We start from the raw sequence: 115,343 nt of genomic DNA, 5'->3' as shown, positions 1-115,343 counted from the left end.
GACAAAATTGTATAAATTTTCAAAGGCTCTAAAGTACCTAGGAAATGCAAACTCGAAATAATGAGTTATTAATTTAAAAGCAGACCTTATTTTTGAATCTATATATTCACTGTTAGTCTGTTCATTAATTAATTGTTTAATTGATGGAGTATGGTATACATAGTATTTTAATAATCTGCTTAGTTCCCAATATCTGAACCCTTTATCATTGTAATCTCTTTCATTAAATAAATGCTCTCTTGAAAGGTTGAAAATTTCACTTAGTTGGTCTTTGTCAGGGTGTGTACCCTCAAAATAAGCTAGTACTAAATGAATAGGATTAGCCCTTAAGAAGTTAATTAAACCTATTTGTTTGTGGATAGGTATGTATTTGTTTTGCTTCAAAAGAGATAGGGGGACTTTATTTTTAGCCAATAAATCCTCTAGTCTTTCTCTTGTTTCTAGATTTTTATCTTTTAAGTCTTCTTTGTCAATCTGTATTACGTCTTCTGGGCTTAATTCTTCTTTATCGTAATAATCTATTAAAATAATGTCTCTATCATTTTCATTTACCTCATGAAAATAGAATACTCTTCCAATAAAGTGAACTCTAAACCTACCAGCTCTTCCTTTTATATTTTTAACTTCGAAACCAGTTAGAAGGTTATCTTTTTTGCCAAGTGCGTTGCTGTATAAAATAACATTTTTTGCTGAAGTGTTAACTCCTTCAGTTATGGTAGTAGTACAAACAATAATATCTATTTCTTTGCTGTTGAATGAATCAATTATTTCTGTTTGAATATATCTTGGAACTGAGCCATGATGAAAAGCTACTCCCTTTTTTAACGCTTTTACAAGAGACCATTCAGCAGATATTGATTCTGAAATATACTCTATTAAATCAGAGCTAGTTTCATCTTCATCAGGTTTATTTAAAATTGCAATTATATCTTTTGAAAGGCTTTCAACATAATCTTTTCTATAATTATAGACTATAGTTTGTCCATCTACAGATTTAATAATGTCTCTCAAATTTAATTTATGGTTTACTTTCTTTTTGAGAGTTTTGTTTCTGATAACATACTCTTCCCCTTTTTCCATTTTATAAAGGCTGTAAGTGTCTTTTTGCACAATTTCTGAACTAAATTTTTTAAAATAAGATTCAGTTTCTTTTCTGAAATTTGGGCTAAAATCATTGAAGTAAGGACCAATTAGGTAAAAATGATTATCCATTTTACTTAGCCTGTATAAGCAATTTGAGAATACACTTTTCCTGTCTACATCATCTTGGATTTTATAAATTTCATCCATAACAAAGAAATCAATTTTTAATTCAGGCTTTTCATCCAAAAGCATATCCATTTTTTCAGGAGTAAGAATGAATATATTTCGATTATTTTTTGCTATTGTATCTGCAAGTCCAAGTGAATTTATCAGATTATAGTTTTCTTTTATATGGCTGTTTACATTAAATCTAAGATATGTTTCACTCAATAAAGCTATTGTTGGAAGTATTATAGCAATATTGTGGTAATCATTATTTATTATTATTTCTTCTATAATTCTTGACTTCCCAAATGAAGTAGGTGCACTAATAATGATTTTTTTGTGCTCATTGAATAAGCTTAGAATTTTTTTCTGGTCTTTAGTAAGGATAGTACCAGTTTCTAATGTATAAAAGCTTTTTATATATAAGTCTAAAAAAGATTCTTTTACACCTTCTAGTATTGGTAACATTTCTTTATATAGAAAAATTCTTGAGGAAACAATGCAGTCATTTAGTATTTGAAGCAAAAAATTATCATTAGGTAAAAATTCACATACATGGCATATTGAATATAAGCCTAAATTATAAGAGTCTTCATCTTTTGAGTTTAATAGAGAATAAGTGCCTTCAAGTAATAGCTTATATTCTTGAAAATCAAGTTCATTTTCATTTCTTAATTTTTCAACTAATGCTATTACTTGTGGATTTAACTCAACAGAGTTTAAAACCAGAGATAAAGTGTTTTTGGAACTCATGTTCTTAGGGCGTTTTCAATGTTTTCCAATGAATCTTTCACATAGGATACTGCGTCAAATGGAAATAAAAAAAAGATGAAATCCACATTTCTTAAATCAGTTTGAATATCTTTAGTTTCTATAGTATTATATAAGTTGTCTATTTCTTCTCTTAGTTCTGTCTTAAATTTATCACTGATATCATCATTATTTTTAATGCATTTACTGTTATAGGTTAATAATACTGGAACTTTAAATTTTATTCTATCTATAGATTTACCCTTAAATAAGGATTGTAATTTAATAAAATCTTCATGCGAATTTTTGTTTATTTCTATATTTGGCTTCAGTATAGAAAGTTCATCTGTAGTAGATATTATATTACAGTGGTCATTTAATGAAGAAATTGATTTTGTAAGGGCAGAAGAAAAATCTTGATAAAATTTAGATTCACCAATCCATAGTACAGGCTCATCATTTTCTATGGTAAAATGGGCACAATCATAACCGTTTATTTGTAGATTCATGGAAGTCCTTAGACGAACTTTAGTAACTAGTTTAGGAGCATCATAATATATGAGTAGTATAAGGAATAAAAGTAGTTCTCCATAATCTCCTTTTTTATCCTTTCTTGCTTTGGAAATTCTAGACCAAGCAATTCTTGTTTGGTCTATAGATTCTAACTGTTCAAATTCTTCTTCAGTTAGGGCAAAATAGGGTACAGTATCTCTAATCAAACTTATTAAATCAGTTTCTCTGTATTTATTTTTAAGATAATCAAGGTGAAATGAATTTTTAATAAATTTTCCAGTTGAACTATATTCAAACTTAAAAATTTGATTTTCTGTATAGGTTTTTAATGATTCAATATTCATATATAAAAGGCAATGATTTATATGCAGTAAATACTATACTACAATAACTACAAGGGAGAGAGTATAAATCTACTGATATTATATTTTTTATGAAAAATTTCTGATAAAATTTTTAGACCTGACATTATGTGTGCTTGAATGTCCTTTAGAATATACCCCATCATGTTTTGAGTTACAAAAGTCCCCACCCCAATCTGACAAAACATTTATTTTTTTAGGCTAGATGTAAAAAAGTTAATTTTTTCAAGAGGTTTTAAATGTTAGTCTTAGTGAAGTTTTAAGATATCATCAAGTCAATCTTTTAAAGATTTCTTTTGTTAGAACTTAAAGATATTTAATGAATCTACTATGTAATCCAGCCCCTCACTCAAGCTCTGCACAGCCACAGCACTAAATACCCTCACCAATTTGTGCAGATGAATCCCATTTGTACCTGATAATATTTTAATGTTAATTCATTCAAGGTGATAGTTGTAATGATACTCTATTGGAATAGTTAGTTAGGTTATTTCACAACTCAAAAATTTATTTATTATGGTTAGAATCATTGGTTACAAACAACGAGAAAAAGAAGATGGAAACCCATTCTTCATTTTAGAATTACAAGGTGGTGTAGAGATGTTAATGTCAAAAGAGACAGGACAATTTTATGCTACAGCAAAAAAGGCATATGTGACTAGCACATTTGATGAGCCTACTTGTAAAGCTTTAATAGGAACTGAAATGCCAGGAGCTATTGTAAAGAAAGAAGTTGAACCTTATGCCTATGTTGTAAAGGAAACAGGAGAAGAATTGGTGCTAACTCATAGATGGGTATTTGTGCCAGAACATGAGGAAACTACTAAGCATGAAGAGGCAGTTGACCAGCTTATGGCAGATACTTCTGTATTCTCTCAAAATGGAGTTTCAGATTTAGCTGAACAGGCTATTTAGTATTTAACAAAAAATGTCCAGAACCCGTATGTATATATTATATACTTACTAAAACTGGACATTTTCACTTTTTCGTGATTTGGTATTTCTACTAAAGGGGTATTACACCAGATTACGAAAAACTTAAAATTTAAGTTATGGAGATTTCAGAAATAAAAGTTTCATACTCAAATAGTGGTGCTAGTAAAGTAAAGATAACTAATAGTAAAACTGCTTATGATTTAGTATTGTCTCATTGGAATTTGGAACTTATAGAATATCAAGAAGAAGTTAAATTATTGCTACTTAATAGAGATAACACAGTGCTAGGTATACATAAATTATCTAAGGGAGGTACGTCTGGATGTACTGTAGATATTAAAATGATTCTTGCAATTGCTTTGAAATGCAATGTACATGGAATAATCTTAATACATAACCATCCTTCAGGTAATTTAAAGCCCAGTGAAGCAGATAAGAGTTTAACATCAAAGATTAAAGAAGCTTGTAAAATAGTTGACATTAATATGCTGGACCATTTGATTATTTCAAAAGAAGGATATTATAGTTTTATTGATGAGAATAATTTATTGTAGTTGTATGAGCTACAAAATAATGGAAATTCTTAGGGAGTAGAAACAGCTTTGTTGTTTTGTTAAATAATGGAGTGAGCGTATGAATACTCTAAATCAGCATTATAACTCCTTTATTGCTCTAGTACAATAAAATCACTACATATTAATATAGCCAAAACTGTTACAGGTTGAGGGGAAATATTTTCAAAAATATGGGAATAGCACATATTACTTTACTAACCTAGCAAAATGGAGTAGTTTTAAGTAAAAACTGCCTAATAGCTAAAATTAGTTTTGCGTATTTTACTAAATTGCATAAAACCTTTGAATTTGGCATTTGTTACTAAAAGTGTATTTCATAAACTTATAACTTACATTAAGCTTAAAAATGATGTTGAGTTTATTAGTAGACCTTTTTTTGAAGAGAATATTTATCACAAAGGTCAACTTCATAAATTCTTTAATCAGTACGAGTTAAAAAGACTTTATGCTTATAAATTGCTATTAGAAGACCAAGATTCTCTTTCATATTTTACATTTAATGAGAAAAAGGAAGATGACTATAAATTTGTTTTTTATAAAGGAGGATACCTTAAATACCATTTGTACAAAGATTGTCAAGCTTTAAATAGTAATTTTAAGGATTATCATATTCCCTATGAAGTACAAGAAAGAGGTAAGGAGCTAGTAAATACTTATAGAGGCTGGTTTAAAACAATGAAGTTTAAAGAAAAATTTGAAAGGGGAGAAATTGATAACTTCCACATAGTTAATAAGTATAATAATCTTTTTAGAAAAACACATAACCTTGATAAGCTAAATATAGATTATACTATTGCTAAAGAAGTATTACAATCAGGTAAAGAGTATATAGACAAGGATTATGACGTAAAAATGTTTGAGGATAAATTAGAACAAATTATATCTTATAGAAATTCTTTGTGCCAAGGAGAAACTCTCAAGTTTTTAGCAAAAGTGAATTACTTAAGAGATAAGCATGATTTAGAAATCATATCTAAATTTAAAGAATTACATGAAGAACACCCTCGTTTGTTTAGTTCAGATTTCATTAAAAACTATGGTATTTCAAATGCAAAGACTTTTTGGAATCAACACTATTCTCTAAAGACAAGAGTAAGCACAATGCTGGAAGAATACTTTAGGTGGACATTTCAATTTCATAATATGAACTTTGATAAATTACAATTAGAAGATTTTGGATTGAGGTGCTGCAAATTTTGTTCTAATATTCAGCAAATTAAAGAAAACTAAACCTCACTTAGGTCAACATCTATCAAATCTTTCATTGGAACTTCAAGGGCTTTGCTAATCCTGTAAAGTGTAAACATGGTAAGATTACTTCTACCAGCTTCTAATCTTGAAATATTATTGGGGTCTGTGCTTATTTCCATTCTGGCTACAAGTTCAACTTGAGATAAGCCTTTAGATAACCTTATCTCTTTAATCTTTGCACCTATTTTACTCAGAACAAAATCTTTTTCCATCCTATCATGTTTGATTGGTAAGAAATGATTTATATTTGTTTCAATACATATCGTATATGATAGGTTGTTGGTTTTCAAATTATATTTAAGTGACTGAGATAATTGGGATAATTTTTATTGTGGGTTGTGTTGCCTTCTACTTTTATACTAAGTATGAAACTAAAGTTGAACATTTAGAGAATAAAATTAAAAAGCAAGAGAAAGATAAGTTTAGGTCTGAAACTAGAATTGATTCTCTTGAAAAGGAAATACAAAAAAGTAAGGAGCAGTTACAAAACGAGGAAGAATTTGAAGATTTTGGATATACTTCTGAAAGCCAATATAATGATGCAATAGATGTGATTGTAAAAAGTGTTAAGTATAGCCCACTAGCACGTATTTACTATGAAGCTCAACCTCCAGACCAGTTAAATAATGGGGTTAGTCTGAGAGATAAGACACAAGAACACTTGAGATATTTGGAGTCTAAAGGAGTGACCCATAATGATATTATTGTGGCTAAGGAAATCATTAGGATAAGAGAAGAAACTTTAGGAAAGAGATTGGATTTTGAAGCTTTTGTTATAGATACCATAAATCTAAAAGGTAAAGACATAGCTGATGAAATTTATCTTGGGTTAGTTAAAATATTTGAGGTTGCTGGCAGGAATATTTCTAGCTCAACTGATGTGTTGTACAATAGATTGTTCCTTGACTTGCCTTTTTAAAGTATACACTACATGACTGAAGATGATTATCAAAAAATAAATGTCTTATTGGATGAGCTTTATTTCAAAGTAAACAATTCACTAGAAGAATATATAAATGTAATAGAAGGACATGAGATACTGCCCAATAGTTATTTTGAGCTAAAGTATAGCTTATACAAATCAAATTTAACAGGGTTTAATTCTCTTTATGATAAAGCCTTCTTAAAGGAAACTATTTTACTTTTTTATAAGGACTTACTATGTGCAGTATACTATAAGTTCAAAGGAAATCAATTGGATTACTTTCATAATATACTGTCACAATACATGCCTAAAGAGCATATCCAAGATATAATTACTACAGATAGAAATTCAATAGTTTACAAATTTACAGAAGAGTTGCTTATTGAAGTTTTATTTACCGAGAATAACACAACAGGTATATGTGTTATGAACTCTTTTTATAGAAAAGACCAATTAAAGAGTGAGCCAGAAAAAGAATACGAAGTAATGCTCATTAAAAATAATATTTCAATTACAAATTAAAAAACCCAAATCTATTATGAAAACAATTTTAAAATTTAGCTTAACAGCATTGTTGTTAATCCTAGTAGCTTCTTGTAGTACAAGTGATGACAGTACAAATGAAATAGAAACCCAATTATTAGGAAAATGGCTTTTTGAAAACCCTAATAACAACCCATCTGTAAACAACTCGTTTACTTTTAATCCTAATGGGAATGTAACTTATTCTTATTGGACTGGCTCTGGAAATAACTATGATACTGAAACAGGTACTTTTAGTTTTAATGGAGATATTATGACAATGGATTTTCCAGAGAATGTGAATTTAACATATATACAAAAGGTGGTATTTCTTGGAGACAATGTAGTGGGGTTTCAACCTACAGGAATATCTGGAGAAAATGCTTATGAAGGAGATTATTTTAGGGAAGGAGCAGACAATTATGCCTATAACATGGATAAGTTAAACCTATTTTTAGATACAGGTAATGCATGGAGAACAGGTTGTGGAGGCTCTTATGAATCTAGCAATAAAATAAATATTAAGGTCTCATATTTTTCAGATGGTACAGAAGTAGATTCTAAAACCATATCTTCTGGTCAAGGCTTTCAAATTCATGAAGATATAGAATTGGATGGGGATATTATTTCTGTTAAAGTACAATTGGAAGATTTTAATGAAAATGCTCTAGATAAAGGTGTAATTCTCTATGATACGGGAGTTAGAATAGAGACTCTAGGCGAAACTATTTTAGTAAATGAATTATTGGGAGAATTGTTTATTTGTACAGATTCAAGATATGAAGTTACATTAATGTATAACAAGGTAGAAGACAAATTTACAATAGAAGACAAAACATATGGCTTTTAAAGTGTTTTCAGGCTTATTAAGATTTAACCACCTCTTGCAGGTGGTTTTTTATAACTAAACACTATGAAGATAGAAGATTTACCCTTTAAACTCGGTATGCATTTTGAAAATTGGGAGTTTGAGTTAGAACATGAAGATTCCTCTGAAACTTATGATATGTTTAGGTATGTTAAAGGAGATATAAAAGAAGTATTGGACTTTGAAGTTGCAGACATCTTTTTGTATTTTAACTTGGATGTTTTATTTCAAGTTGGAGTTTATTTGGAAAAAGGCAACTTAGTGTTTAAGGAATTTCAGAAGATTAGTAATGGGGTATTTATACGAGGTGTTATAGAACAACTATCAGGTTTTATTGAGATAACATATTGTATAAATGGAATATGGAGAGAATTGTAAATGTTTGACATTGGGTCAAACATAGGTCAAACATTTGGATATATTATAGGTTACTATCTGAAAACATATAAAACACAGCTTTTTAAAAACACCTGTATTTATAGGCTATTTGGTAACATTTGTTAAAAAAAGAAATATATTTTTTAGTAACTGGCAGTCAAGAGGTCACGGGTTCGAATCCCGTCTTCTCCACAGAATATCGAAAAGCTTCACAGTAATGTGAGGCTTTTTATGTTTTTATAAAACTTAAAACGGAGTTTATAACCTCTTGTAGTTGTGCTGGTATGTCTTGCTTTTGCCACGGATGGCTTGCTTCAAATACATGATTAGCATCGTCTATAATTTTTAGTTCGCTGTGTTTACACCAGTTTTTAAGGTTGTAAGCCTCTTCAATAGAAACACTGGTGTCGTTATTGCCATGGATAATTAAATAAGGTATAGAAAGGTTTTTTACAGCTCTACTTATGGTTAACCGCGCTTCATTTTCAATAAAATTGTGATAAAACTGAATGTAATGTGGCATTTTTTGTTTGGTTCGGCCGTTAATTACATATTTTACGCTCTCTTTTTGCCATTGATCTAAATCGCCAGTAGTTGAGCTACGTTTACCGTAATCTGATACTCCAGCAAGTGAAATGACTTTTGAAATTCTCGAATCTTCCTCGGCTTTAATGGTTACAATACCACCAGCTCTACTATGCCCGAGTAAGGTGATTTGGTTTAAATCAGCTTCATTTTCAAAATTTTCGTTTGTGAATAGCCAATCTATAACCGATTTTAAATCGTCTAATTCTTTGGTGTAGTTATTATTTCCAAAAGCTTCCAAATCTGGAAAATCTATGGGTTGCTCTAAAGTGCCTCCGTTATGCGAAAAATTAAACTTTATAAAAAACACATCTGCTTCAGCAAAAATTTCAGCCATATTATTCCACGCGCCCCAATCTTTAAAGCCTTTATAACCATGACAAAAAATGATTACTGGCTTTTTGGTGTGGTTTTCTTTGTAAAACACATCGGTTACAATGGGTTTGCCATGAATACCTTGTACATCAATGTTTTTAATTATTTTCATGTTTAAACTTCTTTTTCGGTAAAATCGACTTCAGGATTACAAATTTCTAAAATGAGATTTTTTAACTGTATTGAAAATGCCTTAAGAGTGTCTTCGGTAATTAAACTGTCTTTTTTCCTAGATCCTGGAGATGGTTTTGTTGCAAATTTTAAAAACCCAGCACTTAAATTTTTAAACGAAATTATACCCGCTTCTATCGGGAATTTTAGAGGTTGCGTTTTGGTCATCATATACGCATAGCACAACACTTGGAAGCTTTTGCTGTATTTTTTATAATCGGTATTTAAGTCGTCCCAATTCACAATTTCAACCTGGTTTTGTTCAACTTTCCCAGTTTTGTAATCTATAATGCGTAAAATACCGTTGCATTCGTCTACACGATCTACTTTTCCAGTGAGTTTTATTGGTTTTTTTAGTTCGGGGATATTAATTTCAACTTTATTATCAGCTTCAATGGCTATAATTTTTATGTTGTCGCCCGTTTTTAAAGCGTTCAGTTCTAAATCTAAAAAATTTGAAACATAGCGTTTGGCAATTTCATAAATAATAAGGTTTTTACCTTTGCTTATGTCGCCTTCTTTGTATTCATTTTTAAAATGAAATGTAACGCGTTCGTCTATATTTTTCTTTAGATTTTGAATAATCTCAACCGATAAAAACTGATTGATTAGCGGTTTGTAAAAATCTTCTAAAGTATTATGTACAACTGTACCAAGTGTATTGGCAGCTACGGTTTCTTCAACATCGTTATGTTCCTTAATTTTTAATATTTTTTGATAATAAAAATCGATAGGATTACGCATGTAATTGGTTAACGATGAGGGCGAAAATCCAGCTTCAGCAACTTTAAAAATTTCATTTAAAAGCGCCTCATTTTTTTTAATAACCGTTATGTTTTTAGGAATTACGGGGACATAGGGCGCCACAACTTGATGTTTTAGTCCGTGAATGTTTTCTAGCTCTAGCTGTGTTATTAATCTGCTTCTTTCACCGCCAGTTAACACATCTTGCTCGGTGTTGTAAAGTATGTAAACATTTTTAGCACGATGCAATAAATGGTAAAAGTGATAAGTGTAAACAGCATCCTTTTCTTTATAGGTTGGTAGTTTATTTTCAATGCGAACATCGAAAGGAATAAACGAATTATTTGTTTTTCCTGAAGGTAAAACGCCTTCGTTAACCGATGTAATTATTACGGTTTCAAAATCTAAAACTCGAGATTCAAGCATACCCATAACCTGTAAACCTTGTAGTGGTTCGCCTTGAAAATCGAGGGTATTGCTGCTTAAAAGTTCTTTATAAACACTGTAAAGCGCCGAAATATCTTTTATATGGCTGTAATTGGTATTTAAGCGTGTGAGTTCATTAAAAAGTTCGTTAAAGCGGAATAAGTATTCTAAACCTAAGGTGTTATCGGTTTTATTTGTGTTTAAATGATTTTTTATAAGATGAATTAACGCAGTGCAATTATTTAGAGCGTTAGTTGGATTATTTTGCCAATTGGAAAATAATAAATTAATGAGATGATTAAATTTTGAATCGGTAATTTCAATGAGGCGCTCTTTGTTTAAGAAGATGATGTTATTTCCATCGATAGTTTCAATTATTTTTGAAGCGTAATCTTTATCATCAGCATAAAATAAAGGTTTTATAAATTGATGCGATAGTATTTTTATCACTTCTTTATAATAAAAATCGCTTGTGGTGTTTTTATGTAAATGAAATAGGTTTTCAAATAATGATGCTAAAGGAATAGATTTTAAAGGGAAACCCATGGTAATGTTTAATTCCTTTAAGCTTTCTGGTAGAGCGTTTAAAACTGGGATAAGCAAATTTTCGTCACCTAAAACTACCGCCGTATTTTCTAAATTAGTATTGTCTTTTTGAAGAGTTTCAAGAATATTACCAACATATTTTGCTTGACCAATATTTTTAGGAACGGCGTAAAGTGATATGTTTTTTGATTGTGTGTAGTTGTTTTGTATCCAGTTAAACGGATTATCTCTAAAATACTTCCAGTTTTTTTTATGCTGATTTATAAAAAGTCCAGCATCATGGTTTTTTACGTTGATGAAAGTTTCCTCAGTGTCCCAATAAATTTTAGCTTGGTTTAGCTGCAGTAATTGTTGAATTAAGGTTTCTTCGGCAGTGTTTAAAGCGTTAAAGCCTAAAAACACATGTTGTTTGTTTGGGTTTTCTTGTAAATAAGTTTCAAAATTATTTACCGCTTCTCTATAAATTAAACCCTGATAACCAATGTTGTTTTTTATAAGCAGTTGCGTGTAATTTTGATAATAGAGATAAAGCTTGTTCCAAAAACTTATGTAATTTTTTATGAAATCGGTTTTATTCTCATCAATAGACCAATGATCGCTTTCAATCTCTTTTATGGCACCTAAATAGTTGAAGATGCGTTCTTGAGGTATTAAGTAACGATCTACTTCATTAAAGTCTTGTAGTAAAATTTGAGCCCACTTTGAAAAAGTTTCAAATGAATCGCGCTGTTTTTCTGGGGTTAGTTCGCAATAAGTGGTATAGAAGTTAAATAAAAGTTCGGTATTTGTTATGGTTTTTAAGCCCGATAAATTACCAACAAACTCTTCAATGCTAATAATTTCTGGCGAAAAAATGGTTTTACCAACAACCTTTGGTATTTGATGTTTCAAAAATAAACCAGCACGTTTACTAGGTAAAATAAATGTGGTGTTCGAAATATCGATAGCCTGTTTTTGCAAGTCGCTTAAAACATCAAAAATAAAAGTCGTCATAGCATAAAAATAAAAAACGCATCGGAAACCCGATGCGTTTTTATAAAACTTATTTTAAGAATTAATTCAGTAAAATTATTTTACTAAGTTAATTTCTACACGTCTGTTGTTTGCTCTACCAGCTCTTGTTTTGTTAGTGTCGATTGGTTTAGACTCACCGTAACCAAGAGACGATAATCTGAACGCATCGATACCATGGCTTACTAAGTATTCTTTTACAGAGTTAGCACGAGAATCAGATAATCTTTGGTTTAATTTTTCGCTACCTACACTATCAGTATGACCTTCAACTGTAAATTTAGCAGTTGGGTATTCTTTTAAGATATCGATGATATCACCTAATACAGCTTCAGATTGAGCTTTGATAGAAGATTTACCTGTATCGAATAAGATAGTTTTAGCGTACTCATTTAAAGTTTTTTGAACTTCTTCAGTTACTTCAGGACAACCAGCGTTAGCAACAGTACCTTTTACGTCTGGACACTTATCGTCTTTGTCTAATACACCGTCACCGTCAGTATCTGGCCATGGGCATCCTTTGTTAGCAGCAGGACCAGCAACTTCTGGACATTTATCGTCAGCATCGGTAACACCGTCACCGTCAGCATCAGGACAACCAGCTAAAGCTTTTAAACCAGCAACAGTAGGACAGTTATCATCTTTGTCAGCGATACCATCACCGTCAGAATCAGGACAACCGTTTAACTCAGCTAAACCAGCTTCGTTAGGGCAATCGTCTTTAGCATCTTCAATACCATCACCGTCAGTATCAGGACAACCGTTGAAAGCTTCTAAACCTGCAACTTCTGGACAAGCATCGTCTTTGTCGTAAATACCATCACCATCAGTATCAGTACCACCAAATTTAATAGAGATACCAGCAGTATGTTGGAAATGTGTTTGTAAGTAATCTTCGAAAGCGTGCTTATAAGCAGATTGAAGTGTTAAACCTACGTTCTCAGAGAACCATACGTTTAAACCAACAGTACCGTTAACAGTACCTGCTCCAATTTCATCAATCCAAGTGTAACCACCACCAACACCAATGTATGGGTCTAAAGTAGTTCCTTCTAAAAAGTTATATTTAATTGTACCGTCTACACCGTAGTAAGATAAATCGTCAACAGAGTTAATTTCTTCAGGATCTGAACCAGGAACATCACCCCAGTTTTCAATTTTGTTTAAAGAACCAGCAACACCTAAAGAGAAACCGTTTTTAATGTATCTAGATACCGAAATAGTTGATAAAGATGGTAAAATGTTCCAGTGATCGCTTACGTTAAAGTACTCATCGAAAATAGTTTCACCGAACTGAGCGTTACCTACAACACCATCTCCAGAAGGATAGGCATCAACTGCATTAGCTCCAATAGTAATTTGCCAAGGATTGTTTTCGTCTTGCGCATTAGCATTGCTATAACCAAGAATTAGCAACATAGCTAATAATAATCTGCTAAGATTTTTCATATTCAAAAAGTTTAATTTTTAAGTGTTAATTGTGAACAAAAGTAAGTTGTTAAATGTTATTAACAAAACAAATATAAAAAAAATAGTTCAAAACACTTAATTATGTGTGTTTAAGGGATGTTTTATATTATTTCTAGTGTTTTACCCACGTTTGTAAAGGCTTTTATGGCTTTATCGAGATGAATTTTTGTATGTGCGGCCGATAATTGTACTCTAATTCGTGCTTTTTCTTTAGGAACAACTGGGAAAAAGAAGCCAATTACGTAAATACCTTCTTTTAACAATAGGTTTGCCATAGTTTGCGATAATTTGGCATCGTATAACATCACAGGTACAATGGCCGAATCACCATCAATAATATCGAAACCTGCGGCTTTCATTCCTTTTTTAAAGTAATTGGTGTTCCATTCGAGCGTGTCGCGAAGTTCGGTATTGTTTTCCAACATATCGAAAACCTTTATAGATGCGCCTACAATAGCTGGAGCTAAAGAGTTAGAAAATAAATATGGTCTAGAACGTTGACGAAGCATTTCAATAATTTCTTTTTTACCTGTTGTGTATCCGCCCATAGCTCCACCAAGCGCCTTTCCTAAGGTTCCAGTTATGATATCGATACGGTTTAGCACATTTTTTTCTTCTAAAGTGCCACGGCCTGTTTTACCTATAAATCCAGCGGCATGACATTCGTCTATCATCACTAAAGCATCGTATTTATCGGCTAAATCGCAAATTTTATCAAGCGGAGCAACCAAGCCATCCATAGAAAAAACACCATCGGTAACAATTATTTTAAATCGTGCTCCGTTTTTATTGGCTTCAATAAGTTGGTTTTCTAAATCGGCCATATCGTTGTTTTTGTAGCGGTAACGGGCTGCTTTACATAAACGCACACCATCAATAATTGAGGCATGGTTTAACGAATCGGAAATAATAGCATCGTCTTTTGTTAATAGAGGTTCGAAAACACCACCGTTAGCATCAAAAGCAGCAGCGTATAAAATGGTGTCTTCGGTTTGGTAGAAATTGGCTATTTTTTGTTCTAATTCCTTGTGAATATTTTGTGTTCCACAAATAAATCTTACCGAACTCATACCAAAACCATGAGTGTCCATAGCATCTTTTGCTGCTTGAATTACTTCGGGGTGCGACGATAAACCTAAATAATTGTTGGCACAAAAGTTTAACACAGTTTCGCCAGTGTTTAAGGTAATTTCGGCTCCTTGAGCCGATGTAATAATGCGTTCTTCTTTAAAAAGACCGCTGTTTTTTATGTCTTTTAATTCTTCTTGTAAATACTCTTTAATTTTTCCGTACATGGTTTTTCTTTTAAATAACGGTTACGCTTATATCTGTGTTTATATAGACCAGAATTTTTTGTTTAACCGTAAAATTCATGTCTTCCAAAACATCTTGATATAATTGTAATTGTTGTTGATGTTTTTTGTTTTCAGCTCCCGTTTTATAGTCGATTATGGTTGCTTCATTTTGCGAATTTATAATTATTCTATCGGGTCTTAAAATGCTTCCTTTTTTATTTATAATATCACGTTCGTTATATACGGTTGCATTTGAGGTGAAATATGATGATAATTGTGGATGATTGACAATGTTTAAAACATCGGTTTTTAACAGTTTAGCTTGGTTTTCGGTGATGGTTGAAGCTTTTATGAACTCGTTTAATACGGTATCAACATCATCTACTGTTTCAATTTTAGCCATAATATCGTGAACTAAATTACCCTTTTCTATAGCTTCTTGTTGATTGGTGTCCCAGAGTAAGCCTGATTTGGTAACTACTTTTATGTTATGGTCTTCTTTTGCTGTTGAAATAAAGCGTTGTTCAATAGTTGTTTCTGTTTCGGTTTTGGCTTTTTTAGCTTTGGTTTTTTCGCCAAAACTATAAAGTAATTGCGAATCGTTCCACTGGCCTAAATGCTGTAAATAGCTAATAAATAATCCAGAATGATTTTTGATATTTACTTCGCCTTTTGAGTTGAAATCTTTTTTTGAAATAATGTAAAGCTGCTCAACGGGTCTTGTTAGGGTTACATACAATAAATTGATGCTGTCGAGTTCTAATTCGGCTTGATGTTGTTGGTATATGTCTTGACCTTCATCGCCAAAATACTCAAAATCTTTATTGTAATTTAGCAAAGTGTGTGTAAAACCGCTGTATTTTTTAGCATCGAGTTTAAACCATTCTTTAGGTTCGATATCTTCATAAATATTTAAATCGGCATATGGAAAAATGACCACTGGAAATTCTAAACCTTTCGATTTGTGAATGGTCATAATTTGAATGGCATTTTGTCCTTTGGGCGATACCACACTTAAACTATCTTTTTTCTTGTCGAAATACTCTAAAAATGCTGAAATATCCGAGCCTTTTTTCTGAGAAAAGTCTAAAACCACATCGAGATAAAACTGAATGTAAGCATTCGATGTTTCAACTAAACTGAAGCTTCTTACAATGGTTTCAGCTAAATCGTAAAGTGGCAATTCAATAAGTTGTTTGCTGTTAATATAAACGCCAAAATTTTCTAAACTTAAAAATAACTCCGAAAGCTCGAGATTAATATGATTTGAGAAAAAATCATGCTTATTTTCAATATTAAAATGATCGCTTAAAAAGTTTAAAATCGCAATTTTAATTTCTTTGTTTTTAGGCTGAATTAAAAGCGAAAGCACATTATTTACAAAACCAACTTCTGGAGCGTTATTAATAAGTAAACCGTCGGCCGAAATAATTTTAAGGTTTTCTTGCGTTGCTAAAAATTTAGCTAGTGCTTTTTCTTCCTTTTTTTTACGAACTAAAATGCAAATATCGCTTTGGTTATAACCGTTTTTTAAGCAAGAATTAATGGTGTTTAAAACTTCGTTAGTGAAAAGATCGTCTCTGTCATCATCTTTATCTAAATCTAAAAAATTAAGTTCAACATAACCATTTTCGTCTTTTTTTATGTGCTGATGGGCATTGTCAAAAAGTTTGCTGTAAACAGGATTGCTAAAGGTGTTGGAGGCCAAAAATTGAAAAAAGCCATTATTAAAAGTTACAATTTCTTTGTAGCTTCTGTAATTGTCAGGTAAAATTTCAACGTTTTGATTTATAAACGGAAATGGTTTATCGGTTTCGTTAAATAATCCAATAAATTGTTCGGCTTTACCACCGCGCCATCGGTAAATAGCTTGTTTAGCATCGCCAACTAGCATGCTGCTACCCGTTTGAGTAGCTAAGGAGTTGCCAATTAAAGGCAATAAGTTTTCCCATTGCATGGTAGAAGTGTCTTGAAACTCATCAATAAAAAAATGATTGAATTTATCACCTAAACGCTCGTAAATAAACGGAGTTGGTTGCTTTTTAATTTCTTTGCTAATAATGGTGTTAAACTCCGAGATTAGCATTTTGTTTTGTTCTTCTTTTAACTCGGTTAATGTTTTATTTATGGCATTTAAAACCGATAATGGCGTACTGTTTTTATAAACATTTTTTAAGAATTTTATATGATAAACAGCTTGTTTCGTTTTATTAAAAACCGATGTTATTTCGGGTTGTAAATTATCAATTGTAGCGGCGGTTTCATCACTAACGCGTTTGGGGTAAAGTGTTGCATTTTCAATGTCTTGCTGCCATTTGGCTTCAAAACCAACGCTAAAGTTTGCATGAGCCAGTTTATCGAAATGATTTGGTAAATATTTGCCATTAAAATCGCTAAATTCCAAGCCCATTTCTTCAAAAACCAGCAGGAGTTTTTTTGCGCTTTCAACAATTAAATCTTCGGTTGTTTTTATGTCTTTTTTCAACTGACTTTTTAAGGTTTTAAAGTCTTCGAAAGTTTTGTCTTTTAATTTGTTAATAAAAGTGGCGTCGCTTTCAAAAACAAGGCGTTTCGCTATTTTATTAAAATCGAAAGTTACGTCCCAACTTTTATCGTCATCGGCTTTTTCAATAGCAAAATCCACTAGAATTTGCGTAAGTGCTTTATCGGTCCCCGCTTTGGCAATTAGGTTATCTACGGCTTCGCTAAGTAAGTTGTCTTGGTCTAGTTCAACTTCAAAATTTAAGGGAAGTTTTAAATCGTAGGCAAAGGTTCGAATGATGCGGTGTGTAAATCCATCGATAGTCAAAATATCGAAAGCCGCATAGTTGTACATAATATGGTTTAATATTTTTTTAGCCTTGTCGTGTAGTGTGTTTTGGTCTATGCTTAATTCGTTTTCAATAGCCAAAAACATGTCGTTTGGTTGGGTTAAAATCTTGTCGTCTGCAAATTCTTTTAGTGTCTTTACAATACGCTCTTTCATTTCGGCTACAGCCTTATTAGTAAAGGTTATGGCTAGAATATTTTTAAATAAAAACAGGTTGTTTGATGCCAATAGAATTTTTAAATACGCTTTAACTAGCGTAAAGGTTTTGCCGCTTCCAGCCGAGGCATTATAAATGGTAAAAGAGGGTTTGTTTTGCATCATGCTAATTTGCATACAAGATAAAAACTATCAATCATTTCATAACAATATATTATTTTTAATTAATCTCTTTTTAGAGTTAAAATGTTTAAATTTGAAAGAAATTAAATATTAATTATATAAAACTAAAAATTATGGCTTTCGAATTACCGAAATTAGGATATGCGTACGATGCTTTAGAACCACACATCGATGCGCGTACTATGGAAATACATCATACAAAACACCACAATGGTTATACTACTAAATTAAACGCTGCTATTGAAGGTACGGATTTAGAAGGAAAATCTATTGAAGCTATTTTAACAGGTTTAGATTTAAGCAACGGTGCTGTTAGAAATAACGGAGGAGGTTACTACAATCACTGTTTATTCTGGGAAGTAATGAATCCTGAAGATAAAGGATACCTTTCTGGAGAATTAAAAGATGCTATTGAAGCAGCATTTGGTTCAAAAGAAGCTTTTGTTGAAGCTTTTAGTAAGGCAGCAGCAACACAATTTGGTTCTGGTTGGGCTTGGTTATGTGTGCACGAAGGTGGTAAAGTAGAAGTTTGCTCTACACCAAACCAAGATAACCCATTAATGCCAGGAGTTGGTTGTGGTGGTACACCAATTTTAGGTTTAGATGTTTGGGAACATGCTTATTACTTAAACTACCAAAACCGTCGTCCAGATTATATCGATGCTTTCTTTAAAGTAGTTAACTGGAACGAAGTTGAGAAAAAATATGCAGCAGCGAAATAAGCGAAACAGCATAACATTTTAAAAAAAAACGTCTAAAATTTAAATTTTAGACGTTTTTTTTATTTCCAAATGTGACTTTTAGTTTGTCGTGTGTCTAAAAGGATGTAGGTAGCATGATAAATAATTTATGACGATGAAAACATACAAACACTCAAATAAGAAGTATGACTGTTAATAGCAAGATTACTTAGTAATTTGGGCGGTTATTCCTTCTTTAAACATAGCCGCCCTTTTTAAAAACCAATTAAAATTACAACAATGAAAAGAGTATTACTTATTGTAGCCATGTTTGTGGTAGGTTTCGCATTTGCTCAAAAAAAAGAAAAGATTAAAGGAAATAAAGAGGTTATAGAGGTTTATAAAAACTTACCAGCCTATTCACAACTAGATATTGCCGATGGCTTAGAGGTATCGCTTATGCAAACTGGAGCAGCAGGATATCGATTAAAAACCGATTCTAATTTAGTTGATGTTATAAAAATTGAGGTGGTTGATAGTGTTTTAAAAGTCTATACAACCTTACATATTTCATCTTCAAAAAAGTTAGAAATTCATTTAACATCGGCGCAAATAAACCAAATTAACTTGTCGCAAGGTGCCAAATTAGAAGGACAAAATTTAATTCAGTCCGATTCGCTTGGCATAGCCACTTTGAACAATTCTAAGTATAATTTAGATGTGGCTTCGGCGAATTTAGCAATTAATATGCGAGGCAACTCTAATGGAAAATTAATTTATAGAGGCGATAATCTTACTATGGGTTTAAATGATGGTGCTTTGGTAAAGGGAAATGTATCTGCTACTAATTTCGATTTAGTTATAAACGATCGTGCCGATATGAATATAGAAGGGAATTGCGAAAATTTAAATTTAATTGCTACTGGATCCACCGATATTAAAGCGAAAGACTTAAATGTAACGCACGCTAAAATAAATGGCTCTAATAATTCTGATATTTATGTGTATTCTAATAAAGATTTGAGCTTATATGCTAAAGGAAAGAGTAATGTTTACGTTTACGGGAACCCGAAAATTAATATTGAAGGGTTAAGTGATAAATCGCAAATAATAAAAAAATAGTGGTTTTTTAGATTTATGAGTATGGTTAAAATGAAAAAGGTGAACGAGAATGTTCACCTTTTTGCCCCAAATCTACCATAAACTTAACCTACTTATGTTATGGTGATTCAAAAATATAATTGTAAAGTCTTCTAGTAAAATATATTAGTTAAACCGCACATAAATTAGCTTAAACGAAGTGTCGAGTAAAATACAAGTTGAAAAGCAAAAGGCCGAAAAAAAGTAAGAAAATTGCATAAAAAAAGGCGAACGGAAGTTCACCTTTTTTTGCCCCAAATCTACCATGAACTTAACCTACTTATGTTATGGTGTCACTAAAATATTCTTAATTTTAGATATTTCAGTTATTTTTAGATAAAACGCACACTTATCCGATTAAGTGTAGGTTGTTATGGATTAACGAGTTAATATGCGCGTTCTTTGTTACCTTCATAAAAATTAATGAATGCTCTGTTTACTACGCGATTACCTCCTACGGTTGGGTAATTGCCAGTAAAATACCAGTCTCCTAAATGTTCTGGACAAGCTTTGTGAAGGTTTTCAACCGATTGGAAAATAATTTTTACTTCGGCATTTATGGTGTCGTCACTTAATAATTCTGAAATTTTATCTGAAATTTGCTCATCTGTAAAAGGCTCGTAAATTTCTTTTACAAAGTTTATCACTTCTTTGTCGGCTAAATCGGTTTGGTCTAAACACTTTTTGTAAACTTCGTCTACAATACTGTATTGGTTATTATCTTTTAAAAGTTCTAAGGCCGCTTGAAATGCAATTAAGCCTTCTAAATTGGCCATATCTATACCATAACAATCTGGATATCGAATTTGTGGTGCCGATGATACAACAATTATTTTTTTAGGATTTAGCCTATCGAGCATTTTTAAAATACTCTTTTTTAAGGTGGTTCCACGAACAATACTATCGTCTATAATTACCAAATTGTCGTTAGGTTTTACAACGCCATACGTAATATCGTAAACGTGTGCAACAAGGTCGTCTCTACTACTATCTTCGGTAATAAAGGTGCGTAGTTTTACATCTTTTATGGCTATTTTTTCAACACGGGCACGTTCCGATAAAATTTCGGTTACTTCCTCGGCCGATATAGATCGTTGTCCGTTTAAAATAGCTTCTGTTTTCTTTTGATTGATAAACTTTTCAGCCATTTGTACCATACCGTAAAAAGACGTTTCGGCGGTATTAGGTATATATGAAAACACCGTGTTTTTGGTGTCGTTATTTATAGCTTCTAAAACCTTTGGCATCACTAATTTACCAAGTGTTTTACGCTCCTGATAAATTTCGGCATCACTTCCACGTGAAAAATAAATACGCTCAAACGAACAGGATTTTTTCTCAAGAGGTTCTAAAATTTGTTTTAGTCTCATTTCTCCCGATTTTTTGGTAATAATGGCTTGCCCTGGTTGTAATTCTTTTACGTCTTCAAATTTTACATTAAAAACGGTTTGTATTACAGGACGCTCTGAAGCGATTACCACAACTTCGTCGTCTTTATAATAATATGCCGGACGAATTCCTGCTGGATCGCGCAAAACAAAAGCATCTCCGTGTCCTATTAAACCAGCCATAGCATAGCCACCATCCCAGTTTTTTGCAGCACGTTTTAAAATTTTAGCCACTTTTAAACGCTCAGCAATTAATGGCGAGGCTTCTTGTTTATTGTAGCCTTCTTTTTTTAAGTCTTTGTAAATTTTGCTAACAGCATCATCTAAAAAATGCCCAATTTTTTCCATTATAGTAATGGTGTCGGTATAATCTTTTGGGTGCTGTCCTAATTGAATTAAATTGTCGAAAAGTTCTTTAACATTGGTCATATTAAAGTTTCCGGCCATTATTAGGTTTCTGTGCATCCAGTTGTTTTGACGTAAAAATGGGTGTACACTTTCTACGCTGTTTTTTCCAAAGGTGCCGTAACGTACGTGTCCTAAAAGTACTTCGCCTATATATGGAATGTGTTTTTTTTGAGCGGCAACATCATCTAAATATTCTGGGTGTAATTTAAATTCGTTGTTTATGCGATCGTTTATTTGCCCAAAAATATCTTGAATAGGTTGTTGGGCTATAGAGCGTACTCTGCTAATGTAGCGTTGCCCAGGTTGGGTGTCTAGTTTAATGCTAGCAAAACCAGCGCCATCTTGCCCGCGATTGTGTTGTTTTTCCATCATGAGGTACATTTTATTTACACCGTAAAATGCACTTCCGTATTTTTCTTTATAATACTCTAAAGGTTTTAATAGCCTAATCATGGCTATACCACATTCGTGTTTTAAAAAATCACTCATAAGTTAGGTTTTTGTTTTAATGAAAAAACAATTGTCGTTTGCGTTTTGTGTTAATTAAAAAACGCACTCTTTTTAGAGCGCGTTTGTTTATTGTAATTCTATTTCAAATTGTGTTAGTTCTTTAAATTGCAACAGGCGTTTATGTATTTCGGCGCTGGATAAATTAAGCATACGTTCGGTGCCAAATTTTTCTACGCAAAAAGACGCTAATGTTGAGCCATAAATTACGGCTTTTTTCATATTCTCGAACGATGTGTCGCCTGTTTTTGCAATATAACCTGCAAATCCACCTGCAAAGGTGTCGCCTGCACCCGTTGGATCGAAAACTTCTTCTAAAGGTAAAGCAGGAGCGTAAAATACTTCGTCGTTATGAAATAATAATGCACCGTGTTCCCCTTTTTTAATTACGACATATTTAGGTCCCATGTCGTGAATTTTTCTAGCGGCAACTACCAAACTGTATTCGCCTGTTAGCTGGCGAGCTTCTTCATCGTTTATTGTAATAACATCGACACGTTTAATAGTATTGTGTAAATCTTCAAGAGCAGAATCCATCCAGAAATTCATGGTATCTAAAATTACAAGCTTTGGCTTTGTAGTCATTTGGTCTAAAACACTAGCTTGTACTAATGGGTGCAAATTACCAAGCATAACTACCTCGGCATCTTTATAGTTTTCTGGTACAACAGGGTTAAAATTGGCTAATGTGTTTAGTTCGGTAACTAAGGTGTCTCTAGAATTCATGTCGTTATGGTAACGGCCACTCCAGAAAAACGTTTTACCACCTTTTACAATTTCTACGCCGTCAAGATTTATGTTTCTATTTGAAAGTAAATCTAAATACGCTTGCGGAAAATCGTCGCCAACAATAGAAACTGCCGTGGCATCAACCTCGAAAGTAGATGCTGAAAGCCCAATAAATGTTGCTGCGCCACCAAGAATTTTATCGGTTTTGCCGAAAGGTGTTTCAATAGCATCAAACGCTATAGTACCTACAATTACTAATTTACCCATAAGGAGAATTGCTATTTTGGTGCAAATATAGTGCTTTATTACTAAAATTAAAGACTAATATTTTTGATGAAAAGTAAATGTGACCTTTTAAAATTTGCAGTGTATTAAAAGCGCCATTACTCAACATTAAAAAATGGGGGGTCACTTTCGGTTACTAAAGTTGTCCTCCATTTTTGTTATTTTCTTCCAAAATCTGCTGGAATTTCACCCCAAGCTTTAGTTTCCCATTTTACTATTGTAGTTGTGTAATGGTTGTTTTTTAACCAAATTAGGGCTCTGTCTACTAAATCAAAAAGGGGTTTGTTTTTTTCGTTACGTTGTAACTTAGTATTGCAGCTTTTCTTTTTTACCCAACTTATAGCAGTTCGCGAGTCGGTGTATAAGATTTTGTTACTGTTATTTTTTTTTAGAAGTGCAAGCCCATGCACTATGGCTAAAAATTCGCCAATATTGTTAGTGCCTTCTTTAAAAGGCCCTTGTATAAATAATTGTTTTTTGGTTTTGGTGTCTACGCCACGATATTCCATAATACCTGGGTTGCCACTTGAAGCGGCATCAACCGCAATAGAGTTGTAATTAGGTAGCCCAATTTTTTTTAATTCGGCATCCGTAAGTTCGCTTTTAAAACTTTTGTTTTTACCAATATAATCAAAATAGTTGCCCTTAAAAGCTTTTTTTGCCGCTTCAAATGTTGGAAACGATTTGTATTGCGCGCCTTCAAAATTTGTTATTTGGGCTTTACAATCGTTCCACGAATCAAAAACACCTGTTTTATGGCCTTTCCAAACGGTATAAAATTTCTTTTTTTTGCTCATTTAAGGAATCAGCTAAATTATTCAAATACAGCTACAGCACGTACTGGAGATCCTGTTCCGCCTTTTATTTTTAAAGGTAGCCCAATAAACTTAAAACGTCCGCGACCTATTAATTGATGTAAATTAACCATGTTTTCGTAATGTGTAAACCCTAATTCGCCACATATATAATGTACTTCTTTGTTAGAAATACCCGAAACTCCTGGCGACATGGTTTCAACGCCAAAGGCTGCTATTTTTTGTTCGCCTAACCATCGAGCTGCTTTGGCCGATAACCCTGGGCCTTTTGGCCAATTGCTGGTGTTAAAAGCATTGCGATAATGGTTGGTGTATATTAAAATGGTGTCGTTAGGTTTAATGTTTAGATTATGGCTGTTTAATGCGTCAATTAAATCGGAAACTTCAATAAGCTCATTGAAATTTTTATGAGATAAATTTAAACAAATGCCCTCGGTGTAGAACATGCTTAAAGGCATGGTATCAATAGATTGTCCTTTATACTGTTTTGCCATATGGTTTATAGCGTCAACATGTGTGCCGGTGTGCTCGCCAAGTTCAAGTTTGTGTACTGCTACGGTTTGTGTTTCGGGATTTACTATGCCATCGCTGTCCCAAGCTTCGTGCGTGTTATGTACCGATATTTTTACCTGTGGCAAATCTTTAAAAACAGGCATACCTTGATAGATGTCTTGACTTAAATCGATTATTTCTGGCATTATATTTATATAGTTGCTAAAAGTTTATCGACTACTTTAGGGAAATGTTCCATTTCTAATTCGTGAATTTTTGCAGCGACATCTTCAGCTGTATCCGTAGGTAAAACGGGGCATTTGGCTTGAAAAATGGTAGCGCCTTCGTCGTAATTTTCGTTTACATAATGTATGGTTATGCCGGTTTCGGTTTCATTATTTTCAACCACTGCTTTATGAACATGCATGCCGTACATACCTTTTCCTCCAAACTTAGGAAGCAGTGCTGGATGCACATTTATAACTTTATTCTCAAATTCATTTAAAATAAATTCGGGAAATTTCCATAAAAATCCAGCTAATATAATAAGGTCTGGTTTTGCTGCTTTTAAAAGGTTTAAAACATCGTTGGTTTTGGTAAACGCCACCCTGTTAAATGACAAAGCACTAACATTAAGATTTTTAGCCCGATCTAAAACTTTGGCATGGGGATTGTTGGTAAGTAATTGAATAACAGAAGCATTATCGCTGTTTTGAAAAAACTTTATTAAATTTTCAGCATTAGTACCTCCTCCGGACGCAAAAATTATCATTCGTTTCATAAACAGACTATAAATGTTAAGATTATTTCAACAAAAAAAAGAATAATTATTAACAATTAGGTGGTAAAATTGAATTACTTAAAATGATTTTAGTAAATTAGATTCACATTTTTATAGTAAACATGTGTTTTAAAAATAAAGTTTTTTATTTTTGCCAACTAATTAAAACCTTAAATTAAAAGATTATGTCAGACATTGCATCAAGAGTTAAAGCGATTATCGTAGACAAATTAGGCGTTGATGAAAACGAAGTAGTAACTGAAGCTAGCTTCACAAACGATTTAGGAGCAGACTCTTTAGACACTGTAGAATTAATAATGGAATTTGAAAAAGAATTCGATATTCAAATCCCAGACGACCAAGCTGAGAACATTGCAACAGTAGGTCAAGCTATCTCTTACATAGAAGCAGCAAAATAAGCACATTTACTTTATGGAATTAAAGCGAGTTGTAGTCACAGGATTAGGGGCTTTAACACCTATTGGCAATACCAAAGATGAGTATTGGGATGCCTTAGTTAGTGGTAAAAGTGGTGCTGCGCCTATAACCTATTTTGATACCGAAAAGTTTAAAACGAAATTCGCTTGCGAATTAAAAAACTTTAACGCAACAGATTTTCTTGATAGAAAAGAAGCTCGTAAAATGGATAGGTTTACGCAGTATGCCATGGTAGCCTCAGATGAAGCTATTGCAGATGCTAAATTAAACCTAGACGATGTTAATAAATTACGAGTTGGTGTTATTTGGGGTGCAGGAATAGGTGGTTTAGAAACCTTTCAAAACGAAGTGTTAAACTTTGCCAATGGCGATGGAACACCACGTTTTAACCCATTTTTTATCCCAAAAATGATAGCCGATATAGCCCCAGGAAACATATCTATTAAAAATGGATTTATGGGTCCTAATTACACCACAGTGTCGGCTTGTGCATCATCGGCAAATGCCATGATTGATGCTTTAAACTATATACGTTTAGGGCATTGTGATGTGGTTGTAACAGGAGGAAGTGAAGCAGCAGTAACCATTGCAGGAATGGGTGGTTTTAATGCAATGCACGCTTTATCTACAAGAAACGATAGTCCAGAAACAGCCTCAAGACCTTTCGATGCAACACGCGATGGTTTTGTTTTAGGCGAAGGTGCTGGAGCTATAATTCTTGAAGAGTACGAACACGCTAAAGCACGCGACGCAAAAATTTACGCCGAAGTTGTTGGTGGCGGTTTATCATCTGATGCACATCACATGACGGCGCCACACCCAGATGGTATTGGTGTTATGGCAGTGATGCGTAATTGTTTAGAAAATGCAGGTATGAAACCCGAAGAAGTCGATCATATTAATACCCACGGTACATCTACACCTTTAGGTGATGTGGCCGAACTTAAGGCGATTACTGAAGTGTTTGGAGACCATGCAAAATATATAAATATTAACTCTACAAAATCAATGACAGGCCATTTACTTGGTGCTGCTGGAGCTATAGAATCTATTGCATCAATTTTAGCAATTGAGCATGGTATAGTACCTCCAACAATAAACCATGAAGTTGTAGATGAAAATATAGATTCTAAACTTAACTTAACACTTAACAAAGCCGAAAAAAGAGAGGTTAAGGTTGCTATGAGTAATACGTTTGGATTTGGCGGTCATAACGCTTGTGTATTATTCAAGAAAATAGATTAAATCCCGAATGAAATAAACCATAAAAAACAATTTAAATTTTACTTAAAATGAAACATGGTTTATTACATCTGACTTTAATTTAAAATATTAATCATCAGATGAAAAACATTCGCAACATATTAAATTCCCGTTTTAAACGTAACGGGAATTTTTTTATAGAAATACATAAAATTTTAGGCTTTAAACCCAAAGAACTAAAATTTTATAGAAAAGCCTTTACGCATCGTTCTATGAATTTAAAGGACAGTAAAGGAAATGCTATAAATTACGAACGTTTAGAGTTTTTAGGCGATGCCATGTTAAGCTCGGTAATTGCTTCGCACTTATATCTTGAAGTACCCAGCGGAGACGAAGGTTATCTTACCAAAATGCGGTCAAAAGTGGTGAGTCGTGAGCATTTAAACGAATTAGGAAAGGAGCTTAAACTTATAAATTTAGTTGAAAGTAAAATTCCAGCGGGACAATTTGGCGATAATATTCATGGCAATTTATTTGAAGCTTTAATAGGCGCTATATTTTTAGATCGTGGCTATAAATACTGCGAAAAATTTATATATAAGCGCGTTATTAATCCTTATGTAGATATTGAGACTCTAGAAGGAAAGGTAATTAGCTATAAAAGTTTGTTGATAGAATGGTGCCAAAAAGAAAAGAAAACCTTCAATTATAACGTTTACGATGATACAGGAAATGACGAGCTTAGGCATTTTTCGGTGAAGCTTTCAATAAACGATAAAGTAATTGCGAAAGCGCGTGCCACTTCAAAGAAAAAAGCTGAAGAAAAAGCCTCAAGACGTGCGTTTTTTGCGCTTCAAAATCAGATTTCAAAAAGTAGTTCCGTTTAAAGATTATAACTATAACGTTATAGTTTAATTTGTGGTTAAGATTGATGCTTTCTTAACAAAACACATCATTTTAAATCTTATATTTACCAAGTTTAATAATAAGTTATGGCTGTTCACAAACTTATTTTAGATGACGATTTTGCCGAGGCAGAATATACTCTAATAGCTATACATTGTAATTTAGAAGATTACCGTTTGGCCTATCTTTTAAATAAAAATTTAGGGATATCACTTACGCGGAAAAAATCAGATTTAAAATTTAATAAAGGCGTCATTACTTACCCAATTTATCATTGGGATGATGAAAAACAACAAGTGTCATGGCATTTGGTTTCAAATATTTGTAAAACCGAAGCGGTTCAAGAAGTTGATGTAAATTCATTATTTAGTAACAACCAAAAAGTAATAAAAACCAGTTTTTTATTACCCGAACATAAAAGCGTAAACTATTTTTTAAAAATAGATTTTGAGTTTAGTAATAACAAGCAAAAATTATTGCTAAATAATATTTTAAACATTGCGCAAATAGCAACAGCTTATAGTTTAAGCGCTAACCAAGTAAAAACCAAAGAACATTTAATATTTAGCTAATGTCAATCAATAAAAAAACAAAAATAGTAGCCACATTAGGGCCAGCAACAAGTACCAAAGATGTATTAAAAGGTATGCTAGAAGCTGGTGTAAATGTATTTAGAATAAATTTTTCGCACGCCAATTACAGCGATGTAACCGAGCGCATTAAAATGATTCGTGAGCTTAACGAAGAGTATGGTTACACTGCCGCTATTTTAGCCGATTTACAAGGGCCAAAACTGCGTGTAGGTGTGATGAAGGAAGAAGTGGTAGTAAATCCAGGCGACGAAATAGTTTTTGCTACAGGCGAGCGTTTTGAGGGCACAAAGGAACGTGTTTATATGACTTATAAAAGTTTCCCGCAAGATGCTAAACCAGGAGAACGTATTCTTTTAGATGACGGAAAATTAATTTTTGAAGTGGTATCGACCGACCAAAAAAGCGAAGTAAAAGCAAAGGTTATTCAAGGTGGACCATTAAAATCTAAAAAAGGAGTTAACTTACCTAATACAAACATTTCGCAACCTGCTTTAACAAAAAAGGATATAGATGATGCCATTTTTGCTATCAGTCAAAATGTAGATTGGATTGCTTTGTCGTTTGTTCGCCATGCAGAAGATTTAAAACAATTAAGTGATTTAATTGAAAAACATAGCGATTACAAAATTCCTATTGTTGCTAAAATTGAAAAACCAGAAGCGGTTGAAAACATCGATAAAATTGTAGCCCATTGCGATGGTTTAATGGTAGCGCGTGGTGATTTAGGTGTTGAAGTTCCTGCAGAAGAAGTGCCATTAATTCAAAAAGAATTAGTACTTCGTGCTAAAAAAGCAAGAATTCCAGTAATTATTGCAACGCAAATGATGGAAACCATGATTACTAGTTTAACACCAACTAGAGCAGAAGTAAACGACGTTGCAAACTCGGTTATGGATGGTGCCGATGCGGTAATGCTTTCTGGTGAAACTTCGGTAGGAAAGTATCCTGTGCAGGTTATTCAAAAAATGGCGAGTATTTTAAAGAATGTTGAAGATTCTGAATTAATAAAAGTACCGCAATTACCACCGCATATTCGTACCAATCGTTTTATTACAAAATCTATTTGTTACCATGCGGCTATAATGGCCAACGAAATTGACGCTACGGCTATTTCTACATTAACTAATAGTGGTTATACCGCGTTTCAAATTTCGGCTTGGAGACCATCGTGCCATATTTTAGTATTTACATCAAACAAGCGTATTTTAACACGTTTAAGTTTACTTTGGGGAGTTAAAGCTTTTTATTACGATAGCTTTGTAAGCACCGATGAAACGGTTGGAGATATTAATCGCATTGCAAAGGAGCAAGGTTATGTTCAAAAAGGTGATATGGTTATTAGTTTAGCCTCTATGCCAATTCAAGAAAAAGGTATGGTAAACACACTACGTGTTAGAGAAATTACTAAGGATTAATTAAATTTAATTCTAAATATTTAAAGCATAAAAAAAGGCTGTCTTTACAATTAAGACAGCCTTTTTGTTGATATAGCAATTGTGGTTATGCTTTATATTTTACCAAGCTCCAATAAAGTGACTTCCATCAACATTTACTAATTCTGCTCCTTTTGTTACATCACCAGTTTCAGTATCTACAACGTAAATATTACCGTTTTTACCAACAGGAGCGGCGGTTAAATAAATGTCGCTTCCGTTAACTGCGTAGCTTTGGTATTGGAACATTTCCATATCTACTTCATAAGGAATACCTTCTAACTTAGTAGCCGTTTTAGCTTCTAAATCTATTAAGGCAAAATATGATTCTGGTCTTCCAGAAATACCATCTTGAGAACCATCGTGACGGTAAGCTAAAACTGCCTTACCGTTTGCAGCTGGTCTCCAAGCTAAAACATAAGCTCCTGTAACACCTAATGCAGTATCTAAACTAAAATCATATGAGTTATCGTAAGCATTACTCGAATCAATTTTTAAGATGTGAGAACCGTTAGAATCACCTTGATTAGCTTGATAAACACTTCCGTTGTATAAGAATGAGTTAATACTACGGTAACCGTTAGTGTTTCCATAACCAATACTTGAACTAATTACGGTAGGGTTTAATAAAGAAGGGTAATCTAAAACAATAGTTTTTGCTCCTAAAATTTCGTAATCATTATCTCTTTCGGCAGTAGCAGGATCTACTTTGCTTAAACGCGCACCAATGTATAATTTATCGCCAGCTGCATTTAGTGTAGGCATATCAATTCTAGAAATATAATATCCTTGAGCTTCTTCTTCGGCTGTTAAAGTTACGCTAGATTCTTCAAAGTTTTTAATTAATGAGTTTTCTAAATCTAAGGTTACAATACCCATTGTAGCTTCGGTGCGTGTATAAACATCATCTGTGTCATCATCTGGAGTACCGTTATCATTAAATTGGTGTTCGGTAGATACGTAAACGGCAGCACCTGTTTTATCACCATCGAATAATTTAATCCAACGTGGAGCAGAACCTACGTAAGGAGCAATACTTACTTCCGATCCTGTTGCAGTAAAGTTTTGCCCACCATTAACCGTATATTTTGAATAGTTTCCACCAGTATCACCAGCATAACTAATATTAAAAATAGTGTTTCCATCTTCTGATGCTTGTAAACGCGCCGTACGGTTTGATGGTACAATAAAACCATTATCAAATGGTGCTATAGACTTGGTTTCGTCTTTTGCATCATCACTACTTAAGGCATAAATTAAAGTACCTCCGTTTCCATCACCAGGGTTATCACCCATTTTGGCAGCAGCAACAGTTATCCAACGGCTTTCTTCTTGTTTTTCTTCTTCGGTAGGATTTGTATTGTCTTCGCTACAGCTAACAGTAAGTACTAAAGCACTTAATGCTAATGATATGGTTTTTAGGTTGAAAAATTGATTTTTCATGTTATAGTTGTTTTTAGAATTTATTAATGAAATAATTAAGTTTTAAATAGAAGGCTCTACCTGGTTTTGGTACTCTTAAATTGTCGTAAAGCGGTTTATCAAAAAGATTTTTAGCATCGAAACTTAGCACAAATTTGTTGTTAGGGAAATTGTACGAAAGCCCAAAATCTTGAGCAACTTGTCTTGGCACTTCAAAAAATTCGGCACCAGTAGTATTGTTCCCTTGTGGCGGTAAATACGAAAAGGTTTCGGTAAAATATGCCGAGTAAAATAGGTTTAGATTGCTGTTTTTTAAGAAAACATTTTTTAAATTATAATTTAAACCGGCATTCATGGTAAAAAACGGTGTATTAGGCACATCTATTTCTACACCACGATTAATTACTTTTAAGTTTAATTTTGTGATATTATAGTTAAATCTTAAACGTTTATTATAACTATAATTTAAGGTTGCTTCAATGCCTTTTGATGTGCCGTCGCCTTGATTTTCGTAAAGAATAAGTTCTTCGTCTGGAACGCGCTCAATAGGTAATCCAATGCGTTGTTTTATATTTCGAGTAAATAAATTTGTAGAAATTGTAAACTCATGCTTGTTTATATGAAATGCCCCAAAACGAAAGCCTAAATTGTAATTATTACTACTTTCTGGGTTAATAAATGGGTTAGGTATTACGTTATCGCCATCGTTACCAAAAACTTCGGTTTCGTTAGGTAAACGAATGGCTTTTTCGGCCGAAGCTAAAAGTGTAACCTCAGGAATTATGGCATACGAACCTGCAAAACCATAACCTGTATATTTTTTGTTACTACTTACAATCTCATCTACTATAATGTCCTTGCCTTGATCGTCCTGTTGAATTTCGGGATCTTTACTAATTCTTTTTTGCTGATAGAATTTAACAAAAGTACTGGTTTTAAGTTTCTTATCGAAGGCTGTAAGTTCGTAAGTAAGCGAGTAAATGTTTTTGTGTAAATCGCGGGTTCCCGTAAATGCATTTTCGGTTGAAGATGCGTATTCGTTACGATCTTTTCTATCAAGATTACTATAAAAATGATTAAATAAAAATTTATGATTATTGTTAATTTCATAAGAAATGCCAGTTCTAATAGAAGCAACGTTACGAGTAATATGATTTTCAACTGGTCCATATTCTGTTTTTTCTTGTTGCGACCCCCAAGAGTATTGGTATTCGTCTCCCCTAAAATCTATGGCTCTTTCTCCATTCCAGCTATAAGCCCAAGCTAAAGTATCGCTAGTTACTTGGTTGCGTTTACCATAAGATCCAATTATATTAACATCTAAACCTTCGGTAAATAAGTCTTTCTTTTGATAGGTAAGATTGCCTAAAAGAACATCTGACTCTCTAAAACGATCCTTATAAGGCATAATGGTAACAAAAGCACCATGTTGTATTTCTTTGTAATCATCAGATCCTGTAACACCAACAAAAAATTGATCTGCCCATCTAACGTTTGTAAAGCCAATTTCGGCCGTACCACCAGTAGAGCGGTAGGCATCGTTAAAACGTCTTGCGGTAATTGGGGTTTGTACACCACCTAATCCAGTAACTTTTACTTGTCCGCCAGAAATTTTATAGTCGTTATCTGAATAGTTGTGAAACCCTGAGGCTTTTACAGTGAATCCTGATTTTTCGGCACGGTATAATCCATTTATACTAGTTTGCAAAGTGTTAAACGATCCGTAAGAAACCGAGGCGTTAAAGTTTGAAGTTGTAGTATCATGTAGCACAATGTTTATAGCACCGCCTAATGCATCATCAGCTAAATGGCCTGGTACGACGCCTTTATAAACCTCAATACGTTCAATCATAGATGGCGGAATACTATTTAAACTAAACGAAGAACCGTAAATTGAAATAGGGATACCATTTATAAAAATTCGCACCGAACTGCCTGTTAAACCATTTAAACTATACTCTACTCGAGATCCTAATCCACCATTTTGTCTCAGTTTTACACCAACCGATGTGTTTAATAGCTCATTAGTTTGTATGTTTCTAACACTTGCTTCTTTAGTTTCTATTACATTTACCGCAAAGCCTTCATCTTCTATTTGGCGCTTTTCGGTTTTGGTTTCTACAACGACCTCTTGTAAATCTTGATAGCTTGTTAATTCTAAAACAATATTAACCGATTTACTTTTTGAGTTTATACTAATTTGTTTAGTGTTGCTTTTAGCATTAAGGGAACTTGTAATTAACGTGTAGTTACCATAAGGTATATTTTTAAATATAAACTCACCGTTAACTCCTGCTGAAGCCTCTTTTTTTAATGATGCCCCTTCAATAACTATTGAAGCACCCAATGCGGGTTTGTTATTATCAAATAAAATATAACCAGATAGTGTTCCTGATTGGGAAAAACCAAATGCTGTGGCACACAATGAAGCTAAAAGGACTAATTTCTTTAACAAAATATTTACAATTTTGCAGCAAAAATAAGCTTATTTAGACTTAATACAAATAAAAATAATGATTTTGGGAAAAAAAATATCGGTTTTAGAAATACATCAAATTCCAGATGATTTTATTGTGAAATTTTGATTAGGGCGTTTTATTTGATAGAAAAAATGTAAGTGCTATGTGGCATAATAAATTAAAATTCAAATTTTAACTGCATGCTAACCGTTTTTTGTTCTGGCTTTGCTTTGGTGTCGGTATTAAGGTTAGAAATTGAAATACCCAAAAGCCTAACTGAATTTTGTAGTTTTTCTTGATACAATAAGTCTTTTGCAGCATCAAGAATTATAGCTTTATCATTTACAAAATAGGGTAGCGTTTTACTGCGCGTTTGTAACGTAAAATCGCTGTACTTAATCTTTAGTGTTACCGTTTTCCCAGCAACATTACTTTTGTGTAAACGACGTGATACTTCGCTTGCAATATGCTCTAATTTTTCAAGCATAAATACTTCGCTCGATAAGTTTTCGCTAAACGTGCGTTCGGCCGCCAAACTTTTGCGAATGCGATTTGGTTTAACTTCGCTATTATGAATGCCACGAACCACATGATAATAATAGGCCCCAGATTTACCAAAATGTGTTTCTAAAAACTCAATAGACTTTTGCTTTAAATCTAAACCAGTAAAAATGCCTTTTTGGTACATTTTTTCGGCAGTAACCTTACCGATGCCGTAAAACTTCTTAATATCTAAACTTTCAAGAAAATCAATGACTTCTTCTGGATTAACCGTTTTTTGTCCGTTAGGTTTATTATAGTCACTAGCGACTTTAGCGATAAATTTATTGATTGATATGCCAGCGGAAGCAGTTAATCCAACCTCTTTTAAAATACGCGCTCGAATGGCTTCAGCAATTAAAGAAGCACTTGGGTTGCCTTTTTTGTTTTTTGTAACGTCTAGGTAAGCTTCATCCAAAGAAAGAGGTTCAACTAAATCGGTGTAATCGTAAAAAATGCTTCTAATTTTTTTTGAAATTTCGGTATACCTATCAAAACGTGGACGCACAAAAATTAAATCCGGACACAATTTAGCCGCCAAATTACCAGACATGGCACTTTTTACACCAAATTTACGTGCCTCGTAACTTGCCGCACTAATAACACCACGTTTGCCGCCGCCACCAACTGCAATGGCTTTTCCTTTTAAATCTGGATTATCCATTTGCTCTACGGAAGCGTAAAACGCATCCATATCAACATGAATAATTTTTCGGATTGGGAAATTGGCACTCATACAACAAAATTATGCTAATTTTGAATAAGAAAACATAATCGGGATGGTTTTAGGATTCACATTTTGTTAAATAGAAAACTCATAAATTATGATAGAAATAGAGCGTAAGTTTTTAGTGAAATCTGAAGCGTTTAAATCTGAAGCATTCAAACAAACACGACTTATTCAAGGATATTTAAATTCGCATAAAGAGCGTGCTGTTCGCGTACGTATAAAAGGCGATTTGGGGTTTTTAACCGTAAAAGGTGCTTCAACGGCAAATGGATTGTCTCGGTTTGAATGGGAAAAAGAAATTAGTAAACCCGAAGCTGAAGCCTTATTAAATCTTTGTGAACCAGGAATTATAGATAAGATTCGCTATGAAGTAAAAGTTAAAAACCATACATTTGAAGTAGATGAGTTTTTTGGCGAAAACGAAGGTTTAATCGTTGCTGAAGTGGAATTAAATGCCGAAAATGAGACTTTCGAAAAACCTTTATGGTTAGGAGAAGAAGTGACAGGAGATGCCAAATATTACAATTCTCAACTAAGTAATAATCCTTACAAAACATGGTAGTCATGAAAAAAATAGTATGCTTATTTATAGTTTTAATAGCTTTTATAGCTTGTAAAGACGAACCGAAAACACCTGTGCAAGATTTAGAAAACGATGTTAAGGACATTGTTGAAGATTCTATAGTAGAACCTATTAGTGAAATAGAAGAGCTGCCTGTAAAGTTGTCGGTGGCCGATTTAAAAAAGGAGTTGGAAACCAAGGGTTTTAAAACCTTTGATTATGTTGATGAGACCACAAAAGATACCGTTTTAATGCAGCAATATTTCATGGCCTTTTTAAAACGCGGACCTATTCGCGGACAAAATGAAGAAGAAGCTGCCGATTTACAAAAAGAACATTTAGCACATTTACAAAAAATGTACGATTTAGGTTATGCCGATATTTCTGGTCCTTTTGGAGACGATGGCGATATACGAGGTATTACCATTTATAATGTGCCAACCTTAAAAATGGCCGATAGTTTAGCAAAATCAGATCCTATGGTTAAAGCAGGGCGTTTGGAAATTGAAATTCATCCGTGGTGGGCTGCTAAAGGGTTTCCATTGCGATAACATTATTCGGTAATCGTAAAACCTCGTTTGGCCTCATTACCAAATTCATCTACAACGGTAATTATATGTTTTCCCGTTTCCGGAATAATGGCAAGCTCATGAATATCTTTTGTGCTGCCAATATAATTGTCGTCTACATACCAAAACACCTTGGTTTCAGGTTTTGAGTGGGCTAATTTAAGAACCAAATCGTTGGTGTTGCCATCAAAATCTTTGGGTAAAAAAATGCTGTTATTTTCCTTCGGATAAATAAACGCCATAGAAATGTTGTTTTCACCTAAGCAATCGCTTCTAAATTTGGGCAACGGTTTGTAAAACGGATTTTTAGTTTTGTAATAATAGGCCATTAAAGGCGGTAAAACAAACCAGGATTTATGTGTAATGTTACTTGTGCTTTCGCAGGATGAATTTACTTGAAACGTCTGGGTGTTATCCAAATGCACCAACACATGATACGGACAAGGTTTGGTTTTCAATCCGCTAATTTGAATGAATGTGTTTTCGGTATCATCGCAATTCGGTGACGCTCTATGGCCGCTTTTTTTACAAATGGTAACTTCTTGCATTTCATCATAAGGTTTAGCAAACCATGTGCTGTTGGGTAGCACATCAAAAACATCAAACAAAATAGGAGCTGCTGCTTGCACGCCTACCAGTCCAGGTCTGCCTTCGCCATCGGCATTTCCAACCCAAACGCCAACTACATAATCTGTAGTGCTGCCAACAGCCCAAGCATCGCGAAAACCAAAACTTGTACCCGTTTTCCAAGCAATTTGTTTCGATCCATCAAAAAACTCCCAGTTTTCATCGCCTTCGGGTCGGTTTACTTCTTTTAAACTTTCGTAGGTGAGGTAAATAGAACCGGCATCAAACAGTGTTTTTTCGCTCGTTTTTTTTCCAAAATTAATCGTTTCCGAAGCTAAAAAGGTTGGTTCACAAAACTCATTGGTAAAATATTCGCTCGATGTTTCGGAAAAATGATTTAAGGTTGAAGACAGCGCAGCATAACTTTTGCACAAATCCCAAAGGTTGCTTTCGGCACCACCAAGAATGAGCGATAATCCGTAATGATTGGCATTATATTTTAAATCTTTAAGCTGAAGCGTTTTTAAGTAATGATGAAATCGGTCTAACCCAAATTCTTGAAGCATTCTAACCGAAGGTACATTTAGCGAACGCGCCAACGCCCTACTTGCAGGCACCGCGCCATCGTAGGTTTTGTTGTAATTTTCTGGGTTGTAACTGCCAAATTGCGTGGGTACATCGGCTACCAAAGTGTTGGGTAAAATATCGCCAGCATCTAACATGGCGGCGTATAAAAAGGGTTTTAAAATGCTACCAGTACTTCTGGGTTTATCAATAATATCCACATCTTTTTGGTGTGCTTTATTGGTTGGCGTATTGCCCACATAAGCTAAAACTTGTCTTGTTTGTACATCTAAAATTAAAACAGCGGCGTTGTAAATTTCATTCTGACTTAATTGATTATAATGTCGTTTTACAATACGATTGACTTGTTGTTGTAATGATGTACTAATAGATGTTTTGATATGTTTTCCTGAATAATTTTGAGCAACTTTTTGCAATAAATGCGGTGCAATTTGAGGTAACGGATAGGGTTTTTGCGGTAAACCCTCGGCGACAGATAAGTTATAAGTTAATGAATCGATAATTTTATTTTGAAGCAGTTTGGCTAAAAGTCGGTTACGTTTGTTTAACAAATGGTCTTGATTTTTGCCAGGATAAATTAAACTGGGTGCATTGGGAAGCACAGCAAGAGTTGCACTTTCTGCCCATGAAAGCTCATTAGAATTTCTATTAAAATAGCGCCACGAGGCTGCATCTAAACCTATAACGTTGCCTCCAAAAGGTGCGTTACTGCTGTAATACGAGAGGATTTTTTCTTTCGATGCGCGAAACTCCAACCGTGTTGCCAGAATAATTTCAATCGCTTTTTCAAAATAGGTTCGGTTTTTTCCTTTTCTGGATAAACGAATCACTTGTTGTGTAATGGTGCTTCCCCCACGTTTTATACCATCGGATTTTAGATTTTCGCGTAAAGCTTTAAGAATAGAAACCGGATTAAAACCAGGATGCTTGTAGAAATATTCGTCTTCAAACTGAAGGATACACGTTTTAAATTTTTCTGGAATACTATCGTTATGAGGAAATCGCCATTGCCCATCTTTTGCAATTTGTGCGCCTAATAATTCATCATTTCTACTGGTAACTACCGTTGCGGTTGGGTCTGTAAAGAGTTGTTTTGGTAAACAGAAAAAATAAGCAATGAGCAACACAAAAACGACTGTGCATTTTATTTTGTTGTTTTTTATGTAATTGAATATTCTGTTCATTTAATTTTTACCACTTCCTAATTCACCCTTCCGACTTTAAACCCTTACTTGGATTTAAACCCTGTTTCTTTGTTCGTTAGTTCATACTATTATCTGTTTAACTCTCCTCCTTTGTAAGGAGGAGTGGTTTCAATTTCAATAAAGAAATTGAAAGCGAGGTGGTTCTTACGCTTTAAAATGACTACTTATTTCCTCCAAAACTTCAGTTAGGTTTTCAAAAACTAATTTATTTTCAAATCGAATTACTTTAAATCTTAGCCCTTCTAAAACTTGTGTACGTTCGTAATCATAGTTTTGTTGGGCAAAACTCATATGATACGCGCCACCCAGTTCAATGATTAATTTTTCCGAAGCACAGTAAAAATCCACAATATAATTGGTGATGCTGTGTTGTCTTCTAAATTTTCTGCCTTTAAGTTGTTTTCGTTGAAGTGCTTTCCATAAAGTTGCTTCAGCGGGTGTAAGGCTTTTTCGAAGTTCTTTTCTGCGTTCTTCTAAATATTTACGGTTGTGGATATTGTTTTTCATAGTGTGTATTTCGAAACCCTAAAACCCTTCCGTCACTTCGTGACACCTTCCCTATAAGGGAAGGAGTTGGGCTTATTTGTTAGCTTGGTTTTAAATCCTTAATTTTTGTTTTTTTCTGCTCAACTCTCCTCCTTGTAAGGAGGAGTGGCTTTAGTTTCAGTATAGAAACTAAAGTCGAGGTGGTTCACAGAGATTCCTGATTTTGCAGGAATTCATACTCACGCTCTACTTTACAAATTTTCACATTATACCAACTGTACCAATTTTGTCTTCCTTTTTGCTGCGCTATTAAATGTTCGGTTTTTAATTTCCAGTTTTTTATAGCTTCAAGACTTTCCCAATAGCTCACTGTAATTCCTAAGCCTGCACTGAGCGCAGTTGAAGTGTTGTTTCTTGCGCTATCCATTCCTAAAAAGCCATCTTGTTTTTTGGCAAGCGCTTCCATTTTTTCTGCCATTTCAGAGTAACCTTCAATATTATCTTTTTGAGTTGAGGTGAAAATTACGGCATAGTATGGTGTATTCATTTGTGTTTTTAATTTTGTTATACCCTTCTGTCTTTGATTTCTCTTTTGAAATCAAATCCACCTTCCCTAAAAGGGAAGGAGTTGGTTGCGTTTATTATCGAAATTTACAATTATCATTAATATGCGTTACACCATTCGACTCTCATCATTGAAAGAGGAGTGGCTTCAGTTTTTAAGGAAAACAGAAGACGAGGTGATATTTTTAAGCTATTTCTCAACAGTTATCCATTGTCCTTTGGTTCTTACTAAATGCTCATTATCATACATGGCTTCGGCTTGAATTCCTGGTAAATAATAGGTTCCTAAATACGATGCATTTAGCATAACATTGAATGTTTTAGTGCCTTGTTTTCCTTTTTTGCCTAAATCGAAATAGAAGTTAACACGGTCGTCTCTAATATCTGTAAAACGCGCTTGACTTGTGGTAGAGCTTCCAAAATCGGTGAAACGGGTGTTTACAATTTCCCAACCTGAAGGGAAAATTTGCGTTAAAGCCACATCGTTTACGTTTTCATTTTTAAGATTACTTACGCTCACAGTTGCTACAAAATCTTGACCTTGTTGCAGTTTAGAAATATCAATTTTATTGCCTTTTAAATCTTTGTATTGTACAGTAACGCTCAGTCCGCGTTGTTCTACAATTTCTTCACCTAAAGGCAATTTTCCAGAATTTAAAACGCGCACATACACCACATTATCAATGTTATTGGTAAACGAAAGCGTATTAGAGCCATCAATAACGTTGAGTTCGCGTTGTGCAATAGCACTTTTAGTGTTGATGGTTTCGGTATTACCATTGTTGGTGTAGCTTATGTTTAAGGCTTTTCCGCCGTTTGTGTCTACCATTTTTGCCATCGCTAATAAACTGTAAGCCGTGGTTTGTGTACTCATCCAATTATTTCCAGACAATTCTTTGGCAATGTATTGCGCCAGTTCACGTTGTTTTGGATTTTTGGTTAAAACCATAGTCTCTAAAGCCATCGCACGATTTCTATCGATAGAACCATAAGTATAATAGTTATACTGCGGCGCTTGAAAATGAATATTCGCCGTTTTTGTAATGGCTTCACTAGCTTCTTTTTGCCCTGCAAGTGCATAGGCTGCAGCTAATCGCCATTTGGCTTCGTTCGAGATTTCGGTAAACTCACGTAAGCGGTTCATACTTGCTAAATCGGCATTTCCAGCTAATGCTAAGGTGTATAAACGGTAGGCTTGTGCTAAATCGGAGTTGTAAGTTCTATAGCTTGGTCTCCAATCGCGAGCCGCTTGTTTTTGATAGTTTAGCCAGTTACTTTTAAAAGTTAACGGTAATACATAGCCTTTCTTTTCAGCTTCAATCATGAAATGACCTGCGTAACTGGTACCCCAATCGTTGGCTGAATTCTCGCCCATCCAATAGCTTAATCCACCATTTGGTTGCTGAAAATGTGCTAATTTTTTAATGCCATTTTCAATGTTGGTTTGGATGTTTTTCTTTTTATCGAACGTTAAATCGAAAATGTCACTTAAGAATAACTGCGGAAAAATAGCAGATGTGGTTTGCTCTACACAACCATGTGGATACTGAATTAAGTATTCTAATCTGCGTGTAAAGTCCATTGGTGGTAAGGTTGAAAATTCTACCGTGGCACCATTAGTTCCTGCTACACCAAAGGTTGAAAAATCTATAGATCCAGACGCTTTTGCTTCTAAAGTTTTATCGATGGCTTTTGAAGTTATTGGGTTTGGGTTTACCACATCTAATTCAACTTTGTAGGTCGATTTTTCACCATTTCCAGTGGCAACAACTTCAATGGTATTTATGCCTTTTGCTTTGCTAACATCTAACTCAAAATACGCCATTTGCTCATCGGGTTTAGCAAAGTTTAAACGTTTGGTTTGCTCGCCAACAATGGAGATGCCGTTGCTTAGTTTCAAATTGATGTTAACATTTTTCACTTTGTTCTCCATGGCAAAAACAGTTACCGGTAAAGTTACTTTTTCACCTGGGCTTAATTTCCGCGGAAGCGATGCTAACACCATTAATGGTTTTTTTACTGGTACGGTTTTATCGGTGCTTCCGTAGGCTTCATTGTTGTTATCTCCGGCAATTACCATCGTACGAACCGAACCAATGTAGTTTGGTAATTTTATGCTGTGGGTCTTATTTTCGCCTGCTTTTAAAGTAAACGGCCCTAAAACGGTAACCACAGGTTTAAAGCGGTTGACTTTTTTGTTTTTTCCTGCTAAGGCACTGCCATCACCACCAATTGCGAACACTTGGTCTATACTACCAGAATAAGCGCCAATAACATCATCGAAAATATCCCAGGTCTTTACGCCTAAAGCTTCACGCTTGTAAAATTCATCCCAAGCATTAGGTGTTTTAAAGCGCGTTAAATCGAGCAAGCCTTCTTCTACCATAGCGATAGTGTAAGTCATTGCTTTTTTGTTTTTCTCTGATACCGAAACTTTGAATTCTTGTTCTGGTTTTAACACGTCTGGCATTTTTATTTGCGGCTCCAGTTTGGTGTTAGGATCGTCGACTATAATAGGAATAACGCCATACAAACGAATTGGTAAATCGTTTGCCGAAATAGCATGCGGTTGTAGTAACGAAATATTCACAAACACATTTGGAGCCATTAAATTGGTGATTGGCACATCGACAACCGTTTCACCTTTTTGAGTTTTTACCCACTTGTAATCGAGTACTTCGGTGCCGTTTTCTATACTGACTAAGGCACGACCTTCGTTGCCAGAATTGAAGGTGATTTTTGCCGTTTCGCCAACATTGTATTGTTCTCTATCGGCTGAAAATACTAACATTTTTGCCGCTTCTTTATCGCTCGAAGGGGCTTTTTTCCACCAGTTTTTGTAAAAATAAGCGGTTCGTCCAGTAGCATGACCACTTTTAGGATCGATAACTCTAATGAGGTAGCGTCCGCGTTCGTTGTCTGGAATTTTAATACTGAATGAGCCTTTTCCGTTGGCATCGGTATTTACTTTTTTGTCTAAGTAGGGTCTGTGGTAGCTGCTAGAAACGTAGCTCGATAGGTTGTCGTAAGAAGAATTCCACCACCAACGCCATTCAATTTTATAAACTTTAACTTCTAAGTTATTTCGTTTTATAGGTTTGCCGTCTTTGTCGACTACAACCACATCGAACGTTTGATTTTCGTCTGTGTAAAATGAGCCGTAGGCGTTTCCTTTAGGAGATTTTAAACCAACAAAAGATTCGTAAGGTGCATACTTTTTGGTGAATGCATCCATTGAAAAATCGCCACCATTTTCGAATGCACGCACTAAAAATTGTACGTTTAGCATGCCTGGAGCATTTTTCTTAACGGTTATTTTTGAGTTGATGTTTGCCAAACCGTCGGCATCTACTTTGCCATCAAAAACGTTAACTTCTTCGGCTTGAAATTGGCGCGTCGGATCGGTAAATACGTAATTGTTGTAGTTTTCAAATCCGGTATACGAAGTGCTAAATTTTGCCTTGATTTCAGCTTTTAGATTTTTTCCAGCAGCGCCGTGTAACCATTTTACATCTAAGGTTCCGTTTAGAGGTTCGTTGCTGGTTAAAATATCGTTTTCAAAATCGACTTTAATTTTTAGTCGGTTTGGTTTAATGGTTTCAATTTTTAGATCCTTGTTAAATGTGGCGCCACCAACCGATACCTTAGCATTGTAATTTCCGGTTTTATCGTCTTGCGATGTTGGTACGGTAAAGGTGTAAAAATTGTTAAGGTTGTCTGTGGTTACATTTTTATAAACTAATTTACCATTAGGATCAGTTATTTCCATTTTTACAGGATGTCCTTTTGGTAATTTATTAGCCACATCGTTTAGCATGAATGTTAAGTGCAAAGTGTCTCCAGGTCGCCAAACGCCGCGTTCGCCATAAATATAGCCTTTTAAGCCGCGTTGTAATTTGTTTCCAGAAACATCGAATTTACTTAACGAAAGCGAGTTGCCATCGGCTAATTTTACATAGCTTTTATTGTCGCCTTTGGTTACAATGGCAAAGGCGGCATGCTTGTCGGCATCGATGGTAAGTAAGCCATCTTGATCGGTGAATAAAGATGCAATTTCTTGTTGCTGATAGTTATATAAAGCCACAGAAGCATTGGCTTCAGGATTTGTGGTTAAAATATTGGTTACCGCAAAATAGTAAGAATTGTTGGTGCCTTGTTTTGCAATAACACCTAAGTTTGAAGCTAGTAAATTCTGAGCAACAATGCGATCTTCGTTGTAATACGCATCGTGACATGGGTTTTCGCGCTCACGCCAGTTGTATGTGTAATCGCGATATCTGTAGGTTAAATTATCCCAGTATTGTTCTTCTTTTAATTCTTCGTCTTCGGTGAGTGTTTCGTTGTAATCGCCATTGTAATAATAGTCGTCCCCGTAGTAGTAATCATCATAATCATCTGCATTAGATGTTGACGTATTTGCCGAACAATCGTATAGCGAATAGTTTTTGTTGTAACTTAATTCTACACGGTAAATGGCTCCAGCATCAGCTTTAAAATATTGCGATAAATCGATACTGTAAGCTTTCCATTTGCCGGTGTTTTCGGTAGCGGTTTGCAATTGAATGGTTTGTTTCGCTATTCTGCGCCCTACTTTTCGAATACTGTGATTGCTATTGCTGTTTAGGTTATTGTCTTGTAGAAATTGAAGGATGTTATCTTCAAAAATCTTGATAATTCTAACATCAACAGCACTTAAATTAACCGCTTCAAAATTGAATTTTAATTCTTGTGAATTAGGCAAAATAGTACCGTTACTTATTAAACGAACTTGTGGTTTAAGTTCTTCGAAAGAAATGCTTTCTGAAAATGGCTTTTTTAGTTTGTAACCTTCATCGTTAGCGATACCTTGAAAAACATCAACTTGAATATTTCCAACTAATTTACTGTCTGGATAAACTTTTAGTACGTTGCCATCAACAATATATTTTGGATTTTTTACCTTTTGAATAGTAACTAATCCGTCAAAATTCTGCTGTTTTTTTAAAGGATCGGAAAAATTAATGGATAGGAATTGTTCTGGTGCTTGAATAACATCTACATCAACAATTGTAAAATTATTTTTTCCAGGAATAAGTATTTTTTGTTCGCCTTTGTTATTTGCTTTTATAGCGCTACCATTCCATTTTACAAGAATTTCGCTGTCTTCAATTTTACGGTTTATGCTATCAATTTTAAATTCAAAAACTTTAGATTTTGTGTTGCCTTCATTAAAAACAATAGCTAGGTTTTTTCCGCTTTGTGATGCTTCAACAAGTTTTTTGGCATCCTCTAAAGTAATTACATCTGCCGAACGTAACACCGAACCTAAATATTGCCAATTTTTGCTATACGACTGTAAGTTGTTGGTAACAATGCTAAAATTTGGCGTGATGGTTTTAAACTGAAAAGTGTAATTTTTGAACTCGCTAGGAATATCATTATAAATGCTGCCCAGTTTAACCGTAACGGTGTACTCGGTTGCAGGATCTAGAGGTTCATCTGGCGTGAAAATAAGGGTGTGCTTATTGGCAACGGTAAGTTTACCTTCGGCGTGTGGTGAAATAGATACGATATTATCGTTAATTTCTTGTCCCATTTCCCAACCATCAACATCGTTAGCTAAATTAATTTGAATAGGTTCTGCTACCGAAGTATACCCCGATGAGGTGTAGCTAATATAATCTCTAAATTTAAATAGGTTATCGGTTTCTACTTCTTTCTTTTTACACGATGCAGCTATTGTAAAAATGGCAACAATAGCCATAAGTTTTCTTAATGGCATAGATTGATGGTTTAAAAAATGAATTTACTTAAAAAGAAAGCGAGAGTGTTTTCTTGTTAATTAAATTACGTTTAAGTTTTAGGGTTTATTTTGTTGGGTGTTGTTAAAATGCTCTTAAATAATTAGTTTTTAAACATGGCTACGTAAAGTTCGCCTTTGTCGTTCATACTGGCTCTAAACATGCCTGGTGTGTTAAATTCCATAACCATATTTCCGTTTTTGTCTACAGCTACAATACCGCCGTTGCCTTTACCGTCGCCTAGTTTAGATAGCTTTTCTTGAATTACAATGTTTGCCGCTTCTTTTAAACTGAGGTTTTTATATTCCATAAGTGCTGAAATATCGTAAGCCACCATACCGCGAATAAAATATTCGCCCCAACCTGTACTCGAAACCGCGCAAGTATTGTTGTTAGCATAGGTTCCAGCGCCAATAATGGGCGAATCGCCAATGCGTCCCCAACGTTTGTTAGTCATACCACCAGTTGAGGTTCCTGCGGCTAAATTGCCATGTTTATCGAGAGCAGCGCAACCAACGGTTCCAAATTTTGAATCCTTTATGGTGTCGTCATAGAAAGCAGAAACTTTGTTTTTTTCTGAATTTTTTACGCGTTCCAGAGCTTTTAATCTGCTTTCGGTTGTAAAATAACTTGGGTCTACAATCTCTAAGTTTTGTTCTTTGGCAAATGTTTCGGCACCACGATCAGAAAGCATCACGTGAGGTGATTTATCCATAACCGCACGAGCCAAATTAATAGGGTTTTTTACAATTCGGGTGCCAGAAGATGCCCCGGCGTTTAAGGTTTTACCGTCCATAATAGAAGCGTCGTGTTCGTTGTAATTTTCATGTGTAAAAACAGCACCTTTACCAGCGTTAAAAAGCGGAGAATCTTCTAAAATATTAATGGTTTGTTGTACGGCATCTAAACTTGTTCCGCCATTTTTTAGAATATTATAACCAACGGTAATGGCTTCGGTAAGTTTTTGTTGGTATTCGTTTTCTTTTTCGGGCGTTAAGTTATCTGGATTAATGTATCCGGCACCACCGTGAATAACGATTGAGAAGTTTTCTTTTGAATCATCTCTGTTTACAATTTTTAAATTTTGTAACTCTTCATTAGCTTTTCTGGTTTCATCCGATTTATAGATGCGCTCTTCTTTAATTTCAGAATCGATAAGTTTATCGTTCTTTTTACATCCATAAAACAGAAACAAACTAAGAACAATTACCGTAATTTTTTTCATTATTAGTGATTTTATTTGAGTATAAAGTTAACAGTTTTATCCATATTAAACTTTAATAAAACCGACTTTAAAATAGTATATTCGTAAAGAATTTCATTTAAAGTAAAAATTTGATAAATATGGAAGCTGTAGCAACGCAATTTGGAATAGAAAATACACTTAAGGTTTTAGATATTAAGGCGGTAAACGAAGGTGCATCAACAGGAAAAAATAACTTTTCTGAAGGCAAACTTATTGAAAGCTATTCGCCAGTAGATGGCCAATTAATTGCTAAAGTTAAATCGGCTACCAAATCAGATTATAACAGTGTTATAGAAACGGCTACCAAAGCTTTTAAAACTTGGCGTACTATGCCGGCACCACAGCGCGGTGAAATTGTTAGGCAGTTTGGTAATAAATTGCGTGAAAAGAAAGCTGCTTTAGGTAAGTTAGTGTCTTATGAAATGGGTAAAAGTTATCAAGAAGGTTTGGGTGAAGTTCAAGAAATGATTGATATCTGCGATTTTGCCGTTGGTTTGTCTAGGCAACTACACGGTTTAACCATGCATTCCGAAAGGCCTGGACACAGAATGTACGAACAGTATCATCCGTTAGGTGTTGTTGGAATTATTTCAGCGTTTAATTTTCCAGTAGCTGTGTGGAGCTGGAATACGGCTTTGGCTTGGGTTTGTGGCAATGTTTGTATTTGGAAACCAAGCGAAAAAACACCGCTTTGTGGTGTGGCTTGTCAAAATATTGCTGCGGAAGTGTTTGCAGAAAATAATTTGCCAGAAGGTATTTCGTGTATGGTAAATGGAAATTACGAAGTTGGTGAGTTTATAACGAAAGATACTCGAATTCCGTTAGTTTCGGCAACAGGATCTACCCGTATGGGAAAAATTGTAGCTCAAGAAGTGGCAGGTCGTTTAGGAAAAAGTTTGTTAGAATTGGGTGGTAACAATGCTATTATTGTAACACCTGATGCCGATATAAAAATGACTGTAATTGGTGCTGTTTTTGGCGCTGTTGGAACAGCAGGACAACGTTGTACATCGACACGCCGTTTAATTATTCACGAAAGCATTTACGATAAGGTAAAACAGGCTATTGTTGATGCTTACAAACAATTAAAAATAGGAAATCCTTTAGATGAAACCAATCACGTTGGGCCGTTAATAGATCAAGATGCCGTAAAAATGTACGAAAAGGCACTTGAAAAGGTCGTTGCCGAAGGAGGAACTATAGCGGTTGAAGGTGGTGTACTTTCGGGTGCTGGTTACGAAAGCGGGTGTTACGTAAAACCTGCCATTGCCGAAGCTAAAAACGATTTTGAGATTGTACAACATGAAACCTTTGCTCCAGTGTTGTATTTGTTAAAATATTCTGGCGATGTTGAAAATGCCATAGAAATACAGAATGGTGTGGCGCAAGGGTTGTCGTCTGCAATTATGACAAATAATTTACGTGAAGCAGAGCGTTTTTTAAGCCATTCAGGATCCGATTGCGGTATAGCCAATGTTAATATTGGTACGTCTGGCGCAGAAATAGGCGGTGCTTTTGGTGGCGAAAAAGAAACGGGTGGTGGTCGTGAGTCGGGTAGCGATGCTTGGAAAGTGTACATGAGACGCCAAACAAATACCATTAATTATACCACAGAATTACCTTTGGCACAGGGTATAAAATTCGATTTATAAGGTGTTTTTGAAATTTGAATAGCATTAAAATTCTCATTTTTTAACGCAACCATCGCGCTTTTTGCTCATCTGTATGGTGTAAATGGGATTTTTTATGAAACCAAATTTTAAAATTGCGGTAATAGTTTTTACTATTTTACTTTTAGGTTGTCAATATCGTTTTTTAGATGATACTCGACTATTGGTGAAAGGAGACGTAGAAAATCACGAAGGTAACCCAATTCCCGATGCCGAAATTAAAGTATATACCCAAAGAGGAAGTGGGTATTTTTTATATCCAGCGCCGTCGTACGAAAAATTTTGTTTAGGAAGCGATTTTAGTGATACCAATGGTGATTTTTCGGTGATTTCATTATACGATCAAGATGAAGATTTTGCTATCGAAATTTATAAAAACGATCAGTATACCTCCTATTATTACACCAATAACACAGAAGATTATATTCCAGATGATTTTACCATAAACTTAGGAACAGTTACTTTACACCCAAAAGCTACATTTAATTTTAAAATTGAACGTACAAGCGGATTGGGAAACGAATTGCATTACGCATTTGAGTACACCTCCGATTATTGTTTAGAAGTTTATGATAAGGCTGTTTTAAATAACCAACAAAGCCAATGCTATAAAAATGAGATCTTTAGTCGTGTTTTAAACGACGATTACCCTAATGAATCTTCAGGAGTAAATACATTACTTGGAAGTAGTATTGTATTTATTTATTCGATAAATGGACAACCTGAAGAGCAACAAATTATTGCGGTTAATTCGGTTAATCAAGAATTTAATTTTACGTACTAAAAATGAAAAAGTTTATTGTAATTGTTCTCGTACTTTTTTGTTGTAAAATAAGGGGCCAAAATAACCAAGGAAATACTGAAAAGGATATTAATTCTTCTTTAAAAAATAATCAAAAAACATTTGTGCTCACTACAAATTGGGTGTTGCCAAACCCAACAAATAGCAGTAACATTGGTAAGGCTACCACAGGAAAATCTGGTATTGAAGGCGGCGTACAATTATTTTTGTATAACAATTTTTTTATAGGTGGATTTTTAGGAGTTTCAGGATTAGATGTCTCACAACCAGAGTACACTGGAAATTACAGTAGGTCTAGTGTTACGTTTGGGTATTTTCAAGTGGGATACGAATTTCCAATTCAAGAAAAGTTAAGACTCGGTTTAAGTTTTGTACCATTTGGTGAGTCGCGATATAAAAATATATTAAGTAATTCGTCTAATGTATATCAGGTGGATAATGCACGTTTTGTTATGTTAGGCACGCATTTAAGCTATAAGGTTTCGGGGCCATTTTATATTTTTGCAGGCTATGCTTTTAGAAGCGATAAAACCGAAATTAAAACTGCACCAGAATTTCAAGACCAGTTTAAAAGCATACAATACCATAGTGTTTCTTTTGGTGTTAAATTTTATATTGGTAATAAGAGTTTTTTTTAGAAATTATTTTTTTTAAAAGGCAAAAGAACCATTGCTTTTTATTTTAAATGTAGCGCTAAGTAGGTCTAGTTATAATTACGCGTAATGTAACTAGTAATAGTTGTGTTGAAGTGGCGATGAAATTGGATTGCTGTTAAAATTTCTCATGAAGAAAGTGTGGTTTGTAAGTTTAAACCTTCAACTATACATAATAAAAAAACCTTGACTCTGTTTCAAAAAGCGATTTGGAGCACAAGGTTTATTAGATTAATAGCCCTACAAAAATGCAACTTTTTTTTAATAATAAAAATGTTTTCAAGATTAAATAAAGGTTAAGTTGTAAATATTTGGGTTTTATTAAAAATACCCCTTTCATTTTAGGACATTCAAAATGTTTTAACTTCAATATGAATATTTTATAATCTTGCTACCTGTTACTTTCAAAAGCAAAACCCTCACTTAAAAACACATTTCAAGCAAGGATTTTTTGAGAATTGATTAATAGCAAATTGTAAATATTGTAGTTACCACTGTTTTTGTGTGGTACTTAGTCCTTGGTATAAAACAATAAGAGCATTATCAAATATTTCAGAGTTTAATGTTAATGATTCTGAAGAATGAAAACCGTAACTAATTGATGTTGGAACTCTTTTAAAACCCATTTGAGTCGCATTAAAAAAACCTAAGTAACCTTCGGTAACAGTATTATTTCCTTTTATTACATAAAATTGATCACCTGTTGTAGTGGCAGGTAAATTATTGCCCAGTTGAGTATATGGCCCAAGTAAATCGGTAGTTGAAATTAGTACTTTGTTGGTGTTACCGTTTGTTATGGCATGAAATTTAAATGCAATTATATAGCTGGAAACCGGAATTGTGTGTCCGTTATTATTTGCAATAGTAAATTCAGTTGAACTACTTTCAACTTCTAAATCATAATCATACTCTGCATCACTCGTAGCCACTTTTGTTACATTATTTAAGTTTGTAGCTAACGCATTGTATTCGGTTTCGGTAATGGCAATCCATTCGCCAGCAGAAGCTGCAGTATAATTGGCTTTCGAGGTGCTTAAAAACGATTCAATATCATCTAAATCGTTTAAATTAATGGTAACCGAAGCGGTTTCGGTATTTGAAACATCTATAATTGTAACTTGAGCAGAAATGGTGGGATTGGTTTCAAAATCGAAAAGGCTTGCATTGGCAACTGTTAATGCGCCTGTACTTGGGTTTATGTTTAATGCGCCAGTTGGTGTTTGGCTTGTTATACTAAAACTTAAGGCGCCCGATCCAACGGCTTGAACCGTGCCTACGGCATCTCCATTTGTTGGGTTTTCATTAAAATTAGTAATCAAATTTTGAACGTTTATACCGGCTTTGTCGTCATCTTTACTACAAGCTAATACTGTAATTAACAATAGTGTAGGTAATATAAACTTTAGTTTGTGCGTTGCTTTCATAACTTTTATAAATTTATTTTTAGTGTTACAAAGCAATGCAATAATAGTGTGCTTGTAAAGAGTGAAAGCACGTATATTGTTTGGTGTTTTACTTGGTTTAAAAGGGTGATTTTCCCCGTTTAACTGTATTTTACTTTTCTTAAAATTCTAACCGATTCTTTGTAGTAATTATAAAGTTCGGAGCTGTGTTTTTTGAGGTATGGTTTGGCTTCGTGTAATTTGCCTACCGCTTCATGAAACAGGTTTAAGTAGCAAATTAAATAGGCTGATGGAAGGTTTTTTAAATCGGCTTCTTCACGAGGTGTTAGTTGTAAACCTTTTTTTAATTTACTTAAAAGCGCGTTGTTATTATTGTAAATATGAAAGAGGATTTTTTTATCGAATTGTGGCGGTTGGAATAGTAAGGTGGTTTCAATGTTGTAACTGGCATTATCTTGAAAGTTGATGATGGTTTCTTCTAATTGATAATATTTATAAGAATCTTGAAACCCTAAGCGCACATATTCAATAATTTTGAAGGTGTTATCGTCGTAAAAAATAGAAACTTCATCTAAAGCCGAAAAAAAGAGCTTTACTTGTTCGTTTATCAGTTCAATATCTACACGCGAAAAGAAAATTTCGTCTTTAACAACCTTTTTTTGTCCTGCCCAACACACCACAAAGTACTCTTTAAACACTTTATACTGCGGGCTGTAATCGGTGCGCGCATTCATAAACTCCATAACACCATCCAAAGTATGTTCAATATTGTTTTGCGAATTGTTTTCAATGGCTGCAACTTGTGCGGAGTTTACATCTTTTATTTCAATATCGAACACTTTAGGCATGCTTATACTGCCGTCTCTAAAAAACACCGATCCGCCGTAATATTTCCAGATGTTTTTTCTAAGCGAGGTAATGGTTCCTGTTGGCCTAATGGTAACTAAACCGACTACTTTATCGTGCGGTAAATGCGGAAACGCAATGTTTTCGTATTGTACAATGGGCGGGTGACTTAAATAGGCGTTAATTAAATTTTGAATTTTGCTATCATCAAAAAAATCGACACCAATAATACTATTATCGGTATCTTCAACACCAATAACGATGTACGAGTTGTTTTTAGGATTGCTGTTTGATAAGGCACAAATGTGCTTTAAAAACTTTGCTTTACCTTCTTTTTGGCTAATATCAATTTGTCGCTTTTTATCATAAAAACTGTTTTCGTCGTTATGAGCGAGCAAATGTTTAATAAGAAGGCGTTTGTTGATCATAGCTATATTCCTGCGAAAGCAGGAATCTTAATTTTTAAAGTTTAAAACTCCTTTTTTACAGTTACGCTATTCGCTTGAGCTGTTGGAAACACTAGCAAATCGGCAATATTTACATGATTTGGTCTAGACACTACAAAATATATAATTTCGGCAATGTCTTTAGCTTGTAAAGCTTGAAAGCCGTTATAAACATTATCGGCTTCTTTTCCGCCTTTAAATCTAACTTTCGAGAAATTGGTTTCAACTAAACCAGGACTTACAGCACTAACTTTTATATTGTATGGGTTTAAATCGACGCGCATACCTTCAGTAATTGCTAAAACCGCATGCTTACTGGCGCAATACACATTGCCTTTTGGGTAAACCTCTTTACCTGCCGAAGAGCCGATATTAATAATGTGTCCCGATTTTCGTTCGGTCATTTGCGGGATGATGGCTTTACTCACATATAGCAAACCTTTTACGTTAATATCCATCATGGCATCCCAATCTTCAACAGAACCTTCGTTTATTGGGTCAAGTCCGTGCGCATTACCGGCGTTGTTAATTAAGATGTCTATGTGTTTAAAAGCGTTTGGTAGGCTATCTATAGCTTTAAAAACAGCATTTTTATTGCTTACATCAAAATTTAAAAGGTGTACATGGGTTAACTGTTCCAGATCTTCTTTAATAGTTTTTAGTTTAGCTAAGCGTCTGCCGCAAAGCACTAAATTAATGCCTTGTTTGGCAAATTCGTAGGCGGTAGCTTCGCCAATACCACTGGTTGCACCTGTAATTAGGGCGGTTTTTTTCATTTTAGATTTAATTTTAACTAAAAATACTTAAAACTTAATTAAAATAAGATTGTAAAAGTAAATTATAGTTAAGTTTATGGTTGTCAGTGATTTGTTAATTGGGTGATTGTTATAATTTTGTTAATATGGTCTATGTGGTAATTTCAAGCCTTATATGCTATTATAAAACAAAAAACATATACTATGAGTATTTTAAAATCTTTCAAATTCATAATTCCAATTATCGCTTTAGCTTTCTTTTTTTCCTGTGATGAAAATGAAACTTCTAGTATCAGCCAAGGCGAACCAAAAATTAGCGTAAAATTAGTAGATGGACCGGGGGATTTTGAAGCTGTTAATGTTGAGGTTGTGGATGTTATGGTAAAAATGAATGACGACAGTAATAGCGACGAAGGTTGGATTTCACTTGAAGCGAACAACGAAACGGTTAATCTTCTTGATTTCACAGGAGGAATAAGCAAAGTTTTGGTTGATAGATATCCGATTCCAGCTGGTACTTTGAGTCAAATGAGATTAGTTTTAGGAGATGGAAACACTATAGTTATTGAAGGTGACAACAGCGAATTGAATGAATTCGATTTAAAAACACCAAGCGCACAACAATCAGGTTTAAAACTTAAAGTTAATACCATTATTGAAGAGGGCTATACGTATGATTTTGTGTTAGACTTTGATGTTGAAAAATCAATAGTAATGGCAGGAAATTCAGATAACATTATTTTAAAACCTGTATTATATGTTAGCGCTGAGGTTAATTCAGGAATTATTCAAGGTAGCATAACCCCATCAGATGTGCCGGCAATAGCTTCGGTTTTAGTAGATGATATGGGTAATGATGATCCAACAGATGATTATGTAATTACAGCTTACACCGATGATGCAGGCTCTTTTGCTTTATGGGGTGTTCCAGCGGGAACTTACGATGTTGTTGTAACTCCGGTTAGTGATGGTACTAATTACAATGAGGGTTCAAAAACTGATGTAACTGTTGTAAATGGAGAAGTTACTACAATTCCAGACCCAATAGAGCTAATGCATAAATCAGGAACCATAAGTGGAACAATATCTGGTTTGGCTGATGGCGTTTTAGCAACAATTTCAATTAATGATGCAAACACAACAAGTATTGAAACCAATGCCAGTGGTGAGTTTGTTATTGAAAATGTAACTCCTGGCGATTACATTGTGTCAATTACTGCTGCAGGATATTTAACTCAAGAATTTACTATTACTCTTGAACCTGAAGAAATGGAAATTGTTGATGCAGCTTTAGTTTTAGAATAAGCAAGTTTTCATTTTTTAATAAAAATTAGCGCAATATCTTTTAGTATTGCGCTTTTTCTTTGCAATCAACGCAAGTCAGCAACTATCAATATTTTAACCAATTGTTAACAAGGATAAACGAAAAATTTTAACAATTTGCAATGCTCAAATTAGGGCATTATATTCGTGCTTTATTAAAAAATAAAAATGATGGAAGAAACAGGGACTATTGATATTAAAACCATTAATGAGAAAATTGAAAAAGAAAGTGCTTTTGTAGACTTACTTATGTTAGAAATGAACAAGGTAATTGTTGGTCAAAAACACATGGTTGAGCGATTACTTATTGGTTTATTAGGTCGCGGACATATTTTACTTGAAGGTGTGCCTGGTTTAGCAAAAACGCTATCAATTAATACGCTATCTCAAGCCGTTGATGGTACGTTTAGTCGTATACAGTTTACGCCCGATTTATTACCTGCCGATGTTACAGGAACCCTAATTTATAATATGAAGGATAACGACTTCTCAATTAAAAAAGGGCCTATTTTTGCAAACTTTGTTCTTGCCGATGAGATTAACCGTGCACCAGCAAAAGTGCAAGCCGCTTTACTTGAAGCAATGCAAGAAAAACAAGTAACTATTGGCGATGAAACCTTCCCATTAGATAAGCCATTTTTAGTAATGGCAACCCAAAACCCAGTGGAACAAGAAGGAACATACCCGTTACCTGAAGCGCAAGTTGACCGTTTTATGCTAAAAACGGTAATCGATTACCCAAAAATTGCCGAAGAGCAATTAATTATGCGTGCCAATTTAAAAGGTGCTTGGGAAAAAGTACAATCGGTAATTACTACCGATACCATTTTAAGAGCCCAACAAGCCGTACGCGAAGTGTATATGGACGAGAAAATTGAAAAATATATTCTTGATATTATTTTCGCAACACGTTATCCAGAAAAATACAGACTTCCAGATTTAAAGCCGCTTATTTCGTTTGGTGCATCGCCACGTGGTAGTATTAACTTAGCAACAGCAGCAAAATGTTATGCTTTTATTAAGCGTCGTGGTTATGTAATTCCAGAAGATGTACGTGCCGTAGTTTACGATGTGTTACGTCACAGAATAGGTATTACTTATGAAGCTGAAGCTGAAAATATAACTTCCGTTGATATCATCAACAAAATAGTAAACGAGATTGAAGTACCATAAAAATAGTTTGCAGTGTTCAGTAGCAGTTTGCAGTTGCTTTCTATAATTCTGAATACTGTATAAATAGTTTGTGATAACTGAATACTGCGACTGAAAACTGCGACTGAATACTGCGACTGAATACTGTTTACTGAATAGATGGATACTAAAGAATTACTAAAAAAAGTACGTAAAATTGAGATTAAGACACGCCGTTTGTCTGATCATATTTTTGGAGGCGAATATCATTCGACTTTCAAAGGTCGTGGTATGACTTTTTCTGAAGTTCGCCAGTATCAATTTGGAGACGACGTACGAAATATAGATTGGAATGTAACCGCTCGTTATAACGAGCCTTACATAAAAGTTTTCGAGGAAGAACGCGAACTCACCATGATGCTTATGGTAGATGTTTCAGGTTCCGAAATGTTTGGTACCAATCAGCAATTTAAAAACGAAGTGGTAACCGAAATTGCGGCAACTTTAGCATTTTCGGCAACTCAAAACAACGATAAAATTGGCTTGATTTTATTTTCCGATCAAGTCGAACTGTTTATTCCGCCTAAAAAAGGGCGTTCGCATGTGTTGCGCATTATACGTGAGCTTATCGAGTTTGAACCCGAAAGTAAACAAACCAATGTGGCTGAAGCGTTGCGTTTTTTATCAAGCGTTATGAAAAAGAAAGCCATTGTATTTGTGTTGTCCGATTTTATTGCAGATGATTACCATCATACCATGAAAATTGTAGCAGGAAAACACGATGTTACAGGAATAAGAATTTATGATGCTCGCGAAGAAAACATACCAAATTTAGGTGTTGTGCAAATGCAAGATGAAGAAACAGGCGAGCTTATGTTGGTAAATACATCATCGAAAAAAGTAAGACAGAATTACGCCAAGTTTTATAAAGAAAAAGTCGATTATTATAAGGAAAGTTTTAATAAATCGGGAGCAGGAAGTATGGATTGTCGTGTAGATGAAAGTTATGTAAAAAAACTATTAGGTTATTTTAAACGAAGAGGATAAACGAATGATGAATTACGAATTACGAATGATGAATTTTGAATCAAAGCAATCCAAAACACTTGTATTGTCTTTGTTCTGTATTCTATTTTCTTTTTTCTTGAATGCTCAAGTAAAATCTTCAATCGATTCTACATCAATCAAAATTGGTGAGCAAATTACGTTTAAAGTTGAGGTAGAAACCGATACCACGAATTTAGTGGTTTTCCCGGAAGGACAATCGTTTTCACCATTAGAAGTTATCGAATTTTATCCAATTGATACACTTAAAAAAAGTGACAAGTACAACCTCATTAAAAAATACGGATTAACACAGTTCGACTCTGGAACGTACACCATTCCGCAGCAAAAAATAATAATTACCGATAAAGCTTTTTTAACCGATTCATTAAAAGTTGAGGTTAATAATGTAGTGGTCGACACAACCAAACAAGGGCTTTACGATATAAAACCAATTATTGGTGTAGAAAAAAGCAGTGGCGATTGGTGGAAAACGGCGCTTATTGTTTTATTAATAATAGCTGTAATTACTGCCCTTTTATATTGGTTTATTTGGCGTAAAAAACCGCTAACCGAAGAAGAAAAAATTGCTTTATTGCCGCCGTACGATCGTGCCAAATTAGCACTTAAAAAACTTGATGAAAGTACGTATTTAGAAGAAGAGAATTTAAAAGATTATTATTCCGATTTAACATTCATCATCCGTAAATATCTCGACGAAAAAGTTTACGACAGAGCTTTAGAAAGTACTACCGACGAGTTAATAGATAGATTAAAATTACTAAAACAAGGTAATCAAGTCGATTTAAGTAACGACGATATTAAAAACTTAGAAAGCATTTTAAAGCGTGCCGATTTAGTAAAATTCGCAAAGTCTGCACCAGATATCGAGCTTGCAAAACTAGATAGAAATACCATTGATGTAGAAATTGATCACGTTAAAGAAGCGTTGCCAGAACCAACCGAAGAAGAAAAACTTCTCGATGAACAATACCGCGAAGCGTTAGAAGCAAAAAAGAAACGCAAAAAAATATGGTTAACCGCTGGTATAGCTGTGTTTTTATTGTGTGCAACTTTTGCTGGTTTTTCGGTAAAATACGGTTTTGGTTATGTAAAAGATACCATTTTAGGGCACGATAGTAAAGAGTTGTTAGAAGGCACTTGGGTAACCAGCGATTATGGTGTGCCGCCAATTTCAATTTCGACTCCAAAAGTTTTACAACGTGTACAAACACCAGTTCCCGACGAGTTAAAACAACAGATGCAATTAACCACATTTGCTTATGGTACGTTACTCGATGAATTTAGTGTTGTGGTAAGTACAACGGTTATGGCACAAGCGCCAGAAGGTGGTATAGATGTTGAAAAAGCTATTGAAGGTAGTTTAAAATCGATGGAAGCTCAAGGTGTAAAGGATATCGTTACGCTTCAAGAAAAATTTACTACGCCAAATGGTGCCGAAGGTGTTAAAACACACGGGACATTAAAAATCGATATACTTAAATCGGGCAATTTTGTTGATGCTAAATATGTGATGCTTCATTTTGCATCAGATAATGTGTTGCAGCAAGTTATTATAACATCGCCAAGCGATGATACTTATGCAGAACAAATTGTGGAGCGTATTATAAATTCAATAGAACTTAAAAAAGAAGAAGCATAATGTTAGAAGGCATTGAGTTTGTAAATAAAGAATTTTTCTGGTTATTGTTGGCGCTGCCATTGGCTATTATTTGGTACGTTTTTAAAAACAAAAAGCAAATAGCCGAGTTAAAAATGTCGAGCTTAAAAGGCTTTAAAATTACCAATTCGTGGTTGCCAAAATTTAAACACGTGTTGTTTGTGTTGCGTCTAGTAGCTCTGGTATTTTTAATTACCGCTTTAGCACGACCACAAACGGTTGATGTGTCTACAAAAACAAAAACCACTCGTGGTATCGATATTGTTATGGCTATCGATGTTTCGGCGAGTATGTTGGCTAAAGATTTACGCCCAAACCGATTGGAAGCACTAAAAAATGTAGCCTCAGAGTTTATAAAAGGGCGCCCTAACGATCGTATTGGTTTGGTAGAATATGCAGGCGAAAGTTACACCAAAACACCAATTACAAGCGATAAAAGCATTGTGTTACGTGCGTTACGTAGTATAAAATATAATAATATAATTGAAGGCGGCACAGCCATTGGTATGGGTTTAGCCACTTCGGTAAATCGTTTAAAAGATAGTAAAGCCACTAGTAAAGTTATTATTTTATTGACGGATGGTGTAAACAATTCCGGATTTATCGATCCTAAAATTGCAAGCGAACTAGCTTTAGAATATGGCATAAAAGTCTATACCATTGGTTTAGGAACTAACGGAATGGCGATGTCTCCCGTTGGTATCGACCCAAGAACGGGTAATTTTCAATACGGAAGAATTCAAGTTGAAATTGACGAAACCTTACTAAAGGAAATTGCCGAAGTAACTAGCGGAAAATATTTTAGAGCCACAAATAATAAGAAGCTAGAAGATATTTATGAAGAAATAAACAAACTCGAAAAAACCGAAATAGAAGAATTTAAGTTTTACAATTACGAAGAAAAATTCCGTCCGTTAGTATTAATTGCCGGATTATTGTTATTGATTGAATTGTTATTGCGAAACACGGTTTTTAGAAGTTTTATATAATGAGTTTTTAATTTCCGCGAAAGCGATAACATAAAACTGTCATCCTGAACTTGTTTCAGGATCTTAATGAATTTAGTTCAAAATAAACTGAGATTCTGAGACAAGTTCAGAATAACAAACAAAAATTAACTGTTTACTGCAACTGTAAACTGTAAACTAAAAAAGAAATGTATCAATTAGAAGAGAAAATATGGTTCTGGACGCTGGTTATTATTCCGGTAATAATCTTGCTGTTTTTGGGTCTTCAATTCTGGAGATACAAAACTCAAAACAAGTTTGCCGACAAGGCTTTGCTTAAAAAATTAAGCCCTAATAAATCAACCTTTAAAACCGTTTTAAAAGTAGTGGTTTTAAGTTTGGCGTTTTTATGTTTGTCGTTAGCTCTAGTAAATCCTAAAATTGGTACAAAGTTAGAAACGGTAAAGCGGGAAGGTGTCGATATTGTATTTGCCATCGATGTATCTAAAAGTATGTTGGCCGAAGATATTGCGCCAAACCGTTTAGAAAAATCGAAGCAATTAGTAACTCAAATTGTAAATAATTTAGCTAGCGATCGCGTTGGTATTATTGCCTATGCAGGCGCCGCATTTCCGCAGTTGCCAATTACAACTGATTATGCTTCGGCTAAAATGTTTTTACAAAGCATGAATACCGATATGTTGTCGTCGCAAGGAACAGCCATTAGCGAAGCTATAAAATTAGCATCAACCTATTTTGATGACGAAGAACAAACCAACCGCGTATTAATTATAATTTCTGATGGTGAAGACCACGGGCAAGAAGCCGAAGCCATTGCCGAAGCTGCACACGACGAAGGTGTACGCATTTTTACCATTGGTGTTGGCGATGTAAAAGGCGGACCAATTCCCGAAAAAAGAAACGGTGTAGTTTTAAATTATAAAAAAGATAGCCAAGGCGAAACCGTAATAACCAAACTTAACGAAAACACGCTTAAAAACATTGCTTCGGCAGCCAATGGCGCTTATATTAACGGAAAAAACACCGCCAATGTGGTAGAAAATATTCGTGAAATTTTAAACACCATGGATAAAACCGAGTTTGAAGCCAAACAATTTGCCGATTTTAAAGACCAATTTCAATGGTTTTTAGGCTTTGGTATTTTCTTTTTGCTATTAGATGTGTTTTTATTAGAACGAAAAACAGCTTGGTTGAAAAAATTGAACCTGTTTAACGAGAATTTTTAAATATTCAGCAAATCAAGGCATTAACTTTTATCATTTTTTTAACGCCTAAAAAAGATGAGTTTTTTAAATTTAAATGAAGAAATGAAGCGTTTACTACTAGTTTTAACCCTATTAATCTCGGCGATATCTTTTGCACAAGAAGACGCCGAAAAAGCACAATTATTAGCCATGAAGAAAGCTAATAACTTTGTGTACGAAGGCAATACGTTATTAAACGAAGATAATTTTGTCTCAGCCGAAATGGAATACCGTAAGGCCTTATCTCAGCAAGCTTCAACCAAAGCAGGTGCTTATAATTTAGGCACAAGTTATATAACCAAAGGTAATTTTGACGAAGCTTTGTATCGTTTGCAACAAGCTGCAAATCTTTCAACTTCAAAAGAAGAAAAACACAGTGCATTTCACAATATTGGAAATATTTTAATGCAAAATAAAAAGTGTAAAGAAGCTGTTGAAGCTTATAAAAATGCTTTAAGAAACGATCCAACCGACGACGAAACGCGTTACAACTTAGGACTTGCCAAAGAGTGCGCTAAACAGCAGCAAGATCAAGAGGATAAAAATCAAGATCAAGATAAGCAAGACGAAAATAAGGAGAACGAAGACAAAGAAGATAAGCAAGACCAAAACGAAAAGCAGGACGAAAACAAGGAAAACGAGGGCGATAACGATAAAAATCAAGATAAAAACGAAGAAGGCGAGCAAGACGATAAAAAGGAAGGCGATGATGAAAAAGATGAAAACGGCAAGCCAAAAGATGAAAAACAAGATAAAAGCGATAAGGGTGAAGATGATAAGAAAGAGCAACAACAACCCAAACCACAACAAGGACAGTTATCGCCACAGCAAATTAAAAACTTGCTAGAAGCCATGAATAACCAAGAACAAAAGGTTCAAGAAAAAATAAATGCCGAAAAGCAAAAAGGCGTAAAAGTAAAAACTGAAAAAGATTGGTAGGTTTTAAGACCGAAGACTGAAGACTGAATTTGGAATTTTAAAAAGATGTAAAGGAACAAAACCTGTCAGACTGAGCTTGTCGAAGTCCAAAGTAAGAATAAGTAATAAGATGTCATACTGAGCGCAGTCGAAGCATCTTAAAAACTAAAGTTAAAAGAAACGAATTGTCATGCTAAGCGAATTAAAGCGAAGCATCTCATTAAAATAAAAATGCATATAAAAAATTACATAGCTGTTTTATTCATCGTAATGGCATCAACATTTGCTGCGGCTCAAGTAAAATTTGAAGCTAAAGCGAGCAAGCAAAAGTTGGGTGTAAACGAACGTTTACGAATAGATTTTGAAATGAATCAAGATGGCGATAATTTTAATCCACCAGATTTTTCAAATTTTACGATTGTTGGTGGGCCAAATCAATCGGTTAGTAATTCTTGGGTACAAGGTGTGCGTTCTTACAAAAAAACATATAGCTATTTTTTAGCTCCAAAAAGTAGAGGTACGTTTACCATTAGTCAAGCTACTATTAATATTGAGGGAGAAACTTATAAAACTACGCCAATAAAAGTAGAAGTTACTGCGGCAGTAGATATTCCAAAAGACCCTAACGATCCTAATTATTTAGCAGCAGAGAATATTCATTTAGTTGCGGAAGTTTCAAAAACTAATCCGTATTTAAATGAAGCTATAACGGTAGTTTATAAGTTATATGTATCGCCAAAAGTGGCGGTTGATAATTGGAATGAAATTGATAGTCCGCGTTATAACGATTTTTGGAGTCAGAATATAGATACGCAAAATCAGAAAGTACAAAACGGCACTTATAACGGCGAAGATTATCGCTTTTTGGTATTACGAAAAACAGTATTATATCCGCAGAAAACAGGAAAATTAAACATAGAACCTTTAAGTTTAAATATTGCAATGCGTGTGCCTTCTAACCGCCGCGATATTTTTGGAGGTTTTCTTATGACACGAGTTAACAGAACCATTTCAGCAGGAAACAAAACCATTAACGTAAAGGCTTTGCCAGAAGCTGGTAAACCTGCCGATTTTACTGGTGCTGTTGGTGATTTTAAGTTTGATGTATCTACCTCAAAAACCGAATTGGATGCTACCGAATCGCTTCAGCTTAACGTTCGTGTTAGTGGCAACGGAAATTTAAAACTATTTAAATTGCCTAAAGTAACATTACCAAGTTCGTTAGAGGTTTATGAACCAGAACATACCGAAAATGTTAAAACTAATTTGGCTGGTATGCAAGGTAGTATTTCCGATAGTTATACCGTTGTTCCTCAATTTAAAGGCAAGTACCCAATTCCAAACATTTCATTTTCTTATTTCGATTTAAAAACCGAAAGTTATAAGCGTTTGTCATCAAATGAAATTGTAATTGATGTGTTAAATGGTCCTTCAAATGGTGTAAATTCTAACGAAAATAATACAGCAAATAACAACAAACAAGCGGTGGTTTATAATGATAATCAGTTTGCTTTTATAAAAACCGATACTACGTTTTCAAGCATAAAACAAAGTCATTTCTTTAAAACAGATTTGTTCTGGTACTTATTGTTATTGCCATTTTTAGCAATTCCGTTGGCTATTTTAATAGGAAAACAAAAAGCTAAACGTGATGCCGATGTTTACGGAAACAAAATTAGAAAAGCCGATAAATTGGCAAGAAAATATTTAAGTAGTGCCAAAAAATCGTTAGGTAAAAAAGAAGCGTTTTACATTGCTTTAGAAAAAGCATTACACAATTACTTAAAAGCCAAATTACATATTGAAACAAGCGAATTAAGTAAAGATAGAATAAACGAATTATTAAAAGAAAAAGACGTTGAAGAAACTGTAATAACAGACTTTAACAGCATTTTGCAAAGTTGCGAATTAGCGCGCTATACACCAATAGATATTGTTACCATGCAAGATGATTACGATAAGGCAGCCAAAACCATTTCGTTAATAGATAAGCAAGCAAAATAATAGCATTTTGAACAAAGTGAAGCATTTTATGAAAAACATAATTTACATACTCGTAGTTTTTATATCGGCATTTAGTTTTGGTCAAAACGCAGCGTTATTCGAAAAAGCAAATGCGCTTTACAACGATGCTAAATACGCCGAAGCTATTGATGCTTACCAAGCTATTTTAGAAACTGGACATCATTCTGCCGATTTGTATTTTAATCTCGGTAATGCCAATTATAAATTAAACAATATAGCGCCAAGTATTTATTATTACGAAAAGGCGTTGCGCTTAGCACCAAACGACGCCGATATTAAAAACAACCTCGCTTTCGCGCAAAACATGACTATCGATGTGATTGATGTGGTGCCAGATTCAGGTATTTCAAAATTTATAAAATCGTTTGCAAACAAATTCACGTTTGATACTTGGGCAAAAATAGCTGTAGCTATGGTTTTTGTATTCGTTCTTTTATTCTTACTATATTATTTTGCGTATTCAACAAACCGAAAACGATTAGCGTTTATAGGCAGTGTTGTTTCTTTAATACTGGTTTGTATTACGTTAGCTTTTGCATTTTATAAATTTGATATAGATAAAAAAGATAATCCGGCCATTATTTTTGCGCAAGAAAGTAAAATAAAAAGCGGGCCAAATCCAAATAGCGATGAAGCTTTTAGACTACACGAAGGCACCAAAGTTCAAGTTGTTGAAACTTTTGAGAGTTGGAAAAAAATAAAACTTGCCGATGGAAAAACCGGTTGGGTAGCTGCAAATGATATAAAAACACTCAAAGATTTTTAAAACATCTTTAACGGTATAATTGGTTTGAATTGTTATATTTGTGTAACAACCAAACTAAACCATGACTAAAAAAACAATTGTTATATTCTTTTCAGTTGTATTGTTGGCCTTTATTACAGCACCAACAATTATTGCAAGTATAGATGACTCTATAGATATTTCAATGTTTTATAATAATATAGCTGAAGAAGAAGAACTCGGTAAAATTAAACTACAGTATAACAAAAGTAGTCATGAAACTTTAAATTTAGCTTCTTTAACGTCAGAAGTTCAAATAGCATATTATTTTAAAAATTACCCTAATCCTCATTTAAATCTTATTTCTCCGCCTCCAGAACAACACATATTGTAAGATACCTTGAGCATTTTATATGCTAAACTGATTACTTAACCGTTTTCGTCGAGTTTAAAAGAACTTACGAATTCAAAAAAAATTATAATATGTTTAAATCAATTAAAAAAGACTTACCAGCGAGTATCGTTGTGTTTTTTGTTGCCTTACCATTGTGTTTAGGTATTGCGCTAGCTAGTGGCGCGCCGCTATTCTCAGGATTAATAGCAGGAATTATTGGAGGTATTGTCGTAGGGGCATTAAGTGGTTCTAATATTGGTGTTAGTGGTCCTGCAGCAGGTTTGGCCGCTATTGTACTTGTAGCGATAACCTCTTTAGGATATAAAAATTTTTTACTTGCCGTGGTAATAGGCGGCGTTATTCAGCTCATATTTGGAGTATTACGGCTAGGCATCATAGGCTATTTCTTCCCTTCTTCAGTAATAAAAGGAATGTTAACAGGTATAGGTATAATTATTATCCTTAAACAAATTCGATTCTTTTTTGGTATGGATAAAACCATTGAAGGCAAATTTGACTTTTTAAATGTAGGTTGGGATAACTTAATTTCTGAGCTACTTCGTGACATCAATGCCTTATTAAGTGGAAATATAAACATCGGTGCTACAGTAATAGGTCTTGTGGCTATTGGTATTTTAATACTATGGTCTAATGTCTTGTCCAAAAAAGGAAAGATATTTCAACTTATTCAAGGGCCTTTAGTGGCTGTTGTTGTTGGTATAGTATACTATTTGGTTACCAAAGATGGTGCATTAGGTCTTAATGAAAGTCATTTGGTTTCGGTGCCAGTACCCGATAGTTTTGATAGTTTTATGGGTCAATTTACCTTCCCTAATTTTGGAGTTATTGGAAATTCTGAAGTGTGGATAACTGGTTTCACCATTGCGTTAGTAGCAAGTTTAGAAACTTTATTGTGTGTTGAAGCAACCGATAAGTTAGATCCGCATAAAAATGTAACGCCAACAAATCGTGAGTTACTGGCGCAAGGAACAGGAAATATTCTATCAGGTTTAATAGGAGGTTTGCCAATTACGCAAGTTATAGTGCGAAGTTCGGCAAATATTCAGTCTGGTGGAGAAACGAAGTTATCAGCTATTATACACGGTTTTTTCTTGTTAATTTCAATCATTTTAATACCTACTTTATTAAATCAAATTCCATTAGCTGTTTTAGCAGCAGTTTTATTTATTGTTGGTTTTAAATTGGCTAAACCATCAACATTCAAAGCTATGTTTAGTTTAGGTTGGAAGCAATGGTTACCGTTTATGGCGACTGTTTTACTCATGATTATTACAGGAGATTTACTTCTAGGTATTGGCTTAGGTTTAGCAGTTGGTATTTTTGTGGTTTTACTTAAAAATTATCAAAACTCTCACTTTTTACACAAAGAAGGTGAAGATGTTCCTGATGGAAAAATAAAGATGACCTTGTCGGAGGAAGTAACATTTTTTAACAAAGGCGCAATTTTGAAAGAATTAGATAACGTTCCTTCAAATTCTATGCTAGAATTAAATGTTTTAAATACCAAGTACTTAGATAACGATATTATTGAAATTCTTGAAGATTTTCTATTAAAGGCACAAGAACGTAATATTAACATTAAATTAGTGTCGCAAAAAGGCGTAGTAGAAAACCCAGATAGTTTTGTGGAATTCTTCAAAAACGATAAAATAAGACTTTAATAAAAGTAATTTTTAGGGAAGTCTAACAAATTAAAAAACACATTATGAAAGCACATACTAAAGAAACACAGGCTACAATGACGCCTGAAAAGTCATTACAATTTTTAAAAGAAGGGAACATCCGTTTTCAAAATAATTTAAAAGCAAACCGTAACCTTTTAGAGCAAGTAAACGATACAAAGGAAGGACAATTTCCGTTTGCAACCATTTTAAGTTGTATCGATTCGCGTGTCTCTGCCGAATTGGTTTTCGACCAAGGTTTAGGCGATATATTTAGCGTTCGAATTGCAGGAAACTTTGTAAACGAAGATATTTTAGGAAGCATGGAATTTGCTTGTAAACTAGCAGGAACCAAACTTATTGTGGTTTTAGGACACACCAGTTGTGGTGCTGTAAAAGGCGCTTGCGATCATGCCGAAATGGGTAATTTAACCAAGTTAATCGAGAAAATAAATCCAGCAGTACAAGCCGTAACCGAACCTGCCGATGAAAGCCAACGTAATTCTAAAAACTTAGAGTTTGTAGATAGTGTTTCTAAAAAGAACGTAGAACTTACAATTGATAGAATTCATGCAGAAAGCCCAATTTTATCTGAAATGGAACAAAATGGCGAGATAAAAATTATTGGCGCTATGTACGATATAACATCGGGTGCAGTAGCCTTTTACGAATAAGTGAATAGCATGAAAAATAAAACAAATAGGGCAGCATTAATAATTGCATTGATGCTGCCTTTTTTTGCTATAGCTCAAGATAGCAATTTAGGTAATTGGTTAATTTATTTTGGTAATAAACAGTTTAACCAAAAATGGAATTTACACCACGAAGTGCAGTACAGAAATTATAATGCTATTGGCGATTTAGAACAATTGTTGTTGCGTACTGGTTTAGGGTACACCTTTAACGAGGGTAAAAGCAATGTGCTTATGGGTTATGGTTATATTCTTTCGGAAAATTACGTTGGAAACACCAATGATAAATTAAGTGTTAATGAGCATCGTATTTATCAGCAATTTATATCAAAACAAAGCATTGGAAGCGTTAAGTTGAGTCACCGTTACCGTTTTGAACAGCGTTTTATTGAAGACGATTTTAAAATGCGATTTCGGTATTTTTTAGCAGCAAAAGTACCATTGTGCAAAACCGAAACAGGAGACAGTAAATTTTATCTCTCGGCTTACAACGAAATATTTTTAAACACCAAAACATCAATTTTCGATCGTAACCGACTTTACGGTGGATTGGGTTATAATTTTTCTAAAAACGTTCGGGTAGAAGCGGGTTATATGAATCAGTTTTTCGAAACCTCAAGCCGCGATCAATTAAACCTAATCACTTTCGTGAATTTTTAAAACTCTTGAGTAAAATTAGCATCATTGTTTTCCTGAGTATCAGTGTCATCTTCACTTAAAAGCTTCGGAAAAATCAATGGCACTAAACTTTTTACAGGTTTGTAAAGCGTAGCGTTTTCAATATCATCGTCGTCAATAAACGAAATTGTGCTATTCATTTTATCAAAAATATTAAGAATAACACTTAAAATTAAAGCCATTTTTAGCGCTCCAAAAACAGCACCTAACAGTTTGTTTAGAATACCTAAGGCAGCAAAATCGGCAAGTTTGGTTAAGGCTTTTCCAGCCAAGGCAATCGCTAGAACAATAACCACAAAAGTTATGGCAAATGCGGTAATATTAATGGTTTTTTCACCCCAATCGGTTTTGGTTTGTAAAAATTCCGCAGCAAAATTACTAAAATGTATAGCGCCATAAACGCCTGCAACCAAAGCCACGAGAGAAGCTACTTCAACAAAAAGTCCTTTTAAAAATCCGCGAACCAGCCCCAATAAAATTACGGCAGCTAAAACAATATCAATTACGCCCATAAGTTGTTAGTTTCAACAAATATAAAATAAATTCCGTCTTTTTTGTGGCGAATGCAACAACTAACAAACCCATTCACTAACTTTGAAACCTGAAACCTGAAACCTGAAACACAAAGAATGTCAAGAGACGAGCAACTAAAACAACGATGGGAATTATTGGTGCAAAAACTATCCAATCAATTTGCCGATGGCGATAGGTTAGATTTAGACGCCATAATTTACCTCATTGGCTTGCAGGAACTCGGGCAATTAAACCGTACGTTTAAAAAAGACCAAAAACTCGACCTCATGCACATAGCGATTTGCAAGCTGCTCACGCCTTACGGCTACTACGAGCTCGATTTTGTTGATGACGATGGTTGGCCACATTATAAAATGCTCGAACAACTTCCGCATTTAAAAGCAGGCGAACAAAGCGTTTTAATGAAAGAAGCTATTGTAAACTATTTTCTCGAAACCGAGTATATTCATTAAATGGGCGTTACCTCGTTAAGGCGCGGTCGGGCTTTCCTCTATATCTTTTTCTCGTAACCTCAAAAAAGGATGCCGCTGCAATCCCTAACGCAACCCATCAGCAAAAGGCATTGTTTATTCGTTCTTAAATGCAATTTTGCTAAAACTAAGTGTGCAAACCAAGGCATTTAAGATAAATAAAACTTGTTTCAGCGGGTTAAAAATCACTAAATTTGCAACCATTTCGATAATGTAGCTATGATTGACAAGATTAAAGAATTAATTGCAGAAGCCGAAGCCTTTAAAGCCGAAACCAAAGAAGAGGTAGAAGCCTTCCGAATTAAATATTTAGGAAAAAAAGGATTACTTAATGAGTTTTTTGCCGAGTTTAAAAACGTGGCAAACGATCAAAAAAAGGAATTTGGGCAAACCATAAATAAGCTAAAAACCACAGCACAAACTAAGGTAGATGAGCTTAAAGATGCGCTTGAAAGTAAAGAAGAAGAAAAAGGTGTTTTCGGCGATTTATCGCGCCCAGGACAACCAGTACAATTAGGTGCGCGTCATCCGATATCAATCGTAAAAAATCAAATTATCGATATCTTTTCACGTATTGGTTTTAACGTAAGTGAAGGCCCAGAAATTGAAGACGACTGGCACAACTTTACCGCATTAAACTTACCAGAATATCATCCAGCACGCGATATGCAGGATACCTTTTTTATTCAAACCAATCCAGATATTTTATTGCGTACACACACCAGTTCGGTGCAAGTGCGTTACATGGAAAACAACGAGCCGCCTATTCGAACTATTTCGCCAGGGCGTGTGTACCGAAACGAAGCTATTTCGGCTCGTTCGCACTGTTTTTTCCATCAAATTGAAGGCTTGTACATTGATAAAGACGTAAGTTTTGCCGACTTAAAGCAAACCTTGCAACACTTTACAACCGAAATGTTTGGGAAAAGTAAAATACGTTTACGTCCGTCGTATTTCCCGTTTACAGAACCAAGTGCAGAAATTGATGTGTATTGGGGATTAGAAAGCGAAACCGATTATAAAATTACCAAAGGAACCGGTTGGTTAGAAATTGGTGGTTGTGGTATGGTCGATCCTAACGTACTTACAAACTGTAAAATTGATACCGAAACCTATTCTGGTTTTGCCTTTGGTGTTGGTATCGATCGTATTGCTATGTTATTGCATCAAATAGGCGATATTCGTTTATTAAGCGAAAACGATGTGCGCTTTTTAGAGCAGTTTAAATCGGCACTATAAAACAAAATTAGTTGTCACCCTGAATGTGTTTCAGGGTCACAAAAAAATATAAACAGAAACTAAACCCTGAAAACCTCAGGGTTTTTTCATTCAGAAAAGTATCACATCTTGTTTTTTCTTAAAACTAAAGTTATCTTCATCATCTATTTTTAAAACATGAAGGAAAACAAAGAACTCGACCTTGCTTGGAATTTTGTTACCAAAACCAATCGCAATATTTTTTTAACCGGTAAAGCGGGTACGGGTAAAACAACGTTTCTTCATAAATTAAAAAAAGAATGCCATAAGCGCATGGTGGTTGTGGCGCCAACGGGTGTGGCAGCTATTAATGCTAAGGGTGTTACGATTCACTCGTTTTTTCAAATGCCTTTTGGACCTATTTTGCCGCACGACGATTTGCAAAAGTCATCCCAGTTTAGCCGAAAATTTAGTAAAACAAAAATCAATATTATTAAGTCGCTCGATCTTTTGGTTATCGACGAAATAAGTATGGTTCGTGCCGATTTGCTCGACGGTATCGATAAAGTTTTACGTCGTTTTAAAAACAAAATGTTACCATTTGGTGGCACGCAATTGCTCATGATTGGCGATTTGCAACAGCTATCACCTGTAATTAAAGAAAACGAATGGCAACTGTTGCAACCCTATTATAAAAATGCGTTTTTCTTTAGTAGTCTGGCGTATCAGCAAAGTAAAGCCATAAGCATTGAGTTAAAGCATATTTACAGGCAAGAAAACCCTGTGTTTATTACCATTTTAAATGAAATTAGAAATAATAACCTGTCGCAACAATCGGCCGATGAACTCAATAAAAGGTTTCAGCCAAATTTTGAAACAAACGATGAAGATGGTTACATTTCGCTAACTACACACAACCGAAAAGCCATTGCAACCAACGAGCAAAAACTTTCCGATTTAAAAGAAAAACCCAAAACCTACAAAGCTGCTATTGAAGGCAACTTTCCTGAGCACGCTTACCCTAACGATGCTATTTTAGAGTTAAAAGTAGGCGCGCAGGTTATGTTTATAAAAAACGATAGCTCTCAAGAAAAGGAATATTTTAATGGCAAAATAGGTAAGGTTATCGCTTTAAATAAAGAAGAAGTCGTGGTGCGTTGTCCGCAGGATAATTTCAGTATCACGACTAAATTCGAAACTTGGGAAAACATAAAATACACTGTAAATAGTGAGACAAAAGAAATTACCGAAGATCGAATAGGCAGTTTTTCGCAAATACCGTTGCGATTGGCGTGGTCTATCACTATTCATAAAAGTCAGGGATTAACCTTTGAAAAAGCCATTATAGATGCCGAGGCGGCTTTTGCACACGGACAAACATATGTGGCGTTAAGTCGTTGTAAATCCTTGGAAGGCTTGGTGTTGAAAAGTAAAATTTCACCGCAGCAGATTATAACCGATAGCCATGTGCTAACGTTTAACGAAGAAGCCGCAAATAACGAACCAGATGAGGAGGTTTTATTGGCCTCGGAGCGCGATTTTCAGCTTGATTTAATTGCGGAATTATTCAATTTTTATGCGTTTTTGTATCCAACCAATCGTGTTTTAGATATTTTTTATAAAAACAGAGGAAGTATTGAAGGTAACGTTGAAGCGCCAGCAATTACAATTAAGGATACCGTTGCAAATTTATTTAAAGTCGGTAACGGTTTTAAAACCCAATTACAAACTTTAGTTGGTAACACCGAGATTCCTGAAACTAGCGAAGCAATGCAAGAACGTTTTGCGAAAGCAGTTAACTATTTTAACGAACAAACTAAAACCAATATTGAGGCATCTTTAAAAGCTTTAAATTTTACAACCGATAACAAAGCCGTTGAAAAAGATCTAGAAAAACAGCTGGATACACTTGAAGAATTGTTAACCGAAAAACTCTTGTATTTTAAAGGTTTACCACATGCTTTCAGTGTGAGTTTTTATTTAAAATTGCGCACCGATGCGGTGTTTTTAGCTAAAGAAAAACCTAAAAAGCAACGCAAACAAGTTATTGATGGTACTGTAAATGTCGATTTGTTCGAGCTACTTCGGGTTTTAAGAAACGACATTGCCGAACGTGAAGGCTTGATACATTATCAAATATTTACGCAAAAATCTTTGTATGCTATTTGTGAGTTACTCCCAACTAACACAAAGGAACTACTTGCTATTCATGGCATGGGAAAAACGCGAGTAGACAAATATGGCGATGAAATTTTAGACGTAGTTACACAATTTTTGGAAGAAAATGATATTGAAGTTACAAACGATGTTACTCCAGAGCCAGAAACTAAAAAACCAAAACGACAAAAAGGTGATAGTCAAAAAGAGTCGTTAGCACTATTTAAAAAGGGAAAAACCATTGATGAAATAGCAGATGAACGTGAACTTAACGAAAACACTATTTTTAGTCATTTAGTTACTTTTATTCCTTCAGGCGAAATTAAAATTACCGATTTAATGTCTCTCGACGTTTACAACGAACTTAAAGAAATTATTCCTACCAAAACCTTCGAAAATCTTTCAGAATTAAAGCATCAACTCGATGAAAAATACAGCTACGGTGAACTGCGTTTGGTGTTAAATGAGCTGGAATCGCGTTAAAAATGCTTCGTCACGTCGGTTCAAGTGATTCCAAGGCACGAAGAATTGTATCGAGAACCATATTTAAGGTGATAAAATAGTAAATATTACATCCTTCATCTTAATTAGAATACCAACTATCCCAGTGATACTCTTAATTCATCTTGTTAAAATTTATTTAACAACACTTTAACTTCGTTTAGTTCGGTTTTTTCCGAACTAATCATATTTTTGCATCTTAAATTAAAGAAAGATGACGGAAGAACTACAGAAACAAAAATGTAAATTGGTAGAAAAACTAGGTGTTTTGTTCGAAAATAAAGAGCAATTAGCGCCAGTTGCTGCGCGAATTTTATCGTATGTGGTACTAACAGGAAAAGTTGGTGTAACCTTCGAAGATTTGGTAAGCAACTTATGTGCCAGTAAAAGCACGATATCAACGCATTTAAGTCATCTTCAAGATTTAAAAAAGATAGAATATTTTACAAAACCAGGCGATCGCAAAAAGTATTTTGTTGTTAATGGCGATATGATTATTCAAAGTATAGATGAAAACATAGCTACTTGGGAAAGCCAAAAACAACTTCACTTAGAAATAAAAGATTACAAAGAGAAAATGAATGACACTATGGGCGGCGATGAAGAGTTGCAGTTTCATTTAGATTTTCATGATAACTATCTCGTGTATTTAAACGAAGCGATTAGCGCCCTTGCAAAACTTAAAGACAAAATTATAGAACTCGAAAATAAACAATAGCAATTAAAATTTTATGACAAGAATTAACCAAACCATAATTTTAATATTAGGTGTTTTAATATTAAATAGCTGTAAAGACAATCAGCAAGCAAATCAAGCCGCAGCGGCACCTCCTGCTACTTTTCCTGTGGCGGAATTACAAACAACAACCGTTACGGGTTACCAAGAATATCCTGTGAATATTGAAGGTATTGTAAACAGTGATGTTCGTGCAAAAACATCGGGTTACATACAAAAGGTTTTAGTTGATGAAGGCGAAAAAGTACGTAAAGGTCAGCCGCTTTTTAAATTAGAAACCCAAACTTTATCGCAAGATGCTAATGCCGCAAAAGCGAGTGTAAATGTTGCTCAAGTAGAGGTAGATAAGTTGGTACCGCTTGTAGAGAAAGGCATTATTAGTAATGTACAATTAGAAACCGCAAAAGCTAATTTAGCACAAGCCAAAGCCAACTACAACAGTGTAAATGCCAATATTGGTTACGCTACAGTAAAAAGTCCGGTAGATGGTTATGTAGGTGCAATAAACTTGCGTGAAGGTTCTTTAGTGAGCCCAAGCGATACAACGCCGTTAACAACGGTTAGTGAAATTAGTACAGTGTATGCCTTTTTTAGCCTAAACGAAGCACAGTACATTAGCTATCTTCAAAAAATGGAAGGACAAAGTAAAGCTGAAAGAATTAAAAATAGTCCGGACGTTAGCTTAGTATTGGCAAACGGCGAAGTGTATTCCGAAAAGGGACGTATTCAAACCACTACGGGTCAAATCGACCAAAATACAGGAACCATTAAAATTAGAGCAGCGTTTAAAAATCCTAATGAGATTTTAACCAACGGAAATAGTGGAAATATTCGCATTCCTACCGAATATAAAGATGCTATTGTGGTACCGCAATCGGCAACCTTCGAGCAGCAAAAAGATATCTTAATTTACAAGTTAGATGAGAGCAATACTGCAAAATCTACAATCATTAAAATTCAAGGTAGCGTTGGTAATTTATATGTTATTGAGTCTGGCGTAGAAGCAGGTGATAAAATTATTGTTTCAGGTGTTGGTAAATTACGAAACAATACCCCAATTACGCCAAAAGAAGTGGCTTTTGATAGCATTACAAAACCGTTAACACCGTTGTTTAAATAATCAAGCAAAAAACATGTTAAAAACCTTTATAGAAAGACCTGTTTTATCAACAGTAATTTCAATTATTATAGTCATATTAGGCGTTTTGGGGCTTACCTCATTGCCTATTGAGCAATATCCCGATATTGCACCACCTACCATTACAGTAACCGCCAATTATACTGGTGCGAGTGCCGAAACTATTATGGAAAGTGTGGTAATACCTATTGAAGAACAAATAAACGGTGTTGAGGGTATGACCTACATCACCTCTACCGCTTCAAATGCAGGTACTGCGCAAATTACCGTGTACTTCGACCAAGAAACCGACCCAGATATTGCGGCTGTAAACGTACAAAACCGTGTGGCGCGTGCCAACCCATTATTACCTCAAGAGGTAACACAATCTGGGGTAATTACGCAAAAGCAGCAAACATCGGCGTTAATGTTTATGTCGTTTTATTCTGAAAATGAAGAATACGATGCCACATTTCTTCAAAATTATTTAAAAATTAATGTTATCCCGAATTTACAACGTGTAAATGGTGTGGGTAATGTAAATGTATTTTCGTCGCAAGATTATGCGATGCGTATTTGGCTGAAGCCAGAAAAATTAGCAGCTTACGGTTTAAATCCTTCGGATATTACAGCGGCTTTACAAGAGCAAAGTTTAGAAGCTGCAGCGGGTTCGTTGGGTGAAAATAATGGTGAATCGTTCTCGTACACCATTCGTTATAGCGGACGATTTAAAACCGAAGACCAATACAGCGATATTATTATTAAGGCGCTTGATAACGGACAGTACTTACGATTAAAAGATGTGGCTTCAATTGAGTTGGATTCACAATCGTATGCTACAACAGGTTCTACAAATGGTTATCCAAGTGTAAACATGGGTATTTTTCAAACGGCAGGATCTAACGCCCAAGAAATTATTGAAACCATTAAGTCTGAATTATCACGTTTAGAAAAGGATTTTCCTGAAGGCATAAAAGTGCTTATTCCTTTCGATACCAATTTATTTTTAACGGCTTCAATCGATAAAGTGGTACATACACTTATTGAAGCATTTATCTTGGTGTTTTTAGTAGTATTCATCTTTTTACAGGATTTTAGATCAACGTTAATTCCCGCTATTGCGGTACCAGTAGCTATTGTTGGTACGTTTTTCTTCTTAAATTTATTTGGGTATTCCATAAACCTCTTAACGTTATTTGCTTTAGTTCTGGCCATTGGTATTGTGGTTGATGATGCCATTGTGGTAGTGGAAGCCGTACACGCCAAGATTGACGAAGGTGAGAAAAATGCCAAAAAAGCAACGCTTGGTGCGATGCATGAAATATCTGGAGCTATTATATCAATTACCTTAGTAATGGCTGCAGTATTCGTACCAGTAACTTTTGTACAAGGTCCAACTGGTGTATTTTACGAGCAGTTTGGTGTAACCTTAATTGTGGCTATTTTAATTTCGGCATTAAACGCCTTAACATTAAGTCCAGCGTTGTGTGCGTTATTCTTAAAATCGCATGACGATGAGCATAAAAACAAAAGTTTCTTACAGCGTTTTTATGATGCCTTCAACCGAGGCTTTAATGCAACAACCGAGCGTTATGGCAGATCGTTACAATTCTTATACAAAAACAAAATAGTAACCTTTGCTATTTTAATTCTTGCAGGTGTTGGTATTTGGTGGTCTGCAACAACTACGCCAACTGGTTTCGTACCAAGTGAAGATCGTGGTATTTTATTTATTGATGTACAGCTACCAGCAGGAGCCTCAATGGATAGAACCAAGGAAGTTACCGATTATGTTTACGAACAAGCCAAAAACATACCTGGTGTCGACGGAATCACTGTAGTAAACGGACGAAGCTTAATTAACGGTGCAGGGACAAATTACGGTTTTGGATTTATAAAATTGAAAGACTGGAGCGAACGTGAAAGTGACGACCAATCGTTAAATGCGATTACAGGAAAACTGTTTGGAATGGCAGCAGGCATTGCAGAAGCAAGAGTGATATTTTTTGCGCCACCAAGTATTCCTGGGTTTGGTTTATCGGCAGGTTTCGAGGTGAATTTATTAGATCGATCTGGAGGAAGTGTTGAAGAATTAAATGAAGCTACACAACAGTTTATTGGCAGTTTGATGCAGCATCCAGAAATTCAATATGGTCAAACATCATTTAACACCAATTATCCGCAATACGAAATGGATATTAATGTGCCAGTAGCCAAAAAACTTGGAGTTTCGGTAAGTAGTATCTTTTCAACTTTACAAGGATATATAGGTGGAATTTACGCCGCAGATTTTGCACGATTTGGTAAACAATACCGTGTGTATGTGCAATCGTTGCCAGAAGATAGAGCCGATGTTAATGCCTTAAATAAATTATATATAAAAACAGGAAGTGGTGAAATGGCACCAATTACAGAATTTGTAACCTTAGAGCGTGTTTACGGTCCGCAATCGGTAACCCGTTTTAACCTTTACAATTCGGCGAAAGTAACAGGAGCTTCAAATCCAGGATTTAGTTCTGGTGATGCCTTAGCCATTGTAAATGCCGAAGCCGCGAAGTTACCATCAAATTTCGATGTCGCTTATTCAGGGTTATCGCGTGAAGAATCTAATGCAGGAAACCAAACTACGGTAATATTTATACTTTGTGTGGTGTTTGTGTTTTTCTTACTGGCTGCGCAATACGAAAGTTATTTATTACCATTAGCGGTATTATTATCGTTACCAGTTGGTATTTTTGGAGCCTTTTTCTCAACTAAAATTGCAGGGTTAGAAAATAACATTTACTTCCAAATTGCCTTGGTAATGTTGGTTGGTTTATTAGCTAAAAATGCCATTTTAATTGTAGAGTTCGCATTGCAACGTAGACGTAATGGTGAAAATTTAGTTGATGCTGCCATACATGGTGCTAAGGCGCGTTTACGACCTATTTTAATGACCTCGTTTGCCTTTATTCTTGGTTTAATGCCACTAGTTTTAGCAACAGGTGTTGGGTCTGAAGGTAACCGATCTATTGGTACAGGAGCTGCCGGCGGTATGTTTATAGGTACCATTTTAGGTGTATTTATCATCCCAATATTATTTATAATGTTCCAGTGGTTACAAGAAAAAATTTCAGGTAAACCAGAAGAAAACGTAATTGAAGAATAACATGACAGTATCCATTTTAAAATATAAATACATAAGCAAAACAGCACTTATTTTGGTAGCAGCAGTTACCTTACAAAGTTGTTTTGTAGCTAAAAAATACGAGCGACCAGAAATCGAGGAAACTCAAAATTTATTTAGAACCGATAATTTGCCATTCGATAGTTTATCGATGGCAGATGTATCGTGGAAAAATATGTTTACAGATACTTATTTGCAGCAGTACATAGAAGAAGGTTTACAAAACAACCTCGATATCCGCATTGCAATTCAGCAAATTTTATCTGCCGAAGCTTATTTAAAACAAGGTAAAGCAGGGTATTTTCCAACATTAAGTGCAACAGGTCAATTAACGCATCAAGAACTATCATCAAATAGTCAGTTTGGTGGTTTATTTTCATCTTTAGATCAATATGAGTTTTCAGGAAGTTTGTCTTGGGAAGCCGATATCTGGGGAAAAATACGTAGCAACAAGCGTGCTTATCAAGCATCGTATTTACAAAGTGTTGCTGCACACCAAGCGGTAAAAACGCAGTTGGTGGCTAGTATTGCTTCAACGTATTACCAATTATTAGCTTTAGATGCACAATTAAAAGTAACCAATGAAACCATTGCTTCACGCGAAAAAGGTGTTGAAACTATTAAAGCTTTAAAAGAAGCAGGACAGGAAAACCAAGTTGCTGTCGATCAAAATATAGCGCAGTACAACAATGCTAAAGCTTTGGCGGTAGATTTGGAAGTCGCTATTTTTCAAGCCGAAAACACCTTGAGTATTTTATTAGGTAAAGTGCCGCAACATTTTGAGCGTGGTACGCTGAATACACAAGACATCACTTCCGAGTTAAAACTTGGTGTACCTTCAACATTGCTTACAAATCGTCCGGATGTTATGTCTGCCGAGTATGGTTTAATCCAAGCTTTCGAACTTAGCAATGTGGCCCGTAGCAATTTTTATCCGTCTTTAACATTAACCGCAAATGGTGGTTTTCAAAGTTTAGATTTCGATGAACTTTTTAATGCTAATTCACTTTTTGCGAGTATTGTGGGCGGACTCACACAGCCTATTTTTAATGGTCGTCAAATAAGAACGCAACACGAAGTCGCAAAATCGCAACAAGAGCAAGCTTTATTAAGTTTTAAACAAACCTTATTAACAGCAGGTAGAGAAGTATCGAACGCATTATACAGCTATAAAGCCGAAACCGAGAAGTTTGAGTATGTTCAAAATGAAGTGGAAGCGCTTAGAATGGCAGAGTCAAATTCAGAGGAATTGCTTAAAAATGGTTTTGTTAATTACTTGGATTTGTTAACCGCAAGACAAAGTGCTTTAAGTGCCGAATTGAATGTGGTAGATAACAAATTACAACAATTATTAAGCGTAGTTAATTTATATGAAGCCTTAGGTGGCGGTTGGAAATAACCATGAAAAAGAATAATAAATATAAGATTGATTTACAGGAAATCGCTTTAAAAGATGAGACTTCCCAATTAAAAGATATCAGTTTTGAGTTTGAAAACCATGATGATATTTTTAAAATCATAGACCTATCAAAAGAAAAAAATCTGTTTGACAATGCCAATGATAGTGTAGAGTTTACCCTAGGTCTTAAATTATTTAGTGAGGTGATGATAAAACATCGTAAGCATGATCTTTTTGAAGATTTTTTACCTCATTTTAAAACGTTTATGCAAACCTTAAAAAGTCAATAAAAATGATAAGCAAAGAGGAGTTGTTGCAATGTTCTATGGCAAGTTTTACTGCTTTTGGTAGTAAGCGCTTTACCATGGACGAACTTGCGCAAACCTTAGGCATATCAAAAAAAACAATTTATAAATTTTACAATAGCAAAGAGGAACTTGTCGTTGAGAGTGTTGTGTGTTTGGTTAATGCTTTTAAAGAAAAAATTAACCTCATTTTAAAAGACGAGCAAGATCCTCTTTCTTGTATTATTTTAATCTACAAAAAAGGTTTCGAATCGCTAATGTATTTTAAACCATCGTTTATTTTTGGTTTAAAAAAATACTATCCCGAAGCCTTTCATGTTTTCGAGGATTTTAGACAAGATATCGTTTTCAATACCATACAAAAGCTACTGCAACAAGCGCAAGAACAAAATATAATTAAAACTAATGTAAACATGCAGTTGTTTTGCGAACTATACTTTAATAGGTTTGAAGAAATGGCATTTAAAAACGATAAGCTATTTAGCACTTACAGTCAAGCCGAATTACTTAATCATTTTGTGATATTTAATTTAAAAGGAATATCAAACAGTCATTATACTAACTATTTTTTTTCATAGGTTTGCTATTTTTGCAACATGAAAAAAGATATTGAAATACCAAAGGTAGAAGGCGTATACGTAGCCATTGTTAACGAGTACAACGATATTTACAACACCCACGATTGGAATGCGTATATTATAAACGATAAAACCGTAGATTTAGATATGGTTATAATTGTAACAAGCGGCTATTCTCAAGATAAAACCACCTCGGTATTCAGAAAAAAAATAGACGTTTTACCGAAAAAGAGTTATGCCAAAATTGAATTGATGCAAGAAGAGCTGTTCGCACTAAATAACACCTTTAAGATATCTTTTTTTGAAGGCAGCCAAATGTTTGATAAAACGTATTTATTCAGAAAAAATACCATAAACCTAAACGCCTTACAACCCATTCCTTTAATGGATGTAAAAGGAGTTTTGGTGAAGTAATTTAATCCAATTTCTCGGTAAGTTTTTTAAATACCTTTTTAGGATTTTTGTTTTCGTATAAAACTTCGTAAACCGCAGTTATAATTGGTAAACGTGTTTTTTTGTTATTCTTTTCATTTAAAAAATGAGCGCTTTTTGTCGCATAATAACCTTCTGCAACCATATTCATTTCCATTTGCGCAGATTTAACGGTATATCCTTTACCAATCATATTACCAAACATACGGTTTCTTGAAAACGTGGAATAGCCAGTTACAAGTAAATCACCCAAATAAGCCGAATTATTAATATTGCGCTTCATTTGATGCATTTTTTTAATAAAACGCTTCATTTCTCGAATAGAGTTGCTCATTAAAACACTTTGGAAATTATCGCCATATCCTAACCCATGAGCAATTCCAGCAGCAATAGCATATATGTTTTTTAGCATTACCGCATATTCAACACCAACAATATCATCGCTAATTTTAGTTTTAATATAATCGCTGCTTAAACTATTCGCAATTGTTTTTGCTTTATTCGCATCAGAACATGAAATAGTTAAATATGATAGGCGCTCTAAAGCGACTTCTTCTGCATGGCATGGTCCTGCAATTACAGCAATATTATCGTAAGGTACTTTGTAAAAGTTATGAAAATGCTCGCCAACTAAAAGTCCGCTTTCGGGCATAATACCTTTTACCGCCGAAACAATAATTTTGTTTGAAATATTGATATTTAATTTTTCTAATTCGCTATGGATAAAAGCCGATGGAATAACAAAAACTAAAACATCGGCATAATTAGCCATTTCATTTATATCATTACTTAGTTTTAACTGCTCTAAATGAAACTCAACCGAACTCAAATAATTAGGGTTATGCTGTTCGCGCAAAAGATGCTCCTTTGTGTAAACACTTCGCATATACCAGCCCACTTCGTTTAAATTTTCGCAAAGCATTTTTACAATGGCTGTAGCCCAACTTCCTGCTCCAAAAACCGCATATTTTAAGGGTGTACTCATAAATTATTTAGTTGTTTTAAGATGCTTCAAAAGTACATAAAATATATACATTCAAAAATCAATAAAATATTAAGGTTTAATTTTTGGCACGCGTTTTGAATCTTATAATTCAGAAACCCAAAAATTGGTTAATTATGAAAGCGATAAAATTACTTTTAAGTTTCAGTTTAATAGCAACCTTGTTTACATCTTGTTATACAGAAGTTATTGTAGATGATTATTACGATGAACCAACAATAACCGTAGGTCAATTATTAAGTTCTTACGAATTATGGTATGTCGATATAAATTCTACTTTAGGATATGGCGAAACTCCCTTTTTACAAAAAGCATTTACTATTTCGTTTAGAAATGGCGTAGTTTATGCAAACAATAATATTGTAGGATTAGGTACTAATGGCAATGGCTTTGGAATTGATGTAGGTGAGTACGATGCATATAATATGACTTTAGATGTTTACCATGATATTGATGGTTTTGAAAGATATGAAGTATATGAAATTGATGGTAATACCATTGAATTATATAACAGAAATAATGATACTTCTTATTTTTTAGATGGATATCAGCGAAATAATTTTGATTACGATTATGTGTTTTACGATAATATTCATTATTTCTTACAAGAATATGAAGCTTGGGAAAAAGTATATACTAGCGATTATGGCGCTATAAACGAGTTTGATAATGAAAACTTTTTACAGTTTTTACCTGGTGGTAACGACTCTGAATTTAGAAGCTCTCAGGATAGTCAAGGCACAAGTCCAACTGGTTTATATTGGGATTATACGGGTGTTTACGGTGTAGGCGACGTTACTAACGATTTTTACCTAAAAACTTTAACATTAGATTATGATTACTTAGGCAATGAGTATTTTGAATTAAGCGTTATAAATGACGGAAAGATTGAGTTGTATCATCCAAATTCTGGAACCGTTTACGAGTTTATTGGCCGTAATTATATTCAATATTTAAAGAGTGATGGAACAAAAAACAAATTAAAAAATCCAAACACAGATAAAAAACGTAAGTATAGAAAAGAAAAAGTAAATAATCCCAGATAGGTTATAAGGGATATTTAAAATTTTTGGTTGGTTATTTAGTTTAGAAACCGTTTAGAGTTTTGGCTTTAAGCGGTTTCTTTTATTTTTTTATAAGGATAAAAAAAAGACACCTAAAAAGGTGTCTCTTATAATTTTTAATGGCTAAAAAAATTACTTGTTTTCACGTAACTTTTTTACACCAAAAGCAGCAGCACCTAGTACTAAAATGCCTAAACCACCATCTAAAGGTACAGAATCTCCTTTGCCTGGTTTTCCTTTACCTGGTTTTCCTTTACCTGGTTTTCCTTTGCCTGGTTTGTTTTTACCTGGTTTAGAACCACCATAACCAAAGCCTCCTGTTCCAAAAGCACTTGCATTCACACTAAATAATAATGCAGCAAATAAGGTCGCTGAGAATAAGATTGAACGTTTTGTTTTCATACTGTTTAATTAAAGTTATTAATAATAGCTAGGTAAAAATAATACCTAATAGAGTAACTGTTTTATATTTTCGACGAAACTATGTTTTAAACTATAAAGTTCCGATAATATACAGTTGTGAAGGATAAAAATCATTTTAATCCGATTAAAAGAAGTCGCTTTTCTTAATTAAGATTGTACTTCTTTATTTAAACTTCTGTTAAGTAGCCCCATAGCCACGTATAATACGGGCGAAATTAAAATTTCTTGAACATTATGAGCAAAGCTTTTTACTGACCGCGGTATTTCCATTATAAACCAATCAAACAGGCCTAAACTGGTTATTATTATTAAACCCGATACGTGTACCAGATGCCATATGGTGCTCATCCACGATTCCTTAATTTTTCCTAAATGATAAGTGCCTATAAAATACACTACTATGGTTACTCCAAAACGTATTAAATGAAAGGTTAATTTTGGTAATTTGCGCCATTCTTGATCTTCGGTAATAAAAAATAATCCGTTCCAAGAGTATACAACAATAATGAGCATAAGGCCAACAATAAAACGAACCTTATCCGACTTGTAAATTTTCATTTTTAAAGCTAATTTTTCTAGAAAAGTACATCCACATTAAAAAAGTACATGTATAAACAGCGGCTTTGAATAAGTAATGATGTGCAAAATCGAAATAAGCATGGTAATACTCACGAAGATAAATTAAACCCATACATCTTAAAATATTTACAAAATCGATAATAATACATCCAATAACGATATATAAAACCTTTCGCCAAAAGCTTGATGGCATACATATTATAAAACCTATAAACAAAACGAGTAATTCTAACCCGTTACAATTATCAGCAATATGCAGAACAAGATAATCGTTGTGAAAAATTTGAGATGAAACACCGCCTTCTACTAATTCTTCTCCAATATAAAAGGTGCCTACTGTACGTTCAACAGTAAAACCACTCATGGGGCTAAAGTTGTTTAATAAATAGGTTGAAGCTTCACCTACATGTTTTGTTAAAGGGTAATCTAAAACTTTTGTATGCGAAAAATAGAAGCCATAAGCGAGTTTCCAAACAACAAAAAACAATAAGGCCTTTCCTAAGAAAAGCCTGATGGGTTTTGGTATGTTTTTAAGAGATTCTTTAAAGTTAAGCATTTTTCTTGCCTCTTAGTTTGTAAGCGCCAAAAGCTGCGGCTCCTAATACTAAAATACCCATACCACCATCAATAGGTACAGAGGTATGTCCTTTAGTGTTTTGAGATTGCATATTTTTCCACAAATCCATCCAATTGCCAAAATTGCTAGCAAAAGTATTGGTTGTAAAAAAAATTGAGAAAATAAAGCTTAAGGTAGCAATACGGTTAAGTAATTTTTTATTTTTCATGATTTTGAGGGAATTAATTAATAGCGTTGTAAATGTAAATAACATTGACTTATAGCTAATAGTTTTTAATTAAGTTTTCGATAAAAACAAAAAATCAACCTTTAAAATACAACTGCTAATCGTTTAAGTGCTTATTTTTTCTTTTAAAAAATTAGTAATATTATGTGCGTTTAAAAGAAATTGTTGCGAATTTTTTTAAGAAACTTCAATTTTGTTAATGAATCCATTTGTTGAGTTCATCAAATAAATCTTCCTTGGCTACAGGTTTTGTTAAATAACCTACACATCCTTTTTTAAAGCATTTTTCTTTTTCTTCAGGCATAGCATAAGCTGTTTGCATTATAATTTTAGCATCAGGATTTATTTCTAAAATTTTTTCCAAAGCATCGAAGCCATTCATTTCTGGCATTCTAATATCAAATAATAAAACATCAATTTTAGGCGTATCTTTATAAAGCTCAATTGCTATTTTACCGTTTTTTGCAAACAGTAAATTGGCGCCTGTGTTTTTTAGAGTGATTTTAAAAAGTAGTTGAATAAGCGAATCGTCTTCTGCTATTAAAATGGTTTTTCCTTGTAGAAAATCGGTGTCGTAAAAACTTGAAACCTTCTTTTTTGAGGTATTAAGCGTACCTTGTTTTAATGGAATTGTAAATTCGAATAAAGTTCCAACATTGTATTCAGACTCTAACTCAATTTCACCATCTAGTAATTGTACCAAACCTTTACAAATGGCTAACCCAAGTCCCGTGCCACCATAGTTGGTGTTTTGGTCGTAATTAACTTGTTTAAAGCGTTCAAAAATTTCCTTTTGTTTGCTTTTTTTTATGCCAATACCTTGGTCTTTTACAAAGAATTTTACGGTGTTATTAATTACATTAAAGCCAAAGGAAATTTCGCCATCGTTAGAGAATTTAAAGGCATTGTTTAATAAATTAGATATTACTTGCTGCAACCGTTGCGGATCTGTAATTACAACTAAATCTTTATAATCTTCTGGAAAATGAGATGTTAGCTTAATATTTTCTTTTTTGTATCTGCTAATCTTTAATTGGTTATAAGTTATTTCAAGATTGTTTATAAGATTTGGTAAGTGAACAGGTTTTAATAGAATTTTTATTTCGTCCGATTCTATTTTGGCAATGTCAATGATATCATCAATAAGGTTTAAAAGTTGTTTGGAGTTGCCATCGATAATTTTAAGGTACTTTAAGCGATCTTTTGTGGTTAATTGATCGTTTTTTAAAAGCTCTGAAAAGCCCAAAACCCCATTCATGGGTGTTCTAATTTCGTGACTCATATTGGCCAAGAAATGGTTTTTATGGTCGTTGGCAAGTTCGGCTTCTTTTTTGGCTTTTATAAGTTCTTCTTCAACTAATTTTGTTTCGGTTATGTTTTGTGCAGCCCCACGTAATCCAATAATATTTCCCTCGCTATCTTTATCGATTTCTCCACGCGACCAAATCCATGCTTTTTCCCCATTTTGTTTAATTAGGTTGAGTTCTATTTCGTAGGGCGCACCTGTTTTTACTGTATCGTCAACGGCCTTATTAAGGGTTTTCCAGCTTTCTACGGTTAGTATTTTTTGTGTTTGTTCAAAAGTTGGAGGTGGTAATGTTGGATCCCAATCAAAAATTTTAAATAATTCAATGGTCCATTGTACATCACCAGTTTTAAGATTTAAATACCAGCTTCCAATTTCAGCAAGTTCTTGTACACGAGTTAATTCGGTTTCACTTTTTTTAAGGGCTTCTTTTTGGTTTTTAAGCTCTGTTATATTAGTAAAAGTTGCTGCAAACTCGTTATTTCCTGGCGAAAAAACATGTATATGGTAATGTTTATTATTAGTTGTAAAATCGTTAATAAACTGTTCTTTTCCTGTTCGCGAAGTTTCTTCAAAAATTTCAATCCATTCAGAAATATTTGAGGCGGTATAAGGTTTTAAATCTAAAACGTTTAAACCAATAATATCTTTAGCTTTTAAATTTAAAATTGTTTCAAAAGCTGGATTTACATCAATAATTTCGAGGTCAATAGGGTTTTTGTTCGTTACTTTACCGTGTAAAAAACCTTCGGTTAGGTTTTCAAAAAGTCTGTGATAGCGTTGTTCGGTTGTGGCAAGTTCGTGTTCTGTTTCTTTTAAATTATTAATATTGTCGAGTGTTATAACAACACCATTTATTTTTTTTGAAGCAGTTATAAACGGACTAATACGTTGCAAGTAATAATTGTCAAATTTATCCTTTACCTGTTTTTCAATAGTTATTAATTTTTCAAGAACAAGTTTAGAGTCTGCAATTAAGTTTTCGCGAGTTTCTTCGTTAAAGTTTGATGTAAAACTTGATAAAGGCCGCCCATAATCGCTTTCGCGTAAGCTAAACACTTGTTTTAGCGCCGGTGTAAATTTACGAATACGTAAATCGGTATCTAAAAACAAGGTCGCAATATCGGTATTATCTAAAAGATTGGTAACATCGTTACTTAAGTTAGTTAATTCTGTGTTTTTCTCTTGAAGTTCAGAGTTTACGGTGTATAATTCTTCGTTTACCGATTGCAATTCTTCGTTAGTGCTTTGCAATTCTTCGTTCGAGGCCATAAGCTCTTCGTTAGAAGATTGTAATTCTTCGTTACTGGTTTCTAACTCTTCAATGGCATTTTGCAGCTCTGTTTTTACAAATTTAAGTTCGTTTTCTAAATCTTCTAAACGTTGGGTTGAAGCTTCATCTAAATTAATATTATTTATTACAACGGTATCGTCGATTTCTATAACTTTATCGTTACTAAATTCAATTAAAAAACAATCGTTTAAACCTGCTTCATTTTCAGGTTTATGAAATGTTAAATCGAACGAAACATTATCGTTAGTAGTTTTGTTTTTTATGCCTTTTATTATAATATCTTGGTTGTTAACCTTTAGTTTTCTAAATCCGTTTCTTATTATTGCAGCAACTTCTGGGTGTACAATATTTAATAGGTTATTTTGAAAAACACCTTCTTTATGTATTAAACGTTTTCCAGCATCGCCTTTTATGAATAGGATATTAAAATCGGCATCAATAAAAATAGAAGCAGGACTGTTTTTTTGACTTAAATATTTGTGAAAAATTAATTCTGGATTTGTTTTTTCTCTATAAATTCCTGCGGTTACAGGTTGCACAGGAGTTTTGTAAGAGAGTGTAGAAACCCTGTCGATAGGGTTGTTTTGCGACGGAATATGTTTAGTATTCGAAATATTCTGGAAAATTTTCCACTTAACATCCAGTGTTTTGAAAAGCTTGCTTAAATCGCCTAAGGTTTCGCTGTTTCCTAAAAATAAATACCCAAATTTATTTAATGCAAACTGAAAATTGTGCATTACCTTTTTTTGCACTTTATTGTCAAAATATATAAGCAAGTTTCTACACGAAATTAAATCCATTCTTATAAATGGAGGATCTTTAATTAGGTTGTGGTTTGAAAATACTATTTTTTCACGTAAACGTTTTATTATTTGAATGTTGCTGCCAGTGCGTAAAAAATAACGATCTAGATAACTTTTATCAATTTCGTTTACAATATTCACATGGTACGACCCTAAACTTGCAACCGCAAGTGCTTTGGGTTCAATATCGGTAGCAAAAATTTTAAAATCTATGTTTAAGCTATTAGTGCGAATGTAATCATCTATTAAAATAGCTATTGAATATACTTCTTCTCCAGTTGAACAAGCAGCAATCCAAATTCTAATGGTTTCGGAGTGCTTTTTGTTTTCACAAATTTTTGGAATAACCTTTTCCTTTAAAGCTGTAAAGGCTTCCGTATCTCTAAAAAATCGCGTTACGCCAATTAAAAAATCGTCTTTTAGTATTTGTTTTTCTGTATTACTGCTTTTAAGCAAGGTTATATAGTCGTAAAGTTTATGAACATTATTAATATTCATGCGTTTTTCTAACCTTCGGAGCAGCGTGTTTTTTTTATAAGCTTTAAAATCGATACCAGAGAACTTAAAAATGATGTCTAAAATATTATCAATAAGTACTTCATTTGAGGAATTCGAATCTAAATCGATTGATAAAAGTTTTGTATTTATCGGTTTTTGCTGAAATAATTCAGCTATTTTTCTTGGACTTAATACGTAATCTGCTAAGTTTGTAGCTATAGCCGAATTGGGCATACCGTCAAATTGGGCTGTAATTGGATCCTGTACTACTATAGTACCACTTTCTTCCTTTATAGTACGAATACCTCGTGAGCCATCTGAACCTGTTCCTGATAAAATAACACCAATAGATCGTTCTTTAAATTCTTCACCTAACGTGTGAAAAAATATATCGATTGGTAAGTTAAGATTGTGTTTAGGGCCTTTGTTTAAGAGGTATAACGCCGAACCTTTAATATGTAAATTTTTATTGCGTTGGTTTAAGTAAATGCAATTTGGCTTAATGGTTTGCTTGTCTTCGGCTGTAAAAATGGGCATTTTCGTATGCTTAGCAAGCAGTTCTGGCATTAAGCTTTTAAAATCTGGGGACAGGTGTTGTATTATTATAAACGCCATTCCTGTATTGTCTGGAATGTTGTCGAACAAAGTTTGTAAGGCATCTAAGCCACCAGCAGAAGCGCCAATGCCTACAACATATAAACTAGAATTTTTATCAACCATAAAAGAAGTAACTAGCAATCTAAATTAACATAATTTAAGGGAAAACAACTTTTTTTAAAGCTAAAATTGATGCTAATTGACAGATTGACGGAATTCTATGCGGTTTATCGCAATTTTAGCGATAAAAGTTCATATCGTCTAAGTATTTCCAAACCTGCTGAGGTAATAATGGTCTTACGTTTTTACTGTTTTTTATGGCATTTCTTATGTTGGTTGAAGAAATTTGCATGATTGGTGCGTTAACGGCATGTATTTTTTCGTGGTTGAGTAGATGTACAGGCGCTTTGTTTTCTGAGATTCTTGGATACACATAAATATGATGATTCTCGAGAATAACCTCATAATTTTTCCACTTATGGAAACTATTCAAATTATCTTCGCCCATAATTAACGCAAACTCGTGTTTTGGATGTTTTTCTTGCAAATAGGCTAGTGTATTTACTGTGTAATTGGGTTGCGGCAGATTAAATTCTATGTCGCTTGGTTTTAGTTTGTCGTAGCTTTCGGTAGCAAGATGTACCATTTCTAAACGCTGATAGTTATCGAGTAAGCTACTTTTTTTCTTGAATGGGTTATGCGGTGTAACAACAAACCAAATTTCATTTAACTCGCTATGTTCTGCCATATGGTTGGCAATAACCAAATGCCCAATATGAATAGGATTAAAGGAACCAAAGTATAAACCAATTTTCATGTATTATGAGTTTATAAAATTGCTTACTAAGGTTTCGGCACTTTTAAGTGCTTTATCAAGATCGTCGTTAACAATTATAGTATCGAAAAGTGGTGCTGTTGCCAATTCTGCCGATGCCTTTGCAACACGCATGTTTATTTTATCTTCACTTTCGGTTTTGCGTTTTTTAAGTCTTATTTTAAGCTCATCAATGCTTGGAGGTTTTACAAAAATCGCCAAGGTTTCATCGGGAAATTTGCGTTTTATACGTAAGCCGCCAGAAACATCAATATCAAAAATAACGTTTTTACCTTGCGCCCAAATACGCTCTACTTCGGTTTTTAAAGTACCATAAAAGTTATCGCGATATACTTCTTCCCATTCTAAAAATTCTTCAGCTTTAATCTTGCTTTTAAAATCTTTTGCCGATAAAAAGTAGTAGTCTTTTCCGTCTACTTCGGTGCCGCGTTTTTCTCTAGAGGTGGCAGAAATTGAAAATTCTAAATTTAAGGTATTTTGTTTAAGCAAATGTCTTACAATGGTGGTTTTTCCAGAGCCTGAAGGTGCCGAAAATACAATTAATTTGCCTTGTTTTTTTGTTTGTTGTGTCACTTAAAATAGTTGTTTGTTTTAAAGAACATTCAATAACTGTTCCTTAATTTTTTCTAGTTCGTCTTTCATTTGTACAACAAGCTGTTGCATGGGTGCATAGTTGCTTTTAGAACCTATGGTGTTAATTTCTCTACCCATTTCCTGACTAATAAAACCGAGTTTTTTTCCGTTAGAATCTTTCGAGTTTAACGATTCTACAAAGTAGTTTAAGTGGTTTTGTAAGCGTACTTTTTCTTCGGTGATATCAAACTTTTCAATGTAATATACCAGTTCTTGTTCAAACCTATTTTCGTCGTACTTTTCTCTTAATTCTTCAATACCTTTTTGTAAACGTTCACGAACGCCTTCTACACGTTCCGGATCCATTTCTGCCACTTGATTCAGCAAGTTTTCAAGTGTTTTAATACGCTGATTAAAATCTTGTTCTAAAGCTTCACCTTCATCAAGACGGTGTTTTACTAAGTCGTTTACAGCGTTGTTAATTTCGGTTTGTATGGCTTTCCATTCATCTTCATCAATTTCCTCTCTAACCGTATTTAAAGCATCTGGAAAACGAACAGCCATTTTAAGAAGTTCTACCTCATTAGCATCAACAACCTGTTTTAACTGCTGCATGTATTGCTTTACAACGGGCGTGTTTATTTGTGTTGAAGAGTCATCGGCTGTAGCCTCAACATAAATAGAAAAATCAACTTTACCACGAACCAACTGGTCGGCTAATAGTTTACGAATACCAAGTTCCTTTTCTCTGTAAATAGAAGGCATTCGCGCATTTAAGTCTAAATTTTTACTGTTTAAAGACTTTAATTCTATGGTGATTTTTTTTGTAGGCAATTGTAAAACAGATTTTCCGTAACCTGTCATTGAGTAAATCATAAACTTCTGTATTAAAGTTTACAAAGGTAACTAAAACCTTAGGTATAGAAAACTTACGGGAAGTTAATTAAATCGAAAACATTATTTAAAATCCAATTAACATCAAAAAGCTCGAAAAAGAATATATTTGTAACTGTTTAAAGTTGATTTTATGAAATTCTATATCTATTTCTGGTTTGTAATTTGCTTTGGTTTATTGCCTGCACAAAACCTGAAAATTATGAGTTACAACATTAAGTACGATACTAAAGATGGTGCCGATAGTTGGAACAACCGAAAAACATTTTTTACCAATCAAATTAAGTTTTACGAGCCCGATGTTATGGGCTTGCAGGAGGCTTTGTACAACCAAATGATAGATATAGACACCAAATTATCTGCTTATAGTTATGTTGGTGTTGGTCGCGATGATGGTAAAACTAAAGGTGAATTTTCTGCGATTTTTTATAAAAAAGATAAATTAAAAATGATAGAATCGTCTACCTTTTGGTTATCTGAAACTCCAGAGAAAGTCGGTATGGGTTGGGATGCTGTTTGTAATCGTGTTTGCACCTACGCCTTATTTGAAGATGTAACCACAAAACAAAAATTTTGGGTATTCAACACACATTTCGATCATGTTGGTAAGGTCGCTAGAAAAAAGAGCGCCCTCTTAATTCTTGAAAAAATTAAATCATTCAATGCTGAAAATTTTCCTGTGTTTTTAACTGGCGATTTTAATATGAACCCGCAGCACGAAATCGTTCAACTTATAAAACAGAGTTTAAACGACTCTAAAGAGGAAGCTTCAATTGTTTTCGGACCAGAAGGCACATTTAATGGTTTTCATTTTGATAAACCAGTTATCGAGCGTATCGATTTTATTTTTGTTTCTAAGAACGTTTCAGTTAAAAAATATGCCGTTTTAAGTGATAATTGGAATTTGCAATATCCATCCGACCATTTACCAGTATTTATCGAAGTTAGCCGTTTTTAGATAGAAGCGTTATCCTTTTTATGTAATGTTAGCGCAACTAAATTAAACGCTATGATTACTACAAATAAAACATTGTTTTCTATTCTTGCTTTTTGTATGTTATTTTTAAGTTGCCAAAAATCTGAGGTAGCACCAAATAATGAAGAGGAAGAAGAGGAAACGGAAAACCCGACCAATAACCCTAGCAACTTTTATTACGGTGCCGATTTGTCTTATGTAAATGAAATGCTCGATTGTGATGCGGTTTATAAAAATGCTTCGAACGTATAGGAAGATCCATATAAAATATTTGCCGATGCAGGCACAAATTTAGTGCGTGTGCGTTTATGGCATAATGCGACTTGGAACAATTATTCCGATTTAACCGACATTAAAAAGACCATACAAAAAGCCAAAGCTAATGGCATGCAAGTGCTTTTAGATTTTCATTTATCCGATACTTGGGCAGATCCAGAAAAGCAGTTAATTCCAGCAGCTTGGGAGAGCGAAATTGATAACACCACCGCACTTGGAGATTTAGTATACAATTACATTTTTAATACGTTAACCGATTTAAAAAACAGCAATTTATCACCAAATATCGTACAAGTTGGTAATGAAATTAACCCGATGATTTTGCAACAAGAAGATTTGGTATGGCCAATAAATTGGACTAGAAATGCAGCGTTAATAAACAAAGGTATTAAAGCCGTTCGCGATTTTTCTAGCGATGTTGAGGTAATGTTGCATATTGCACAACCCGAAAATGCCCTGTGGTGGTTCGAGCAAGCTACCGATGCTGGCGTTACCGATTACGATTGGATTGGACTGTCGTACTACCCAATTTGGTCCGAGTACAAATTAAATAATGTGGCTACGCCATTAAAAACACTTGTAAATACTTATAACAAGCGTTTAATGGTTGTTGAAACAGCATATCCGTTTACTTTAACCAATAACGATGCTGCCAATAATATTTTAAATGAAGATGCTTTAATCGATAGTTATCCAGCATCACAACAAGGACAACTCCATTACCTTAACGCTCTAAAATCTAAAATTGAAGAAGCTGGAGGCGAAGGCTTTATTTACTGGGAACCAACTTGGGTTTCAACAGAATGTAGCACGCTTTGGGGACAAGGTTCGCATTGGGATAACGCTACTTTATTCGACAATAATAACAAAGCCACTTTAGGATTGAGTTTTTATAATCAAGCCAAAAACTAAGGTTTTATTTTATGGGTTTAATGGTAAAATTAAAGCTATAAGGCGTGTTTGCGTAATACATATACGGCGCATGCGGTTTGGCGCCCCAACTGTTATCGCCACCAACACCCATCATTTTATGGTCCAGATGTAATGCTACAAAATTGCTAGATTTTAAATCGGAAGTGGTGCGTAGTTTTTTGCGCTTTCCAGGATCTAAATCGTCTGTAGTGTAATGTAAAGCGTTAAATTCTAATACGTCGTTGCCAGCTTCAAATTTAAGACCTAAACCAGAATGATTGCGTAAACTTAACCAACGCGCCCCTGTTTTATGCCCGTTTTCTTGCGGACGGCTATATGCAAAATATTGCTCACTAACCGCAGAATGGTATAAACCAACATAAGCAGCCGTGTTTCTGTCTACGTAATTTTCCCAAGGCCCTTTTCCGTAATAATTTAAATTATCGAAGGTTTTTGGCAATTGCAATTTTAAACCAATTCGTGGAATTTCAGGTAAGTCTTCTTTTTTGGCTTCAAAGGTGTAATCTACAGCAATCGTACCATTACTCTTTACAAGATAGTTTAGGTTAATGCTGCCTTCAACTTCTGGTAAATAAAAATGAGTATTTATTAAAATTTCTTGTTTAGAAGTGTTTTTAAAACTGATATTTTTCAATTCCATATGCGCTTCGGCATCTTTCCAAACTTTACAGCGCTCGGGCATTTTGTTACCAAAATCGTTGTCGGTTGGTGCACGCCAAAAGCTTGGTGTAATTGGTGCTGAAATTAATTCGGAACCATTTAAGGTGTATGCTATTAATGCGCCAGTTGTTTTTGAAAATGTAACAGAAAAATCATCACCCGAAAGAATAATGTCATCATTTTTTTCTTCGGAAGAAATTGAATTTATTAAATTTTCATCTGAAGTCTTTGGTTTAAAATCCGTTAATTGAAACTGCTCTGAAGCTACTTTATGACCTATAGGAAGAAAGGCATCAACCACATTTTGTAACGCATAAAAATTGATGAAATATTCAGCGGAATCATCTAAACTTGGTAAATCTATTTGGAACGTTTTTGTGCTTTGTGGCGCAACGTTATCAATTGTAAACAAGCCAGAAGCGGTTACATTTCCATCGGATAACAACTCCCATTTTACTTGATAATCATCTAAGTTTTTAAAGAAAAAATCGTTTTTAATCGTCACCGTTCCTGTTTCAGTATCAAAACCATCAAATCGAATATTTTGATACACTTTTTTAACTTCAAAAATAGCCGGATGCGGTTTTAAATCGGGATCAACAATACCATTTAAACAGAAGTTTTGATCATGTCTTACACCTTTTGGCTCAAAATGTCCGCCATAAGCCCAATATTCGTTACCAAGACTATCGGTTTTTGCCAGACCTTGATCCATCCAATCCCAAATAAAACCACCTTGAACTTGCGGTTGCTCGTAAACAAAATCCCAATATTCTTTAAAATTACCGTTACTATTTCCCATGGCATGCGAGTACTCGCACCAAATAAACGGGCGTTCGGTATCGGTGCCTACCCATTTGTTTTTAATGTAATCGATGTAGGCGTACATGTTGCCAATAATATCGGTGTGACGTTCTTTAACATCGGTTAGTTTTTCGGCACGTTCGTAGTGAATAGGTCGTGTACTGTCTAGCTTTTGCATTGCCAAATAACTCGCCAAAAAATTTGGGCCTGTACCTGCTTCGTTACCCATGCTCCAAACAATTATTGAAGGATGATTTTTATCGCGAATTACCATGTTGCTTACGCGCTCTACGTGTGCCGCTTTCCACTCGGGTTTGTTGGCCAAAGTGTTTTCGGGTTCGTAACCCATACCATGCGATTCCACGTTGGCTTCGTCGTACAAATACATGCCGTATTGGTCGCATAATTGATACCAAAGCGGATCGTTTGGATAATGCGAGGTGCGCACCGCGTTAATGTTGAATTGCTTCATTGTTTTGATGTCGTCAATCATCATTTGCTTGTTCACCACGTGCCCAAAATACGGACTATGCTCATGCCTATTCACACCTTTTAAAAGAATAGGTTTTCCGTTTACGAGCAGTTGTCCGCCTTTAATTTCGGAAGTTCTAAACCCAACATTAAAACTGGTCGCTTCAACCAAATTACCTTTACTGTCATGCAATTGTATGATGAGTTTGTACAAATTAGGCGTTTCGGCAGACCATGATTTTACGTTTTCTATTTCAGCTTTAAACGATTGAATATTTGAATGCTGATTGATTTTGAATGCTGATTTTTCAGCTTTAATTTCAGCATTTGATGCATCGAAAAGTTGGTAACTTAATGTGAAATTTTTATTGTTTTTTTTAGCTGAAGCGATTTCAACATCTAAATTAAAAATACCGTTTTTGTAGTGCTCGTCTAATGAAGCCACCACGGTAAAATCGCGAATATGCGTTTTTGGTCTTGCAAATAACAACACATCACGCTGAATACCTGCAAGTCGCCAAAAGTCTTGGTCTTCCAAATAGCTGCCATCAGTGTATTTGAACACTTCTAGCGCAATTTTGTTTTCACCAGATTTTAAATATGGTGTAATATTAAATTCCGATGGCAATTTAGAGTCTTGACTATACCCAACTTTTTCTCCGTTAACCCAAATGTAAAATCCAGATTTAACGGCACCCAATTGAATGAAAACGTCTCTTTTTTTCCAATTTTCGGGTAAATTAAAGTGCGTAATGTATAAACCAATGGCGTTTTGCAAAGCATCAATAAACGGCGGGTTTCTTTTAAAAGGATAACCAGCGCTTACATAAATAGGGTAGCCGTAGCCGTACATTTCCCAGTTTCCAGGAACGGGAATTTTGTCCCAGTCGCTAGCATTATAATCGCTTTTGTAAAAATTATCATCTCTATTTTCGGCAGAATTTAAATATTTAAATTGCCAGTTTCCGTTAAGGTTTTTAATGTAAGTTTCTTGCGAAATATCGTTTTGTAAAGCATTTTCAACCGAAGAAAACGGATAAAAATAAGCATGCGCCTTTTCTCTATTTATTTGAAATAATTCTGGGTTTTCCCAATCGTTTTGAGCTAAACTTAATTGAGATATCAGTAAAATTAATAAAGAAAAAATGGAATGTTTCATGCTTAAATATACTTTGGTAAACGAATGTAACTATTAATTAGAGAGTATTGAAGTGCCTGTTAATTTAATTTTATAAGGCCATTGTTCTTCTTCAGGTTTAGGCTTGTCGCGATTGCGTCTTCCACTAGGTAATGACCAATGTTCTGTGGGTGCACCAGAAACGACTAGCCATAAATTAGCCGTGTTTTTAGGGACTTTAAAAGTCACCGTATCATCGGCCTTTTTATGGATTTTTCCATAAACGCTTTCGCCATTTTTTAAATAGGCTACAAAACCGTAGCGCCATCCTGCTTTATCGCGTTTTACATTGGTATAACCCGCACTATTTGCAATACCTTTAAAATGCAATGTCACTTTTTTACGCTCTGGAACTTGTAACGGAATGCCATTGTACCCATAATTTTGAGGCGCATTGATGGAATCTACTTGAAACCAACCATCTTCAACTTCGGTAAGTTTGGTTTTATGCATGTTGCGGTAAGGTTTTGCAACGCTATCAACACGAGGTAAATCCCAAGTGATAAAATGACGATTGGCATCAAAAATTTCGTCATTAAATGCGTCTTGCGATAAGTTTGTGATGCGTTTGTAGGTTTGCACCACATCTTCTCCCTCTTGCGTGCTTCGGCATAAATTTCCCCAAAATTCAATACCATGTTTATTAGACCAATATTCTAGAACATAAGGCGAATGATACATGTTTTCAGGATGTAAAAAGGCGTAATGTGTGCCTTTTAAAAAATCGACTAAATGATAATTTTCAAAAGTCATCCATTCGGGGTACACTTGCCAAAGCATGTACTGTGCAGACATTTCCATGATTGGACCACGTGGTCCGGTACCGCTATCGCGAGCGCTTAAATATTGAAATGAATGTCCTATTTCGTGAGCTAATGCGCCGTAAGGTGCTTTGTTAATGCGAACAGCGGGTGTCCATAAAATACCAACATCTTCCGATCCGCCACCAAAAGCGGTGTTTTCGTCGCCACCAATTACAAAAATGAGGAGCTTGTAGTTGTCGGTATGAGACGCTCCTTTTTGTACCAATTTTAAATCGTTGACGTAGTAATTGTAAAAGCGTTCGCATTCTGCCATGGCTTTATCAACATCAAAACGCTTGCTGCTATCACTATTTTTCATAGGATTGTTGCCATAACTTTTATGCCAAAACATGACCAAATTATCCGATTCTGCCATTCTTCTATAGCTGTATTCGCTTTCGGCATCTTCAAAATTATTGCCTTTTGGAATGCGCCAAATTTTCTCTGGAATAAGTCTGGTTTTAGCCGATTTGTTTTGCGCCCAAACAGAAAACAATCCGCTAAAAAGTAAGGCTACAATTAGTAATAAATATACTTTTTTCATGGCTTATTGTTTTGTAATTATAGCAGCCCAACCACCACCTTTTGCCATCTTAACGGTGGCTTTTGATGCTTTTGTAACCGTTGTGGTTTCTATTTTATAATCTTCGGCAAATTTATTGGCGTTTACGCCATCTTTGTAAATGGTCATGCTGTAGTTACCATCATCTAGGAATGATAAATCGAACTCTAAATTGCGTTCATCCCAATTGGTCATGGCACCTAAATACCAGGTATCACCTTTTTTTCTAGCTAGAGCAATGTAGTTCCCAACCGATGCTTTTAGCACTTTGGTTTCATCCCAAACGGTTGGAATTTTCGTGATAAAATCTACGGTTTCTTGTTCTTCGTAATAGCGCGATGGTGACTCACAAAGCATTTGTAAAGGCGCTTCGTAAATAACATACATCGCGACTTGATGTGAGCGGGTTCCCATACTCATTGGACGCTCAAATCTAATGCTGTAATTTTTTTCTTGAGCGTTGTTCATCGCTCCTGGAGTGTAATCTAAAGGGCCGGCAACCATGCGCGTAAATGGCAAAGTGACATTATGTTTTGGAGTGTTTTCTTCGCCACTCCATTTGTTGTTTTCGTTACCTTTTACACCTTCGTAGTTTATTACATTCGGGTACATACGACGTAGTCCCGAGGGTTTAAACGCTCCGTGAAAATCAACCAACATTTCTAATTCGGCACACTTTTTAGCAATCGCTTCGTACGAGTTTACCATATATTGGTCGTTACGTTGCATGTAATCAATTTTAATGCCTTTTGCGCCCCAACTTTTGTAAGTTTCTAAAATTTCGTTTAGGTTTTCATCAAGAGGTTTCCAAAGCACCCACAGAATAATACCAACGTTTTTTTCTTCGCCGTAGCGAATTAACTCTTGTACATCCATGTCTGGGTTAACGTGAAGAATATCGGTGGTCGATTTGGTCCATCCTTCATCTAAAATCACGTATTCAATGTTGTTTTTCGATGCAAAATCAATAAAATATTTATAGGTTTCTGTGTTTAAACCCGATTCGAAATCAACCCCATAAATATTGTTAGCATTGTACCAATCCCAGGCTACTTTTCCAGGTTTAATCCAATCGGTATTTTTAATTGCTGTTGGTTTGGACAGTTGATAGGTTAAATTGCTTTCAACCAGTTTAGCATCGTCGTTTGTAATTACAAAAACGCGCCAAGGAAAAGCTCTTTTACCTGTAGTTTCAGCAATATAATTGGCTTCTTTGGTGATGGTTTGCACACGGTCTGATCTTCCGTCTTTATCAACAGCCTCTAAAACATACTTTGGAAATTGAGCGCTTAACGTACTGTTGTTATTGCCTTTTAAAAAGAGTCCAGGGTAATCGTGTAAAGCGGTTTCTGTAAATAAAACGCGGGTTTTATTCGAAGTAAAAAGCACGGGCAAGCTACAAAATTCTTCCGTTTTTATATCGGTTACTGTTTTGTCTAAATAATAACATTCGTTGTGTGAGTACATCGATTTTTCAATAGGAAATAAAGACGTTGCACCATCAGGAAAGGTTAAATCAACGGCTTCTGAGATCACATTGCGTTTGGTTTTAGTATCATCTATAAATTGATATGCCACACCATCGTTGTAAGCTCTAAAATTAAGCTTATAATTGCCTTTAAATTGAATAGAAAGCTCGGTATAATTATCGTCTATTTTTGAATTTTTATGCGGAACAGCGGGATAAATAACCTCAGAAACCGTTTTTATTGTATGATTTTTAACGGAAGCATTATTGCCAAAATTGGTGCCTTTTGAAAAATCCATACCAACAGTAGCTTTTTCAATAACTACAATGTTGTTTAATGTGGCAGACCACGAAATAGTTTCGGCGACATTAACGGTAATTTCTAACTGATTATCAGGTGATTTTACACTGAAATTTTGAGCGTGTAATCCAACGGTTATCAGCAGTAGTAAAAAAAGAAAGCCTTGTTTTTTCATGTGTTTATTTAGATTTCGGATTGGTTTCTTCTGAAACAGAAGCAATATCTTCTTCCGTTAAGGCATAATCATACATTTGAAACGATGCCATTAAACCTGAATAATTTTCGCCAATATCTGAAGCACCAATAATGAATTTAGCGTTTTCGATGGCCGATGATAACAGCATATTTTGTGAGTTGTTCAACACGCCATCAACGTATATTTTTTCTACAACACCATCAAAGGTTAAAACAATATGATGCCATTGGTTAGCTTCTGGTAGGGTTTTGTAACGCATATCGAAATGACCATCTAAATGTGCTACGGCACCATAATGTCCGCTATTGTAGGCCAAAGCATTGTAAGAGTTGGCTAACCCATATTTAAAGCGGTTACACCAAGATGCTAATATTTCACCATCGCGAGCAATTTCAGGATTTTTAACCCAAGTAGAAACGGTAAACGAACCATTCCAAGCCAATTGCTCTGGTACGGGTTGATTTAAAATTAAAGCACCTTTGTTAAAGTTTAGCGCTTTTATTCCGTCGTCATCAATAGTCAAACTCACATCGCCTTTAGCTGAAAATGTACCTTGAAGCGTACCGTTATTTGAAATCGATTTAATATCTGGACCTAAATTAGAAGCAGAAATATCGATTAATTTTTCATGTTTGCTAACAGCTGCAGCAGGTTGCGTAGATGGTTTGTTTTTTATGTTTAAAGGCAATTCAAACAAATCGCTGTAAACTTTTATATTCCAAACAGCGGCCAATAAACCTGCTTTTTCTGTGCCTAAAACCGTAAGTTTTACATAGCGTGCAGCAGCATCGTTATCATCAATCATTGGGCTTCCTGAAGTTTGATTCTTAGACTGGTCAGCAAAAAGTGTCCAATTTTCATTATCACTAGAAACCTCAAGTTTGTATTGGTAGAAATAGCTCGCAAATTCAAATTGAGTAGCAATACGTTTTATGTTTTTTTCTTCACCTAAATCGATAGTTAAACTTTCTGGAAATGTATTTGTTGCCGCCTTCCACATGGTGGCGTTATTATCATCAGTAGCAAAACTCGGTTTATAGGTGTAGTCTTTATATTCTAAGGAGTTTAATGTGTAGCTTGAAGATGCTGTTGCAGTAGCTTCAAAAGCTATGTTTTCAGGAACGGTTGATTTTACAATAGGCGCAATACCTTTATTGGTTGGTACAACAGCTTTTATGGTAAAATCGTTTTCAAAAACCATTTTATCAATACACACTTGTCTTGCCATTCCGCCGCGCGTCATTGGGTAATCGTGTTTGTGGTATACAATGTAGTAATCATCGCCATCTTCTAACACCGAATGATGCCCTGGGCCATGCGTGGTTTGGTCGTCGTTAGTGCTTAAAATAGGATTGTTTTCGCCAGGTGTAAAAGGCCCATAAGGCGAATCGGCATAAGCATAAAGAACTTTATAAGTTTCGTCGTGACAAGATTCACCCGAATACATCAAAATGTATTTGTCTCCTCTTTTCATCATGTAAGCCGCCTCAAACGGATTTGGTGTTTGCTCCAAAGGAATGTTTTCAGGGTTTATAATATCCTTCATAGTATCGGTATTCAATTCACCAACCGCATAACCACCATTATAATGCACCCAAGTACCCCAATAGGCATACACTTTTCCGTCGGTATCGGTAAAAAATTGTGCGTCTAACGATGGAAATCCTGGACGTGGATAATTATGAGCGATAACAGGCGTGTCGTCTTCGTTTAATTTTTCCCAAGGACCAACAGGTGTATCTGAAACATAGCCGTAAATATTACAACCTGCTTGACAGTTTCCAAAGTATAAATAATACTTATCGTCTTTACCTTCAATAATATCTGGTGCCCAATAATTACGAAGATTTACAGAGGATAGCGACGGAATTTCCATGGTGTAATTGTACCAATTTTGCAAATCGTTACTGTACCAAACCGTCGGTGCTCCCGATGCTAACATTTCATTATCTGTAGTTGCGTAAATGTAATAGGTGTCGCCAAATTTTTTAATGGTTGGGTCGGCATAGTAACCTGGTAAAACAGGATTGCCAATGGTGCTTTTTGATTGTTTGATGTTGGTGTTAGTGATTTGTTGATTGCATGATAATGATATACACAATAAAACAATTGGTAAATAGCAAAGTATTTTTTTAATAGCCATGACAGTTGTTTAGTTATTTTTTCGATTGATTTATGGCGTGTATATACACGATACTTACAAAGTTAAACTCCAACTAGTTTAATGACCGACGATAATTAGCGCATAAACTGTAAATATTAACCAGTATTTAATTTGAAAATAGAAAATATGTGAATTATTAATGGTGCTTTTTTGTAGTTCGAGTGATTTTGAAGCTATTACTTCTCGATACAAATTTGGTTCGTTGCTATACGCAAATCCACTCTTTTAGGTTGGAACAACTGGAATACCTTTGGTACCAATATTAACGAAGCCTTAGTTAAAGAAATAGCCGATAAATTTATTGAGCTAGGCTTAAAAGATGCGGGCTACGAATATATTGTTCTAGATGATGGTTGGATGGCTAAAGAGCGTGGTGCTAACGGTAATTTAATCGCAAATCCAGAAAAATTCGTTAGCGGCATGAAAGCTTTAGCAGATTACATTCACGCCAAAGGTTTAAAATTTGGTTTTTACAATTGCGCAGGTGCTACTACCTGTGCAGGTTATCCAGGAAGTCGTGGACACGAATATCAAGATGCACGTGCATACGCTTCGTGGGACGTAGATTATTTAAAATACGATTGGTGCGATACTGGAAAAATTAATGCCGAAAGCGCCTATATTACCATGCGTGATGCGTTGTATAAGGCTGGAAGACCTATTGTATTTAGTATTTGCGAATGGGGCGATAACGAACCTTGGAAATGGGGAAAAACATTGGTCAATTATGGCGCGTAACAGGCGATATTATTAATTGTTGGGATTGCGAAGTAGGCCATGGCTCGTGGAGCTCTTCAGGTATTTGGAAAATAATAAACACACATAACGATATTCGTAAATATGCTGGTCCAAACCACTGGAACGATTTCGATATGATGGAAGTAGGTAACGGCATGACCAACGCCGAAGACCGCAGTCACTTTGCTATGTGGAGTATTTTAGCATCGCCTTTAATTATGGGTAACGATTTACGCATTGCATCAAAAGAAACTGTAAAAACCCTATCAAACAAAGAAGTTATTGCAATAAACCAAGATAAATTAGGTATTCAAGGGTTTAGGTTTACAAACGAAGGCGATTTTGAAATATGGATTAAACCACTTGAAAATAATAATTGGGCTATGGCTTTTGTAAATATGAGTAATGAAGCAAAAGAGATTAATTTCGATTGGAAAAAATACAACCTAAGCGACAACGTGAATAGTAAATATGTAGATATGAAAAGTAACACCTTTAGGCTACGAGATCTTTTTAAGTGCAAAAATATTGGAGATACTAATCGCAATCTAAAAAGTACCATAGAATCGCACGATGTATTATTTGTACTGTTAACCGCAGAATAATTAATTCAGAATTAACAAAAATAAAGAGGCTGTCTAAAAAGCCACATTGTTGTCAATCTGAACTTGTTTCAGATTCTAATGTGTTTAGGAAATCAATCATTTAAGATTCTGAAATAAATTCAGAATGACAGATTTCATACTTTTTAGACAGCCTCCTTTCAACCCAAATAAAATCTACACCTTCTTCTTCTTCACCTATCCAAATTCTTATTTTTTTTTAGTTTAAAAACTTTGGTTTAAGCACAAGCATTGCCCAAGCCCAGTTTTGTCCGCTAGCCGCAACATCTTCTGGCATTCCTTTTAATGCGTACATACCATCGGCAGCAAACATTTGCGAATAACCTGCTACTAAAGCAAAACCTTTAAACGCCTTTTTAAATACTATATCTAACTCGGTTCCTAAAGCTTTTTCGCCTTCGGTAATTTCTTGCTCACCGCTAAAGTTTAATACTTTAACTAATAAGCTAGATGTTTTTCCTAGTTTAAAATTCGCACTAGCATGAATATCAACCAAACCAACAGAATTAGCGTGATTACCTACGTAGAAATAATCCATAAACCCGTTAAATTTGTGGTTTGTACCGTATAATGGGAAGAATGCTCCAGTATTAGCTGCATCACTTTCATCATTACCACTTATTACCTCAACACCAGCTCCTAAAGTTACTTTTGGCGACAACTTATACCCTAAATCTAAACCTAAAAGATAAGCTCCTTTTACATCTTTATAAACTGGTCCTGTTGGAGGACTATAAATAGCTTCACCTATTTGTAAATAAGCATTTGCTGCTACTGAAAAATCACCTGGAGTAAATTTTAAATGAGCTCCTAAAGTCTGTAAATTAGCAACATCATTTAACCCAGCGCCATCATTTTGAAAACCATTATTCATTATTAATAAGCTACCAGAAAACTTTTCCCAAGCTTTATTTAAATGCACCATTTGCATGGTTTTATAGGAGAAAAAACCAGTAGTATTATATTCGTTTCCTGCAGATACAAATCCTGTTGGATTGCTATAATCTTGGTTAAATGCAAAGGCAAAATCTACTTTAAAACCGTCTTTAGCATATTTAACTAATGCCGCATCGTGGTTACGCCCTTGTTGTGCCCAATCTAACCCACCAAGAATACGTTGGTCGTCGTAAGATAATACTTGGCGCCCTAATTTAGTAGACCATCCGCCTCCTAATTGTAATTCTGCCCAAGCTTGAAATACTCCAAATGAGTTATTTTGATCGTATGGTAAAATTTGACGGTTTTCACCCCAAACCATAACATCCTGCAAACTTATAAAAACCTTATAAGCATCGGTTTTATATCCCGTATTTAAACGAATTCTTGTTGAAATTCCGTAACCAGGTTCTGCTTCATCGTTAATTAAGCTACCAAAACCATGGCGGTATTCTGTACGTGGTCTAAACTCACCATCTAAAGTAAATTGAGCTTGTACTATTTGTAAACATCCTAAAAATAGTAATCCTAAAATTATTACTTGCTTTCTCATTCTTCTTAATTATTTTGTTTGTGTTAGTGTTAGTTTTTATTGTTCGTATTAGTGTTCTAAGAAATCAATTAAGTGTTTGCGATATTTATAGTAATCATCATGTTCTAAAACGGCTTTACGTGTTCTTGGGCGTTCAAAATCTATATTTAAAACATCGCCAATTTTTGCACGAGGTCCGCTGGTCATCATTACTACTCTGTCGGCTAAAAAGATAGCTTCATCTACATCGTGCGTAATCATTACGGCTGTAATTTTTTCTTTGTTCCAGATTTCAATTAAAATATCCTGTAGTTCGCCTCTGGTTAACGAATCTAACATCCCGAAAGGCTCATCTAAAAGCAATACTTTTGGTTTTATGGCAAATGCACGAGCAATTCCAACACGCTGTTGCATACCTTGCGATAGCTCGCTTGCGCGTTTGTTAAAAGCTTCTTCTAACCCTACTTTTTGTAAATAATATTTTGCAATATCGTTACGTTGTGCTTTGGTAGCATGCGGAAACACTTGGTTTACACCTAAAAGTACATTTTGTAAGGCCGTCATCCATGGCATTAAACTTGGTGCTTGAAAAATAACACCACGATCGGGTCCTGGACCTTTTATATTTTTTCCTAAAACCGAAATATGTCCTCCAGAAATTTCGTTTAAACCTCCAATCATAGAAAGCATGGTTGTTTTACCACAACCCGAATGCCCAATTATAGTAACAAATTCTTCTTTTTTAATTTGAAGATTTAAATGCTCAAGTACCACATAATCGCCTTTTGGTGTTGGGTATACTTTTTTTAAATCTTTTAAATCAAGCATCACTTCGTGAGAAGGAAATGAGGCATTTATATCAGAACTTGTTGCTGTATTTGCTGTTATTACACTCATGATACTTACTTATTTAAATTGGTTAACAAAATCTTTTGGCGCTAAATCTGGCAACACGAAAGCTTCGCGTTCTTCCGATTTTCTTTCATTCCCTATATCCATTAAATACTCAATAATAGCATTTCGGGTTTCTTTAAAATTGGTATTATCGTTAAGCTCGGTTTTATCGCGAGGTCTTTCAATATCAATTTTAAATTCTGGTCCTAAAGTTGCTTTTGGTCCTGGACGAAGCGGAATTATACGATCTGCCATATAAATACCTTCATCTACATCGTTAGTAATTAAAAGTGCTGTACGCTTATTTCTGCTCCAAATATTTAAAATTTCGTCTTGCAGATTCCCTCTTGTTAAAGCATCAAGTGCACCAAGTGGCTCATCCATAATAATCATTTCAGGATCCATAGCTAAAGCTCTCGCTACCGATACACGCTGGCGCATACCACCCGATAATTCCTTTGGACGCTTGTTTATTGCTGGTGTAAGGTTTACCATTTCAATATATTCGGCAACCAATTCTTGCAACTCCTTTTTACTCTTTTTTGGGAACGCTTCCTTTACCGCTACGTACACATTTTGCCCTACAGTTAACCAAGGTAACAACGAGTAATTTTGAAAAATAACTCCGCGGTCATGGCTCGTTCCTTCAACTTTTTGTCCTTTAAAAAGTACCTCGCCCGATGTAGGCGTAATTAACCCATTTATTAAGTTTACTAGCGTTGTTTTACCACTTCCGGTAAAACCTACAATTGCTACAAACTCACCTTCTTCAATCTTTAGGTTAATATTCGATAACACCTCCGAAGTATTATCACCTGTACCGTAGGTTTTGTTTATATTATTTAATTCTAAGTATGCCATTTTATTTGTTTTTTGGGTGTTCCCTATCAGGTCGGGCTTTCGGCTAAATCTTTTTTATTTGTTCTCGATACGTTCGCTATCGCATCACACTCGAACTGACATAAAAAAGGATACCGTCTCTATCCCTAACACAGTTTTCAACTCACATTAAGCTTTTTAATAATTAAGCTTACTAACGGTCTTGAATAAAACTTGATTTAAATCGCATCGGTTTTATCAAACGATACCGTGTTTTGTATAAACAGCATCAATCTATCTAACAAGAAACCTATAATACCAATAACAAACATGGCTACTATAATTTTAGCGTTAGAGTCGTTAGCACCGTTTTGGAACTCTTCCCAAACAAATAATCCTAAACCAGGACTTTGGGCTAATAATTCAATAGCAATTAAAACCATCCACGCTACAGATAATGTAATTTTTAAACCTGTAAAGATTAGTGGTAACGACGATGGTAAAACCACTTTAAATACTTTTTGAAATGGCCCAAGTTTTAAAACTTTAGCAACATTTATATAATCCTTATCTACCGTAGATACGCCCATTGCAGTATTTACTAATGTAGCCCACATAGAACATAAACCAACACTTATAAACGAAATGGTAAACGAGCTATCTTCACTAGAATCGATTAATAAGGTTTTTACAATCATAAAAACCAATAAGTACCAAACTACAGGAGATACTGGCTTGAAAATTTGAATAAACCAGTTAAATGCACTCTTTAAAGTTGGACTTAAACCAATAAATATTCCTAGTGGCACTGCAATTAAAAAGGCTAAAAAGAACCCTGCGAATACCGTTTTTAAACTTCTAAAAATTTGATCGACAAACGATGGTCTTCCCGTGTAAACAATAGGGTCTTTACCATCGGCTATACGCTTTTCGTTTAATGCCGCCGTTTTTTCTTTAAAAGCTGCTTTATCTGCACTAATAATTCGGTGGTCGTTTAATAACGATTTGTACGAATCCCAAACCTGTGCTGGCGATGGTAAGGTGTTTGGCTGGCAACTAATATCGCCGGAGGCAATACATGCTTTTAAAGCATCAGCAGCCGCTTGACCTTGTTCGTTTAAAGCTTTTTCAATTTTAAATTCGGCTTCAATATTATATAAGGCTTTTGCGCCCATATGCCAAATACCAATAAATAAAAATATAGATACAATTGGCACGATAAATTTTCTTAAAAACTTTGCATAGTCCTGTTTTTCTAGCTTTCCAGTAAACAGATCCTTTAGTGTCGATATAAATCCTAATCCCATGAATTTGGATATTTTATTTAATGTTAAACTTTGGCTCATGATGTGTAAATTTTATTGGTTTTTAATGGATTGTAGAAAAAATGAAGAGAAACTTTTTGGGAGTAAAATTCCCCTTCACTTTTTATTTAAAACACTTAATAATTATTATTGTACTGCTTTATCTTTATTTCCAATAGAGAAGCTGTTTATATAGGCTATTGGGTCTTTAGCATCATAAACTTTTCCATCTATAAAATCGGTAGTTGCAGGTTTATAACCATCGGTAGTTGGTATATCGCTTGCAGGAATTTGACCTTCTTCAACTAAAAGCGTTGCTGCTTTTTTCCAGATATCTGGTCTGTAAATATCTTTTATAGTTTCTGCATACCAATCTGCTGGTTTAGCGTCTGGAATTTGTCCCCAACGTCTCATTTGAGTTAAGAACCAGATACCATCTGAGTAGAATGGATATGTTGCGTTGTATTTGTAGAATACATTAAAGTCTGGCATCTCGCGCTTGTCGCCTTTTTCGAACTCGAAAGTACCTGTCATAGAGTTTGCTAATACCGCTTCGTCTGCACCAACGTATTGCGACATTGATAATATTTTTACAGCTTCAGCTCTGTTTCCTGGTTCGTCTAACCATTTACCAGCACGAATTAAAGCTTTAGTAACCGCAACTGCTGTATTTGGATTTTCCTCAACAAATTTCTTTGTCATTACAAATACTTTTTCAGGGTTGTTTTTCCAAATATCATAGTTGGTTGTTACAGGAACACCAATACCTTTAAATACAGCTTGCTGATTCCATGGTTCACCTACACAGTAACCATAAATAGTACCTGCCTCTAAAGTTGCTGGCATTTGTGGTGGAGGTGTAACAGAAAGTAAAACTTCAGCATCAATTTGTCCTTGTACGTTTTCTGCAGTATACATACCTGGGTGAATACCTGCTGCAGCTAACCAATAACGAATTTCGTAGTTATGTGTAGATACTGGAAATACCATTCCCATTTTAAATGCTTTACCAGCATTTTTATATTCGGTAATTACAGGCTTTAATGCCTCGGCTTTTATTGGGTGAATAGGCTTGCCATCTTCTCCAGTAGGAACATTTTGCTTCATTTTGCTCCAAACATCGTTAGATACTGTTATACCATTACCATTTAAATCCATAGAAAATGGCGTAACTAAATCGGCTTGACGACCAAAACCAGCACCTGCAGCAATAGGTTGTCCTGCTAACATGTGTGAACCATCTAATTGTCCATCGATAACACGATCTAGTACATTTTTCCAGTTACTTTGTGCTTCAACAGAAACAAATAATCCTTCATCTTCAAAAAAACCTTTTTCTTTTGCAATAGCTAAAGGTGCCATATCGGTTAATTTGATAAAACCAAAAGTTAATTGTGGTTTTTCTATCTCTAGTTGTTTTGTTTTTGAAGTAGATACAACTTCAGCAACAACTTTCTCTTCTTTTTTCGAGCTTTTTCCGCCACAAGCAAATAACACTACCGAAAGTGCTACAAGACTTGTTAATTTAGTTAATTGTGATTTCATTTTAATTCAGTTTTTATAGTTAACTAAGTATGAATACTTATTTTTTGACAAATATATACGTAGAATCTAATCTCGCCAATGATATCAAACATGTAAAAACAACTTTTTTAGCATTTATAAACCTGCTAAAAATCATATTTATTTGTTACCCCTTGTAAATAGTACGTTTACAACTTGAATTAAATACGTATAAAATAAAAAAGTCATACGTAATTTACATATGACTTTTTTAGGGTTGAAGTTGATAAAAGTGATTTTAACTATCTAAATAAAAATGATGCTCGCTTAATTCGCTTTTTAAATGCTCAATATTATTTATGATAATCTTTTTTCCGTTTGTAGAAATAAGCTTTTCCTTTTTTAAGGCAGAAAATACACGAATTACTTGCTCTTCGGTTGTTCCAGCATGATCTGCATACTCTTTTCTACTCAATACCACATTTAGGTATTGTTTATTTAGTCCAAATTTTCGATGTATATATAATAAGGTGTCAATAACGCGCTCTCTTACCGTCATTTGCGAAATTGATTTTACTTTCGATTCACTTCTATTGAGCTCATCGGCGTAAAACATCATAAAATCGTAAGCTAATTTGGAGTTAGATAGTAAGGCGTCTTGTAACACCGATTTAGAGTAATAACACAAAATGCTATCCTCTAGAGCAATAGCTCCAATAGAATAAAACTCTTCGGTACCAAATCCGCGATGCCCAATAATTTCGCCTTCTTTTGCAAAACGCACAATTTGTTCTTTTCCGTTAATACCGGTTCTAAACACCTTTACTTTTCCTTTAAGCACAAAGAAGAGGCCATTAACTGGTGCGCCTTCAATAATAAATTGCTGTCCTTTTTTACATCGTAAGTTATTTTTCTTTTCAAAATGCGTATCTAAACCCGCTCCTAAGTTTCTTTTTATCAAGCAATTATAATTTTGACACGCAGCACAACCCACATCAAAAGATGCTTGTTTTCTATTCATAGAAGTTGTTTTAGGCATTATTAAAGTGTCTGTAATCAAAAAAGAAAATGTTAATTGGGTTATACTTCAAATATACGTAAAAATACTTAGTTTTTGTGATTTATACGTATTTTTACAAATCATGCAAATATTGAGCTTTCATTTTATCAATATCATATTTATTGCTTGTTAATTAAGTATTTATTATAAAAATCTAAGTACTTCGCGGAATCTAAAAGTAATATCGTTATATTTGTTTATATATAGCGAACACTATGATTTCAGTTAATCAAGCCATTAATCTTGTTAAAAAGCACTGTAAACCTATGCTACGAAAAGCAACAAAACCTGTTGAAAAAGCTAATGGTTATAAATTATTTAGCGATGTTTACTCAAATATAAACATGCCACCTTTTAGGCAATCGGCTATGGATGGTTATGCGCTAAACATGCACAATCAAAATACTTACAAATTAATTGGCGAAGTGAAAGCAGGCGATAATAAGCAACCTGTTTTAGAAGCAGGTGAAGCTATTCGTATTTTTACTGGCGCTCCAGTTCCAGAAACTGCAAATGCAGTTGTCATGCAAGAAAAAGTAGCCGCTAAAGCTAATGAGATTACTGTAACAACCTCGGTATTTGAACATGAAAACATTCGCCCCATTGGCGAGCAAGTAAAATCAGGAGCCTTGGCGCTTGAGAAAAACACAAAAATTACACCCGCTGCTATTGGCTACCTTAGCTCTTTAGGTGTTACTACCATTGATGTTTTTAAAAAACCAAATATCGCCATTATTACAACTGGAAACGAATTAGTAAATCCGGGTGAACCTCTTGAATATGGTTGTATTTATGAGAGCAACTCTAAAATGCTCCTGAGCGCACTGTACAGTTTGAAATTTTACGATGTTACCATTTTAAAAGTAAACGACGATTTTGATAACACCTACAACACATTACGAGAAGCCATTACAAACCACGATCTAGTATTAATTACCGGTGGTATATCGGTTGGTGATTATGATTTTGTTGGCGATGCACTTACTAAATTAAATATTACCCAACATTTTTATAAAGTGATGCAAAAACCAGGAAAACCGTTGTTTTTCGGCACTAAAAACCACACTAACATATTTGCGCTACCTGGAAATCCAGCAGCAGCTTTGACCTGTTTCTACAAATATGTTTACACAGCGCTTCAAATCATGATGAATAACGAAAGGGTTGATTTACCAACAGTTTCAGCAAAATCTGAAACTGCTTTTGTAAAAAAAGGCGATCGTCCTCAATTTTTAAAAGCGATTTATAATAATGATAACGTCACTATTTTAGAAGGTCAAAGTTCGGCAATGCAACACACTTTTGCTCTGGCTAACGCATTGGTTTTTGTACCACAAGAAGTGAGCGAAATTAAGATTGGTGACACCGTTGAAACCATGCTATTACCCGTTTAATTATGAGTTATAAAATTAAAAGCAGAATTTGGATAGAGTTCGAAAACCATGTGCTACTTGGCGAAGGTCGTGTGCATTTATTAAAAGCTATAGACCAAACGGGATCTTTATCGAAAGCTGCAAAACAAGAAAAAATATCCTATAAAAAAGCCTGGGATTTAATTGATTCCGTTAACAAATCGGCTAAAAAACCTGTAACCATAAATAGTATTGGCGGCAAAGGTGGTGGTGGTGCTCAGTTAACCGAATATGGAAAATCACTAATTAAAGCCTTTGATACCATAAACAAAAATTGTTGGGATTTTTTAGATAAAGAATTAACTAAAATTGAAAGCTTGTAGGTCATAGAAGTGCCTAAAGTTAGAAGTGTCTAAAGTTTAAAGTTAAACTGAGTAAACCTTAAAAAATGAACAACAAAGAATTTGCAAAACAACTTGAAGTAAGAACCCGACTTTTTGGGATTTCGGTAATTAAACTATCCGCAACATTACCAAATACAATTGAAGGCAAAGTAATTAGAAATCAAATAACAAAATCTGGAACAAGCATTGGTGCAAATTATCGCGAAGCCAATCGCTCTAGGAGTAAAAAAGATTTTAAAAACAAAATTAAAATAAGCGAAAGTGAAGCAAGTGAAACTGAATATTGGTTAGAAATAATTAACGACTTGAATTGGGTTGAATCTAAACAATTGAACACAATTATTAAAGAAGCAAAAGAACTATTAGCTCTATTTACATCCATTGCAAACAAACTTTAAAACCACTTTAACCTTTAAATACTTAAGCGCACTTTAGGCACTTTTATTATGCTACAAACCGAAAACATATATTTATTCTTAGCCATTCTACCTGTCATTTCATTTTTATATGCCAGTGTAGGTCATGGCGGCGCAAGTGGTTATCTGGCTTTAATGGCATTATTTTCATTTGCCCCAAACACCATGAAACCAACCGCTTTGTTACTAAATTTATTTGTGGCAGGCATTTCCTTTTACTATTATTTTAGAGCAGGACATTTCAATAAAAAGCTGTTTTTATCGTTTGCAATAAGCTCTATTCCCTGTGCTTTTTTAGGCGGAACTATTGAAATTGATGCTTCTATTTACAAAAAGACCTTAGCCATTCTACTGATTTTTGCCATTTTAAAAATGCTGAATGTTTTCGGAAAAGAAAAAGACGAAATTAAACCCGTAAAACTGTGGCAAGGACTTGTCGTTGGTGGCGTTATTGGCTTCTTTTCGGGTCTTATTGGTATTGGCGGCGGCATTATACTCACACCCATAATTTTATTGTTGCATTGGGGCAAAATGAAGGAGGCTGCGGCAGTTTCGGCCTTATTTATATGGGTGAATTCTGCATCGGGTTTAATCGGACAAATAAGTAGCGGTGTAACTATTGAAACAGGATCGTTCGTTTTGGTTGCAGTCGCTTTAATTGGCGGGGTCTTTGGCGGATTTTTAGGAAGTAAAAAACTAAACAATCAAAAATTACGATACATTTTAGCTTTTGTGCTCGTAATTGCTTGTGCAAAACTAATGTTTACTTAAAATGATTGATGAAAGTAACATAACAGGCATTGTTTTAACGGGCGGAAAAAGCTCAAGAATGGGAACAGACAAAGGTTTTTTAAAACTGAACAATAAACATTTCACAACCCATAGTATTAATGCTTTAAAACCATTGGTTTCTGAAATTTTAATTATTTCTGATAATCCTGATTATGATGCTTTTCATTGTAAAAGAATAGAAGACGAAATAAAAAATGCTGGTCCCGTAGCAGGTATTTATTCAGGTTTAAATGTATCGAAAACTAAGTATAATTTGGTGTTAAGTTGTGATATTCCGTTTATCAATACGGCTGTGTTACAACAATTGATTGATGCTGTTGACGCCACGAGCGATGTTATTCAAATAGAAAGCAACGGCAAAACCATGCCTTTAATTGCTATGTATAAAACAGAAACTTTAGAGATGTTTAAAACAGCACTTAACAACAATGAACGCCGATTGCAAAACGTGTTAAAATCTCTAAAAACAAAATCTGTAATTTTAAATAAAGCTGAAGAAAACACAACTATAAACGTTAACACACCAAACGATTTTAAAGCTATTGCAAATGGAAATAACTATTAAATATTTTGGTCAACTTGTTGAAACAACAAACACCACCGAAGAATTAATAACCATAGAAAAAGGTCAAATATCAAGCCTTTTAAATCTGTTATTAAATAAACATAAAGGTTTAAAACAAAAAGATTTTCAAATAGCACAGAACCAAGAAATTGTTTCGGTAGATACCGAACTATCGGGTGCTGAAATAGCTTTATTACCACCATTTTCTGGAGGATAAAAATACGAGATCAGACCTGTCAGGTTTTAAAAACCTAACAGGTCTAGAAAAAGAGCAACAAATGACAAATAGATACAACAGACATATCATTCTACCAGAGATTAGACAAATAGGCCAAAACAAGCTTTCTAAAGCCAAAGTTTTGGTTATTGGTGCTGGCGGATTGGGGTGTCCCATCTTACAATACCTTGCTGCCGCTGGCGTAGGCACGTTGGGTATTATCGATTTTGATGTTGTAGAACTTTCAAACCTGCAACGACAGGTTCTGTTTGGAGATTCATCATTAGGTAAAAACAAAGCGCTGGCTGCAAAACAACCCTTGCAAGATTTAAATAATGACATTGAAATAAAAAGTTATCCTGAAGCACTTACCTATCAAAATGCATTGCAATTATTTGAGCAATACGATATTATTGTAGATGGATCGGACAATTTTGAAACCCGCTACCTTGTTAACGATGCCTGCATAATTACCAACAAACCGCTAGTTTTTGGAGCTATTTACAAATTTGAAGGTCAGGTTTCGGTATTTAATTATCAAAACGGACCAACATACCGCTGTTTATTTCCTAATCCGCCACAAAAAGATGCCGTTCCTAACTGTTCAGAAATTGGTGTTTTAGGTGTTTTACCCGGAATTATTGGCAGCATACAAGCCAACGAAGTCATAAAAATAATCACGGGAATTGGCGAAGTGTTATCTGGAAAATTATTCTGTTTCAACACGCTAACCAATCAATCATCGACATTAAAAATCAATAAAAATGAAGCGATTGTAAATTCAGTTTTAGAAAAATCGGCTGCATTCACTTCACAATCAATAAAACTTAATTGCGAAGTGGTTAACACGGTTTCCTTCAAAAGCATTATCAACAAAAAAAACATTCAAATTATTGATGTGCGCGAAGCCCATGAGCAACCAAAAGTAGATGAATTTAATGTGGTTTCACTTCCGCTTAGCGAAATTCAAAATCATCTTGATCAATTTAAAAATCACTCAGAAAACTACTTGTTTTGCCAATCAGGAACACGCAGCAAAAGAGCTGTTAAACTATTAAATGAATCTGGAATTACCAATTGCTTTAGTATTGAAGAAGGTGCTCAGGAGATAAAGAATTATGCAAACATGCGTCATTACGAAGAAGGTAAAAAAGATTGCCACGTTCCTCGCAATGACTAAAAAATAAATCTATGAAAGACAAAAAACCCAAAAATGTATTTAGAGAAGGTGCCATTTCGCATGAATTTATAGGCAACAGCATTTACAAACACCAAAGCAAAACCAGCATTGGAGCACACAATATTTTCTTAGGTCAAGTACGTGCCGATGATGTTGATGGCAAAACAGTTTCAGCGATAGAATATACCGCATACGAAGACATGGCAAACCAAAAATTTCATGATATTCGAGAGGCCACTTT

The 115,343-nt window shown here is 34.5% G+C and carries 100 protein-coding genes (2 of these 100 running past the window's edge); 56 read left to right on the top strand and 44 right to left on the bottom strand.

From position 1 onward, the window contains the following. Window positions 1-2,001: the 5' portion of a DEAD/DEAH box helicase gene (locus tag PK35_RS04410; RefSeq protein WP_044625476.1), read on the bottom strand. Its footprint begins 258 nt before the window's first position; only the first 2,001 of its 2,259 coding nucleotides appear in the window; the start codon lies at window positions 1,999-2,001; its stop codon lies beyond the left edge, outside the window. Beyond that, window positions 1,998-2,855, bottom strand: coding sequence for a HamA C-terminal domain-containing protein (locus PK35_RS04405; protein WP_044625475.1), 858 nt, complete (start codon window positions 2,853-2,855; stop codon window positions 1,998-2,000). The genes PK35_RS04410 and PK35_RS04405 overlap by 4 nt, the downstream gene beginning before the upstream one ends. A 534-nt stretch (window positions 2,856-3,389) precedes the next feature. Here PK35_RS04405 and PK35_RS04400 point away from each other — a divergent pair. The 3 genes from PK35_RS04400 to PK35_RS04390 all read left to right on the top strand — a co-directional run bounded on the left by PK35_RS04400 (window position 3,390) and on the right by PK35_RS04390 (window position 5,614). After that, window positions 3,390-3,788, top strand: coding sequence for a hypothetical protein (locus PK35_RS04400; protein ID WP_044625474.1), 399 nt, complete (start codon window positions 3,390-3,392; stop codon window positions 3,786-3,788). A gap of 137 nt (window positions 3,789-3,925) precedes the next feature. Further along, on the top strand, window positions 3,926-4,363 hold the full coding sequence (locus tag PK35_RS04395) for a JAB domain-containing protein (RefSeq protein WP_044625473.1): 438 nt from the start codon (window positions 3,926-3,928) through the stop codon (window positions 4,361-4,363). A gap of 309 nt (window positions 4,364-4,672) precedes the next feature. Next, complete coding sequence (locus tag PK35_RS04390) at window positions 4,673-5,614, top strand: hypothetical protein (protein WP_044625472.1); 942 nt, start codon at window positions 4,673-4,675, stop codon at window positions 5,612-5,614. Here the strand turns inward: PK35_RS04390 and PK35_RS04385 are convergent. After that, on the bottom strand, window positions 5,611-5,847 hold the full coding sequence (locus PK35_RS04385) for a helix-turn-helix domain-containing protein (protein ID WP_044625471.1): 237 nt from the start codon (window positions 5,845-5,847) through the stop codon (window positions 5,611-5,613). The genes PK35_RS04390 and PK35_RS04385 overlap by 4 nt on opposite strands. An 89-nt stretch (window positions 5,848-5,936) precedes the next feature. Here PK35_RS04385 and PK35_RS04380 point away from each other — a divergent pair, with 89 nt between their 5' ends. From PK35_RS04380 to PK35_RS04365, 4 genes are all read left to right on the top strand, one after another. Next, on the top strand, window positions 5,937-6,554 hold the full coding sequence (locus PK35_RS04380; protein WP_044625470.1) for a hypothetical protein: 618 nt from the start codon (window positions 5,937-5,939) through the stop codon (window positions 6,552-6,554). 12 nt (window positions 6,555-6,566) lie between these two features. Then, window positions 6,567-7,082: a hypothetical protein gene (locus tag PK35_RS04375; RefSeq protein ID WP_044625469.1), complete on the top strand. Its 516-nt coding sequence runs from the start codon at window positions 6,567-6,569 to the stop codon at window positions 7,080-7,082. Window positions 7,083-7,098: 16 nt separating this feature from the next. Continuing rightward, entirely contained in the window at window positions 7,099-7,932 is an 834-nt protein-coding gene (locus PK35_RS04370; RefSeq protein ID WP_044625468.1) for a hypothetical protein, read from the top strand. A 63-nt stretch (window positions 7,933-7,995) separates the two neighbouring features. Further along, entirely contained in the window at window positions 7,996-8,328 is a 333-nt protein-coding gene (locus PK35_RS04365) for a hypothetical protein (RefSeq protein WP_044625467.1), read from the top strand. A 229-nt stretch (window positions 8,329-8,557) separates the two neighbouring features. Here the strand turns inward: PK35_RS04365 and PK35_RS04360 are convergent, their stop codons facing one another. The 5 genes from PK35_RS04360 to PK35_RS04340 form a co-directional block, all read right to left on the bottom strand. Beyond that, window positions 8,558-9,400 carry an alpha/beta hydrolase family protein gene (locus PK35_RS04360; protein ID WP_044625466.1) on the bottom strand — a complete coding sequence of 281 codons (843 nt, stop codon included), beginning with the start codon at window positions 9,398-9,400 and terminating at the stop codon, window positions 8,558-8,560. Between the two features lie 2 nt (window positions 9,401-9,402). Beyond that, a complete protein-coding gene (locus tag PK35_RS04355; RefSeq protein ID WP_044625465.1) occupies window positions 9,403-12,168 on the bottom strand; it encodes a PD-(D/E)XK nuclease family protein in 2,766 nt (921 codons plus the stop codon). A 75-nt stretch (window positions 12,169-12,243) separates the two neighbouring features. Next, the gene (locus PK35_RS04350; RefSeq protein WP_044625464.1) at window positions 12,244-13,635 is read right to left on the bottom strand and encodes an OmpA family protein; all 1,392 of its coding nucleotides are present in this window, start codon (window positions 13,633-13,635) and stop codon (window positions 12,244-12,246) included. A 122-nt stretch (window positions 13,636-13,757) separates the two neighbouring features. Further along, the gene (kbl, locus tag PK35_RS04345; RefSeq protein WP_044625463.1) at window positions 13,758-14,951 is read right to left on the bottom strand and encodes a glycine C-acetyltransferase; all 1,194 of its coding nucleotides are present in this window, start codon (window positions 14,949-14,951) and stop codon (window positions 13,758-13,760) included. 10 nt (window positions 14,952-14,961) lie between these two features. Then, window positions 14,962-18,102 (bottom strand): UvrD-helicase domain-containing protein, encoded by a 3,141-nt coding sequence (locus tag PK35_RS04340; protein ID WP_238320885.1) that lies wholly within the window; start codon window positions 18,100-18,102, stop codon window positions 14,962-14,964. 131 nt (window positions 18,103-18,233) lie between these two features. On the opposite strand from PK35_RS04340, the gene PK35_RS04335 reads away from it, so the two are divergent. Next, the gene (locus PK35_RS04335) at window positions 18,234-18,842 is read left to right on the top strand and encodes a superoxide dismutase (RefSeq protein ID WP_044625462.1); all 609 of its coding nucleotides are present in this window, start codon (window positions 18,234-18,236) and stop codon (window positions 18,840-18,842) included. A 258-nt stretch (window positions 18,843-19,100) separates the two neighbouring features. Continuing rightward, entirely contained in the window at window positions 19,101-19,922 is an 822-nt protein-coding gene (locus PK35_RS04330; RefSeq protein ID WP_044625461.1) for a GIN domain-containing protein, read from the top strand. 404 nt (window positions 19,923-20,326) lie between these two features. Here the strand turns inward: PK35_RS04330 and PK35_RS04325 are convergent, their stop codons facing one another. From PK35_RS04325 to purN, 5 genes are all read right to left on the bottom strand, one after another. Continuing rightward, the gene (locus PK35_RS04325) at window positions 20,327-22,225 is read right to left on the bottom strand and encodes an amidophosphoribosyltransferase (protein WP_044625460.1); all 1,899 of its coding nucleotides are present in this window, start codon (window positions 22,223-22,225) and stop codon (window positions 20,327-20,329) included. Between the two features lie 87 nt (window positions 22,226-22,312). After that, window positions 22,313-23,239: a PfkB family carbohydrate kinase gene (locus PK35_RS04320; protein WP_044625459.1), complete on the bottom strand. Its 927-nt coding sequence runs from the start codon at window positions 23,237-23,239 to the stop codon at window positions 22,313-22,315. A 176-nt stretch (window positions 23,240-23,415) separates the two neighbouring features. After that, on the bottom strand, window positions 23,416-24,054 hold the full coding sequence (locus PK35_RS04315) for a ribonuclease H1 domain-containing protein (RefSeq protein WP_044625458.1): 639 nt from the start codon (window positions 24,052-24,054) through the stop codon (window positions 23,416-23,418). A 17-nt stretch (window positions 24,055-24,071) separates the two neighbouring features. Beyond that, on the bottom strand, window positions 24,072-24,770 hold the full coding sequence (locus tag PK35_RS04310) for a cyclase family protein (RefSeq protein WP_044625457.1): 699 nt from the start codon (window positions 24,768-24,770) through the stop codon (window positions 24,072-24,074). Between the two features lie 5 nt (window positions 24,771-24,775). After that, a complete protein-coding gene (gene purN / locus PK35_RS04305) occupies window positions 24,776-25,345 on the bottom strand; it encodes a phosphoribosylglycinamide formyltransferase (RefSeq protein WP_044625456.1) in 570 nt (189 codons plus the stop codon). A 185-nt stretch (window positions 25,346-25,530) separates the two neighbouring features. Here purN and PK35_RS04300 point away from each other — a divergent pair, with 185 nt between their 5' ends. The 5 genes from PK35_RS04300 to pyk all read left to right on the top strand — a co-directional run bounded on the left by PK35_RS04300 (window position 25,531) and on the right by pyk (window position 29,900). Beyond that, complete coding sequence (locus tag PK35_RS04300; protein ID WP_007647141.1) at window positions 25,531-25,764, top strand: acyl carrier protein; 234 nt, start codon at window positions 25,531-25,533, stop codon at window positions 25,762-25,764. 13 nt (window positions 25,765-25,777) lie between these two features. After that, window positions 25,778-27,028 (top strand): beta-ketoacyl-ACP synthase II, encoded by a 1,251-nt coding sequence (gene fabF / locus PK35_RS04295; RefSeq protein WP_044625455.1) that lies wholly within the window; start codon window positions 25,778-25,780, stop codon window positions 27,026-27,028. Window positions 27,029-27,126: 98 nt separating this feature from the next. Next, window positions 27,127-27,873, top strand: coding sequence for a ribonuclease III (rnc, locus tag PK35_RS04290; RefSeq protein ID WP_044625454.1), 747 nt, complete (start codon window positions 27,127-27,129; stop codon window positions 27,871-27,873). 105 nt (window positions 27,874-27,978) lie between these two features. After that, on the top strand, window positions 27,979-28,464 hold the full coding sequence (locus PK35_RS04285) for an IPExxxVDY family protein (protein WP_044625453.1): 486 nt from the start codon (window positions 27,979-27,981) through the stop codon (window positions 28,462-28,464). Next, on the top strand, window positions 28,464-29,900 hold the full coding sequence (gene pyk, locus PK35_RS04280; RefSeq protein ID WP_044625452.1) for a pyruvate kinase: 1,437 nt from the start codon (window positions 28,464-28,466) through the stop codon (window positions 29,898-29,900). The genes PK35_RS04285 and pyk overlap by 1 nt, the downstream gene beginning before the upstream one ends. A gap of 99 nt (window positions 29,901-29,999) precedes the next feature. Here pyk and PK35_RS04275 read toward each other — a convergent pair whose 3' ends face one another. The 3 genes from PK35_RS04275 to dinB all read right to left on the bottom strand — a co-directional run bounded on the left by PK35_RS04275 (window position 30,000) and on the right by dinB (window position 35,075). Next, window positions 30,000-31,361: a hypothetical protein gene (locus PK35_RS04275; RefSeq protein ID WP_044625451.1), complete on the bottom strand. Its 1,362-nt coding sequence runs from the start codon at window positions 31,359-31,361 to the stop codon at window positions 30,000-30,002. Window positions 31,362-31,374: 13 nt separating this feature from the next. Continuing rightward, on the bottom strand, window positions 31,375-33,795 hold the full coding sequence (locus tag PK35_RS04270) for a TonB-dependent receptor (RefSeq protein WP_082048521.1): 2,421 nt from the start codon (window positions 33,793-33,795) through the stop codon (window positions 31,375-31,377). 182 nt (window positions 33,796-33,977) lie between these two features. Further along, window positions 33,978-35,075: a DNA polymerase IV gene (dinB, locus tag PK35_RS04265; protein ID WP_044625449.1), complete on the bottom strand. Its 1,098-nt coding sequence runs from the start codon at window positions 35,073-35,075 to the stop codon at window positions 33,978-33,980. 88 nt (window positions 35,076-35,163) lie between these two features. Here dinB and PK35_RS04260 point away from each other — a divergent pair, with 88 nt between their 5' ends. Together PK35_RS04260 and PK35_RS04255 are read left to right on the top strand one after the other, a co-directional pair. Continuing rightward, window positions 35,164-35,631, top strand: coding sequence for a CYTH domain-containing protein (locus PK35_RS04260; RefSeq protein WP_044625448.1), 468 nt, complete (start codon window positions 35,164-35,166; stop codon window positions 35,629-35,631). Window positions 35,632-35,633: 2 nt separating this feature from the next. Next, window positions 35,634-36,182: a YciI family protein gene (locus PK35_RS04255; protein WP_044625447.1), complete on the top strand. Its 549-nt coding sequence runs from the start codon at window positions 35,634-35,636 to the stop codon at window positions 36,180-36,182. A 2-nt stretch (window positions 36,183-36,184) separates the two neighbouring features. On the opposite strand, the gene pbpC is transcribed toward PK35_RS04255, so the two are convergent. From pbpC to PK35_RS04230, 5 genes are all read right to left on the bottom strand, one after another. Then, a complete protein-coding gene (pbpC, locus tag PK35_RS04250) occupies window positions 36,185-38,536 on the bottom strand; it encodes a penicillin-binding protein 1C (protein WP_044625446.1) in 2,352 nt (783 codons plus the stop codon). 165 nt (window positions 38,537-38,701) lie between these two features. Next, on the bottom strand, window positions 38,702-39,064 hold the full coding sequence (locus PK35_RS04245; protein ID WP_044625445.1) for an endonuclease domain-containing protein: 363 nt from the start codon (window positions 39,062-39,064) through the stop codon (window positions 38,702-38,704). A gap of 184 nt (window positions 39,065-39,248) precedes the next feature. Next, entirely contained in the window at window positions 39,249-39,590 is a 342-nt protein-coding gene (locus PK35_RS04240) for an antibiotic biosynthesis monooxygenase family protein (protein ID WP_044625444.1), read from the bottom strand. Window positions 39,591-39,797: 207 nt separating this feature from the next. Continuing rightward, window positions 39,798-45,368 carry an alpha-2-macroglobulin family protein gene (locus tag PK35_RS04235; RefSeq protein ID WP_044625443.1) on the bottom strand — a complete coding sequence of 1,857 codons (5,571 nt, stop codon included), beginning with the start codon at window positions 45,366-45,368 and terminating at the stop codon, window positions 39,798-39,800. A 122-nt stretch (window positions 45,369-45,490) separates the two neighbouring features. After that, window positions 45,491-46,612: an isoaspartyl peptidase/L-asparaginase family protein gene (locus tag PK35_RS04230; RefSeq protein WP_044625442.1), complete on the bottom strand. Its 1,122-nt coding sequence runs from the start codon at window positions 46,610-46,612 to the stop codon at window positions 45,491-45,493. Window positions 46,613-46,731: 119 nt separating this feature from the next. On the opposite strand from PK35_RS04230, the gene amaB reads away from it, so the two are divergent. From amaB to PK35_RS04215, 3 genes are all read left to right on the top strand, one after another. Continuing rightward, window positions 46,732-48,285, top strand: a complete 1,554-nt coding sequence (gene amaB / locus PK35_RS04225) for an L-piperidine-6-carboxylate dehydrogenase (RefSeq protein ID WP_044625441.1) — start codon at window positions 46,732-46,734, stop codon at window positions 48,283-48,285. Window positions 48,286-48,379: 94 nt separating this feature from the next. Further along, entirely contained in the window at window positions 48,380-49,087 is a 708-nt protein-coding gene (locus PK35_RS04220) for a hypothetical protein (RefSeq protein WP_131474392.1), read from the top strand. Between the two features lie 122 nt (window positions 49,088-49,209). Next, on the top strand, window positions 49,210-49,743 hold the full coding sequence (locus PK35_RS04215) for a hypothetical protein (RefSeq protein ID WP_131474391.1): 534 nt from the start codon (window positions 49,210-49,212) through the stop codon (window positions 49,741-49,743). A gap of 503 nt (window positions 49,744-50,246) precedes the next feature. Here the strand turns inward: PK35_RS04215 and PK35_RS04210 are convergent. The 3 genes from PK35_RS04210 to PK35_RS04200 all read right to left on the bottom strand — a co-directional run bounded on the left by PK35_RS04210 (window position 50,247) and on the right by PK35_RS04200 (window position 53,229). Further along, window positions 50,247-51,182, bottom strand: coding sequence for a cadherin repeat domain-containing protein (locus PK35_RS04210; protein WP_044625438.1), 936 nt, complete (start codon window positions 51,180-51,182; stop codon window positions 50,247-50,249). 119 nt (window positions 51,183-51,301) lie between these two features. Next, on the bottom strand, window positions 51,302-52,435 hold the full coding sequence (locus PK35_RS04205; protein WP_044625437.1) for an ATP-binding protein: 1,134 nt from the start codon (window positions 52,433-52,435) through the stop codon (window positions 51,302-51,304). A 41-nt stretch (window positions 52,436-52,476) separates the two neighbouring features. Continuing rightward, window positions 52,477-53,229: an SDR family NAD(P)-dependent oxidoreductase gene (locus PK35_RS04200; RefSeq protein WP_044625436.1), complete on the bottom strand. Its 753-nt coding sequence runs from the start codon at window positions 53,227-53,229 to the stop codon at window positions 52,477-52,479. Between the two features lie 183 nt (window positions 53,230-53,412). On the opposite strand from PK35_RS04200, the gene PK35_RS04195 reads away from it, so the two are divergent. The 13 genes from PK35_RS04195 to PK35_RS04135 all read left to right on the top strand — a co-directional run bounded on the left by PK35_RS04195 (window position 53,413) and on the right by PK35_RS04135 (window position 67,694). Then, window positions 53,413-54,513, top strand: coding sequence for a DUF4382 domain-containing protein (locus tag PK35_RS04195; RefSeq protein WP_044625435.1), 1,101 nt, complete (start codon window positions 53,413-53,415; stop codon window positions 54,511-54,513). Window positions 54,514-54,702: 189 nt separating this feature from the next. Next, window positions 54,703-55,704 carry an AAA family ATPase gene (locus PK35_RS04190; protein ID WP_044625434.1) on the top strand — a complete coding sequence of 334 codons (1,002 nt, stop codon included), beginning with the start codon at window positions 54,703-54,705 and terminating at the stop codon, window positions 55,702-55,704. 138 nt (window positions 55,705-55,842) lie between these two features. Continuing rightward, on the top strand, window positions 55,843-56,709 hold the full coding sequence (locus PK35_RS04185; RefSeq protein ID WP_044625433.1) for a DUF58 domain-containing protein: 867 nt from the start codon (window positions 55,843-55,845) through the stop codon (window positions 56,707-56,709). Window positions 56,710-56,716: 7 nt separating this feature from the next. Beyond that, window positions 56,717-58,369 (top strand): BatD family protein, encoded by a 1,653-nt coding sequence (locus PK35_RS04180; RefSeq protein WP_044625432.1) that lies wholly within the window; start codon window positions 56,717-56,719, stop codon window positions 58,367-58,369. Then, on the top strand, window positions 58,369-59,376 hold the full coding sequence (locus PK35_RS04175; RefSeq protein ID WP_044625431.1) for a vWA domain-containing protein: 1,008 nt from the start codon (window positions 58,369-58,371) through the stop codon (window positions 59,374-59,376). The genes PK35_RS04180 and PK35_RS04175 overlap by 1 nt, the downstream gene beginning before the upstream one ends. Before the next feature lie 167 nt (window positions 59,377-59,543). After that, window positions 59,544-60,581, top strand: coding sequence for a vWA domain-containing protein (locus tag PK35_RS04170; protein WP_044625430.1), 1,038 nt, complete (start codon window positions 59,544-59,546; stop codon window positions 60,579-60,581). A 54-nt stretch (window positions 60,582-60,635) separates the two neighbouring features. Further along, window positions 60,636-61,538, top strand: a complete 903-nt coding sequence (locus PK35_RS04165; RefSeq protein WP_316930162.1) for a tetratricopeptide repeat protein — start codon at window positions 60,636-60,638, stop codon at window positions 61,536-61,538. A 210-nt stretch (window positions 61,539-61,748) separates the two neighbouring features. Further along, window positions 61,749-63,521: a BatD family protein gene (locus PK35_RS04160; protein ID WP_044625429.1), complete on the top strand. Its 1,773-nt coding sequence runs from the start codon at window positions 61,749-61,751 to the stop codon at window positions 63,519-63,521. Window positions 63,522-63,549: 28 nt separating this feature from the next. Continuing rightward, on the top strand, window positions 63,550-64,308 hold the full coding sequence (locus PK35_RS04155; protein ID WP_044625428.1) for a tetratricopeptide repeat protein: 759 nt from the start codon (window positions 63,550-63,552) through the stop codon (window positions 64,306-64,308). A gap of 61 nt (window positions 64,309-64,369) precedes the next feature. Continuing rightward, window positions 64,370-64,660: a hypothetical protein gene (locus tag PK35_RS04150; RefSeq protein WP_044625427.1), complete on the top strand. Its 291-nt coding sequence runs from the start codon at window positions 64,370-64,372 to the stop codon at window positions 64,658-64,660. A gap of 89 nt (window positions 64,661-64,749) precedes the next feature. Continuing rightward, window positions 64,750-66,342, top strand: a complete 1,593-nt coding sequence (locus PK35_RS04145) for a SulP family inorganic anion transporter (RefSeq protein WP_044625426.1) — start codon at window positions 64,750-64,752, stop codon at window positions 66,340-66,342. A gap of 44 nt (window positions 66,343-66,386) precedes the next feature. Beyond that, window positions 66,387-67,016, top strand: coding sequence for a carbonic anhydrase family protein (locus tag PK35_RS04140; RefSeq protein ID WP_044625425.1), 630 nt, complete (start codon window positions 66,387-66,389; stop codon window positions 67,014-67,016). Window positions 67,017-67,025: 9 nt separating this feature from the next. Continuing rightward, window positions 67,026-67,694 carry a DUF2490 domain-containing protein gene (locus PK35_RS04135; protein ID WP_044625424.1) on the top strand — a complete coding sequence of 223 codons (669 nt, stop codon included), beginning with the start codon at window positions 67,026-67,028 and terminating at the stop codon, window positions 67,692-67,694. Here PK35_RS04135 and PK35_RS04130 read toward each other — a convergent pair. Continuing rightward, a complete protein-coding gene (locus PK35_RS04130) occupies window positions 67,691-68,224 on the bottom strand; it encodes a CvpA family protein (RefSeq protein ID WP_044625423.1) in 534 nt (177 codons plus the stop codon). The two genes, PK35_RS04135 and PK35_RS04130, sit on opposite strands and share 4 nt — an antisense overlap. A 117-nt stretch (window positions 68,225-68,341) precedes the next feature. Between PK35_RS04130 and PK35_RS04125 the strand changes: the two genes are divergently transcribed. From PK35_RS04125 to PK35_RS04080, 10 genes are all read left to right on the top strand, one after another. Beyond that, window positions 68,342-68,698 (top strand): hypothetical protein, encoded by a 357-nt coding sequence (locus tag PK35_RS04125; protein ID WP_044625422.1) that lies wholly within the window; start codon window positions 68,342-68,344, stop codon window positions 68,696-68,698. Window positions 68,699-68,935: 237 nt separating this feature from the next. Next, window positions 68,936-69,955 carry a phenylalanine--tRNA ligase subunit alpha gene (pheS, locus tag PK35_RS04120; protein WP_044625421.1) on the top strand — a complete coding sequence of 340 codons (1,020 nt, stop codon included), beginning with the start codon at window positions 68,936-68,938 and terminating at the stop codon, window positions 69,953-69,955. 156 nt (window positions 69,956-70,111) lie between these two features. After that, complete coding sequence (locus PK35_RS04115) at window positions 70,112-72,553, top strand: helix-turn-helix domain-containing protein (protein ID WP_044625420.1); 2,442 nt, start codon at window positions 70,112-70,114, stop codon at window positions 72,551-72,553. Between the two features lie 232 nt (window positions 72,554-72,785). Beyond that, window positions 72,786-73,289, top strand: a complete 504-nt coding sequence (locus tag PK35_RS04110; protein WP_044625419.1) for a GbsR/MarR family transcriptional regulator — start codon at window positions 72,786-72,788, stop codon at window positions 73,287-73,289. Window positions 73,290-73,302: 13 nt separating this feature from the next. Then, window positions 73,303-74,427 (top strand): efflux RND transporter periplasmic adaptor subunit, encoded by a 1,125-nt coding sequence (locus PK35_RS04105; RefSeq protein ID WP_044625418.1) that lies wholly within the window; start codon window positions 73,303-73,305, stop codon window positions 74,425-74,427. A gap of 13 nt (window positions 74,428-74,440) precedes the next feature. After that, the gene (locus PK35_RS04100) at window positions 74,441-77,572 is read left to right on the top strand and encodes an efflux RND transporter permease subunit (RefSeq protein ID WP_044625417.1); all 3,132 of its coding nucleotides are present in this window, start codon (window positions 74,441-74,443) and stop codon (window positions 77,570-77,572) included. A gap of 1 nt (window position 77,573) precedes the next feature. Further along, window positions 77,574-78,989, top strand: coding sequence for an efflux transporter outer membrane subunit (locus PK35_RS04095; RefSeq protein WP_044625416.1), 1,416 nt, complete (start codon window positions 77,574-77,576; stop codon window positions 78,987-78,989). A 2-nt stretch (window positions 78,990-78,991) separates the two neighbouring features. Further along, entirely contained in the window at window positions 78,992-79,279 is a 288-nt protein-coding gene (locus PK35_RS04090; RefSeq protein WP_044625415.1) for a DUF3861 domain-containing protein, read from the top strand. A gap of 2 nt (window positions 79,280-79,281) precedes the next feature. After that, the gene (locus tag PK35_RS04085) at window positions 79,282-79,872 is read left to right on the top strand and encodes a TetR/AcrR family transcriptional regulator (RefSeq protein WP_044625414.1); all 591 of its coding nucleotides are present in this window, start codon (window positions 79,282-79,284) and stop codon (window positions 79,870-79,872) included. Window positions 79,873-79,890: 18 nt separating this feature from the next. Next, window positions 79,891-80,286 (top strand): hypothetical protein, encoded by a 396-nt coding sequence (locus tag PK35_RS04080; protein WP_044625413.1) that lies wholly within the window; start codon window positions 79,891-79,893, stop codon window positions 80,284-80,286. A 1-nt stretch (window position 80,287) separates the two neighbouring features. Here the strand turns inward: PK35_RS04080 and PK35_RS04075 are convergent, their stop codons facing one another. After that, window positions 80,288-81,289, bottom strand: a complete 1,002-nt coding sequence (locus PK35_RS04075) for an NAD(P)H-dependent glycerol-3-phosphate dehydrogenase (protein ID WP_044625412.1) — start codon at window positions 81,287-81,289, stop codon at window positions 80,288-80,290. A gap of 134 nt (window positions 81,290-81,423) precedes the next feature. Here PK35_RS04075 and PK35_RS04070 point away from each other — a divergent pair, with 134 nt between their 5' ends. Next, window positions 81,424-82,353 carry a hypothetical protein gene (locus PK35_RS04070; protein ID WP_044625665.1) on the top strand — a complete coding sequence of 310 codons (930 nt, stop codon included), beginning with the start codon at window positions 81,424-81,426 and terminating at the stop codon, window positions 82,351-82,353. A gap of 150 nt (window positions 82,354-82,503) precedes the next feature. Here the strand turns inward: PK35_RS04070 and PK35_RS04065 are convergent, their stop codons facing one another. The 8 genes from PK35_RS04065 to PK35_RS04030 form a co-directional block, all read right to left on the bottom strand. Next, window positions 82,504-82,773 carry a PID-CTERM protein-sorting domain-containing protein gene (locus PK35_RS04065; protein WP_044625411.1) on the bottom strand — a complete coding sequence of 90 codons (270 nt, stop codon included), beginning with the start codon at window positions 82,771-82,773 and terminating at the stop codon, window positions 82,504-82,506. Between the two features lie 168 nt (window positions 82,774-82,941). Then, window positions 82,942-83,352: a hypothetical protein gene (locus tag PK35_RS04060; protein ID WP_044625410.1), complete on the bottom strand. Its 411-nt coding sequence runs from the start codon at window positions 83,350-83,352 to the stop codon at window positions 82,942-82,944. Then, complete coding sequence (locus tag PK35_RS04055; protein ID WP_044625409.1) at window positions 83,330-83,929, bottom strand: archaeosortase/exosortase family protein; 600 nt, start codon at window positions 83,927-83,929, stop codon at window positions 83,330-83,332. Before PK35_RS04055 ends, PK35_RS04060 begins: the two co-directional genes overlap by 23 nt. Beyond that, window positions 83,922-84,158 (bottom strand): PID-CTERM protein-sorting domain-containing protein, encoded by a 237-nt coding sequence (locus PK35_RS04050; protein ID WP_044625408.1) that lies wholly within the window; start codon window positions 84,156-84,158, stop codon window positions 83,922-83,924. Before PK35_RS04050 ends, PK35_RS04055 begins: the two co-directional genes overlap by 8 nt. Window positions 84,159-84,372: 214 nt before the next feature. Continuing rightward, window positions 84,373-88,815, bottom strand: a complete 4,443-nt coding sequence (locus PK35_RS04045; protein WP_238320883.1) for a chemotaxis protein CheB — start codon at window positions 88,813-88,815, stop codon at window positions 84,373-84,375. Between the two features lie 97 nt (window positions 88,816-88,912). Next, window positions 88,913-89,491 (bottom strand): nicotinate (nicotinamide) nucleotide adenylyltransferase, encoded by a 579-nt coding sequence (nadD, locus tag PK35_RS04040; RefSeq protein WP_044625406.1) that lies wholly within the window; start codon window positions 89,489-89,491, stop codon window positions 88,913-88,915. Window positions 89,492-89,494: 3 nt separating this feature from the next. After that, window positions 89,495-90,082: a guanylate kinase gene (gene gmk, locus PK35_RS04035; protein ID WP_044625405.1), complete on the bottom strand. Its 588-nt coding sequence runs from the start codon at window positions 90,080-90,082 to the stop codon at window positions 89,495-89,497. Between the two features lie 18 nt (window positions 90,083-90,100). Beyond that, on the bottom strand, window positions 90,101-90,958 hold the full coding sequence (locus PK35_RS04030; protein WP_044625404.1) for a YicC/YloC family endoribonuclease: 858 nt from the start codon (window positions 90,956-90,958) through the stop codon (window positions 90,101-90,103). A gap of 220 nt (window positions 90,959-91,178) precedes the next feature. On the opposite strand from PK35_RS04030, the gene PK35_RS04025 reads away from it, so the two are divergent. From PK35_RS04025 to PK35_RS04020, 3 genes are read left to right on the top strand one after another with little or no spacing between them, the layout of a single operon-like run. Next, window positions 91,179-91,934 carry an endonuclease/exonuclease/phosphatase family protein gene (locus tag PK35_RS04025; protein ID WP_238320882.1) on the top strand — a complete coding sequence of 252 codons (756 nt, stop codon included), beginning with the start codon at window positions 91,179-91,181 and terminating at the stop codon, window positions 91,932-91,934. A gap of 51 nt (window positions 91,935-91,985) precedes the next feature. Beyond that, window positions 91,986-92,204: a hypothetical protein gene (locus tag PK35_RS17830; RefSeq protein WP_052825876.1), complete on the top strand. Its 219-nt coding sequence runs from the start codon at window positions 91,986-91,988 to the stop codon at window positions 92,202-92,204. 15 nt (window positions 92,205-92,219) lie between these two features. Further along, window positions 92,220-93,140, top strand: a complete 921-nt coding sequence (locus PK35_RS04020) for a glycoside hydrolase family 53 protein (RefSeq protein WP_262509283.1) — start codon at window positions 92,220-92,222, stop codon at window positions 93,138-93,140. Between the two features lie 4 nt (window positions 93,141-93,144). On the opposite strand, the gene lacZ is transcribed toward PK35_RS04020, so the two are convergent. The 4 genes from lacZ to PK35_RS04000 are packed head-to-tail and all read right to left on the bottom strand — an operon-like array spanning window position 93,145 to window position 101,746. Further along, complete coding sequence (lacZ, locus tag PK35_RS04015; RefSeq protein ID WP_044625402.1) at window positions 93,145-96,255, bottom strand: beta-galactosidase, LacZ type; 3,111 nt, start codon at window positions 96,253-96,255, stop codon at window positions 93,145-93,147. A 33-nt stretch (window positions 96,256-96,288) separates the two neighbouring features. Beyond that, window positions 96,289-97,620, bottom strand: coding sequence for a DUF6055 domain-containing protein (locus PK35_RS04010; protein ID WP_044625401.1), 1,332 nt, complete (start codon window positions 97,618-97,620; stop codon window positions 96,289-96,291). Between the two features lie 3 nt (window positions 97,621-97,623). Continuing rightward, window positions 97,624-99,582: a glycoside hydrolase family 97 protein gene (locus tag PK35_RS04005; RefSeq protein WP_044625400.1), complete on the bottom strand. Its 1,959-nt coding sequence runs from the start codon at window positions 99,580-99,582 to the stop codon at window positions 97,624-97,626. A gap of 4 nt (window positions 99,583-99,586) precedes the next feature. Further along, a complete protein-coding gene (locus PK35_RS04000; RefSeq protein WP_082048520.1) occupies window positions 99,587-101,746 on the bottom strand; it encodes a family 43 glycosylhydrolase in 2,160 nt (719 codons plus the stop codon). 207 nt (window positions 101,747-101,953) lie between these two features. Between PK35_RS04000 and PK35_RS17490 the strand changes: the two genes are divergently transcribed. Both PK35_RS17490 and PK35_RS17935 read left to right on the top strand, forming a co-directional pair. Beyond that, window positions 101,954-102,505: a glycoside hydrolase family 27 protein gene (locus tag PK35_RS17490; RefSeq protein ID WP_117624647.1), complete on the top strand. Its 552-nt coding sequence runs from the start codon at window positions 101,954-101,956 to the stop codon at window positions 102,503-102,505. Then, window positions 102,472-103,110 carry an alpha-amylase family protein gene (locus tag PK35_RS17935; protein WP_117624646.1) on the top strand — a complete coding sequence of 213 codons (639 nt, stop codon included), beginning with the start codon at window positions 102,472-102,474 and terminating at the stop codon, window positions 103,108-103,110. Before PK35_RS17490 ends, PK35_RS17935 begins: the two co-directional genes overlap by 34 nt. A 217-nt stretch (window positions 103,111-103,327) precedes the next feature. On the opposite strand, the gene PK35_RS03990 is transcribed toward PK35_RS17935, so the two are convergent. The 6 genes from PK35_RS03990 to PK35_RS03965 form a co-directional block, all read right to left on the bottom strand. Next, window positions 103,328-104,617, bottom strand: a complete 1,290-nt coding sequence (locus tag PK35_RS03990) for an alginate export family protein (RefSeq protein ID WP_044625399.1) — start codon at window positions 104,615-104,617, stop codon at window positions 103,328-103,330. 48 nt (window positions 104,618-104,665) lie between these two features. Continuing rightward, the gene (locus PK35_RS03985) at window positions 104,666-105,493 is read right to left on the bottom strand and encodes an ABC transporter ATP-binding protein (protein WP_044625398.1); all 828 of its coding nucleotides are present in this window, start codon (window positions 105,491-105,493) and stop codon (window positions 104,666-104,668) included. Between the two features lie 9 nt (window positions 105,494-105,502). Continuing rightward, window positions 105,503-106,351, bottom strand: a complete 849-nt coding sequence (locus tag PK35_RS03980) for an ABC transporter ATP-binding protein (RefSeq protein ID WP_044625397.1) — start codon at window positions 106,349-106,351, stop codon at window positions 105,503-105,505. A gap of 197 nt (window positions 106,352-106,548) precedes the next feature. Next, window positions 106,549-107,655, bottom strand: coding sequence for an ABC transporter permease (locus tag PK35_RS03975; RefSeq protein ID WP_044625396.1), 1,107 nt, complete (start codon window positions 107,653-107,655; stop codon window positions 106,549-106,551). Between the two features lie 105 nt (window positions 107,656-107,760). Continuing rightward, complete coding sequence (locus PK35_RS03970; RefSeq protein ID WP_044625395.1) at window positions 107,761-109,158, bottom strand: CmpA/NrtA family ABC transporter substrate-binding protein; 1,398 nt, start codon at window positions 109,156-109,158, stop codon at window positions 107,761-107,763. Between the two features lie 256 nt (window positions 109,159-109,414). Next, window positions 109,415-110,137, bottom strand: a complete 723-nt coding sequence (locus PK35_RS03965) for a Crp/Fnr family transcriptional regulator (RefSeq protein WP_044625663.1) — start codon at window positions 110,135-110,137, stop codon at window positions 109,415-109,417. 254 nt (window positions 110,138-110,391) lie between these two features. On the opposite strand from PK35_RS03965, the gene PK35_RS03960 reads away from it, so the two are divergent. From PK35_RS03960 to PK35_RS03925, 8 genes are all read left to right on the top strand, one after another. Beyond that, window positions 110,392-111,570 carry a molybdopterin molybdotransferase MoeA gene (locus PK35_RS03960; RefSeq protein ID WP_044625394.1) on the top strand — a complete coding sequence of 393 codons (1,179 nt, stop codon included), beginning with the start codon at window positions 110,392-110,394 and terminating at the stop codon, window positions 111,568-111,570. Between the two features lie 2 nt (window positions 111,571-111,572). Beyond that, window positions 111,573-111,911: a winged helix-turn-helix domain-containing protein gene (locus PK35_RS03955; RefSeq protein WP_044625393.1), complete on the top strand. Its 339-nt coding sequence runs from the start codon at window positions 111,573-111,575 to the stop codon at window positions 111,909-111,911. A gap of 65 nt (window positions 111,912-111,976) precedes the next feature. Beyond that, the gene (locus PK35_RS03950; protein WP_044625392.1) at window positions 111,977-112,330 is read left to right on the top strand and encodes a four helix bundle protein; all 354 of its coding nucleotides are present in this window, start codon (window positions 111,977-111,979) and stop codon (window positions 112,328-112,330) included. Between the two features lie 48 nt (window positions 112,331-112,378). Continuing rightward, complete coding sequence (locus PK35_RS03945) at window positions 112,379-113,119, top strand: sulfite exporter TauE/SafE family protein (protein WP_044625391.1); 741 nt, start codon at window positions 112,379-112,381, stop codon at window positions 113,117-113,119. A 1-nt stretch (window position 113,120) separates the two neighbouring features. Then, window positions 113,121-113,705, top strand: coding sequence for a molybdenum cofactor guanylyltransferase (mobA, locus tag PK35_RS03940; RefSeq protein ID WP_044625390.1), 585 nt, complete (start codon window positions 113,121-113,123; stop codon window positions 113,703-113,705). Next, the gene (locus PK35_RS03935; protein WP_044625389.1) at window positions 113,689-113,922 is read left to right on the top strand and encodes a MoaD/ThiS family protein; all 234 of its coding nucleotides are present in this window, start codon (window positions 113,689-113,691) and stop codon (window positions 113,920-113,922) included. Before mobA ends, PK35_RS03935 begins: the two co-directional genes overlap by 17 nt. Window positions 113,923-113,983: 61 nt before the next feature. Then, window positions 113,984-115,102, top strand: coding sequence for a HesA/MoeB/ThiF family protein (gene moeB, locus PK35_RS03930; protein ID WP_082048519.1), 1,119 nt, complete (start codon window positions 113,984-113,986; stop codon window positions 115,100-115,102). A gap of 11 nt (window positions 115,103-115,113) precedes the next feature. Continuing rightward, window positions 115,114-115,343, top strand: partial view of a molybdenum cofactor biosynthesis protein MoaE gene (locus PK35_RS03925; protein ID WP_044625388.1) — the 5' portion only. It continues 214 nt past the right edge of the window; 230 of the gene's 444 nt are visible here — the first part of the coding sequence; its start codon is at window positions 115,114-115,116; the stop codon falls past the right edge of the window.

Source organism: Neotamlana nanhaiensis, from assembly GCF_000943555.1.
In the GTDB taxonomy this organism is placed as follows: Bacteria; Bacteroidota; Bacteroidia; order Flavobacteriales; family Flavobacteriaceae; genus Neotamlana; species Neotamlana nanhaiensis.
Note: the sequence above shows the minus strand (reverse complement) of the source record. Positions and strands in the feature narration are given on the sequence as shown.

What these genes read in the sequence shown, in the direction of transcription:
- PK35_RS04200 (WP_044625436.1), bottom strand. Translation starts at nt 53,229, where the DNA reads ATGAAAAAAACCGCCCTAATTACAGGTGCAACCAGTGGTATTGGCGAA.
- fabF (WP_044625455.1), top strand. Translation starts at nt 25,778, where the DNA reads ATGGAATTAAAGCGAGTTGTAGTCACAGGATTAGGGGCTTTAACACCT.
- PK35_RS04205 (WP_044625437.1), bottom strand. Translation starts at nt 52,435, where the DNA reads ATGATCAACAAACGCCTTCTTATTAAACATTTGCTCGCTCATAACGAC.
- PK35_RS04330 (WP_044625461.1), top strand. Translation starts at nt 19,101, where the DNA reads ATGAAAAGAGTATTACTTATTGTAGCCATGTTTGTGGTAGGTTTCGCA.
- PK35_RS04315 (WP_044625458.1), bottom strand. Translation starts at nt 24,054, where the DNA reads ATGAGCAAAAAAAAGAAATTTTATACCGTTTGGAAAGGCCATAAAACA.
- PK35_RS03985 (WP_044625398.1), bottom strand. Translation starts at nt 105,493, where the DNA reads ATGAGTGTAATAACAGCAAATACAGCAACAAGTTCTGATATAAATGCC.
- amaB (WP_044625441.1), top strand. Translation starts at nt 46,732, where the DNA reads ATGGAAGCTGTAGCAACGCAATTTGGAATAGAAAATACACTTAAGGTT.
- PK35_RS04365 (WP_044625467.1), top strand. Translation starts at nt 7,996, where the DNA reads ATGAAGATAGAAGATTTACCCTTTAAACTCGGTATGCATTTTGAAAAT.
- moeB (WP_082048519.1), top strand. Translation starts at nt 113,984, where the DNA reads ATGACAAATAGATACAACAGACATATCATTCTACCAGAGATTAGACAA.
- rnc (WP_044625454.1), top strand. Translation starts at nt 27,127, where the DNA reads ATGAAAAACATTCGCAACATATTAAATTCCCGTTTTAAACGTAACGGG.
- PK35_RS04405 (WP_044625475.1), bottom strand. Translation starts at nt 2,855, where the DNA reads ATGAATATTGAATCATTAAAAACCTATACAGAAAATCAAATTTTTAAG.
- PK35_RS04065 (WP_044625411.1), bottom strand. Translation starts at nt 82,773, where the DNA reads ATGAAAACAAAACGTTCAATCTTATTCTCAGCGACCTTATTTGCTGCA.
- PK35_RS03945 (WP_044625391.1), top strand. Translation starts at nt 112,379, where the DNA reads ATGCTACAAACCGAAAACATATATTTATTCTTAGCCATTCTACCTGTC.
- PK35_RS04075 (WP_044625412.1), bottom strand. Translation starts at nt 81,289, where the DNA reads ATGAGTACACCCTTAAAATATGCGGTTTTTGGAGCAGGAAGTTGGGCT.
- PK35_RS04355 (WP_044625465.1), bottom strand. Translation starts at nt 12,168, where the DNA reads ATGACGACTTTTATTTTTGATGTTTTAAGCGACTTGCAAAAACAGGCT.
- mobA (WP_044625390.1), top strand. Translation starts at nt 113,121, where the DNA reads ATGATTGATGAAAGTAACATAACAGGCATTGTTTTAACGGGCGGAAAA.
- PK35_RS04340 (WP_238320885.1), bottom strand. Translation starts at nt 18,102, where the DNA reads ATGATGCAAAACAAACCCTCTTTTACCATTTATAATGCCTCGGCTGGA.
- PK35_RS04165 (WP_316930162.1), top strand. Translation starts at nt 60,636, where the DNA reads ATGAGTTTTTTAAATTTAAATGAAGAAATGAAGCGTTTACTACTAGTT.
- PK35_RS04235 (WP_044625443.1), bottom strand. Translation starts at nt 45,368, where the DNA reads ATGCCATTAAGAAAACTTATGGCTATTGTTGCCATTTTTACAATAGCT.
- PK35_RS04050 (WP_044625408.1), bottom strand. Translation starts at nt 84,158, where the DNA reads ATGAAAAATAAAAAATTACTTAACCGTATTGCTACCTTAAGCTTTATT.
- PK35_RS04350 (WP_044625464.1), bottom strand. Translation starts at nt 13,635, where the DNA reads ATGAAAAATCTTAGCAGATTATTATTAGCTATGTTGCTAATTCTTGGT.
- PK35_RS04275 (WP_044625451.1), bottom strand. Translation starts at nt 31,361, where the DNA reads ATGAAAAATCAATTTTTCAACCTAAAAACCATATCATTAGCATTAAGT.
- PK35_RS04150 (WP_044625427.1), top strand. Translation starts at nt 64,370, where the DNA reads ATGACTAAAAAAACAATTGTTATATTCTTTTCAGTTGTATTGTTGGCC.
- PK35_RS04135 (WP_044625424.1), top strand. Translation starts at nt 67,026, where the DNA reads ATGAAAAATAAAACAAATAGGGCAGCATTAATAATTGCATTGATGCTG.
- kbl (WP_044625463.1), bottom strand. Translation starts at nt 14,951, where the DNA reads ATGTACGGAAAAATTAAAGAGTATTTACAAGAAGAATTAAAAGACATA.
- PK35_RS17935 (WP_117624646.1), top strand. Translation starts at nt 102,472, where the DNA reads ATGGGGAAAAACATTGGTCAATTATGGCGCGTAACAGGCGATATTATT.
- PK35_RS04325 (WP_044625460.1), bottom strand. Translation starts at nt 22,225, where the DNA reads ATGAGTGATTTTTTAAAACACGAATGTGGTATAGCCATGATTAGGCTA.
- PK35_RS04025 (WP_238320882.1), top strand. Translation starts at nt 91,179, where the DNA reads ATGAGTTACAACATTAAGTACGATACTAAAGATGGTGCCGATAGTTGG.
- purN (WP_044625456.1), bottom strand. Translation starts at nt 25,345, where the DNA reads ATGAAACGAATGATAATTTTTGCGTCCGGAGGAGGTACTAATGCTGAA.
- PK35_RS03960 (WP_044625394.1), top strand. Translation starts at nt 110,392, where the DNA reads ATGATTTCAGTTAATCAAGCCATTAATCTTGTTAAAAAGCACTGTAAA.
- PK35_RS04070 (WP_044625665.1), top strand. Translation starts at nt 81,424, where the DNA reads ATGAAAGCGATAAAATTACTTTTAAGTTTCAGTTTAATAGCAACCTTG.
- PK35_RS04055 (WP_044625409.1), bottom strand. Translation starts at nt 83,929, where the DNA reads ATGCTTAACTTTAAAGAATCTCTTAAAAACATACCAAAACCCATCAGG.
- PK35_RS04140 (WP_044625425.1), top strand. Translation starts at nt 66,387, where the DNA reads ATGAAAGCACATACTAAAGAAACACAGGCTACAATGACGCCTGAAAAG.
- PK35_RS04195 (WP_044625435.1), top strand. Translation starts at nt 53,413, where the DNA reads ATGAGTATTTTAAAATCTTTCAAATTCATAATTCCAATTATCGCTTTA.
- PK35_RS04300 (WP_007647141.1), top strand. Translation starts at nt 25,531, where the DNA reads ATGTCAGACATTGCATCAAGAGTTAAAGCGATTATCGTAGACAAATTA.
- PK35_RS04115 (WP_044625420.1), top strand. Translation starts at nt 70,112, where the DNA reads ATGAAGGAAAACAAAGAACTCGACCTTGCTTGGAATTTTGTTACCAAA.
- pbpC (WP_044625446.1), bottom strand. Translation starts at nt 38,536, where the DNA reads ATGAACAGAATATTCAATTACATAAAAAACAACAAAATAAAATGCACA.
- PK35_RS04160 (WP_044625429.1), top strand. Translation starts at nt 61,749, where the DNA reads ATGCATATAAAAAATTACATAGCTGTTTTATTCATCGTAATGGCATCA.
- PK35_RS04030 (WP_044625404.1), bottom strand. Translation starts at nt 90,958, where the DNA reads ATGATTTACTCAATGACAGGTTACGGAAAATCTGTTTTACAATTGCCT.
- PK35_RS04100 (WP_044625417.1), top strand. Translation starts at nt 74,441, where the DNA reads ATGTTAAAAACCTTTATAGAAAGACCTGTTTTATCAACAGTAATTTCA.
- lacZ (WP_044625402.1), bottom strand. Translation starts at nt 96,255, where the DNA reads ATGAAACATTCCATTTTTTCTTTATTAATTTTACTGATATCTCAATTA.
- PK35_RS03950 (WP_044625392.1), top strand. Translation starts at nt 111,977, where the DNA reads ATGAACAACAAAGAATTTGCAAAACAACTTGAAGTAAGAACCCGACTT.
- PK35_RS04110 (WP_044625419.1), top strand. Translation starts at nt 72,786, where the DNA reads ATGACGGAAGAACTACAGAAACAAAAATGTAAATTGGTAGAAAAACTA.
- PK35_RS04155 (WP_044625428.1), top strand. Translation starts at nt 63,550, where the DNA reads ATGAAAAACATAATTTACATACTCGTAGTTTTTATATCGGCATTTAGT.
- PK35_RS04360 (WP_044625466.1), bottom strand. Translation starts at nt 9,400, where the DNA reads ATGAAAATAATTAAAAACATTGATGTACAAGGTATTCATGGCAAACCC.
- PK35_RS04060 (WP_044625410.1), bottom strand. Translation starts at nt 83,352, where the DNA reads ATGAAAATTTACAAGTCGGATAAGGTTCGTTTTATTGTTGGCCTTATG.
- PK35_RS04335 (WP_044625462.1), top strand. Translation starts at nt 18,234, where the DNA reads ATGGCTTTCGAATTACCGAAATTAGGATATGCGTACGATGCTTTAGAA.
- PK35_RS04385 (WP_044625471.1), bottom strand. Translation starts at nt 5,847, where the DNA reads ATGGAAAAAGATTTTGTTCTGAGTAAAATAGGTGCAAAGATTAAAGAG.
- PK35_RS04130 (WP_044625423.1), bottom strand. Translation starts at nt 68,224, where the DNA reads ATGGGCGTAATTGATATTGTTTTAGCTGCCGTAATTTTATTGGGGCTG.
- PK35_RS04245 (WP_044625445.1), bottom strand. Translation starts at nt 39,064, where the DNA reads ATGAAAAACAATATCCACAACCGTAAATATTTAGAAGAACGCAGAAAA.
- PK35_RS03935 (WP_044625389.1), top strand. Translation starts at nt 113,689, where the DNA reads ATGGAAATAACTATTAAATATTTTGGTCAACTTGTTGAAACAACAAAC.
- PK35_RS04175 (WP_044625431.1), top strand. Translation starts at nt 58,369, where the DNA reads ATGTTAGAAGGCATTGAGTTTGTAAATAAAGAATTTTTCTGGTTATTG.
- PK35_RS04400 (WP_044625474.1), top strand. Translation starts at nt 3,390, where the DNA reads ATGGTTAGAATCATTGGTTACAAACAACGAGAAAAAGAAGATGGAAAC.
- PK35_RS04375 (WP_044625469.1), top strand. Translation starts at nt 6,567, where the DNA reads ATGACTGAAGATGATTATCAAAAAATAAATGTCTTATTGGATGAGCTT.
- PK35_RS04370 (WP_044625468.1), top strand. Translation starts at nt 7,099, where the DNA reads ATGAAAACAATTTTAAAATTTAGCTTAACAGCATTGTTGTTAATCCTA.
- dinB (WP_044625449.1), bottom strand. Translation starts at nt 35,075, where the DNA reads ATGAGTGCCAATTTCCCAATCCGAAAAATTATTCATGTTGATATGGAT.
- PK35_RS04320 (WP_044625459.1), bottom strand. Translation starts at nt 23,239, where the DNA reads ATGGGTAAATTAGTAATTGTAGGTACTATAGCGTTTGATGCTATTGAA.
- PK35_RS04230 (WP_044625442.1), bottom strand. Translation starts at nt 46,612, where the DNA reads ATGAAAAAAATTACGGTAATTGTTCTTAGTTTGTTTCTGTTTTATGGA.
- PK35_RS03965 (WP_044625663.1), bottom strand. Translation starts at nt 110,137, where the DNA reads ATGAATAGAAAACAAGCATCTTTTGATGTGGGTTGTGCTGCGTGTCAA.
- pheS (WP_044625421.1), top strand. Translation starts at nt 68,936, where the DNA reads ATGATTGACAAGATTAAAGAATTAATTGCAGAAGCCGAAGCCTTTAAA.
- PK35_RS04125 (WP_044625422.1), top strand. Translation starts at nt 68,342, where the DNA reads ATGTCAAGAGACGAGCAACTAAAACAACGATGGGAATTATTGGTGCAA.
- PK35_RS03975 (WP_044625396.1), bottom strand. Translation starts at nt 107,655, where the DNA reads ATGAGCCAAAGTTTAACATTAAATAAAATATCCAAATTCATGGGATTA.
- PK35_RS04395 (WP_044625473.1), top strand. Translation starts at nt 3,926, where the DNA reads ATGGAGATTTCAGAAATAAAAGTTTCATACTCAAATAGTGGTGCTAGT.
- PK35_RS17830 (WP_052825876.1), top strand. Translation starts at nt 91,986, where the DNA reads ATGATTACTACAAATAAAACATTGTTTTCTATTCTTGCTTTTTGTATG.
- PK35_RS03980 (WP_044625397.1), bottom strand. Translation starts at nt 106,351, where the DNA reads ATGGCATACTTAGAATTAAATAATATAAACAAAACCTACGGTACAGGT.
- PK35_RS04260 (WP_044625448.1), top strand. Translation starts at nt 35,164, where the DNA reads ATGATAGAAATAGAGCGTAAGTTTTTAGTGAAATCTGAAGCGTTTAAA.
- PK35_RS04170 (WP_044625430.1), top strand. Translation starts at nt 59,544, where the DNA reads ATGTATCAATTAGAAGAGAAAATATGGTTCTGGACGCTGGTTATTATT.
- PK35_RS04005 (WP_044625400.1), bottom strand. Translation starts at nt 99,582, where the DNA reads ATGAAAAAACAAGGCTTTCTTTTTTTACTACTGCTGATAACCGTTGGA.
- PK35_RS04090 (WP_044625415.1), top strand. Translation starts at nt 78,992, where the DNA reads ATGAAAAAGAATAATAAATATAAGATTGATTTACAGGAAATCGCTTTA.
- PK35_RS04220 (WP_131474392.1), top strand. Translation starts at nt 48,380, where the DNA reads ATGAAACCAAATTTTAAAATTGCGGTAATAGTTTTTACTATTTTACTT.
- PK35_RS04105 (WP_044625418.1), top strand. Translation starts at nt 73,303, where the DNA reads ATGACAAGAATTAACCAAACCATAATTTTAATATTAGGTGTTTTAATA.
- PK35_RS03955 (WP_044625393.1), top strand. Translation starts at nt 111,573, where the DNA reads ATGAGTTATAAAATTAAAAGCAGAATTTGGATAGAGTTCGAAAACCAT.
- PK35_RS04310 (WP_044625457.1), bottom strand. Translation starts at nt 24,770, where the DNA reads ATGCCAGAAATAATCGATTTAAGTCAAGACATCTATCAAGGTATGCCT.
- PK35_RS04080 (WP_044625413.1), top strand. Translation starts at nt 79,891, where the DNA reads ATGAAAAAAGATATTGAAATACCAAAGGTAGAAGGCGTATACGTAGCC.
- PK35_RS04255 (WP_044625447.1), top strand. Translation starts at nt 35,634, where the DNA reads ATGAAAAAAATAGTATGCTTATTTATAGTTTTAATAGCTTTTATAGCT.
- PK35_RS04000 (WP_082048520.1), bottom strand. Translation starts at nt 101,746, where the DNA reads ATGGCTATTAAAAAAATACTTTGCTATTTACCAATTGTTTTATTGTGT.
- PK35_RS04095 (WP_044625416.1), top strand. Translation starts at nt 77,574, where the DNA reads ATGACAGTATCCATTTTAAAATATAAATACATAAGCAAAACAGCACTT.
- PK35_RS04190 (WP_044625434.1), top strand. Translation starts at nt 54,703, where the DNA reads ATGGAAGAAACAGGGACTATTGATATTAAAACCATTAATGAGAAAATT.
- PK35_RS04145 (WP_044625426.1), top strand. Translation starts at nt 64,750, where the DNA reads ATGTTTAAATCAATTAAAAAAGACTTACCAGCGAGTATCGTTGTGTTT.
- PK35_RS03970 (WP_044625395.1), bottom strand. Translation starts at nt 109,158, where the DNA reads ATGAAATCACAATTAACTAAATTAACAAGTCTTGTAGCACTTTCGGTA.
- PK35_RS04010 (WP_044625401.1), bottom strand. Translation starts at nt 97,620, where the DNA reads ATGAAAAAAGTATATTTATTACTAATTGTAGCCTTACTTTTTAGCGGA.
- PK35_RS04185 (WP_044625433.1), top strand. Translation starts at nt 55,843, where the DNA reads ATGGATACTAAAGAATTACTAAAAAAAGTACGTAAAATTGAGATTAAG.
- PK35_RS04085 (WP_044625414.1), top strand. Translation starts at nt 79,282, where the DNA reads ATGATAAGCAAAGAGGAGTTGTTGCAATGTTCTATGGCAAGTTTTACT.
- nadD (WP_044625406.1), bottom strand. Translation starts at nt 89,491, where the DNA reads ATGAAAATTGGTTTATACTTTGGTTCCTTTAATCCTATTCATATTGGG.
- PK35_RS03990 (WP_044625399.1), bottom strand. Translation starts at nt 104,617, where the DNA reads ATGAGAAAGCAAGTAATAATTTTAGGATTACTATTTTTAGGATGTTTA.
- PK35_RS04180 (WP_044625432.1), top strand. Translation starts at nt 56,717, where the DNA reads ATGAATTACGAATTACGAATGATGAATTTTGAATCAAAGCAATCCAAA.
- PK35_RS04210 (WP_044625438.1), bottom strand. Translation starts at nt 51,182, where the DNA reads ATGAAAGCAACGCACAAACTAAAGTTTATATTACCTACACTATTGTTA.
- PK35_RS04285 (WP_044625453.1), top strand. Translation starts at nt 27,979, where the DNA reads ATGGCTGTTCACAAACTTATTTTAGATGACGATTTTGCCGAGGCAGAA.
- pyk (WP_044625452.1), top strand. Translation starts at nt 28,464, where the DNA reads ATGTCAATCAATAAAAAAACAAAAATAGTAGCCACATTAGGGCCAGCA.
- PK35_RS04240 (WP_044625444.1), bottom strand. Translation starts at nt 39,590, where the DNA reads ATGAATACACCATACTATGCCGTAATTTTCACCTCAACTCAAAAAGAT.